Here is an 86057-nt window from a genome sequence, read left to right as displayed (position 1 = left end):
TAAAAGCTCTCCTGCGCTACTGTATTACTCTCGTTTTTCAGTGGGGCAAAGATAACAACTTATTGCAACGCAAAACAACTTTATTTAACATAAATTTTACACACCCGTAATATTTAACCCTAATACACTGGAACGCAGAGAGAAAAATTTTAAACATTTATTTGGGAGATTCAAGGGAGCGCTTTGAGGAAGAAGAAATCATGAGTAATGGGGTAATGAAAGATACATTCTATTATATATAAGATAAAGGGAAGGTTGGGGGAAAGGTGCAGGGGGAAGCTTTTATAAAACAGGCTCCCTTCGTCTACGCTCAGGATAATAGCGCGTTCTTATGGAATGAGTACTGGTTTAACCACAGATCACGCAGATTTGCACAGATGATGATGTATATTTAGTATAGGGTATTTCATTTGGAGGAATTCATAATTCATCATTAACCTCACCCCTAGCCCTGATAGAAATGGGTACCCCGCAGCATGCGTTGGAGAGCAGGCGGATTTGAGAATCGCACAGCCCGGGCGTGAGGAGTATGAATGGATAGCAGGAAATAGCTCCTGAAAAAGATTCGCATTATATACTATATATACTATATATGATAAACCCAGGAAACATGAGCAGTGGAAAGTTTATTAAGAACAACAATGTCGAAAATAGCTCCTTTTTATACTATATATAATATAATAGGTAGGATTAATCCGGATTTCGTAATTAATCAAACAATCTCAATTGCTGATCACGGGTTCCGGTAAAATTGGCCGTTGAGAGTTTTGGAAATTCTTTGCCTTCAAAAAACTTCTTTCTGCCGATCTTAAAAGTTGTATGAATCATTTCAGCGATGTTACCTTCTCCCCTTTGTCTTTCAAAATATCTTTTATCTCCAAGCTTCCCGCCCCGCATAGAGCGGATAAGATTTAAGACTTTTTGTGCTCTGTCCGGAAAATGGGTTTCTATCCAATTCACAAAAACAGGTTCAACAGTATCATTTAATCTCACCAGGGTATATCCGAATCCTGAAGCACCTGCATCGGAAATCGCTTTTAATATATTCAACGGCTCATCGCTATTGAGTCCGGGAATGATGGGAGCAACCATCACATGTACGGGAATATTGTTTCCGGAGAGAATTTCTACAGCTTTTAATTTATTTTTTGCAGAACTCGTCCTGGGCTCCATCTTTCGTCTCAGTTCTTCGTTGATAGTAGGAATACTTAAAGAAACTGAAACCAGGTTCTGCTCCGCCATGGGTCTTAAAATATCAAGATCTCTTAGTACCATTGCATTTTTTGTCAGAATATTGACAGGATGTCTGTAATCAAGACAAACTTGCAGGAGTTTTCGGGTGATTTCAAATTGTCTTTCGGCGGGCTGATAGCAGTCTGTATTTCCGGATAGCAGAATTGGGGCTGCTTTATAGCCTCTTTTTTGAAAAAATTTCTCCAGTAATTCGGGAGCGTTTTTCTTTACCATGATCTTTCTTTCAAAATCAATCCCGGCACTGTATCCCCAATACTCGTGGGTAGGTCTTGCAAAACAGTAAGAGCAGCCATGTTCGCATCCCTGATAAGGATTCATGGAATATTCCATCGGAAGGTCTTCGCTTTTCACCTGATTAACAATTGTTTTGGGAAAAACTTCAGTGAAGGAGGTTTTTACTGTTTCGAAATCTTCATCTTCAGGCTCATAGGTATATCTGTCGAAACGATTAATAACGTTTCGCTGAGCGCCCTGACCTTTTATGAAATTTTCGTTTTGCATTCCTTTGTAAAATTAGAATGGAATTTGTATAAAATAATGAGTTTTAACATTAAAGTTTTCCACAAAAAAATCCAACACTTTCAAAAGCGTTGGATTTAACATAATTAAATATATTTTTTTACTACTTCAGTGCGTAAAATTCCACTCCATGAGTTTCATCTTCCTGATTCTTTTCATCAAAGTGTCTGTGATAATCCGAATAGGAATCACTATATTTTTTATCTTTTTTAGTCAATATTTTCTTGATGCTGATTAAACTTAATACTGCCAAAAGACCAACTCCTCCTGCCAGTAGAACTCCAACTTCTTTTTTCATATTTTCATTGATTTAATATTGTTAGCATTGCAAAAAGTATACCTATTTTATTTTTTTAAATTATAAATTTTGTTAACATTAAACTTTATTTTTAGGAAAATTACAATCCACTATTTTTCTTATATTTAAAGATTGCAATGGTTTAATTATTGTACTTAACAAGAAAAATATTATTATGGAAAATTCAGGGAATTTTGATGCAATGACAACCTTAAGTGAAGTCATGAAAACGCTTTCTGAAAGAGGAATACACAGAGAATTCAGAATGAACGAAAAATGTGAAATGAAGTTTGAAAATTCTGATAAAGTTTATCAGCCTGCAGAACTGGTGATTTTAAAAACATATCGTTTTGAAGGAGACAGCAATCCTGATGACAACGCGGTGCTTTATGTCGTAAAAGATGGTGCCGGAAACCGTGGAATGATTATAGACTCTTACGGGGCGGACAGCAATTATCCCGGTGAAGAGTTTGATAAGTTTTTAAGAGATATTCCCATTCTGGAAAGTGACGAATTCAACTTTTAACTGAATCTAGACTTATATTAATTCTTTAAACCATTAAGGTTGTTTTTAAATTAAAAAGACATCTGCTTATATGATCATTAATTAATGGGTCAATCTTAATGGTTTAAAGAATTATTCTTCAGATTTTTCCTTTTTCTTGAAAATATTATTCAGAAAACCTTTCTTTTCTTTTTTTTCTGCTTCCGGTTTGGGAGTTTCTTTTTTATTTTTGATCTCCTGTTTTATTTCTTTTACAGACTGTTTCATTTCTTTCACAGAAGAAACCGCTTCTTTTACCTTTTTTTCTGTTTTTTCTACATTTTTACCAATAAGGGTTTTCTTTAATCCTTGTTCAATTCCTTTCCAGAACAGATTAAAGAAAGATTTTGTCCGATCACGCTCTACATTTTCTACGGTAACAGCCTCAGGGAAATTACCCGAATTTGATTTTAGAAAAACATTGGCAACGGCTGTAAGGAAGCCTTTTTCCTCATGATTATTCTTATTGAGTACGGCAATTTTCAGATCTTTATGTTTAAGATTAAAGGTTCCGTGTAATCCGGCAGGGTTTCCTTTAAAATTAAAGAGCATTTCCTGAATTGTTCCCGCAGTAGCTGTCACATGAAGGTAGGGCCTGATAAACGGATTAATACCACTGACTGGAAGATTGGTGGTTTTTCCGGAAATTGCAAAATTATCGTTATTATCAGCAACATCAAAGTTCCAGTTTACGGAAAGTGGTGAGAGGTTCATGAATGAACAGTTGATTTTGATGTCTACTTTTGTGGATTTTCCTTTTATTTTAGCAGAATTCAGGTTTCTGACATTCATATTAAAGTTACTGAAGATCAGTTTTCCGGGTCCCATACTTTCCGGAGTATCCTCTTCATATACTAATACTGAGTTTTTAATATCAAGATTATTGATCGTCATCGGAATTTTAATAGAACGCAGCATTTTGGAATACAAAGCTTTTACCTTTGGATCGTCTTTCGGAATTTTGCTTCTGAAAATATTGGCATCTGCCGACTGGATCATGACATGGGAAGCATTTATCATTTTATGATGAGAAAACAGGTCCCAGTTTCCTTCTGCTGTTATTTCCCCGGCTTTTATATCATATAGATCTCTCTCCACAGGAATCATTTTGATAAACTGCGCCCTCGAAACAAGAGGTTTCATTGCAAAATTATTGATCTGAACTTTATTTTTGTTAAGCTTCAGCAATCCTAAACTCATATTATAGAATTGTGTTTTGTAAGCAAAGTTCCGGGTGGTGAGATAATAATCTTTCACCTTAAAAGATAGTCCCTGCTGATTGACTTTGGGTGATAACTCAATATTATTTATTGTGGCATTCAAATCATGAAAACTCAATGGCTCTTTTCCGTTATCATAGGTAATATTTGAATTTTTCAAAGACATTTTCCTTACAATAACAGATTGTATAATACCTGGCTCAGAAGTTTTATTTTGCTTCTTCTCCCCTGCTTTGAGCGTTCCGTTTACATTATCAACAAGAACATCTTTGATATCCAGATTGAGTTTTTTATCAACAAATTCCAGCTTATTGATATTAAAAGCAATATGATTTGTTTTTAAATTAATTGTTGTTTTTCCAGCTGGGGAAGAACCTGGCGTCAATACAACGTCCAGAATTTCACCATTTGTAGGCTTCAGGGCAAGACTTCTTATTGCAATATTCTGATGATTAGAATATAGTATATCCCTTCCTGAAAGCAGAAAATCTTTATATCCGATAGGAATGACCTGTTCTGAACTTTCCTTATCAAACTTAAGCTCATTAATATTTAAGTTAAGATTTCCGACAGACAAAAGTGTATTGCCATCAGGTTTGTTGACCTGAACTATGGCATTATTTAGTTTTATATTTTTTAAATCAACCTCAAAATTTGATTTTTTTTCATTCTTTTTAGCTTTTATTCCTGTTTTATATACTGTAAAAGCTGGATTTTGAAAATCCGCGTTGGTAAGTGCTACCTTATTTTTAGTTAAAACCACATCTTTGAATTCCATTTTGGGAATGATGCATTCAAATAATTGAGTCTTTTGGGGATAAAACTTTTTAAACTGAGCAAAAGAAAGAAGCGGAGTCAGTCTGAAATTTCCAACTGACATCTGCCCATTACTTGTATTGATACTACTGATAGTAATAGCATACGTTTCATTAGGCCGGAAAAAGAATTTCTCTCCTTTAATGCTGTATCGATCAAAAATTACAGGAAGTTTATTTTCAACAGATTCTTCTGTCATCTGTAAGTTTTCTACAAAAAGATCCAGTTGCTGTACAGACAAAAACTTCTGTTTGGTATGTTTGAAAATAGCAATTTTCCCGTTGCTGATCCTGATATTTTCAAACAAAAACGGGTTTCTCTTTTTTCCTGTTTTACGATCAACAGGTTTTGCGAGAATGACATTCAAATTAGGTTTTGCAAGCAACAGATCAGAGGAGCTTATTCTTTTATTAAAAATAGCATCGTAAATCCCAAAACGGCTTATTTTCAGGGTATCAATAGTTCCCTGCAGCCCAATAACGTCTATGTTTTGAGGATCTTTACTGTTGACAGAAATTCCTGAGGCGAAGATATTTCCTGTTCCTAAATCTACATCCAGGGTTTTGTAGGAAACTTTGTAGTCAGTATTCTTTTTTATATACTCTGGAAGCTGGGTTTTAAGCCATATATTCAGTCCGAAATTCGCAGCCAGAAGAATTCCTGCCAGGATTCCGAAACTTATCAATAGTCTTTTAACCCATTCTCCCATATTTTGCGATTTGGTTTTTATTTTACATCAATCAATTTCTTATTTCAAGATCTATCACATATCCCTCATGTCCTCTTACATTGATAAAGTTTCCTCCTTCAAATCCCAGGTACTGTCCTTTGATGCCGGAAAGCCTTCCTGTAAATTCAGGGTTTTTATCTAATGTAAATGAAGTAACCTTTTCCGGTTTTTCAAAAGGATAATCAAACATCCATAATTCTTCTCCTTCTCTATAGAATTTCTGAAAATCTTCAGGAAAATATTCTCTGATCTTTTGTCTGAAGTCCGCAAGGTCTACTTCCCCTTCAAAATCATCCTGCAGCATTTTTCTCCAATTGGTTTTATCTGCCAGATGTTCTTTTAAAGCCACTTCTATCATTCCTGCTTCATACCGGTTTTCGGTTCTTGCTATAGGTAATGCAAAAGTTGCTCCCTGATCAATCCATCGTGTTGGAATCTGAGTATTTCTCGTTACTCCTACTTTTACATCTCCGGTATAAGCCAGATAGACGGTGTGCGGCTGAAGCTGAATTTGTTTTTCAACCTCCAGATCTCGTTCAGCAACTCCTAAATGTGCCGTAGAAAGCTCCGGACGGATAATGGTATCACTTGCATAAGGACTTTCAAAAAAGCAGTTTTTGCAGAATCCCATCCTGTAAATAGGCTTGTTTTCCCCACAATTTACACATTGGAATCCGGTATGCCTGATGCTTAACTCCCTTCCAATCAACTCATTCATATGAACCAGATCTCCTGAAAGATTGAGATAGTATTGGATTGGCTTTGCATCGTAGCTTGTCATCTTTAAAATTTGCCCTTGAAACTGCATATTATATTTATATTACTTTTTTAAGTAAATTTAATGATTATATTTTTCAAAAAGTAAAATTTATATTTTTGTACTCATAAAAAATACAAATGGTTTATCTTGTAACAGGCGGTAGTGGGTTCATCGGATCTCATTTAATTGAACGATTATTAAGAAATGGACATTCTGTCATAAACATTGACAATTTTGATAATTTCTATAACTATCAGGTAAAAATTAAAAATACTTTAGAGTCAATTGGTAAAATTTCGGATTTTGAATACTCAGACAAAGAGACTGATGTCCGTCATTTAGTATCACTTGCTCATTCTGACCAATATTCCCTCTATTGGCAGGATATCCGGGACCAGAAAGGTCTTGAAAACATTTTTAAAAACCACCATATCGACATGGTGATTCATTTGGCTGCACTTGCTGGTGTACGTCCTTCCATTGAGCGTCCTTTAGAATATGAGGAAGTCAATGTAAGAGGTACTATGAACCTTTGGGAATTGTGTAAGAATTTTAATATCAAAAAATTTATTTGCGCCTCCTCATCAAGTGTTTATGGAAACAATGAAAAGATTCCTTTTGCAGAAACAGATAATGTAGATAATCCTATTTCTCCTTATGCAGCTACTAAAAAAAGTGGTGAAGTCATAGGACATGTTTACCACAATCTATACCATATAGATATGATCCAGCTTAGGTTCTTCACAGTATATGGGCCAAGACAGAGACCAGATCTCGCAATACACAAGTTTGTAAAGCTTATTTCAGAGGATCAGGAAATTCCATTCTATGGTGATGGAAGTACCGCCAGAGACTATACTTATATAGATGATATTATTGACGGAATTACCAAGTCTATCCTTTACCTGGAAAATAATTCCGGGGTTTATGAGATTCTTAATCTCGGAGAAAACCAGGTGATCACTTTATCCGAGATGGTTTCTACTATAGAAAATGTATTAGGAAAAGCTGCCATCAAAAAAATTCTGCCAATGCAGCCGGGAGATGTCACAAAAACAAATGCCGATATTACAAAAGCAAAGGATTTAATAGGGTACAAACCTGCCACAGACTTCCAAAATGGCATAAAAAAATTTGTGGAATGGTTTTTGAGAAAACGACAATAAGTAAATTGCTGACATAGCTGCCATTCAGTTTGTGACAGCCGTTTATAAGAAAAAATTATAAAAAGAATTGAAAATCAAGTATAAAAAAGTTTATTATACAACCTATTTTTATACTTTTGCAAAAAATTAGAAAATTATGTACTGGACATTAGAATTAGCTTCATATTTAAGTGACGCACCTTGGCCAATGACAAAAGCAGAGCTTATTGACTACGCAATCAGAACTGGTGCACCTATGGAGGTAGTAGAAAACCTTCAGGCAATCGAAGACGAAGGAGAGATTTATGAATCTATCGAAGAAGTATGGAGCGACTATCCTACTGACGAAGATTTCCTTTGGAACGAGGACGAATATTAATAAAGCGATAAGCTTTAGGCTGCGTGCTTAGAGCTTTTTTGCCCTTTTTATATATTAATCTACACGATAAGTGTTATTTAAAACGCTTAAAGCATTTTGCATTAAGCATAAAGCAAAAAATTTATGAGTTTTTTAAACAAAGTTCTTAAAGGGTTTTTGGGAGACAAAAAAGCGCAGGACCTAAAAGAAGTAAAAAAAGTTGTAACAAAAATCAAGGCTGTAGAACCTAACATTCAACAATTGTCGGATGATGGTTTGAGACAAAAGACCGCTGAGTTTAAAGAGAATATAAAATCTGCAACCAGCAAGATCACAGCTCAAATAGAACAGATAAAAGAGCAGATAAAAAATTCAACAAATGTTGACGAAAAAGAAGCTCTTTTTTCAAAAATTGAGTCTCTAAAGAAGGAATCATACGAAATTGAAGAGAAAGTTCTTATTCAGGTTCTTCCCGAAGCTTTTGCATTGATCAAAGAAACGGCAAGAAGATGGGCACAGAATGGAGAAATTCGTGTAACGGCAAGTGACTGGGACAGAGAACTGGCTGATGCAGGAAAAGATTTCGTGAGCATTCAGGGAGACACAGCTGTTTGGAAAAACTCATGGGATGCTGCCGGAACTCCAGTAGTTTGGGATATGGTCCACTATGATGTTCAGTTTATCGGAGGGGTTATTCTTCACAGTGGTAAAATTGCCGAGATGGCAACCGGTGAAGGTAAAACTTTGGTAGGAACATTACCTATTTACTTAAATTCACTTCCGGAAAGAGGAGTACACGTTGTAACCGTGAACGACTATCTTGCAAAAAGAGACTCCGCATGGATGGGTCCTCTTTATCAGTTCCATGGAATGTCTATCGACTGTATCGATAACCACCAGCCGAACTCAGACGGAAGAAGAAAAGCATACAACTCAGATATTACTTACGGAACGAACAATGAATTTGGTTTCGATTATCTGAGAGATAACATGGTAACTTCACCTTCAGAATTGGTACAAAGAGAATTGAACTTTGCTATCGTGGATGAAGTAGACTCTGTATTGGTAGATGATGCAAGAACACCATTGATCATTTCCGGTCCGGTTCCTCAGGGAGACAGACAGGAGTTTGATGTTCTTAAACCTTCTATTGACAGAATTGTTGAAGTACAAAAGAAAACCGTTTCTGCTATTTTCAACGAAGCAAAAAAATTAATCGCTGCAGGAAATACAAAAGAAGGTGGATTCAAATTGCTTCAGGCCTACAGAGGTCTTCCAAAAAACAGACAATTAATCAAATTCTTATCGGAAAGCGGAAACAGAGCTTTGCTTCAAAAAGTTGAATCGCAATATATGCAGGACAACAACCGTGACATGCCGATTGTAGATAAAGATCTTTACTTCGTTATCGAGGAGAAAAACAATCAGGTAGACCTTACTGATAAAGGGGTTGAGTATATGTCTCAAGGAAACTCTGACAATAACTTCTTCGTTCTTCCTGATATCGGGACTGAAATTGCTGAAGTAGAAGCTAAAAACCTTTCTAAAGAAGAGGAGTTTGAAGCGAAAGAAAGACTATTTGCGGACTTTGCTGAAAAGTCTGAGCGTGTTCACACAATGAGCCAGCTATTGAAAGCATATACATTATTCGAAAAAGATGATGAGTATGTAGTGATTGATGGTGAAGTAAAAATCGTTGATGAGCAGACAGGGCGTATCATGGAAGGTCGTCGTTATTCAGACGGTCTTCACCAGGCAATTGAAGCGAAAGAGAATGTAAAAATTGAGGCAGCTACTCAAACTTTTGCAACAATCACGCTTCAGAATTATTTCCGTATGTACAATAAACTTGCGGGGATGACTGGTACAGCTGAAACTGAGGCTGGTGAACTTTGGGAAATCTACAAACTAGATGTAGTGGTTATCCCAACAAACCGTCCAATTCTAAGAAATGACAAACAGGATTTAGTTTTCAAAACTAACAGAGAAAAATATAATGCTGTAATTGAAGAAGTAGAAAAATTAACAGAAGCAAAAAGACCTGTACTTGTAGGGACAACTTCTGTTGAAATTTCACAATTGCTTTCAAAAGCACTTCAGTTAAGAAAGATCCCTCACCAGGTACTGAACGCGAAGCTTCACAAGAAAGAAGCTGAGATCGTGGCAGGAGCAGGACAGCCGGGAGTTGTAACTATTGCAACGAACATGGCAGGTCGTGGTACAGATATTAAGCTATCTAAGGAAGTAAAAGAAGCTGGAGGTTTAGCTATTATCGGTACTGAAAGACACGACTCAAGACGTGTTGACAGACAGCTTAGAGGTAGAGCGGGACGTCAGGGAGATCCTGGAAGTTCTCAGTTCTATGTATCTCTTGAAGATAACCTGATGCGTTTGTTCGGTTCTGAGAGAATCGCTAAAATGATGGACAGAATGGGTCATAAAGAAGGTGAAGTAATTCAGCATTCTATGATCAGTAAGTCTATTGAAAGAGCGCAGAAGAAAGTAGAAGAAAACAACTTCGGAACAAGAAAGAGACTTCTTGAGTATGATGACGTAATGAACAAACAACGTGACGTAATCTACAAGAGAAGAAAGAATGCTTTATTCGGAGACCACCTGAAGTATGACATTACGAATATGATTTTCGATGTTTCCAATTCTATCGTTGCGAAAGGAAAAGCTTCAGGAAGTTATAAAGATTTTGAATACGAAATCATTAAAACATTTACAATGGAATCTCCGGTTTCCCAAGATGATTTTAATAATAAAAATGTTCAGGATCTGACAAATATCTTATTCAACGCAGCTCAGGAAGATTACAGAATGAAACTGAATCTATTGAAAGAAAAATCATTCCCAATCATTGAGAATGTATACCAAAATCAAGGTTCAATGTTCAAAATGATTCAGGTCCCTTTCACAGACGGACACAAAACAATGACTATTGTAGCTGATCTTAAAGAAGCTTACGATACACAGTGTGAAAGTTTAGTGAACGATTTCGAAAAGAACATCACTTTATCAATCATTGATGAAAACTGGAAACTTCACCTTCGTGAGATGGATGATTTAAGAAGATCTTCACAAGGAGCTGTTTACGAGCAGAAAGATCCATTGGTAATCTATAAGCAGGAATCTTTCCACTTATTCAGCGAAATGATCGACAAACTAAACAAAGAAATTATTTCTTTCTTATACAAAGGAGAAATTCCAGCTTAAGAAAAATTTAATAATATCATCTAAAAACCGCTATGGCATTGGTCATAGCGGTTTTTTGTTATTCAGTATATAATATTTTTATGATAAATATCAATCTTATTATTTATTTAGAACAGTTAAAAATAATATATTTGCAAAAAATTTGACTTTCATGAAAAATGTACTGATCTGTGCTTCCGCTCTGGGAACAATGCTGGTTTCTGCCCAAAAAAAAGATTCATTAGCCACTAAAAGCATTGATGAAGTAATTATCAATACATACGTCAAGAAAGACAGTGAATACTCCAATAAGATGCCTTTGAAGGCAATAGAGGATCCACAGGTATATTCTTCTATTGACAAAGGAGTATTGGAAAATCAATTGTTATTCACCGTAGATGATGCTTTCAGAAATGTGGCAGGTGCACAGAAAATGTGGAGTGCAACAAACAGAGCCGGAGATGGAGGTATTTATCTTAATTTAAGAGGTTTTGTGGCCGGAAACTCTATCAGAAATGGTATGGTAGCTCCTATTACAACTTCTATGGACGCTATCAATGTGGAGAGAATTGAAGTGTTAAAAGGACCTTCTGCCACATTATTTGGTAGTAACGTGACATCTTATGGAGGTGTTATCAACAGAGTTACCAAAAAACCATTTGAAACTTTTGCAGGCGCCGTTTCTCTGGCAGGAGGAAGCTATAACTATTACAGAGTACAGACAGATGTAAATGCTCCCCTTACAAAAGATAAAAAATTATTATTCAGATTAAATACAGCTTATACAAACCAGGGAACCTTCCAGAGAACCAATGCAAAGAATTCTTTCTATGCATTTACCCCATCCATTACTTACCGTCCTACGGATAATTTAGAGATCAATGCGGAACTGGAAATGTTTGAAACCAATTCATATCCTGAAACAGCTTTCTTCTTTTATGTTCCGAGTGCGCAGCTTGGTGCAGACAGCATGGATAAACTGGAAAAACTTGGTTATGACTATAAGCAATCTTACACAGGAGAAGGGCTTAAAACTGTTGGTAAAGCAAGAAACTTCTTTGGACAGGTTAACTATAAAATTAATGAGCACATTAAATCCTCTACCAATGTAAGCACTTCATATTCTTACTCAGATGGATTTAACCCATACTTCTATTTTGCTCCGAAAGGAATGGTAACAGGAGTTCCTACAGATACAGAATTGGGAATTGTAAGAGCTGACCAGTCAACTAAAGACAGCAAAAGAACTTATTTCCAGGTTCAGCAGAACTTTAATTTTGATTTCAACATCGGAAGCGTGAGAAACAGAACTGTAGCAGGTTTCGATTATATGAGATTGAATGACAATCAATACTTTATGTTTACCAATTTTGACTGGGTTCCTTTCACAGGTACAGACTATTCTAATATGAATGGACAGACATTGGGGGCAATGTATGATAATCTGAGAAATCAGCCTGATTTTGAGAAAAACAACGCCTATATAAGCAGCGGTAAGAAAGATACCTATAGTGGATATATTTCCAATGTAATTACTCCCGTAACCGGTCTTAATATTCTTACTTCAGTACGATACGAAAGTGTAAATTTTAAAGGAGGACAAACCGGACAGAAACTTACTGATTCATACAGCCAGGGAGCATGGTCACCAAAATTTGGTGTCGTTTATCAAATACTCCCTGAGAAATTATCCGTATTCGGAAACTATCAGAACAGTTTTTCAGTAAATGGATATTATACTTCAGATAAGACAGGAAATGTAGCACTTTCAACTCCTGAAAGAGCCAATCAATTTGAAGGAGGTTTCAAAACAAATCTTATCAAAGGAAGAGTTACTACAACTTTAAGCTACTATAATATTCAGGTAAAAAATACGCTCCTAAATACTGGTGAAATGACGGGAACAGGACAGGCTGTACAAAACCAGGCTGGATTATTGAGAAGCCAGGGAGTAGAATTGGAAGCAAATGCTTATCTGATCAAAGGGTTCTCCGTAATCGCCGGAGTAAGCTACAACGATATGAAATATACAGAAGCTGATGAAACGGTTATCGGAAGAAGACCCGCTACAGCATCATCTCCATGGTTGGTTAATTTCAATGCAAGTTATCAGTTCTTAGACGGAAATTTAAAAGGTCTTGGATTCGGGGTAGGAGGAAACTATGCGAGTGATAACAAGATTGTGAACTCTACAACCATGGGTACATTCATCCTTCCAAAATATCTGGTACTGAATGCCAACGCGTTTTATGATACTAAAAAATTCAGAATTGGTGTAAAGGTAGACAACTTTACCAACGAACATTACTGGAGCGGGTATACAACTGCCAATGCTCAGGTACTAGCTAACATATTAGGAAGCTTCACTTATAAATTTTAAACTGTTAGAGTAAAATTACTCTCCTTATAAACAATGAAAAGAATAACAATAGGAGCTGCATTATTAACAACTATGTTAAGCTTTGCACAGGAAAAAAAAGACACCATCAAATCCAACGATATTGAAGAAGTAGTTGTAAGCGGAAGATATTATCAGAAGTACAAACTGAATGAGGTTTCAGGTTCATTAAGAATCCAGACGCCTATTCTTGAGCTTCCTCAAAATGTACAGTCTGTAAGTTCTCAGGTTCTTGCTGATCAACTTACATTGAACATGTCTGAAGGAATTGTCCGTAACGTAAGTGGGGCAAGAAAAGTGGAGCACTGGGATAATGTATACTCCAATGTTTTCATGAGAGGTGCCAGTATTTCCACTTTTATGAACGGAATGAATGTTTCTTCTACCTGGGGCCCAATCAATCCTGATGCCTCTATCATAGACAGAATAGAGTTTGTAAAAGGTCCAGCCGGATTTATGGGTTCTATGGGAGATCCTGCCGGGTTTTATAATGTTGTAACTAAAAAGCCTACCGGAAAGTTTGCCAACAGTGTACGTTTCACTACGGGAAGTTATAACCTTTTCAGAGGAGAAGCTGATCTGGATGGAGTACTTGTAAAAGACGGTGTTTTAGATTACCGTATCAATCTGATGGGAAGCTCCAACAATTCATGGGTAGAAAATGATAAAACAAGCAAAATCATTGTTGCTCCATCGATTACTTTCAGACCTACGAAGACCACTACATTTACAGCACAATACAACTATCAGTATTTAAAATTCAATCAGCCGGGAGCTTACCTGATGTCTAATGACGGATATGCTTCATTGAATGTACATACCAATTTTAATGATCCGAACTTCAAAAAAACTGAAGTAAAAGATCAGAGTTTATTCTTAAGCTTAGACCAGAAACTGTTCAAAGACTGGGTTTGGAGTACACAGTATGCTTATATGGACCTGAATTATGATGGAGGTTCATGGTGGGGAACTTTTGATCCAGCCAATAAAAATGTTTTAAACAGAACATTAAGCAACTGGCAGGCAAAAGGAAAAAATCATATTTTCCAGACGTATGTAAGAGGAAAGCTTAATACAGGAAATATTGTTCATAAAATAATTGCAGGGTTTGATTATGGAGACAGAAAATACATTGCTGACTTTTCATCTTTTACAGGAGGACCTTTTCCAATTGACATTTATAATGTGAATTATGGAGTGGATCCTTCGGAACTTCCTTCTTCTGATTTTTATAGATTAAACAAATCTGCTCCTTTTTATAATGATCAGGGAGTAAAATATACTTCTTATTACGCTCAGGATCAGATTGAAATGTTTAACAATAAGTTAAGATTAACATTAGCAGGAAGATATACAAGTGGAAAAACCTATTCTGCATATCCTAATCTAAGCCCTGGCACTCCTATAGTACCAGATAAAGCAGGTGAATTTACACCAAGAGTAGGAATAAGTTATTCTATTAATGAAAACTTCTCAGCTTACGGTATCTATGACAAAACTTTTGTTCCACAATCCGGAACTGGAATCAATCAAACATTGATTACAGATCCTTTCAGAGGACAGAATATTGAATTCGGATTAAAGAAAGACTGGTTCGGAGGAAAATGGAATTCTACTTTTGCGGTTTATGAGATCAGAAGACAGAATATTCTTGTATCAGGAAATGCAAATGAAAACAATGGCGTTGCATTTCAGGTTGCTACAGGCGAGCAAAGAGCAAGAGGTTTTGAAACAGATATCAAAGGAGAGATCATCAAAGGTTTGAATATTATTATCAATTATGCTTATACAGATGCAAAAACTATCAAAGACACAGATCCTACAAGAATAGGAATCCAGTCTCCTGGAAATGCAAAAAATGTACAAAATACTTGGGTAAACTACAGGTTTGAAAATGGTCTTATGAAAGGCTTTGGTATTTCAGCAGGGTATCAGTATCAGGGAGGAAGACAATCCTGGTATGGAGTAAGTGCTGCGAAAGATCAGAGCCTTCCGGATTATTTTGATACCAACTTTGGAGTTTCTTATGTTGCCAAGAAATTCGATGTCAATTTAATGTTAAATAATGTCCTTAATAAAAAGCTTTACAGCGGATACAGAGGAGATGCAGGTGAATATGCATGGATCTACAATGCTCCACGTAACTGGAGATTATCAATAGGATATAAATTTTAAAAAATCAAAGGTTAGCCCCTCACGGGGTTAACTTTTTGCTATGAGAAAAAAGCATCATCATAAAAAGAAAGCTCCTTCAAAAAAATGGTCTGCCAAACTGCATTTGTGGTTTGGTTTATCCGTTGGCATCATTGTATTTATTGTCTCTCTTTCAGGGACTTTATATGTTTTTAAGGATGAAATACAGAATACCCTGCGCAAAGACGAGATTTATCTGAAAAAAGACAAGATTGGATCAAAACCTTTACCAATTAACCTTCTTCGTGAAAAAGTATCGCTGGAGCTTAATGAAAAGTATCCGATAAGCGCTGTAGAAATTCCTTTGGACAAAACAAAATCCTATCAGTTTGAATACTATGACAAAAGCAAAAAAGGATGGAACTATTTTCAGCAGGTGCGCATCAATAAGCTGGCTTATGTCAATCAGTATACCGGAGAAATTCTTGCGGTGTACAATGAAAAATATGATGTATTCAATATTCTGAAATATATCCACTGGGGGCTTCTGCTCAATTCAGAATGGGGGCCATACACCGTAGGAATCCCAACTGTTCTTTTTATTATCATGCTGATTACAGGAATTATTTTATGGTGGCCTAAAAATAAAAATGCCAGAAAAGGACGTTTTTGGTTCAATTGGGAAAATGTAAAAAACTGGAAGCGTAAAAACTATGATCTTCATAATATCCTTGGTTTTTATGCATCATTTATTGCCCTGCTTTTAAGTGTTACAGGGCTTTATTTTGCTTATCCTTATGTAAAAAACACTTTTACTTTTGCATTATCCGGCTCATGGGAACTTCCAAAAGAAAAAGAAAGAAAATCACCGGACTCCCTTACGGTTAAGAATGAAGCTGTTTTTGATCTGGCTGCGGCACAGACAGAAAAACTGTATGCAAAATCATCCAGCTTCAGAATTACTCTGAACGGAAAGAATAAAAAAGGAAAAGAACTGAAAAACCTTCCGGTAACCGTTTACGGACTGGATGGAAGATATAGTGAAAGAAATATCCTGACATTTGACAAATACTCCGGAAAACTACTGGCCAACAAACCTCATCACAAGCTCATTACTGCCGAGAAATATTCCAACGCCAATTATGATATCCATACCGGATCCTATTTCGGAATCATTGGAAAAATCATGTGGTTTATTGCCGGCCTCACATGTACATCACTCCCTGTAACCGGATTCCTGGTTTGGTGGGGAAAAAGAAAGAAAAAAGGAAAGAAAATATAATGAAAAAAGCGCTTTTATCAGCTGCCTGCTTAGGAACTACTACCGTTTTTGCTCAGGTAAAAGATACTCTACAAACTAAAAATGTAGACGAGGTTGTAATGACCGCCTCCAGAAAAAAGGAAAATATAAAGGAGGTTCCAAGCTCTATTACAGTTGTAGGAGAAAAACAGATTCAGTCTCAGCTGACTGTTAATTCTGATATTACGAGCATCCTGCAGTATACAGTTCCCAGTTTAGGAACAAATTCCGGGCAGACTTCCAACACAGGGCAGACGTTAAGAGGGCGTCAGGTTTTGGTTTTGATTGATGGGATTCCACAGTCTACCCCACTTCGTAACGGAGCAAGAGATTTAAGGACTATAGACCCTTCTGCAATCGAAAGAATTGAAGTAATCAAAGGAGCTTCGTCCATCTATGGTAACGGAGCAGATGGAGGGATCATCAATTATATTACGAAAAGAAACAAAACAGATAAAAAAATTTCTGGGGTTTCACAGATCGGTCTTACAGGACAGCCTTACGGTGGCACTTTAGGAGTAAGAGCCAGCCAGCTTTTATCCGGAAAAATCAACAAATTTGACTATACCCTTTCATTAGCCTACGAAAGAACGGGATATACAAAAGATGGAGATGGCATTTTGATCAGCCCTACTTACAGCATTGCCAAGATGGACAACTACAATGGATTGCTGAAAATAGGATATGATATCAATGAGAATCAAAGAATTGAAGCTTCTTATATTGGCTATTCTTCAAAATCAGACCTGAATGTAGGATTGAAAACAGGAAAATACGGCATCACGCCTACCATTGGTGAAGGAATAGGAAAAGGGTTGGAAACCACACCTCAGGGAACTCCGAAAAACCACAACATCAGAGTGAGCTATGATAATAAGAACCTGTTTGCAGGAACTTCTTTAAATATTAATCTTTATTATCAGGATTTTAAAACCGTTTACGGATATAGTGACACATTCTTCAATGGTGGGCAATCCAATGTTATTTCCCATAAAAAAGGGGCAAGAATCAACCTGGATACCCAACTATGGAATTCTCCGAATTCACAGGGAGAAATCATCTACGGAGCTGATATTCTGAATGATGAAACCGTACAAAAACTGGAAGACGGACGTTTCTGGACCCCTAATATGAGCATGACCAATATCGCTCCTTTCGTATTGGTAAAAATTGATCTTTTCAAAAAATTTACCATCAAAGGAGGTCTTCGTTACGAAAACATCAAAGTGAATGTAGATGATTTCAACACGCTTTCTACCCTTAAAAGTGACGGAACTTTCACCAAAAGCATTCCTGTAGCCGGCGGAAAACTGAGCTATAATGCGTTGGTGGGAAATATCGGAGTACGTTATAATATTGAACCTTATATCAACCTTTTTGGAAGTTTTTCTCAAGCCTACTCCATCAATGAGTTAGGCAGAATTTTGAGAACCTCAACTTCTGAAACGATTAATAGCCTGGAAACGAAACCAATTATTGTTAACAATTATGAATTGGGGGCGACAGGACAGCTTTCCAGCTGGCTGCATTATGAACTGACGTCTTATGTGAGTACATCCAAGCTAGGAGCATCATTTGTACAGAGCCCGGACAGAGCGCTGATGATTCAGAGATCTCCCGAAATTGTATACGGAGTGGAAGGATTTTTACACTTCACCCCTACAAAATGGATTCAGTTTGGAGGAAGCTACAGCTGGATGGAAGGCATTACTTCTGTAAAAGATGATGGTGATTATTCCGCAAAAATCAATAACAGCAGAATTTCTGCTCCTAAAGTTCTGGCTTATGTACAGGCAAGACCTGTTCCGGCATTATCAGTTGGTTTAGATATGCTTCATTCTTTCCAGCAAAACAGATTCGAGCCTAATGCAAAAACAGGATTATATGCCTATGGAGAAGGATATGTTCCTGAGTATACCGTTTTCAATTTCAAATCAAGCTATGAGGTTAACAACAACTGGAGGGTATCATTAGGAATTGAAAACCTTTTCAATAAAGTATATCAGCCTGCCATTTCATGGTGGACAGCAAGAGACAGTGACTTTACGAATGCTCTTGGATTGAGAGGAACATTTATGATTGAATACAAATTTTAATTAAACTAAATAAAAAGTAAAGCATATCTTTGCTTTACTTTTTACTGCTATATGAAGAAAAATCATCATCATAAAAAGAAACCGGGATTCTTTAAGAAATGGTCTGCCAAACTTCACCTTTGGTTCGGATTGGGAATAGGTTTTCTGATCTTTATTATCTCTATCACCGGAGCCTTGTACGTTTTTAAGGATGAAGTGGAAAACATCACCCGAAAAGATGTTATCTATCATCAGGAGCAAAATATAGAACAGAAACAGGTACTTCCTATCAGAGTAATGGAAAAAGCTGTTGCAGAACAGGTCAAGGAAAAATATCCGATTCACTGGGTAAATGTTCCTATTGACAAAAAGATGTCCTATATGTTCTTCTGGTATGAACATAATACGGATGCCTGGAATTATTTTGATGAATTTCCTATCTATAAACAAGCTTATGTAAACCCATACACCGGGAAAGTACTAAGAGTTTATGATGAAAAAAACGGTTTCTTCAATATTGTAAAAATGATCCACTGGAGCTACCTTTTAAAACAGGATTGGGGAACTTATGTGGTAGGTATTCCGGTTATTATTTTTATCATTATGCTGATCTCCGGGATCATTCTATGGTGGCCTAAGAACAAAGCAGCAAGAAAGCAGCGTTTTTCCTTCAAATGGAAAAATATTAAAAGCTGGAAGCGTAAGAACTATGACCTTCATAATGTGCTGGGTTTTTATGCATCTATTTTTGCTTTGATCTTCTCCATTACAGGTCTTTTCTATGCATTTTTTGTCGTTCAGGCAATGATCTATGTCATCTTTTCAGGAGGAGAAACAAAGTACCCGGACTTTTCCCATATCAAGACAAAGGCTCCTATTGAGCTGAGAACAGAAGGTACATTGGATAAAATCATTAATACAGTACAGACAAAATATCCTGATTCCTATGGTTTTGCTATAGATTTAGGCCACCCACATATGGATGATCACGAGCATCCCAACTTTGAGGTGTATGTGAAACATCTTTCTTATTCTTATCATAAAAGCAGCAGCTTAATCTTTGATGAAAACTCTGGAGAATTGCTGCACACTCATGATCCGAAGGACAAAAATTTTGGAGAAAAAGCTGTAAATGCCAATTATGACATCCACGTAGGTGCTATTTTGGGCCTTCCTACTAAGATTATTGCCTTTATTGTAAGTCTTATCTGTGCTTCTCTTCCGGTTACCGGATTTATGATCTGGTGGGGTAGAAAAAAGAAAAAACCGTTAAAAACAGCTTAACATACTAAATAAAATCCAGTTAATAATCCATTAATACAATCTTTTTTATAATTTTAGCCCCTAGAATTTAATAATAGAAATGTCATTAATAGATTTATCAAAACAAGTTGCCCTTGGAGTTGACATCGGCGGAACCAATACTAAATTCGGAATCGTAAACCACCGTGGAGAAGTTCTGGATAAAGGAAATCTGAGAACCGATGCTTATGACAAAGTTGAGGATTTCATCGATGCGTTATATGAAAGTGTTCGTCCAATGATGGAAAAATATGGTACTGAAGCACACTTTGACGGAATCGGAGTAGGAGCTCCTAATGCAAACTACTATAAAGGAACCATAGAATTAGCTCCAAACCTTCCATGGAAAGGGGTAATTCCTTTTGCTGAGCTTATGAAAGCAAAATTCGGCCTTCCTTGTACAGTGACCAATGATGCCAATGCTGCAGCCCTGGGGGAAATGCTTTTCGGAGCAGCCAGAGGAATGAAAGATTTCATCATGATTACGTTGGGAACAGGAGTAGGAAGTGGAATTATCGCCAACGGAAGTTTAATCTATGGGCACGACGGGTTTGCCGGAGAGTTGGGTCACACCATTGTAAAGCCAGGCGGAAGAAAACATTGGAGCACAGGATCTGAAGGAAGTCTGGAAGCTTATGCTTCTGCAACCGGTATTACCATTACAGCAAAGAAAATGAGAGCTGAGTTTCCGGAATCTATGCTGAACCAGTATCCTGAAGATGAAATCAATTCTAAAACAGTATATGAATGTGCTATCAAAGAAGACCCAATTGCTATTGAAGTTTTCAGATATACAGGTCAGAAATTGGGTGAAGCAATAGCCAATTTTGTGATGTTCTCTTCCCCGCAAGCCATTCTTTTATTTGGCGGAGTGATCAAAGCAGGAGATTTTATTTTGAAACCGGCTAAACTTCATATGGAAAGAAACCTTCTTCCTATCTTCAGAAATAAAGTACAACTTGTTTTCAGTGAACTTGACGAAGCAGATGCTGCCATTCTTGGAGCAAGTGCTTTGGTTTGGGAAAAATAACTGAACCTTTTTAAATAATATAGAGCATCCTTCTTAGGGTGCTTTTTTTGTGATTATTTGTGAAAACATTGGTGTTATTGGTCTTGGAATTAAAAAACAGAAGACGAAAAAACATCTTACAGATTAACTTTAATTGAAATGCTTCTACTCCGCTCAGCATGACATTGCTAATATTAATATCTTTAAAATAACTTCGAAGATGATCTGTTTGATTTATATCCTATATTTATTCATAAAATGGTTTACAAATCATTTGTCACATCTATCACGACAATTTAAGTTTAAGAGGTTAAAATCATATTCAAATGGAAAAGTTTTTCCTATTTTTGATCAGTCTTTTCCGGATCAGGAAAGGATCATAAAACAATATAATTACCAAAAATGGATAACAATAATTTAGAGCAGATTACTTTCGGTGGTGGATGTTTCTGGTGTGTGGAAAGCTGTTTCAATATGCTGAAAGGAGTACAATCCGCTATTTCGGGATATTCAGGAGGACATAAAGATAACCCGACTTATCAGGAAGTTTGTACCGGTGAAACGGGACATGCAGAAGTTGTACAGATCACTTATGATCCTGCTGTTATTTCTTATGAACAATTGATGGATGTATTTTTCTTCCTTCATGATCCTACTCAACTCAACAGACAGGGGAATGATGTAGGAACTCAATACCGTTCTGTGATTTATTATAAAGATGCTGCTGAGAAGGCTAAAGCTGAAGCAGCCATCAAAGCATCTCAGGAATCAGGAAGATGGGCTGGTACTTATGTGACAGAACTGACTCAATTCGAAAAATTCTGGCCAGCAGAACAATATCATCAGGGATATTACAATGAAAACCCAACACAGCCTTATTGCAGCGCTGTAGTAGGTCCAAAAATCCAGAAGTTCAAAAAACATTATGGAGAATTGGGAATGCTGAACGCAGAGTAAAAAAATTGCTTTTTAAATTTTGGCTAAAGCCAGATTGATAATGTATATTGAGTTAAACGGACTTCAGTCCGTTCCTATTGATATCAATAGAATAGCTACAAACCGATACAAAATAACAGAAGCGAGGAGGAAATCTCTTCGCTTCTGTTTACGCAAAAATAATTGTTTATATGAAAAAACTAATATCCTGGGTTTTGAGCGAAATCTTTTGAAGCATCAAGGGTTGCCTGAGGAATCGGGAAAATTCTTCTGTAGGGTTGAGTAGCCACTTTTGCAGTTCCCGGCAAATCAAATTTTCCGAACCTGATCATTGCCTTTCTTCTGTACATTTCCCAATACAATTCATATCCTGATTCTTTAAAAAGAGCATCAGCATCCAAAGAAGTAAGTGCAACTCCCGGGGCATTATTCTTCAAAGCATCATTCGTTCTTATTGTTCTTAATTTATTAACATCAGCCAGCGCTCCCGATACGTTCCCGTTTCTGAAAAAGGCCTCTGCTCTCATCATATAGATGGTTCCTAATCTGTATAATGGAACATCCATTCCGCTTGTTCCGTTGTTTCCATAACCAGGATCAAATTCAAACTTGAAATTTCTTACTCCTCTGTTGATCTGAGCCTGTGTAAATACCGCCTCTGAAGGATTATCAAAATTCAGGTCCGGAGTAAAATCTGCGGCAAGTGTTGTATTTTTTTCTGTGAATAGCTTATATACTTTAATTCTTCCATCGGCCGTTAAGTCGAAGTTACCATTGGCAAGAATTTTAGGTCCATATTGCTGACCAACCTGTAATCCCCTGTTGAAGTGAAACCATGGTTTTCCTGTTCCCTCCACTTTACTTGTTGACGGCACACTTACATCGGTTCCGTCATTTCTGAACCATGTTCCGTCTTCATACTGATAGGTTCTCTGGAAACGCGGGTCATCATGATTTCCATTCCATGAATAATAAAATTCCGGAGTAACGCAATTTGCATTGGTTCCCCTGTTATCAGGCGACGGCTTCTGGATTCTTTCCATAGACATATATGCAAGATCATTGTCTGCATTTCTGTTGGAATTCTTTTTCTGAACAATAGTAAAGATCATTTCCTTACTTGTATCATTGTTGATATCAAAATTGTGGAAGTAATTTGATTCTAAACTAAAAAGACCTCCATTAATCAGCATATCAGAATACTTGATGACCATCTCCATATCATTCCCTCCTCCGCTTAAAGCCTGCTCCTTAAAGTTAAAACTACCTGCCGTCTTGTTCTTTAAAACCGCTCTGTTAAGATACATATCAGCCAATAATGCATACGCTGCCTGTTTTGTAAACCTTCCTGCATGTGTATTCTGGGTTTTAATATCTGCCAGATTTGGAATAAGACCTTCCACTTCAGTGATTAATGCATCAATGGTAGATTCAGCCTTTCTGATCTGTATGGGAGCATTTAAATTATCCGGATCTCTGTACGGAGCCTGTCCATACAAATCGATTGTTGTATACGTGTAAAATGCCAATAACCCTTTTGCTTCAGCCAGAAATAAAGTCTTATTATTGATCGTACTCTTGTTGATACTTCCTATAGCAAACAGAGATTTTGTAATTCCTGAGTTCAGCTGATTCCAGGTGGTTTTTACCACATCATTATTCGCGTCCCAGGTAAATTCGTGCATCGCTCTCCATTTTCCTCCATCTCCCCAGTCACTTCCTCTTGTTGGCAAAATGGCTTCATCGGTAGAATATTCCTGTAAGGCAAACACACTTCCATGGTCTACAAAAGTCCCGTCACCAAGCTGTCCGTAAGCCGCAGCAAGAGATGCTTCAGGGTCTGCATTTTCAGTTCCCATTACCTCATCAATTACTTTTTCATCCAGATTGGTACATCCCACTAAAGACATTACTGCGATGGACAAAACGATTTTATTTAGATTTAAAAATTTAGATTTCATGATTTCTTTTAACTTAAATTAAAATTTAATAGTAGCTCCCAAAATGAAAGTTTTCGCAGACGGGTAGGTCGTATAATCAATTCCTAAAGACTGATTTCCCTGCACCTGCTTGTTGGTGTCAACAAGTGGATCGTATCCTGAATAATTAGTAATTGTAAATAGATTCTGTGCACTTACATACAGATTGATACTTTTCAAAAATTTCAATTGATTCATGTCAAAAGTATATCCTAATCTTACATTGCTTAAGCGAATAAAGTCTGATTTTTCAAGGTATAAAGAAGATAATTGCGGCTGATTGGCAAAGCTTGCTCCTGAGTCATAATATTTCTTCAACACGTTTCTGTCTGAAGCTAAATTGTTGATATTTAAGTCCAAAGCCGTATTATTCACCAAATACCCTCCCGTTTGCCCAATGAAAGAGAATGCAAAATCAAACTTCTTGTATTTCATATAAGAATTGATCCCGAAAGTAAAATTGGGAATCGCTCCTTCAAAAATCTTTCTGTCATTCGGGTCAATCTTTCCGTCTCCGTTCAGATCTTCATAGATATATTTTCCGTTGGCATCAATCCCCAAATAATTGTACATATAGAAAGATCCTGCTTCATATCCGTTTCTGTAGATATTTGCGGTAACGCCTGAAAGCCCTGGTCCGGAAACTTCACCGGAATTAATTCCGGAAACCGGAAGATCTTTCACCACATTATTTACAGTAGCTCCATTGATATCAAGATTCCATGTAAAGTTTTCGTTTTTAATAATTTCTGAACCTAAAGAGAATTCAAAACCTTTATTAACGATTTTCCCGTCGGCATTCAGCCAGACAAAATCTGTGGGGCTTAATGGAGTGGAAGGAATAAATAATATCGGGTTTTTGGTGGTTTTGTTGTAGTATTCCAATGAACCGTACAATTTATTTCTGAATAAGCTGAAATCCAATCCAATATTGGTTTGCGCTACAATTTCCCATTTCAGATTGGGATTGGGTGTTCTTACCACCTGAACTCCATTGATCAGATTTAAGTTATCATACAAATAGTATCCTGCACTTTGTGATAACAGATAACTTGCTTTTGTAATTTTATTGAGAACTTCCTGATTTCCTGTCTCTCCCCAGCTCCCTCTTAACTTCAACTCATTGATAAATGAAACATCTTTCAGAAAATTTTCTTTTGAAATGGTCCAGCCTGCAGCCACTGACGGGAAATATCCGTATTTATTGTTATCTCCAAAACGTGTGGAACCATCGGCTCTTAACGAAGCTGTTAAGAAATATTTTTTATCAAAATTATAATTTACTCTTCCGAAGTAAGACTGCAGTTCATTTTCCTGAGAAGTTCCCGGCTGTGGAATAAATACGTCTCCGGAATATCCAGGATTAATTTCCGGCGAAATCCCCGCTCCCTGGTTAACAAAGTTTCTTACACCAAGATAAGTAGCAGTAGCTTTAAACTTCTGATAAGAAAAACCTCCTAATACGCTGAAATTATGTCTGTTTAAGCTAAGGTCATACGTTAAATAATGCTCCAAAAGAATATTATAAGAATCCAGATTGGCCTGTGAATAGATTCCTTTTGGACTTCTGTCTGTAATATTCGGGAACATTGTTGTGTTTCTTTCTGACAAGCTTCTGTCCACCCCTAAATTAAATTTATAATTCAATCCGGGTAAAATTCTCAACGTTGCTTCTGTATTCCCCAACACTCTGAAAGTATTCGTCTTATCTTCGTAAACGCTCAATAAATAAAGTGGATTGTAATGGGCGTTCATATTGAAATTGGTATAATTTCCATTTTGGTCATAGACAGAACGCGTAGGATTGGCCATTAAAGCATGAATAATGAGCTGTCCATCAGACCCTGCATTTCCACCGTTTGGAATTCCTGTTTCTCTGATATCACTGGCGGTAAGATTCAGCTTAACCTTTAATCTCTTGTTATCAAAGAAAGATTCTTCTGCATTCAAACGGGCTGTTGTCCTTTTAAAGCTGCTGTTCAGGACTATACCGTCCTGATCCATGTGAGAAAGGGATGCAAAATAATTCCCTGTTTCTGTAGCCTTTGAGAATGATACGGAATGATTGGATGAGACCGCATTTCTGTAGATTTCATCCTGCCAATCTGTATTTCCGCCATAATCATACGATTTATCAATCCCTGCCGCTCTGTATTCATCGGCAGTCATCAAGTCTAATTTTTTAATCACTGAAGAAAAACCTAAATACGTATCGTACGTAAACATTGGCTCTCCTTTCTTTCCCCTTTTTGTTGTTACCAAAACAACACCGTTTGAACCTCTTGCTCCATAGATTGCAGCGGCAGAAGCATCTTTCAAAACCGTGATGGATTCGATATCACTTGTATTCAAAAAGTTGAGCGGATTCTTTGCAGTTGTATTTCCAAGTCCTACATTCGGACTTTGTGCACTTACCGGATCATTATTCAAAGGAATACCGTCCACAACGAATAATGGTGTACTTCCGCTTCGGATGGAACCAATACCTCTGATGGAAACATTCACTCCTGCTCCGGGTTCACCACTCGACTGAACAATACGGACACCAGCTATTTTTCCCTGCATCAGATTATCCACGGAAATGTTCATTCCTTCTTTGAAATTTTCTGCTTTCAGCTGGCTTACAGCTCCTGTTAAATCAGATTTTTTCTGAGAACCATATCCAACCAGAGTTACCTCTTCAATAGAGGTTGAGCCCTTTTTGGATTCTAATTTTATGGAAACTGAAGTACTGGAGATTTTCACCATCTGTTCTCCATATCCTTCATATGAAATGGATAAAGTCTGCCCGATGTTGGCTGAAATTGAGAAGTTTCCTGATGAATCGGTAGAAACAGTATCTCCGGTTTCTACAACAGTCACTTTCGCGCCTTCTATTGCAGAACCATTCTGATCCGTTACATTTCCGGAAATGGTTTCGTTTACCTGCGAAAACACAGGATAGTCTGAAGTAAATCCTTTAGCATCAGCTTGGTGGGCCACCAAAAAAATTAATGCAATCGGGATTAGCTTTTTAAACTTAAAAAAATTAATTTTGTGGTACATATCAATAAGTAAAGTAATTGCAAGACGTTACATTGCTTATCAAAAAGCCGCTGTTGTTCCCGCAACAGTGGTTTTCTTTTCAGGCAACGGTTAGTTTTTATTTCGGCATACAAAGTAAAAGGATCTGCTACAAATCTATTTTAACATAATATTATCTTAAAGTCAACAAAATATAAATATCTCAAATTGAGAGAATATAAACTTGTTATATATCAAACATTTATGCACCCCTATTTTTTCAACATTCACAGAATTTTAAAAATTACTTAACATAATATATAAATCATCACCAACAAAGAGTCCTTAATTTCGCATATAAAATGTATAGAAATGAAAAAGGCTGTTTTTCTTGGTATTTGTTTATCTTCATTCAACCTTTATTGGTCACAATCTCAGCAATTTGATGAGCTAAAGATCAATGAAATTCAGATTATCGGCTCTCACAATTCTTATAAAAAAGCCATTCTACCTGAAGTATACCATTATTTATCCCAAAAAGATACTCAGAACTCTTTACCGAAGATTCAATATGAACATATTCCTATCCCCGAGCAGCTGGATCTTGGGCTTAGAAATCTGGAGATTGATGTTTATGCAGACAGCAAAGGAGGAAAGTATGCCCATCCGAAAATTCTGGATCTTGTAAAAACCTCCGAGCCTTTTGATCCTGAAGGAAAAATGAAAAAACCGGGTTACAAGATGATTCATATTACAGATATTGATTATCAAACGTGGTATTATACGCTGGAAGAATGTCTGAAGGATTTGAAAAAATGGTCTGACAGGCATCCTCATCACGATCCTGTTTTTATCACGCTTGAACCCAAAGATGGAAAAGCAAATCAATTCGGGACAGAGCCTGAGCATTATACCAATAAGCTTTTTAATGATCTGGATAATGAACTGAAAAAGTACCTAGGAAAAGAGAAAATTATTACCCCGGATGATATCAGAGGTTCTTATAAAACGCTGAACGAAGCTGTTTTAAATAAAAACTGGCCAAAAGTAAAAGATGCCAAGGGAAAGTTTCTTTTTGTCTTAGATAACAATGGAGAAAACAGGGATCTGTACGCAATGGATCATCCTTCATTGAAAGGAAGAATGATTTTCACCAACTCCACTCCCGGAACTCCAGAATCGGCTGTTCTGTTTATGAATGAACCGAAGAAGGACGATGTGATAATCAAAGATCTGGTTAAAAAAGGATATATCATCCGTACCAGAGCCGATGCGGATACGATGGAAGCACGAAGTGAGGATTATTCAAGATTTGAAAAAGCAAAGGAAAGCGGTGCACAAATTATCACTACAGATTATTATTATCCCAGCAAATTATTCAAATCCAACTATAAGGTGGGTTTTGACAACAATACCTATGAAAGAAAAAATCCTATAACGGGAAATTAATCCTGTTTTGCTATTAGATTTATAATTGAGGAGGCCGTCAGATTGACGGCCTTTTCTTTTGAACGGAAAATCCATGGAATCGGTAATAGACGGCAAATTAATTACCGTTTTCTTATTTCCTGTTCTGTCAAATCTATTTCAAAATGATCTGCCGGATCTCCGTTAGAAAGCAGTGTAAGAATTTTAAAAATAGATTTTAACTGTCTTACAAATACATTCTGTGACTGATTCTCCTGATAGAGTTTCTCCAATATTTGGTACTGCTTCAGCCTTTCTTTGGGAATATCTCTTTTCGCCAGCTCACCTGCTGATTGAAATTTATACAGATCCAACAACAGATCATCAAAAGACCATTTTGTAAAAGTTTCAGATCTGATTCTCTTTTCTTTGAGCTGATTATTATTTTGGATGAGTAACAACAGATCTTCACCATTCAGCTTCCCTGCTTTTTCTATAAAGTCTTTTGGCCAGTCATCAGGAATCATTCGCAAACGGACCAATTCTTTTAAATGGAAAAGCATAAAATCATGGTAGGATTTTGTTTTTAAAATGTCTTTATTCCAAAGTATTTTAGTTATATCATGCTGTAAAGCTTTATATTCTTTTTCGTACAAAGGAAACAATTCATTGAAACGCGGAACTTCATTTAGAACCTCAGTTTGTACTTCCAGTTTGTCAGGAGACTGTATCGTCAGAATTTTATACGCCGGCAGATAAGCGGCCAGTGATGGAACCTGAACATTGACCAAAATATTCTCACCGAATTTTCTGATTCCTGTATCATTAATATGCATATGCCCTGCAAAATGAATCTGTAATCCTGCTTCAGCAAATACCTTTGCCACTTCTTCCTGAGGAACACGCTCCAACTGCCACTTTTTCTCTCCAAAGAGGTTTTTAATTTCGTTGGTCGCCCCATCATTGAAATCAATCATTGGGTAATGGGTAAATGCAATCAGGGTTTTGTTGTTTTTCTTTGCTTCACCAGAAAGTCTTCTTATCCATTCTATCAAATGCTGTTTGTTGGTCAGCACATTATTATAGCCAATGCTTGCTCCTTTATAATTAGACGGACTGTGGGAATTTTCATTGATATTTTTAGGAATATAGGTATTTCCGTCAATAGCAATCACCCATACATCTTTCACTGGTTCAACAACATAACTTAAATCCGGAACAGAAAAACCATTCTCCACTTCATATAGCCTTTTGGAATACTCTGCAGCCTCTAACCCTTTTTTGTAAGTATAATTTTTAAAAGTATCATGATCAAAGGGTGTACTCCAGAACAGATCTTCTTTTTTAGGATAGAAACCAAAATCTTTTAATTCATTTAAAATTTCAAAATATCCGGATTCTGCAATATCTTTTGTGATGATCTTATCTGTTGATTTTCCGATACTTTCTTTACTGTAAACCCCCAATGGGTTTCCATTTTGTCCGAGGAAATCATCTTTTCCTCCGTCATTTCGAAACGGCCCAACAGGATCGTGGTTTCCTGTGGTCAGATAAAAATTAATCCCGTATTTCTGGTGATACTGTTCTAAAATTCTATGAAGCCCACGAAGGTTATAAGCCTGCCCATCATCAGAAAAATCTCCGGGCATCGCTACGATTTTAATTCCTTTAGCAGCAATATCATCCAACGCTTTGAGAAAGGCAAAATAGTTCTCATTGAAGATTCTTGTGGAATGCAGTTGAGAATCCATCGTTCTCAGGATTGTATATTTTCCCGTTTTAGGATTCAGAATTCCTTTAAAATCATGATCTGAAAAACTTCCATATAAATCCTGAAAATGCACGTCAGAAAGAAAAGCAATCTGTACAGGTTTCTGCGCCGAGAAAAACGTGCTTATAAACAATAAAACGAAGACTATTTGTTTATCCATCTTAAAAATAAGACGAAATTACAGGAATGAATGGGGAATTCTTTTAATTAAGTTTTAAATTATTGTGAAGGAAATTTATTCTATTGGTATCATATCAGAGTTTTTGCCGGAATATTTTTTAATAATATATTCGGTTGATCTTTTTAGCTCTTTTTTATTCTCCGGATCAATCCCGTCCATTGTAAAAAACTCAACTTTTCCGTTGACCTTGGAATACCATGTTTTCCCAAGAGCATTTTCTACTGTAAGTGTATCTTTTCTTGTAATACGTTTAAAGTATTTAATCTGAACATTATCTTTCGGAACAACAGTCAGAACAGGATTTCCTTCCTTACAATCTGTTAGCTTGTATTCATTATTATTCCAATACATGCAGTTCTTTTCAATCGAATACGTACTCAAAATACTCAATGGTTCATATGGAGTCTTATTTCCCGTTGAACAATAGTAATTACCAATCAAAAATCCTCCAAGGATAAACATACCGACAAGGCCAAAACTATTCTGTCTGACAAATTCCGGCATTCTAAAGTGCTGTTCATTGATGATATTAATATTGATCTTGGACAGCCTTTCTGATATAATCTCCTCATCCTGATCCACACTGATTTTTACTGTAGTCAGATTTTTTTTTTCATCATTCCTGATAAAAGTTCTGGAAAAATCCGTAAAATCTTCATATCCAACATACTGACTCATTTTATTAAGCCTCTCAGACTCAATATTCCTGCTGCTATTGCCTTCAACAAAGTCTTCGTAATATCGTATAAATGTTTTCTCCGAAATATCATAGAATTTCAGATTATCAATAAAACAAAGATGCAGATAAGAAGCTAAGCCACTTTTTGTGGTTTTTTCTGATTCTCTTCTTGCCTGCTCAAATACTTCATTAATCAGTAGTTTTTTCTTGGACATAAACAACGTTTTCGGGCATTACAAAGTAGATGATTTTCAATCATACCACATTACGGATTTCCGTAATAACTCCACACTTACTTACTGTCTATTGATGTCTATGTTTTGTCTACCATATCTCTCCTGTTTTACTGCAAATTTGCCTTAGAAATCAACAACAAATAAAACGTTTATAAAAATTGATTTCAAAAAAACCAGAAAAAACAGAGGCTAAACTCCGGATTGGGAAGCAGACGTTTCATCTCCGTTTTTAAAGGTTCACTTCCCTGAAAAATTAAGAAGCGCTTCGAAATTTTAACAGTGTACAGCTCATGATAAATACTTCGTGAGAGGAAGAAATACGGTTTCAACTTCGAAAATTTTAAAGGAAATGATCCAAATTATATTGATGCTATTAGGTTTAGCATTTTCAAATAATAATGCCAGTACATCAACAACAGATAACAACAATTACGAGTCTGCACCAGGCTTTTCTGCCGAAACAGTAGGAACAGCTTTGGAAGATACAAGTGGCGAGACAGGACAGATTTTACCACCAAAAAAATAATTAAATAAAAGGGCAATGAAAATTGTCCTTTTTTTAATACCTTTAGTTGCTATCAACTATTATCATGTATGCCGGGTTAAAATTTCTAGGAGTCTTTCTTTTATTCATTGGCTGTAATTTTTCCGAAAACAGAACTTCTCCGGCGAAAACCCCTTCAGCTGAAGCGGACAAAATGTATAATGAAGCAACAGCTCTGTATAATAATGATAACGAAAGAGCATTTACACTTCTGTCAAAAGCAGAGAGTATCTATAAACTAAAGAATGACTCACTTAATATAGCATCCTGTTTAACAACCAAAGCAATTATACTGAATGATATTGGAGATTATCTTAGCTGTAATGAAAGAGCTCTTGATGCATTAACCTTTCTAAAACTGCCTGAAGATTCTGCCTATCTGCCTTCCATATACAATAACCTTGCGATATCTGAAAAAAATCTCAAGCACTATGCAGAAGCTCTTACCTGGTATCATAAGGCATTGCATGCAAGTTCAGATAATTATCAGAAAATCAGAATTAAAAATAATATTGCAGACACCTATGGAAAACTGAAAAATTATTCACAGGGAATCCGTATCTATCAATCTATCCTTAAGGATAAAGAGCTGCTACAACATGATATAGATTATGCAAGAATTTTAGATAATTACAATTATATCAGTTGGCTTGAAAACAATAATTATAAAGCAGAAGAAGGTTTATTATCAGCTTTCTTCTTAAGACAAAAAATCAATGACAAATCCGGACTTATATCCAGCCATTCTCATCTTGCTGAATACTATTTAAACTCTGATAAGACCAAAGCTTTACATCATATCAATGAAAAATATCGTTTAGCAAAAGTAATCAAAAACCCTAATGATAGATTAGAGGCTCTTGAATTTATGGTTAAAAATGATAAAGGAGTTCGTTTACAAAACTATTTCACAGAATATCAATATCTAAATGACAGCATTCAATTATCCCGAGATAAGGCAAAAAACAGATTTGCACTGATAGAGTTTGATGTAGAAAAAAAGAATGCAGAAAACCAGCAGCTTAAAGTGATTACCGTCCAGAAACAAAACAGAATTTTAAAACAGAATGTTATTTTAGGAATTCTCTCCTTAAGTTTAATTGGTGGCTCAATATTATACAAGAGAAGAAAAAAAAGACTGAAACGGGAAAATGAATTAAGAATAAAAGAAAATCAGCTTCATCTTTCCAAAAAAGTGCATGATGTGGTAGCCAATGGTATCTATCAGGTGATGACAAAGATCGAAAATCAGGAAGATTTTGATAAAGAAAAAGTACTCGACGAGCTTGAGTTTGTGTACGAAAAGTCCAGAGATATTTCCTATGAGAAAACAGCCTCTGAAAATAAGCAGGAATTCAGCAAAAAGGTATCAACTCTTATTGCATCTTTTAATAATGAAAATGTAAAAACGTACCTGGCCGGAAATGATGAAAATATATGGAAAACGCTAAAAGAATTTACGCGGGAAGAAATCTATCAGGTTATGCGTGAACTTTTGGTAAATATGAAAAAACACAGCCACGCCACCCATGTTGCTTTTAAATTTGAAAGAAAAAATAACAGGATACAAATTCAGTATACAGACAATGGCATCGGCATTTCAGAAGGAATTACCTACAAAAATGGTTTGACAAATACGGATTCCCGTATTGAAGCTATCAATGGAGAAATTATTTTTGACACTGAAACCGAAAAAGGGTTGAAAATTTATATTTCATTTCCTGCTTCTTAAAAAAGAAAAAGAATGTTCAAAAAAATTTTAATAGCTGAAGATCACGAAAGCAGCAGTATTTCTGTACAGAAAACATTAGAAGACCTTACTATTTCCACCACAGATTATGTTTATTATTGTGATGATGCATTAGCTAAAATTCAAAAATCCATTCGTGAAAATGATCTTTATGATTTGTTAATTACAGATCTTTCTTTTGAAGAAGACCACAACATACAAAATCTTAAAAATGGAAAAGAGCTGATAAAAGCCGTTAAAGAACTACAGCCTTCTTTGAAAATAATTGTTTTTTCAGCAGAGCATAGGTCCGGAATTATTGATAGCCTTTTCAACGAATACGGAATCAATGGTTTTGTTCGTAAAGCCCGAAATGACTCAAAAGAACTGAAAAAAGCAATTGCCTCAACTTATGTGAATGAAAATTATCTTTCTCTCGATCTTAAACAAGAAGTAAAGAAGCTCAATAATTATGAGTTTTCCACCTATGACATAACTTTGGTATCTCTCCTGTCTCAGGGTGTTTTACAGAAAAACATCCCTGTTTATCTTCAAAATAATGATATTAAGCCCTATAGTTTAAGCAGTATAGAGAAAAAACTGAACAGCATGAAAGAAGATCTTCAGATAACAAGCAATGAACAGCTTGTAGCTTTTTGTAAAGATTTGGGAATTATTTAACCTATTACGGTTTTCCGTAAGGTTATTTTTCTTAATTATCCTACTTTTGAAGTAGTAAATGATGAAAAAACTAATAACACCCAATATAATTTTATACAGTTCGAAAAAAGGTATCTCAAATGAGATACCTTTTTATTTTCTTATCATTTCCGTATGTGGAATATCATCTTCAAGATACTTTTTCCCTGTATCTATAAATCCAAATCCACTGTAGAATCTTAAAAGATAATCTTGTGCGGATATTTTGATTTCAGAAGTATGAAAACGATTTTCTATGGTTTCTACAGCATATTGTATCAGCTGTTTCCCAAGACTTTTTCCTCTTGCCTGCTCCGTAGTCAGAACTCTGCCGAAGGAAGTTTCATCATACTTTATTCCTTTATCAAAAACACGGCAGTATGCCAGCACCTGTCCATCTTCTTCAGCCCAGATATGAACCGCTTTCTGGTCATAATTATCCAGATCAGGATAAGGACAGTTCTGTTCAATAACAAAAACATCTATACGTGCTTTCAATACCGAATACAATTCAGGAACGGTGAACTCATCAAACGTTTTGATTTTCCAGACAATATTACTCATCGAAACTTATATTATTATTCGTTAAAAAATCATTGGTCTTTTGTATAAAATCAAGAATGTTGTCTCCGCCTTCTTTCTTTTCTGCTGAAGTAATGTACAGTTCAGGAAGATCTTCCCATGTTTTATGAAGTTCGGTCTTATAATCCTCAACGTTTTTAATAACCACATTCGGTTTTAGCTTATCTGCTTTTGTAAAGACAATTGAAAATGGGATTCCACTTTCTCCGCACCATTGGATAAATTCCAGATCAATTTTCTGTGGAGAGTGTCTTGAATCTACCAAAACAAAAAGGTTCACCAGGTTTCTCCTGTTCAGAATATAGTTGGTGATCAGTTTTTCAAAATCCTTTCGCTGAACTTTTGAAACTTTTGCATATCCATATCCTGGTAAATCGGTAAGGTACCAGTTTTCATTCACCAAAAAATGATTGATCAGCTGAGTTTTTCCCGGAGTCCCCGAAGTTTTAGCCAAATCTTTATGATTCATCATGGCATTGATCAGTGATGATTTTCCTACGTTCGACCTTCCGATAAAAGCATATTCGGGAATATTTGGTTCTGGGCATTCCTGCCATTTTCCACTACTCTTTACAAATTCTGCTGTCTTGATAATCATTTTTGAATGTATTTTAGAAAAATAAACCATTAAGAAAAGCTCTTAATGGTCTTTTTATGATGTATTTATTAAACTTTATCTTTTATCCAGTTGTACAGGATTTCATTGAATTCATCCGGCTTTTCCATCATGGCTGCATGGCCGCAATGCTCTATCCAGAATAAATCTGAATTTGGAATAAACTTGTGCATGTCCTCAGCCACTTCCGGAGGAGTCACATTATCCTGTTTTCCCCAGATCAGACACGTAGGTGTCAAAATCTTAGGAAGGTCGTTCAGCATATTGTGTTTGATGGCACTTCTTGCCAGCATTACCGTTTTTATTCCTTTCATTCTGTCATTTACCACCGCAAAAACTTCATCTACAAGATCCTCTGTCGCAATCTTTGGATCATAGAAAACTTCTTCCGTTTTCTTTTTGATATAAGATCGGTCATTTTTTCTTGGAAAACTGTCCCCGAAAGTTCTTTCATATAATCCGGAACTTCCTGTAAGCACAAGATTTTTCACCAAATCAGGTCTTGCCAACGTCAAGATAAGCCCTACATGCCCACCCATTGAGTTTCCCATAATGGTAACCGGGCCTGAAATATGACTTTCTATAAACTTGATAATATATTTTGCGATAGTGGTAAGATTCGTATTGAGTACCGGCAGATCATAGATCGGCAACTGAGGAACATATACTTTGAAGCCTCTTTCCGAAAAAAAATCTACCATTTTATCGAAATTACTCAAACCACCCATTAACCCGTGCAACAGCACTAATGGATGTCCTTCTCCCGCTTCTACATAGGAATATTTCTTTTCTTTTTTTGTACTAAATATCATAAAACGCCTTAATAAAGCCCTGCAAAAATACAAATTAAACCTCAAAAAAATTTTGATTATCCTAATTTAAGATAAAAATAATATAATATTCTCCTTTTTAACTTTTTTTTTCAAACATGCTTTACTATGGCCTAAATAACACTTTTTACAACTGTCTTCATATCAGTATTTTACATTATTGAAATTCAATCTCTAATAAAACTTATTAACATTGAGTCAAAAAGTGGGAAAAAGTGGGAAATTTTGGAAATTATTATATAAATTTGTCCCAAATGAAAAATTTCATTGGAACATATGAGTGCAAAATTGACGACAAAGGCCGCCTAAAAGTTCCTTCATCTTTAATTAAACAGATGGAAAACTTCGAAGACAAGGCATTTGTAGTCAAAAGATCTGTGTTCCAACCCTGTCTGGAAGTCTATCCTATGAATGCATGGGACAAACTGATGGGCAAAATTAATAAACTGAACAGATTCATAAAAAAGAATGCTGATTTCATACGAATGTTTACGGCAGGAGTAAAGACAGTAGAATTGGATAATGCAGGAAGGTTACAGATCTCTAAAGACCTGACGAATTTTGCAAATCTTCAGAAAGATATTGTGATTACCAGCGCGGGAGAGCTCTTCGAAATTTGGGATAAAGAAGCCTACGAAAAGGTAATCTCAACCAACGAAACTGATTTTGCAAGCCTTGCCGAAGATGTGATGGGCTCTTTCGAGGAAGAATAACTGTAGGTTATTAATTGATTATATATTAAATAAAAAACACAATTAAGCATGTATCATAACCCCGTTTTGTTGAAGCAGAGTGTTGATGATTTGGTGACGAATCCTGACGGAATATATGTGGACTGCACCTTTGGAGGCGGAGGCCACTCCAGGGAGATTTTGAGCAGACTTTCTGATAAAGGGAGATTGTTCAGTTTTGACCAGGATCTGGATGCACTTAAAAATACAATTGATGATCCTAGATTCACATTAGTTAATCAGAATTTCAGATTTCTGGAAAATTCATTACTAATGTATGGAGTTCCTCAGGTAGATGGTGTTTTGGCCGACCTGGGTGTTTCTTCACACCAGTTTGATGAAGCAGACAGAGGTTTCTCTACAAGAAGCAATGCTCCTTTGGACATGAGGATGAACGTAATGCAGAATCTTGATGCTAAAAGAGTGATCAATGAATATGAAGAAAGTGAGCTTGCAGATCTTTTCTATCATTATGGAGAATTAAGAGAAGCAAGAAAACTGGCGCGAGAAATTGTTCACCACAGAAAAACAAAGAGCATAAATACAACTGAGGATTTGAAAAAGCTTTTCAGCTACATTCCGCCTCATAAGGTTAATAAATTTTATGCCCAGCTTTTCCAGGCAATAAGAATTGAAGTTAACCAGGAGCTTGAAGTATTAAAAGAAATGCTGGTTCAGGCTTATAATGTGTTGAAACCGGAAGGAAGACTGGTCGTTATTTCTTACCACTCTTTAGAAGACCGTTTGGTAAAAAGATTCCTGAAAAACGGAATGTTTGAAGGAGAACCGGCAAGAGATATTTACGGAAATTATAAAAAGGCATTCGAATTGATAAAGAGTAAAGCAATCATTCCTGATGATCAGGAAATCGAAGAAAACTCAAGGGCAAGAAGTGCCAAAATGAGAACGGGAATAAAAATATAAAATGAATAGTGAATCGTCAATGGTCAATTTTTAATATCATAATATTCACGACTGATGAACAAAGCGAATTCACTACAAAGCAAACTGACATTATAAAGTGGCAAAAAGAACAACAAATCGACCCCAGAAAAGACTCACTTTTATAGATATTATAAAAGGAAACTTTCTGAATCGTGATGAGATCAAAATACATTACAAGTATTTTCTCCTGTTGTTTATATTGATGATGGCCATGATTTATACCAACCATCTCGTCAATAAAAAAATTAAAATTGTAAACGCCTTAAAAGAGGAAACAGAAGAATACAAATCGAGAAATGCTTACGCCCAGAGTAAGCTGATCAAAGTAAAAATGGAATCAGAGCTGGGGAAAGAAGTTGCCCGGGATTCATTGATGACCCTGGAAAACCATCCTCACAAATTGCTAATAAAACTGGACAGTACAGATGCAAAAGCAAAATGAATACGACAATAAACGTAAGAAAACGTTACGATGGGGCTACCTCTTTGCAGTGGTAGCTTTGTGCGTGTTTGTAATGTTCTTGGCAAGAATTGTTATTCTTCAGAATACCAATGTTCAGGAAATTAAAGACGATTACATTAATAAAAACTATCGTGAAGCTACTTTAAAGGCTGCCCGCGGTAATCTTTTTGCTTCTGACGGCTCTATTCTCGCAACCACAGTGATGCGATATGACATCTTTCTTGACTTCAAAACGATGAAAGATACGGTGTACTCCAACCACATCGAAGCGCTGACAGATTCTCTGAGCAAAATGTTCGGAAAATCCAGAGGAGAATTCAGACAGAAATTTGACGAACAGAAGAAAAAGAAAAACCAGTACTATACTTTGGTAAAAGGACTGGATTTCGATCAATATGACAGAATCCGAAAGTTCCCTATCTTCAAAAAAGGTAAAAATAAAGGAGGATTTATCGTTGACAGAAACTACAAAAGAGAGTTGGCCACTTCAGAAATCGGTGCCGGAACTATCGGTATGGATAACGGAGAGCTTAGATCAGGATTAGAAGGTGCTTTCTCGAAATATTTAACGGGTACCGACGGTAAAAGACTGGAGCAGAGAATTAATTCTTCCCAATGGAAACCTATCGACTTCTGGAAAGTTCAGGAACCGGTAGACGGAGAAGACGTATATACAACCTTAGATCTTAGAATTCAAGACATTGCACACTCCGCTCTGGAGAAGCAGCTGGTCCATTTTGAAGCAAAACATGGAACTGTGATTGTAATGGAAGTTGAAACCGGAAAGGTACGTGCCCTTGTGAACTTAAGAAGAACAGATTCAGGAGATTACGAAGATTCTTACAACTACGCCCTAAAAGATAATATTGAGCCCGGATCCACTTTTAAAACCATTTCGCTTTTAGCAGCAATGGATGACGGCTTCATTGATGAAAATACAACTGTAAACGTAGGAAACGGTGTCTGGACTTATGCAAAACAGAGAATTTCTGACGGACACGGCGGAGGAACATATGATATCAGTGATGTTTTAGCTAAATCCAGTAATGTAGGAACAGCAAAACTGATCACAAAATATTATGCAGAAAAGCCTCAGATTTTCCTTGACCACCTGAAGCGTTGGAAGTTATTCGACAAAATGGATATAGAACTTCCGGGAATCACAAAACCAAAGATCGTAACTCCACAAAATAAAAGATGGAATGCCGCCACGCTGGCTTCTATTTCTTACGGGTATTCTTCCAACATCAACCTTCTGCAGTTGACAACTTTCTACAACGGCGTTGCCAATGGCGGAAAAATGCTTAAACCTTTATTCATTGATAAAATCATGAAAGATGGCAAAGTAATGTACAATGCCAAACCTGAAGTAATGGTAAACAAAATGGCTTCTGAAAAAGCGATTAAAATGATGACCAGTGCTTTAACCAAAGCGGTAGAAAAAGGAACAGGACGAAGCATCTTTACTCCCAACCTTAAAATGGCAGGTAAAACAGGAACTGCAAGATTTGAATACTGGCTGCCTGGCCCTATGAAATACCGCGCATCATTTGCCGGGTTTTATCCGGCAGACGCACCAAAATACACCTGCTATGTAATGATAAGTGAACCCAATACATCAATAGGATTTTATGGAGGACCCGTTTCAGCACCCGTATTTAAGGAAATTGCAGGAAAAACATTCCTGAAAACTCCTCAGAATATCGAAAAAGAAATGCTTGTAGACAAAAAGGTAAACCTGAGCAAAATGGTTGAACCTAATGTAAAAGTAGCGGTAAATGATAAACAAATGCCTAATGTGGTAGGATTAATCGGTAAAAACGTAATCCCGCAATTGGAAAACTTAGGATACCGTGTCGACTATAAAGGAGTGGGAAGAATTAAAGAACAATTCCCTCTGGAAGGCACAACGATCAGCAAGAACCAGAGAATTTATTTGTCTCTGCAACATTAAGAACAAAGTCCCGCAAGGACCATTTAAAACAAAATAGGGCAAGCCTTATTGATAAAGATGATTATAACAGAATTAGTAAACAGAATCCCAGTACTGGAAATCCACGGTGATAGCAACCGTGAGGTGGCTGAGTTGGTGATTGACAGCAGAAAAGTTACAGAAAACTCTCTTTATATTGCTATGAGAGGAACAGTGGTGGATGGTCACTCATTCATTGCATCTGCTATTGAAAAAGGTGCTGCAGCAATCGTTTGCGAAGAATTTCCAGAAACGTTGGTTGAAAATATAACCTATATTCAGGTGAAAGATTCATCTAAAGCTCTGGGTCACCTTGCTTCCAATTTCTACGGAAACCCTTCTCAGAAACTAAATCTGATAGGAGTTACCGGAACTAATGGAAAAACATCTGTTTCTACCCTTCTTTTTGATGTTTTCAAAAACCTGGGCTATGACTCTGCTTTGCTTTCCACTGTTGAGATCAGAATCGGTGAAGAAATTATTCCGGCTACCCATACCACTCCTGATGTGATTACCATCAACAGAATTTTAGCAGAAGCGGTAGAAAAAGGATGCGAATTTGCTTTTATGGAAGTAAGCTCACACGGAATTGCCCAAAACAGAATTGAAGGACTACACTTCAAAATAGCGGGCTTCACCAACCTTACTCATGATCATTTAGATTATCATAAAACCTTTGAAGAATATTTAAAAACAAAGAAAAGATTCTTTGACCAGTTAGAAGATACAGCTATTGCCATCACTAATGTAGATGACAAAAATGGGAATGTCATGCTTCAGAATACTAAGGCTTCAAAAAAGTCTTATGCTTTGAAAACCATGGCAGACTATCACGGAAAATTGTTGGAAGTAGATTTCAACGGAATGCTGTTGAACTTCAACGGAAAGGAATTCTGGACGACACTTACCGGGAAGTTCAATGTATACAACTTGCTGCTTGTATTCGGGATTGCTGCTGAACTTGGTTTTGAGCAGGATGAAATTCTTCAGGCGGTCAGCAAATTAAAAAGAGTTTCCGGAAGATTTGAAACCTTCAAATCCGATGGCGGAATTTTCTTTATTGTAGATTATGCACACACTCCGGATGCATTGGACAACATTCTGGACAGCATTAACGATATCAGAACCAAAAACGAAAGATTAATCACCGTATTCGGCTGTGGAGGAGACAGAGATCACTCCAAAAGACCTGAAATGGGAAATATTGCCTCTAAAAAATCAACATTGGCAATTATCACTTCAGATAATCCGAGAACAGAGGATCCTACCCAGATTATCAAAGAAATTGAAGCAGGCATTGAACCTCAAAACTTCAGCAAGTACACTTCAATCCCAGACAGGAGAGAAGCCATAAAGATGGCGATAAAATTTGCAGAACCTAAAGATATTGTTTTGGTTGCCGGAAAAGGGCACGAAACCTATCAGGAGATAAATGGTGTAAAACATCATTTTGATGACAAAGAAGTAATTAATGAGCTTTGGAAATTAATGAGCAAGTAAATTACAGGCGATAATTGATACATAATAACAACTTTATCATTCATCAATTATCAATGATTATTTATTAACAATTGAAACTATGCTATACTATCTATACGAATATCTAACCAACCATGGAATCCACGTTCCGGGATTAGGATTGTTGAAATACATTTCCTTCCGTGCCGGGATGGCTGTACTATTCTCTCTGATTATTGCTCTTGTCTATGGAAAAAGAGTAATCAATTACCTGAGAACAAAACAAATGGGAGAATTGGTACGTGATCTTGGATTGGATGGTCAAAAACAAAAAGAAGGAACTCCTACCATGGGAGGGCTCATCATCATTTTGGCAACCATCATTCCCGTATTGCTGTTTACAAGAATTACCAATGTATATATTGTTCTGTTGCTGGTTTCAATGTTCTGGATGGGAGCTATTGGTTTCCTGGATGATTATTTAAAGAAAATCAAAAAAAATAAAGACGGTTTAAGTGGTAAATTCAAAATTGTAGGCCAGGTTGGTTTAGGGCTAATTGTCGGAATTACAATGTATTTCCACCCGGACATTACCGTTAAAAGAAAATATGCCGATGCTAAAGTGGTCAACAGAAATAATGTCGAGCAAAACTTTATGCCTACTGAAAAAATTACTGTTTCTACCGTTCCTTTTGCCAAAAACAATGAGTTCGATTATAGCGGAATTTTGTTTTGGATGAATGATAAAGATGCTCATGAGTGGGCATGGATTGTGTTTATTCCTATTGTCATCTTCATTGTAACAGCTGTTTCAAACGGTGCCAACATTACAGATGGAATCGACGGTCTGGCGGCAGGAACAAGTGCCATTATACTACTATCGCTGGCGCTCTTTGCTTATCTTTCCGGGAACATCATTTTTGCAGACTATCTCAATATCATGTTCCTTCCCAATATGGGTGAAACCACCATTTTTGCCGTGGCAATGGTAGGTGCGGTGATCGGATTCTTCTGGTACAACACCTATCCTGCGCAAGTTTTCATGGGAGATACCGGAAGTTTGATGCTGGGAGGAGTAATTGCCGTTTTAGCCATTATTTTAAGAAAAGAATTGCTGATTCCTGTATTATGCGGAATCTTCTTAATTGAAAACCTGTCTGTAATGCTTCAGGTAGTTGTTTTCAAATACAGAAAAAGAAAATACGGGTTGGAATATGCCCAAAACAATAGACTATTCAAAATGTCACCATTACACCACCATTATCAGAAAGAAGGTTTCCACGAAAGTAAAATCGTGAACAGAATGATCATCATTGGGGTAATACTGGCTATTGTATGTCTGATCACATTAAAAATGAGATAAAAACCAATTTAAAAATTAAAAGATTGAAATATTGAAGAATTTTTTAACACTAAATCTTTTAATCATTAAATCCAAATAATATGAAAATAGTTGTTTTAGGAGGTGGAGAAAGCGGATGCGGAGCTGCTTATTTGGCTAAAAAGAAAGGTCTGGAAGTATTTCTTTCAGATAAAGGAGCCATTAAGGATAACTATAAGCAGTTTCTTACCGATAATGAAATTGAATTTGAAGAAGGAAACCACGATGAAGAAAGGGTTTTAAACGCTGACTGGATCGTAAAAAGCCCGGGAATTCCGAAAAAGGCGGAGATCATTCATAAAATTCATGAAAAAGGAATCAGACTTTCCTCTGAAATTGAATTTGCTTCTGAATTTACAGATGCAAAGATTATTGCCATTACCGGAAGCAACGGAAAAACAACCACTACTTCCCTAATCTATTATATCCTGAAAAATGACGGATTGAATGTAGGTTTGGGAGGAAATATCGGATACAGCTTTGCCAAGCAGGTGGCAGATGAAAACCATGAATATTATGTATTGGAAGTAAGCTCTTTCCAGTTGGATGATATTCAAAATTTCAGACCTTATATCTCTTTACTGTTGAATCTGTCTCAGGATCACCTGGATCAGTATAACTACAACTATGAAGAATATGCTTTGGCAAAATTCAGAATCACTGAAAATCAGGAAAATGATAATTTCTTCATCTATAACAAGGATGATGAAATGAGCAAAAATCTTCTTGAAAAGCTTGAAATAAAGGCTAAAATGATTCCATTCTCAACAAAAGAGAAGTTATCTGAAGGAGGTTTTGTAAATGAAGATGAGATTGTTGTAAAAATGAAAGACGAATTCTCAATGAAAGTTGATGAATTGTCTCTATTGGGAAATCACAATGTAGCGAACAGCTTAGCAGCATCTATTGCAGGTAAGATATTAAAAATCAACAATGAAAGCATCAGACATTCATTGATGACATTCCAGGCTGTAGAACACAGATTGGAATTGGTGACTGAAATTGATAGTGTAAAATACATCAACGACAGTAAAGCAACCAATGTGAACGCTACTTATTATGCTCTAGAAAGCATGAAAACACCAACCGTATGGATCGTTGGTGGATTAGATAAAGGAAATGACTATACCGAAATTGAAGATTTAGTCAAAAGAAAAGTAAAGGCAATTGTTTGCCTTGGAGTAGATAACAAGAAGATCATAGATTTCTTTAAAGACAAAAAAGAAGTTATTTATGATACTTCAAGCATGGAAGAAGCCGTGAGGATTTCCAAATCACTGGCTAAGAAAGGCGATACCGTCTTATTATCTCCGTGTTGCGCAAGTTTTGACTTGTTCAAAAGCTATGAAGACAGAGGACGCCAGTTTAAAGAGCAGGTACTAAAGTAAAATGTTTTTTGTACAAAGTACATTATACATCAATACAAAATTATGGACGAACAGAACACAGAAAGCAGATTTGAATTTCTAAAGGGTGATAAAGTACTTTGGATGGTCATCCTTGTGATCTCCATTTTCTCTATTTTCCCTGTATACTCTGCAAGTTCAAATCTCGAATACATTGTTAATAACGGGACTACAACGGGTCACGTTATCAAACATATGTTCTTTGTAGTCTTAGGATTAGCAATTATGCGACTGGTAGGAACAATAAAATATGAATATATCGGAAAGCTCAGCAGTATTCTGCTCGGTCTTATGATTGTTCTGCTGATTGTTACCATGTTTACCGGGCAAACCATTGACGGAGCCAGTGCTTCCAGATGGCTGAAAATCCCGGGAACACCAATTTCCTTCCAGCCTTCATCATTTGCCTTTTTAATGCTGATTATCTACCTGTGCAGATATTTAACCAAAAAGATCACAAGAGAAAGGCTTCCAATAGAGAATATCATGTATATTTTCGGGCCTATCCTGCTTGTTTTTGTATTGGTAGCAAAAGATAACGGTTCCACCGCATTAATGATTTTAATGGTTTCCGTAGTGGTTCTTGTCATAGGACAGCTTCACTGGAAATACATTGCAGGGTTTATTTCTGCCTCATTTGTAGCTATTGTTTTATTTTTATTAATAGCTCTGAATACGAACATGATTGGCGGAAACCGTGTTCATACATGGATGAGCCGTGTAGAAACATTTACTTCAAGCAAAGCAAAATCAGCCGATGTAGATGATGAAAGTATAAAAGCAAAAAACTATCAGGTAATGCAGGCTAAAGCAGCCATCGTACATGGTGGAATCACCGGAATGGGACCAGGGAAAAGTGCATTGAAACAAATGCTTCCACAATCTGCCTCCGACTTTATCTTCGCGGTTATTGTAGAAGAATACGGAGTGATTGGAGCCGCTTTTCTGATCAGTTTATACTTAATTATGATGATCAGGATCGTAATGATTGCCAGTAAGATGCCGGCGTTTTTCGGATCCTTGCTCGTTCTCAGTCTCGGGGTAATGATTTTTATACAGCTTTCAGTAAACATAGCCGTTGCAGTCAACCTGATCCCGGTAACAGGACAGCCGCTGCCTTTGATAAGTTACGGAGGAACCTCAATGCTGGTAACCTATTTACAGTTAGGTATTATTTTAAATATAAGCTCAAGGATTCAGATTTATGATGAAGAAGGAATGGGCAAAAAACAAAGTGTAGCAGAAATAAACGATATCGCTTAAGATGGACAAAAAATTAAAAATATTATTATCAGGCGGAGGAACAGGAGGTCATATCTTCCCAGCCATCGCCATTGCTGATGAAATCAAAAAAAGATTTCCTGATGCAGAATTTTTGTTCATTGGTGCCAATGGAAAGATGGAAATGGAAAAAGTTCCACAAGCAGGGTATAAAATTGAGGGAATTGATATCGCAGGAATCGACAGAGGAAATTTGTTATCCAATTTAGGCCTGCCATTCAAAATTCTGAAGAGTTTATCAAAGTCTAAAAAGATTATTAAAAATTTTGCTCCTGATTTTGCCGTAGGAACTGGAGGATTTGCCAGCGGACCCGCTCTTTATGAAGCAAGCAAAATGGGAATTCCTATTTTCATACAGGAACAGAATGCTCATGCGGGAGTAACCAATAAAATTTTAAGCAAGAAAGCGAAAGCCGTTTTTACAGCTTATCCAAAAGTGGAAGGTTTTCCGGCAGAAAAAATAAAATTTCTGGGAAATCCGATTCGTGAGAACATTGTTTCAGGAATGCAGGAAACAACCCAGGCAAAAGAAAAAATGGGATTGAATAAAGATAAGCTTACGATTCTGTCTGTGGGTGGTTCTTTAGGCTCCAGAACATTGAATAATGCATGGAAATCTCATTTAAAACAAATGACAGATAAAGATTATCAGCTGATCTGGCAGACAGGAAAGCTTGATTATAAAGATATTGTAAACGAAACAAAAGATACAGACACTCCTAATATTCAGATCCTTGAATTCATCAAAGATATGGAACTGGCTTATTCTGCAGCTGATATCATCGTTTCAAGAGCCGGAGCTATTGCCATTTCAGAGTTGGCCGTAGCACAAAAACCGGTCCTTTTGGTTCCTTTCCCTTTTGCAGCGGAAGACCACCAAACTAAAAATGCCATGAATCTGGTTGAAAAAAATGCAGCAAGAATGGTAAAAGACTCTGAAATGCAGGAAAAATTCTGGAATACATTATCAGAAATCTGCGAAAATGAAAGGGTAAGGAAAGAAATGTCTGACAATCTTAAATATTTTGCCAAGCCAAATGCCGCAAAAGAGATTGTAGATGAGATTTTTAAAGTAATAAAATAATTAGGAAAGGCTTCGACAAGCTCAGCCTGACACCGTTAAAACTTATTTCATTAACGAGTCATGAATGTTAGTTGATTAAAGCTTTATAATAAAAATATTAGTAATTAAACTCTGAATTGGTTCAAGAGTCATTAAAGATTAAAATATAAATGAACATTTTACAAACATATCAGACTTTTTACTTCGTTGGAATCGGAGGTATCGGAATGAGTGCATTAGCGCGCTATTTCAATGCATCCGGAAAAAAAGTATTGGGCTACGATAAAACCAATACAAAATTGACTCAGAATCTGATGAATGAAGGGATTGATATTGTTTTTGAAGACTTTATTGATGAAAGGATAACTTCTCTTCAGAAAGAAGATACATTGGTCATCTATACTCCGGCTATTAAAACGCTTGGAATATTGGATTACTTCAATGAAAATCAATTTGAAGTGTTGAAGCGAGCTAAAGTTTTAGGATTAATCACTGAAAATACAGATTGTATCGCTATTGCGGGAACTCATGGAAAAACAACCACGTCAACCCTTGTAGCTCATTTATGCAAAGAAGCAGATCTGCCTTTCTCATGTTTTTTAGGAGGAATTTCTGAAAACTTTAAATCGAACTTCCTGTACAACGGTTCCAAATATTCTGTGGTAGAGGCGGATGAATATGACAGAAGCTTCCTGAACCTTTCTCCTGATTGGGCAGTTGTAACTTCTACAGATGCAGACCATTTGGATATTTATGGAGATAAAAGTCATATTGAAGAAGGGTTCAGACAGTTTGCGGCTTTAGTGCCTCAGGATAAACAGCTCTTTGTAAGAAAAGGAGTAGAAATTGGCAGAGGACATCAAACGTATGCTGTAAATGAGCCTGCAGACTACTATTCTGACAACCTGAGAATGGATCATGATAAAATTTATTTTGACTTCCATACTCCTACCGAAACAATAAAGGATTTTGTATGGGAAATTCCGGGAATCCATAATGTGGAGAATGCTACTGTAGCACTAGCGATTCTGCATAATTTAGGCGCAGATTTTGATACGCTGAAAAAAGCTATTGCCAACTTTAAAGGAATTAAAAGAAGATATACCAAACATATTTATCAAAACGGTAAAATTTATATTGATGATTATGCTCACCACCCTACAGAAATCAATGCTGTAGTGAGCTCAATCAGAACATTTTACCCTGATAAAAAACTAGTGGTGGTCTTCCAGCCTCACCTTTTCAGCAGAACAAGAGATTTCGCAGATGGATTTGCAGAAAGTTTAAGCAAAGCCGATGAACTTATTCTGCTTGATATTTACCCTGCAAGAGAACTTCAGGAGAATTTTCAAGGAGTTAATTCAAGCTGGCTGCTGGACAAAGTGACATTAGATAAGAAAGAAGTATCGACATTATCCGATGCTTTTGAAAAAATAAAAGAAAAAGATTTTGATATCCTTCTTACCGTAGGTGCAGGAAATATAGATACCCTGTATGATCCTATTTGTGAGTGGATAAGTGCTGTACAAAAAATATGAAAAATAAATACAGAATATTAAAAATTGCTGTCACTGTAATCATCCTTGGATTGTTACTGAGTTTCTCGTTGAAGAGATTCAGCCACCAACAGATTACAGACAATAAGATTTCTGTAAAAATGAGTGAAAAAACTCCGGTTTATTTTGTTGATGAAAAAGACATCAGGGAGATTGTAAAAAAAGAAAACCCTTCTGGAAAAGTAGGTGACCTTAATATTCCTTCTTTAGAAAAAAGAATCAATTCACTTCCGGCGGTAGATAGTGCTAATGTCTACCTGAACCTGAATGGAAAACTGAATCTGGATATCAAGCAGAGAGTTCCTGTTTTCAGGCTTAATAAAGACGGAAAAGACTTTTACGTAGATGAAAAAGGAGTTGAATTTCCAATTTCAAGAACGTATTCGCACCCATGTATGCTGGTAACCGGAAATGTACAGCCGGATGAATATGAAAAACTGGCAGAGCTGGTAGGAAAGATTGATAAAGATGATTTCAGTAAGAAATATTTTATCGGGATTTCAAAAAGCAAAGAAAGCTACAATCTTCTGACAAGTGAAGGAAATTACCGGGTAGAGATTGGAGATCTGGATAATATTGATTTTAAAGTAAAAGGATTTAAAACCTTCGTGGAAAAATATCTTGTCTACCAGGATCCACAGAAGTACAGTATGATTTCTGTAAAATACCAGAATCAGATTGTTACTACTTTAAACCCTTATTTTAAAGAAAATGACAGTATTTTAAAAGCAGGAAAATTAGAACTGGCAAAAGCTCCTGCTCCAATGGCAGCAACAAAGAAGACAGAGGCCAGACCAAAAATAGCGGAAGCAAAAAAAACGAGCTCCACGCCGGCAAAACCGAAAGAGAGCGCGAAACCGAAAACACATACAAAAGAAGCGAAAAAAACAGAAAAAAAATCAACCGCTAAGGCCTTATCCAAGCCAAAGGCAAAAGTAAAAATAGAATAAGTCCTTTCGGGACATTCAATACACAAATAGGAGATCATCTTTAGAGAAAAAAAGGAAAAAGTAGAAAAAATCAAATCGATATAAAAATGGAAAATCAAGAGTATTCAGTGGGTCTGGACATCGGGACAACAAAGATAGTCGCGATTGTCGGAAGAAGGAATGCACACGGGAAAATAGAAGTTCTCGGTGTAGGAAAAGCTAAAAGTCTTGGTGTTCATAAAGGTATTGTGAATAATATTTCACAGACTATTAATTCAATCAAGGCTGCAGTATCCGAAGCACAGTCCAGTGCTGGTGTTCCTATCCGCAAAGTTACGGTAGGTATTGCAGGAAAACACATTCGTTCTCTGCAGCACTCCGATTATATTATGCGTGAACATCCTGATAAATTTATTACAGACGATGACATTGAAGCATTAAAAGATCAGGTGAAAAAGCTGGTTATGCTTCCTGGAGAAGAAATTATCCACGTACTTCCTCAAGAATATAAAGTGGATTCCGAGGGTGAAATTCAGGAACCCGTTGGAATGCATGGAAAGCGTTTAGAAGCTAACTTCCACGTTGTAGTAGGCCAAATGGGCAGCATCAGAAATATTGCAAGATGCGTTCGTGAAGCCGGACTAGAAATGGAAGCCCTTACTTTAGAGCCATTGGCATCTTCTGAAGCTGTTCTTACAAAAGAAGAAAAAGAAGCTGGTGTCGCTATTGTTGACATTGGTGGTGGTACAACAGATATTGCGATATTTAAAGATAACATCATCCGTCATACCTGTGTGATTCCATACGGAGGCGGAATTATTACCGAAGATATCAAAGAAGGCTGTTCCATCATAGAGAAACATGCAGAACAACTTAAAGTAAAGTTTGGTTCGGCTGTTCCCGAATTAGAAAAAGATAGTACTTTTGTAACCATACCGGGGCTTCATGGCAGACCGGACAAAGAAATTTCTTTAAAAACTTTAGCACAAATCATCAATGCAAGAGTAGAAGAAGTTTTAGAAATGGTCAATACAGAACTGAAAGCTTATGGTGCTTTTGAACAAAAGAAAAAACTTATTGCAGGAATCGTTCTTACAGGTGGTGGTTCAAACTTAAAACATCTTCGTCAGCTGGCCAATTATACCACTGGTTTTGACAGCAGAATAGGTTTTGCGAATGAATATATCGCCAACGATAAAAATCAGTACCTGAAAGGCCCTGAATTTGCTACGTCTATCGGGTTACTGATGGAGAGTTTAAAGATCAGAGACAAAAAGCAGAATGCTGATGAAATCATGGAAGTTGTTGCAGAACAGCCAAAGCCTGAAACCGCTTCAGTACAGACAGAAACTGTTCAGCCGGTTCAGCATGCAACACCCGTTCAGGAGCAGCAGTCTTTTGAAAATGAAAGACAGGAGAACAGAAAGGCGAAATTGACCTTCGGGCAGTCGCTTATGGAAAAAGTAAAAAAATTCTTTGAAGAAGTAGAATAAATTATAAATGGTGAATGATAAGCGATAAACGATCTTTTCCTTATCAATTATCATCAATCAATTATCAATTATAATTATTAAAAGTATAGTTATGGAAAATATAGGTACACAAGGATTTTCATTTGATTTGCCAAAAGGAAATTCATCCATCATAAAAGTAATCGGTGTAGGGGGCGGTGGAAACAACGCTCTGAAGCACATGTACGAGAAAGGTATTCACGGAGTTGATTTCGTGATTTGTAATACAGATGCTCAGACTCTTGATAATAACCCGGTTGCTAATAAAGTTCAGTTAGGAACCACAATCACAGAAGGTCTTGGAGCAGGTGCAGACCCTGAGGTTGGTGAAAAATCTGCAATCGAAAGTATTGAAGATATTAAAGCAGCTATGGGACAAAACACCAAAATGGTGTTTATCACTGCCGGAATGGGCGGTGGTACCGGTACCGGAGCGGCTCCTGTCATTGCTAAAGTAGCAAAAGACATGGGAATTCTTACTGTAGGTATTGTTACCGTTCCTTTCAGTTTTGAAGGTAAAAGAAGACTTGATCAGGCTGAAAATGGTCTTGATAAACTAAAAAATAATGTTGATTCATTAATTGTTATCAACAACGATAAACTAAGACAGCAGTTCGGAAACCTTGGATTCAAGCAGGGATTCTCAAAAGCCGATGAAGTTCTAGCTAATGCAGCCAAAGGTATGGCAGAAGTTATTACAGGTTACTTTGATGTAAACATTGACTTTAGAGATGCTAAATCTGTACTTCAGAATTCAGGTACCGCTTTGATGTCTACAGGAACTGCTTCAGGTGAAAATAAAGCCGAAGAAGCGGTAAGAAAAGCCCTTGATTCTCCATTATTGAATGATAATAAGATTACAGGTGCCAAAAACGTTCTGTTATTGATCAGAAGTGGTGCTGAAGAAGTAACCATGGATGAGATCGGTATCATCATGGACCATATTCAGAAAGAAGCTGGAAACACCGCAGATATTATCTTCGGAGTAGGTGCTGATGAGGAATTGGGAGATGCAGTAAGCGTTCTTGTTATCGCAACAGGATTCTCTAACGACAATAAGAAATTTGCAGGACCTACAGAGAAAATCAGAATCAGTCTTAACGACAGCTTCGATGCTCCGAAAAACTCCCCTTTCAAAACAAGAGAGGAAAGAGAGTCTGCACCTGATACCACCTATGATTCCAGCAGAGCCAATCATTTCAGATTAGATGATGAAGACCACAGCACACAGTTCAAGGTTACATCCATTGAAAAAAAAATGATTCTTGAAGAAGAGCAGGTAAGACCCGAAATAAAATTCTCTGATAAAGAGGAAGATATTATAAACACTCCTGAACAGGCGTGGAAAAACGAAGAAGAAAGTGAGCAGGAATACAGCTTATTTTCTATTGACGAAGAGAATGAAGATCCAAACGACCTGGAAATTCAGTCTTTCTCATTTGATTTTGAAAATAAAAAAGATGAACCACAGGCAGGAACTCCATTCAGCAGCTCATTTACAGAAGAAAAACCTGTTGAATTCAGTTTCTTTGTAAACGAACCTGTGAGAAACGAGCCTAATACCGATTTCGGACAGCCAAAAGCAGAATTTAACAACCCAAGCAATGCTGCTGTAGCTGAACCGGCTCAGAAGATTGAAACCTTCTATCAGAAACAGGAAGAACCAAAAGCAGAAACAAAAACTGCTTTTGAAAACAAAACAGAAATTGAAGCTCCAAAAACGGAAGAATCAGAATTCACTTTTGTGAATAAAACGATCGACCAGGACAGAGTGATTGAAAGAAGAAATAAATTGAAAGAATTCAACTCACGCTACCAGAGCTTTGACAGCACGAGTGAGTTTGAATCTATTCCTGCTTTCAAAAGAAAAAATATTTCGATCGACGGAACCAATGCTTCAGATCAGAACATCAACACGTATCTGTCTGACAACAATGGATCTATGCAGATCAGAGAAAACAGATTTTTAAATAAAGACGTAGACTAAAATAAGTGTATTAATGTATTGATGAGTCACTCTGTAAAATCATCAATACATTAATCCTTTCACATTAGTACAAATAAGAATAACATGAGTTTAGAAAATATAATAAGCGAAGCTATAAAAACAGCCATGAGAGAAAAAGACAGAGTAGCTCTGGACTCTCTTCGTGCTGTAAAATCTCAGATTCTTCTTTTACAGACAGAAGCAAGAGGCGCTGAAGTTTCCGCAGAGCAGGAAATTGCTATTCTGCAGAGAATGATCAAGCAGCGTAAAGATTCTTTTGAGCAGTTTTCAGCTCAAGGAAGACAGGATCTTGCAGAAGTAGAAGAAGCTCAAATGAAAGTAATTGAGAAGTTTTTACCTAAACAACTTTCTGCTGAAGAACTTGAAACAGAAATTAAAAATATTATTTCTGAAACCGGAGCTGAATCTATTAAAGATTTAGGGAAGGTAATGGGAGCAGCGTCAAAAGTATTAGCCGGAAAATCTGACGGAAAAAGTATTTCCGAGATGGCTAAAAAGCTCCTGTCTTAGTTGATAACTAACCGTTGACGGCGATCCATAACCCTTCAACTTATTTTCTATCAACTATTTATATTAGGATATACAACCTTTGCATATCGATTTGATTAAAGAAGCCCGGAACTGAAAAGTTCCGGGCTTCGCTTTCTTTGGATATTAAAGTTTGTTAATCAGTTTTGATTCTAAAACTGGAAAAAGAATTAAGATACTACCATATTTCATAGAGTATTTAAGTGATTGATTGCTTGAGGGAAAGCCTTAAATGTTTTTTTCATGGTCGTTTGTTTTTCAGAATCATTTCAAAATTAATAATAATTTTCCATTATTCCTAGTCTTAATTCACATTTTTTTGAATATTATTACAATATTAATATTTAATTAATTTTATATGACTAATCGATTGATAGTTTTTATATATTGAACAAACGCAAAGAAATGCTTAACTTTGTACAGATAAAAACAAAATATATGTATCCAACAGATTTAGTAATGCCTATGAAGGCAGAGCTTACAGATAAAGGTTTCCAGGACTTGACAACTCCAACTCAGGTAGAAGATGCATTGAAGCAGTCCGGAACTACATTATTGGTAATTAACTCCGTATGTGGTTGTGCAGCAGGTGCTGCAAGACCTGGAGTTGTATACTCTTTGACTGGAGATAAGAAACCTGATCATTTAACAACTGTATTTGCAGGATTTGATACTGAGGCTGTAGCTGAGGCAAGAAAACACCTTGCTCCATTCCCTCCAAGTTCTCCATGTGTAGCTCTTTTCAAAGATGGTGAATTGGTTCACATGCTGGAAAGACACCACATCGAAGGAAACCCTGCAGGAGCTATCGCAGCAAACCTACAGGCTGCATATGATGAGTATTGCTAAGAAACAATAATCTAAATATCAAACCGTTACAAATTTTGTAACGGTTTTTTTATTTAATCACGCAAAAAATTTTCAGAAAATTCAAATATCATTATATTTGTTGGAATGGCAACCAAAGCACTTTTCAATACCGTAGTCAACTGGTTCATCCGTCAGAGGATAGATCAGATACAGAATTTCATGGATCATCCCATTGAGACCCAGAAAGGTATACTCTTTTCCCAGCTGTTTCATGCAGAAGACACGGAATACGGTAAACTGTACGGATTCAATTCTATATCAAGTTATCAGGATTTTAAAAATAAGGTCCCGATCGTTACCTATGAAGAAATGGAACCTTATATTGAAAAAGCAAGGCAGGGTCAGAAAGATATAAGCTGGCCCGGGCTCATTAAACATTTTGCCAAATCGTCGGGAACCACCAATGCCAAGAGTAAATTTATCCCCATTTCTGCAGAAAGCCTGGAATACTGTCACATGAAGGCAGGAAAGGATATGGTTTCCATTTACGCCAATAACCATCCCGAAAATCAGCTTTTTAATTATAAAAATTTACGTTTAGGAGGAAGTTCTGAACTGTATGCTGATTTCAACACAAAATTTGGGGATTTATCTGCTATTTTAATTGATAACCTTCCATTTTGGGTAGAAATAACCACAACCCCAAGCAAGAAAGTCTCATTGATGGGAGAATGGGAAAGCAAACTGAAGGCGATCACCTCTGAAGTAAAAAATGAAGATGTGGGAAGTATCCTTGGGGTACCAAGCTGGATGATGGTTCTCCTTCAAAAAGTATTAAAGGAAACCAATATCGGAAGTATTTCAGAACTATGGCCGAATCTGGAGGTGTTTTTTCACGGCGGAATCAGTTTCAAGCCCTACAGGGAGCAATTCAGACAGATCATCGGAAAAAACATCAATTACTACGAAATTTACAATGCTTCTGAAGGCTTCTTCGGGATACAGGACAGATCAGACAGTGATGAGATGCTTCTAATGCTGGATTACGGTATATTTTACGAATTCATTCCCATGGATCAGTTCCATTTTTCAAATCCGAAAGTGGTAAGTCTGGAAGATGTGGAAGTAGGTAAAAACTATGCCATGGTAATTACAACCAACGGCGGTCTGTGGAGATACCTGATTGGCGATACCGTTGTCTTTACATCAACCAATCCATTCAGAATAAAAATAACAGGAAGAACAAAACATTATATCAATGCATTTGGTGAAGAACTGATGATTACCAATGTGGAATCTGCCCTTTCAAAGGCATGTGAAGCTACGGGAGCGCAGATCACCGATTTCACAGGAGCTCCTGTCTTTATGAAAGGAAACGAAGGAGGTGCCCATGAATGGATTTTTGAGTTCAGTCAGCATCCAGATAACCTGGACCTCTTTATTGATGCTTTTGACAAGCATTTAAAAACAATCAACTCTGATTATGAAGCAAAGAGATACAACAATTTGACGCTTAAAAGACCTATTGTACATATTGCTAAAACCAACCTTTTCTATCACTGGCTGGAAGCTAAAGGAAAACTTGGCGGGCAAAATAAGGTGCCAAGGTTGAGCAATGACAGAGAATATATTGAACCTTTGCTGGAAATGAATAAATAAAGATATAGAATATCCATTCTGGTCAATTAATAAAAAAAAGCCGTAACTCAATTAGAATTACGGCTTTTATTTTATTTACTTAAGTCTTCTTTCACTTTTTTCGCAGCTTCCTCTACTTTTGAAGCTCCTTTTTTCGCGGCTTCTTTAGCATCTTGTCCTACTTTATTGGCTTCAGTTTTGATATCCTGACCGGCCTTCTGAAGATCCTGTTTCGTTTTATCAGCTGTTGCATCAATTTTATCTTTAGCCTTTTGAGCTGCATCATCAATCTTATTACCAGCGGCATCTACTTTTGCTTTCACATCTTCTTTTGCATTGTTGATTTTTGCAGTATCAACAGTAGTTGGAGTTTCTGTAACAGTAGTAGTGGTTGTAGTAACTGATCCGTCAGCGTTATCTACCTGCTCTGTTTTCGTTGTTGATTTTGTACATGCTACAGTGAATACTGAGATCACCATTGCTGTAAGGATTTGTTTTTTCATATTGTCTATTTTTTAATGATATAGGCGTTATTGTGTTTTAGAGTCTGGACCCGAAGGCGTTTCTACAGACTTCTTTTTCTTTTCTGCATCTGCTTTTTTCTTTTCCTCTTCCTGTTTTGCTTTATTTTCTTTTTCAAGCTCTGCCTTTAGCTTGCTCTCCTCTTCCTGAAGCTTTTTAGCCTGTTTTACAGAGTCCAGATACTGGGGGGAAGACATTCTTATCTTTCGGGCAATATCTACTGAAACAGCGCCGGTAGAAAAGGAATCAACAGCAATAGTATCATAGTTCCTTTTAACATCCTGTTCCGCAGCGAAACCCGGAGATTCCTTCTTGGAACATGCAGTGAGAAGAATTGTGAAAATAAAAATCACAGACAGTATATTTTTCATGGAACTAATTTAGCAGAAATTCTGCAATTACAGGATAGTGATCCGATAATTTCACAGACTGATCTACTTTATAGCTTAGAGGAATAATAGATTTTGAACTGAAGATATAATCAATTCTCAAAGGTACTTTATAGTCATGAAAACTGCTTGCGCTTCCCTTTCCTGCTACTAAAAAGGCATCCTGAAGATCTTTTCCCAGATTATAATATTCATAAGAATTGGGAACAGAATTAAAATCTCCGGCTAAAATAACCGGGTAAGGTGATAAATCTACCATCTTTCTGATTCTTTTTACCTGATCTTCATGGGCCTGAAATGTAGGAGTCATGTGAGAGAGCAATGTTGAAACATTTCCAAATCCAAGTGCATCTAACTTCGTAAACATTGACTTATGAAGTCTGAAAGGTTCAAGATAGACATTAATGATTCTGACTACCTTTCCATTGATATCAATATCAGCATAGAATGAATTTCCTCTTGCTTTCTCATCAATCAACTCTGCCTGTCTTACAATTTTATGTTTTGTTTTCAGAATAACAGAAGGATATTTTATAAGATCCCGTTTTATGGCACGGTTAGTATCTTTTTCCTGTACAAGAATAATATCTGCATCCTGTTCTTTAATGTAATTTTTCACTTTATCCCAACCATATTCTCCATATTTTACATTAAATGTCAATACTTTAATATCCCGTATTGTTTTTCCATTCTCTGTTTTTGGTGAAAAGTTGACCCATCGTCTGATGGGATTATAGAAGATAAGTGTACCCAGTGCAAAAGCGATAGCTATTTTTTGTTTTTTGAAGATCCATATCAGTGTAAGAATCAAATGTGCTAAGATCAGATAGGGGAAACCAAGTGATAGCAGGTTAAGGTAGCCCAAAAGATTAGGCGGAATCCATGCATTCCCCAATGTGCTTAACAGCAAAACAGCAATAACGATATGTATAAATAGTAATATCTGATTCGACTTCATGAAAAAACGGTCTTGGTACGCTTTTCTTTCAACAAAAATCCTACCAAGCAGATAACTTTAACTCTTTTTATGATTATTTGCTTTCCGTGGAAAATTTCACGATGACAGGATAATGATCTGAAATACTTACAGAACGGTCAACTTCATAAGATATTGCCCTTAATGATTTTGAAGAAAAAACATAGTCGATCCTGATTGGAAATTTATAGTCGTGAAAACTGGTTGCACTGCCCTTTCCGGCCGATAAAAATGCATCTTCAAGCCCATCCGATAAATGATAATATTCATAAGAATTAGGAACAGAATTGAAATCTCCTGTAAGAATAACGGGGTAAGGTGAGGTCTCAATAACCTGTTTGATCAAAACTGTCTGCTCCTGATGTTTCTTAAAAGTTGGAATCAGCCTTTTTACAACATCTTTTGCTTTTTGTTCGTTGGAATCGGTATTTCCATTAAGTCTTACCATATCTTTATCAAAGTGGAACGGATTAAGATATACATCAATAAACCGATATACCTTTCCATTAATCTCGATATCAGCCTGTAAACCAGGAATTCTTATATTTTCATCCTGTGGGTCGATAATTTTATGATTAATAATTTTATGTTTGGTCAAAATCGTTAACCCTGCTCCCGGATTTACTTTCTGATATCCCTCAAATTGATAATCTTTACCAGCATCTTCCTGTAAAAGGATAACATCTGCACGCTGAGATTTTAGATAAGGTCCAATTCCGGCATTTCCTCTTCCCCCTGCCCTCGTATTGAAAGAGACTATTTTTATTTCTGAATTTCCATTTTTAGGAGAAGAATAATTCACCCATCTTTTTACCGGGTTGATAAATGCAAGCCCTGCAAACATGAATACAAAAGCTCTTTTTTTCCAGCTGAAAACCCAGAATATCGTCAGAATGATATAAGAGATCATAAGTACCGGAAAACCTAAGGAAAGCAAGTTAAACCATGGGAAAACCTTCGGTGGAACATAAGCATTCAATAATGTACCCAGCAGTAAAAACAGAATTCCCAGATGCAGGATGAATAATATGAGTCGGAAAACCTTCACAATCTTATTTTAATTGAATCTGTACAAATGCTTTTTCCAAATTACTGCCAGCAGCCATCCTACCAAAGCTCCCCCTACGTGAGCGAGGTGAGCAATGCCGCCTCCATTCCCGGAGACACCAAGGAACACAGAAACAACAACAATAATTGGCAGAAGGTATTTTACTTTTATAGGAACCGGAATAAACATGATTCCAATTTTAGAATCTGGATAAAGCGTCGCAAATGCCGCTACAACTCCGAAAATAGCTCCAGAAGCCCCAACCATGGGTGTAGCTACAATGTCTTTGAAACTTTCAAGTAATTCTTTTTGTTTAAGAATGGAATCTGCATTCCCTGCAAACCCAACACTGGCACCTGACAAATATGCATTTACATTAAACCCCAGCTGTTCCAATTCACTGGAAAGCTGCTGAACTTCTACAAAATTCCACAAATTGAAAAGGAAAAATGCACCTAAACCACTTGCAAAATATAAAATCAAATACTTTTTATCTCCTAATGTCTGCTCCAGAATGGGTCCAAAGCTAAAGAGCGTCATCATGTTAAATAAAATATGCATGATACTTCCGTGCATGAACATATGGGTAATAACCTGCCATGAATGGAAAAAAGGGGAGAACGGATAAAAGCCCGCGAGATACCCAATCATCTGGTTTCCCATGAAATAAGTAACAATAAATACTATAACATTGATTATAATAATATTCCTTGTAATGGGCGGTATATTGTTAAACATAATTTAAAATTTGTTTTTAAAATCATTAAACGGAACTTCATAATAGCATCTTTTTCCATCCGGCAAAAACTCCGGGAAACCTAGTGCTGTAAAGTCTTTGATAAGCTGTTCCGCATCTTTTTTATAAATAAAGTCAAATCTTGACTTGGACTGCATTTTGTTCCACTGATTATGGTAGTAATGCAAAAATTCTTCTTCTGTTTTGTATTCCAGAATTTCAAAAAGGTTCTCCAGGAATTTCATTGCCTGGGTTTCTTTCAGCCCTTCAGGAAGTGAATCTATTCGAAGTACGCTTTCATGAGCAATTTTCATGTCAAACCCTAATTCCGGAAGATATTTTTTGATCGAATTGTATTTTGTCTTCTCAATCTCATTCATATGATATTCCAGAGAGAAAAGAAGAGCATGGCTGTTTGTATTTGATTTTCTGGTAGATTTATTCCCTTCAGAAACCAATAATCTGTGCATTCTTCCGAGATCCAGCATCAAGGTCACATCACCTTTATTGAAAAGCCAGTAGCCATTTGGAAGCCTCATCAGATCTTCGTCAAAATCTTCATCTTCAAATAAATTAATCTTTGAAGGTTCAGCAGTAATATTCTGATGGTACATTTCTGTAAGATTCTGAATTTCTTCTGGATGCACTACATTTTTTTCTTCCAGAAACGGATTATAATCCTTATCTACAATAATCTCCGGCATTTTTACAAAACCACTTCCACCTCCGTTTCCTTTGCTTGGAATCGGTTTATTCATCATTTCATCCAACTCCGGATCTCTGTCGAAATCAAGGCTTGGAGAGACATTATAAATCCCTAACGACCTTTTGATGGTTGAGCGGAGCAAAGCAAAAATAAGATGTTCATCTTCAAATTTCACTTCGGTTTTCTGTGGATGGATATTCACATCAATTTTCTCAGGATCAAGCTCCAGGAAAAGGAAAAATGAAGGGACATATCCGGGCTGAAGCAATCCTTCAAAGGCTTCCTGTACTGCTTTATTGAAGTATGGGCTTCTGAAATACCTTCCGTTCACAAAAAGAAACTGTTCTCCTCTTGCTTTCTTGGCACCTTCAGGCTTAGCAACGAATCCATGAAGTTTACACCAGATAATATCTTCTTTGATAGGAATCAAAAGCGGCTGAAGTTTCCTTCCGAAAACATCTACAATACGCTGCATCTGACTTCCTTTTCTCAACCTGAAAACAGCTTCATCATCATGGAAAAGGGAAAACTCCAGATTTTCATGAGCCAGTGCAACACGCTGAAATTCATCAATTACATGTCTGAATTCAATATTGTTATTTTTCAAAAACTTCCTTCTTGCAGGAACGTTATAGAAAAGATTTTTTACTAAAAAATTTGATCCGTCTGCTGTCTGAACCGGGTCTTGAAACTGGAAAACTCCGCCTTCAATATAAATGTTGGTACCAATGGATGTGTCATTCTGTTTCGTTCTGAGCTCTACTTGTGAAACTGCGGCAATAGAAGCCAGTGCTTCACCCCGGAAGCCTTTTGTAGCAATCTTAAAGATATCTTCTGTTCCTTTGATTTTGGAGGTAGCATGTCTTTCAAATGCCATACGGGCATCTGTTTCGGACATTCCTTTTCCGTCGTCTACCACCTGAATAAGGTTTTTCCCGGCATCTCTGATGATCAATTCAATCTTCGTTGCATCTGCATCAATAGCATTTTCCAAAAGTTCTTTCACGATGGATGCAGGCCGCTGCACCACCTCTCCCGCTGCAATTTGGTTGGCTACATGATCCGGTAAAAGCTGAATAATATCTGACATAAAAACGTAAATCAACTTACAAAAATAGTCAATGGAAACGGGAATTAAAATACCAAAATCGTGATTTAATATTTAATTATCAACATTTTTACTTATTTATCCCCAACCATTTTTTTTAATGTTTGTAATGAAGGGCGTTAGCTCACTTATTAATCTGATCGGGAAATTTTCATTTTAACACCTTTGAAAAACAGGATAAAAAACAACAGATTTATAGATTTTTAAGACATTTTTAAAGAAAAACACCCCTATTTCATAATAAAATAAGGGCATTTACAGCTAGTTTATACAAAAAATCAATAGTGTGTTTTATATTTTAATCTTCAAAGACAAGCTTTCTTTTCTTCTCTCTTTTAGGAATTCCATGGATTTTATCATAGAGATATGCAAAGAGATTAGGCTTTTTATAAATCCTGCTATATCTATATTTCGTGTTAAAGTGTCGAACATGAATTTTATAAGCATCATACCCGATGACAATCAGAAGACACAGACTGATTACATAGAACACTCTGAATTCCAGATAGTAATAAGTCAATCCTGAGAACACTGCTCCCATGATATAAGCAAGCATAATACTCATCAGAAGTTTTGCTCTGCCAATCAGCTCTCCGTTTCTTCTGTATTTTTTCTGTGTAAACATAGACACCAGGATTCCTAAATCGGTGGTTGTTCCCGTAAGGTGGGTCGTTTTCACGGAGAAGTTGGAGATACTTGCCGTAAGACCGTTTTGCAGTCCGGTGGCAAAAAGCATCAATGCTACCAGATATTCTGTTTCCTCTAATGTTTTCTGATAGTAAAACTGCCCGTATATTCCCACAAAAAGGAGACATATAATTTCCAGCGCAATAGGCATAGAATGGGCAAAATATTTACTTTTCTTGTTAAAGTTGATAACAATAAAGTTGGACAGAAAACTTCCGAAGAAGAATAAAAAGATCCATCCTCCTACTACTCCTACCTGCGTCCAGTTTCCTTTACTTATTTCTGCTGCTAAAATAGCGTAGTGTCCCGTTACATTCGATGTAAAAGAGAGAAATATCAATAGGGAAGCAATATTTATAGTACCCGCCGTAAAGGCAGTCAGCGTCCCCAACCTGATATTATCTCCCAGTGTCCTGCTGTTACTATAATTTCTTAACATTTTTTTATTTTTTTATTTGTGTTTTATTTAGACCTCTACAAAGATCTCTGCCAATCTTCCTCTTTCCGGAAGTCTTTCTCTTACTTCAACGGTAATTTCTTGGGATTGCAGTTCTTTGCATTTTTTGATGTAAGGAATCAGATCAAACTTACCTTTTCCCTTACTTTTGATAGATGGAGAATAATAAGCCTCTTCAATATTTTCTGCCTTTACATATTGGTTGAATGTTCTCTGGAAACTTCCTGTAAAAATATCACAAGTGATTTTATTAATCAGGTGGGGATATTTATTACTGATAATTCCATAGGCATCACAGAACTCTTCCGGTCTTATTTTATTAAAAACCGATGTTTTGGTTGTGAATAAAAGATCTCTGATAGAATCTCCGCCATCATACCCGGATGTCAGAAGGATATTATATTGGTTCTGATCTTCTGATGCATCTTTCTCCTTAAGTACTTTTTTCAATATATTCAATGACTCAAGAGAGTAATCTGTCGCAATTAAAATTGTTTTAGCCATGTTCTTTATTATTTTGTATTGTGTTTATCTTTTTTGATGATACAAAACTAGAACGACCATATTAGAACATCTTTGGAACGAAATTAAAATGTGATTAAAGAGATTAAAATGAGATTAGAAAATTGTTAAGGAGAGTTCATATAGCAAAAAACAAAATCGTAAAAGGACGAAATTGCTCATAGACATTGTTTGTTTCCGGATTGTTCTTCAGGCTGAATAAGATCAGGCTACTCTCCTTTCTGCGTACTATAGAAATTTGGGAAGCGCATTTGTACTGTAGTTCCCTGGTTTTCGTGTGAACTTACGATCAGTTCCCCGTGATGCATTCTTACGATGTTTCTTGCTAAAGGAAGCCCAATTCCATAACCTTCATAGTTGTTCGTATTGGAGGCTCTGAAGAATGGATCGTAGATTTTATTCATCTCTACTTCAGGAATTCCGATACCATTGTCTTTTACAATAATGTAGACATCTGTATTGGTAGCTCCCAGAGATACTTTTACCTGCTGAAAATTAGAATATTTGCAGCCATTACTGATGATATTGGCTACCGCAAGATGGAGCAGCTGTTCATTTCCCTGTACTTTCAGCTTTTTCGGATTATCGGGAAGCATACTGATATCAAGATAAATATTATTTCTGGAATCTATTCTTCTTAGCGTTTCAATAACATCCCAAAGCAGCTGATCTATTCTTACCTTATCCATTTTCTGGATTTTCCCATCGAATCCGGTTTGGGCAATCATTAAGAGAGCTTTAATCTTTTTATCCAGCTTTTCAGCTTCATCCAGAATGATTCCAAGAGTTTCTTTGTATTCATCGGCTGTTCTGCTGATGGAAAGAGCAACATCAGCTTCTCCCATAATGGAGGTAAGAGGAGTTCTCAATTCGTGGGAAACATTTCCGATCAGGTGATTCTGAGTTTCAAATGAGGTTTCAATACGGTTGAGCATATCGTTGAAAGTATCTACCAACTCGTTCAGCTCTTTGTTATCAGGCTGAGACTCCAGCCTTAAGTGAAGATTTTCAGAACTTATCTCTTTTACTTTTCCTGTAATTTTTAAGATAGGTCTGAATAACGTTTTGGAAAGATAAAAAGAGAAGATCATACTGAAGAACAAAGAAAGAACGATACAGGTAAGCAGTGTTCTTTTTAAAAAGCCCAGATAATAAATGACATAATGATTTTTAGCTGAAGCAATAGCGATATAATCTTTATTATCATATTTAAAGCTTTGTCCTATATAATAGAATTCTTCATCATTATAATTGGACTCTCCTTCTTTGATAATATTTTTAAAGAAATAAGCAGGAATATGAACTTCCTGAGATATTTTTTTGAAATTGGAATCTCTGGGAACGGCAAAAACATAGTCCTTTTCCATTGGAAGTTCCTCATCATTCAGACTGTTGAGAATATAATTTTCCGGAAGGTCGAGATGATCTTTGCTTTTTTCAATCTGAACAATGGTCGCCGTTCTGATTTTTAGGAGCTCATAAAATCTCTGATGGGAAAAATTCACGATAGAAAAGTATACCAAACCACTGAACAGCAAAATGATGGCTGTAAAAACCAACATCAAAAGCACCATCGTTTTGGTCTGATTTGTAATCACTTTATTAAACATCCATTATGTTTTTTTCAACACATATCCCATTCCTATCACTGTATGAATCAACTTATTATCATCCTGGTTATCCAGTTTTTTTCTTAAATAGTTGACATATACATCGACCACATTGGTTCCCAGTTCGTAGTTCACTCCCCATACTGCATCCAGAATTTCAGCTCTGGAAATTACTTTTTCCGGATTATTCAGGAAATATAGCAGGAGTTTATATTCTGTAGAAGTAAGCGAAATGTCTTCTCCTGCGCGGGTTACCTTCTTGGTATAATCATTCACCATCAGGTCTGAAAACTGAAAAACATCTTCATTATCAGGTTCAGATTCAATGGCTTCCTGCGGACCGTTGTTGTTGCTTCTCCTTAGCAAAGACTTCACACGTGCTACCAGCTCTATGAATTTAAAAGGCTTTACAAGATAATCATCTCCTCCGCTTTCCAGTCCAAGAACGATATTTTCAGAAGTTCCCAAAGCAGTTAGAAACAAAATCGGAACGTTCTGATTGGTTTTTCTTATCTCTTTACAGACATCCAGACCATTCATTTCCGGAAGCATAATGTCTAAAATTACCAGATCAAAATCGTTAGCCTGCACCAGTTGTACTCCTGTACGGCCGTCAAAAGCTACAGAAATTTCATATCCATTTTCCTGAAGTCCTTTTTTAATAAAAGAAACTACACTGGTTTCGTCTTCGATAAGAATAATTTTTTTCATAAATGAAATAAGGAGTTTCACAAAAATAGGGAAATTTTATTGGGGTGGACAAAAAGAGCAAGCAGAAGGCAAATTCAGTATTCCTTTTTCAATAATAATTTTCAATGAATTGATTCCCTACCTTATTCAAACTCTATATAATAATATTACCTTTGCTTTTAATAGAATGATGAAAAAATAATTCAGGGTTAAATTACATAGAGTATGAACGACTTTTTAATAGGTATCGGCAAGAGATTAAAGGATATTAGAAAAAAGAATAATTTAACCATCAATGATCTGGCTTTCAAAGCGAATGTGAGTAACGGTCTTGTTTCCAGAATTGAAAACGGAAGGACGATTCCTTCACTTCCTGTCTTATTGGATCTGATTCAGTCTCTTGAGATTGATGCCAGCTACTTTTTTGAAGGGGTTGAGAAAAAATCCAATGCCAAATTCATCTATGTTCCGAAAGAAAGCCAGCAGGTAATAGAAAAAGAGGTAGAAGCTGAAGGATTCAAGTATATGCATATCTTCAGCAAAAGTCTTCATTCTTTGGGATTTGAAGCGGCACTCCTTACCCTTGAACCCAATTCAAAAAGGGAAAAAGTTATTACCGATGCCTGGGAATTCAAATATATCCTGAAGGGAGAAGTGAAATACGTGATTGATAATGAAGAAATCATTTTAAAAGAAGGTGATTCTCTATATTTCAATGGTAAGTTTCCTCACGTTCCGGTAAGCATCAGCGATGAAAGCTGTGTGATGCTTGTCCTTTATTTTTATACTGCTTAATCGCATTTTTTTTAACGCAAAGTTTTTTATTTGACTTTGTCATTCTGACGAAGGAAGAATCCTATTTACATTCAATAGTATAAAATTCTTCATTGCATTGCATTGCATTCAGAATGACAATTCTAGAGTAGAATCAATCTCATTGATTCTTTATGAGTGCACGCATCACAAGAACGCTTCATCAGCGACAAAGTCGCAACCTTTGCATCCTTATAAATATACTGTTAGAATCATTAAACTTTGCGTTTAAAATAATAATCATTTTACTCATTCTTCTTCAATTTTTGATTTCCAGACAAAACAAAAGTTTACAAATATGCAATTTTTGATTTTCTGCTTTCTCCCAAAATGAACGAAATATGAAGCAAAACACCCCTATTTTAGATCAATTTCCCATTGAATAACTATAAAGCAATATTTATAAAAACGTTGTGTGAACAAACTCTATCTCTTTTTTATTCTATTTTAAAAGATCAATTTCAATGGTTTTCAAAGTAAAATAGTCGTAATAAACAGTGTCTATTTGTTAAACAATACTTAACACAGAATATTTATATATATTAAAATTATTAGCTTGATTTGCATAAAAAATTTAATATATGTAAAAATGAAAGCAAATTTAGAGAAATTACTTACCCTTGTTTTTGTCTGTTTCATTGTCTTTGTTTCAGCACAGAAACAGTTAATTATAGGAACTGTTCTGGACGACAGCCAGCCTCTCCCTGGGGCCACAGTCAAAATAAAAGGCTTATCTAAAAATATAGCGACTGATATTGAAGGAAAATTTACCATCAATGATATCAAAGAAGGTCAGTACACGCTACAAATCAGCTACATCGGATATGAATCTACAGACATCAATGTAGATCTGAAGCCAGAACAAACGGTTGATTTGGGAATCATCAAACTTTCCCAACCCCGAAAAAACATTGATGAAGTAGTCGTTACCGGAACGCTGAAAAATACGGAAGCAAGAGCATTGAATCTTCAGAAAAATGCAATCAATATTACCAATGTCATTGCCTCTGACGGAATCGGAAAGCTACCGGACAGAAATGCGGCAGAGACCGTACAGCGTGTACAGGGAGTTTCTATTGAAAGAGACCAGGGCGAAGGAAGATTTGTTTCTCTGAGAGGACTTCCGCCATTCTGGGCTTCTACAACCATCAATGGAAACAGACTTCCTACCGCTGAGGAGGAAACAACATCAAGAGCAACAGCATTCGACTTTTTTCCTACGGAACTGATCTCGTATGTACATGTAAACAAGTCTTTTACCCCGGACATGGAAGCAGACGGAATTGGTGGTGGTGTCAATTTTATCACCAAGACTCCGCCAATGAAAACAGAATTCAAAGCAACTATTGGAAGTGGATATAATGCTAAAGCTGATAAAGGAGTGTATAACCTCGGATTTTTATATGGAGGAAGAACAAAAGATAAAAAATTCGGGTACCTTTTCAATTTTGCCCATTTCATCAGGAACTGGTCTACAGATAACTTTGAAGCGAGAAGAAGTGGTGATGAAGGTGTTTTCAGGCTGGAACTTCGTGATTATAACGGAGTAAGAAAAACAACAGGGATCAATACGGCTTTTGAATATGTATTGTCTCCAAAAACTACTTTCTATTTAAAAGGAATGTATGGTACATTATCGGATGATGAAACCCACTACAAACATAGAATCCGATTTGATAAATTCAGCAGCGCCAACAATACAGCGAGAATAGAGCTTCAGAATATCCACAATTTATTAATTACAGAGCTTACTTCTGTCTCTTTGGGAGCCGTTCATAATTTAAATAAAGGAAAAATCGACTGGGACTTATCTTACTACGACAACAAATTCAAGTATGGAAATATTCCTGATAAGCAGAATAATTCTTACTATGTCATCAAGTACACTCAATCTGGTGTAGGCATTAATCCTGATTATATTTCAGATCATGGAAATGGACCAAGAGCTTATTGGAAAGCCGATGGTGGGAAATTAGATTATAAAAACCCAGATGCTTTATTCGGTTTTTACAGTGATCCGAACTTTAAAATGGATGCTTCCCAAATGAGATTTACAGATCTTGAATTTTATAAAGTTTTTGTAGAGGAAAAAGACAAAATCGTAGCAGCATTCAACCACGAAATTAATGCATCTGATAAATTGACCTTAAAATATGGTTTTAAATACAGAGATAAAGAACGTAATGCAAAGTTCTCTGATATTTTCTACAACTGGAACAATGGTACTGCCCCACTTCTGTCTGAGTATTCACAATATATCACAACACAGCCCAATGGACCGAAATATTTAAGTGAAATGAATGCTCATATCGGCAATACTTTTGGACCCGTACTTTCTACAACAGGAATGAACCAGTTCTGGTATCAGAATCAAGGGAATCTAAAGATTAATACGGCTGATTCCGAAGCACTGCAGTACAATAAAGCATTAGGAAGAAATTTTGATGTCTTTGAAAAACATGCAGACGCTTACGGGATGGCAACCTATAAACTGAATGATAAGATCATCATTTTAGGAGGAATCAGATTATCAAATACCAATACCAAAGTAAGAGGATACAGCGTAAATGATGATGTACTGACTCCAGTAGAAAACACCAAAAACTATCTGGCTGTTCTTCCGATGATTCACTTGAAATATACATTAAATGATAAAACCAACCTTCGTTTTGCTGCGACTAGAACTTTCTCAAGACCGAACTTTGGAGATCTCACCCCTGGAGGAACTTATATTGAAGCAGACAATGAGTTTAAAGGAGGAAACCCAAATCTTAATCCTACCTATTCTTTGAATTTTGATTTGATGGGAGAATATTATTTCTCCAACGTAGGGATTCTGAGTGGCGGCGTTTTCTATAAATCGATTACAGATCCTATTTTTCAGGATTCTTTTATCGGAAATTATAACGGAATTACGGGTGTACAATTTACAGCACCTAATAATGGAAAAGCAGCATGGCTTGGAGGTATTGAACTTGGAATTAACAAAAGATTCGACTTCCTTCCAGGGTTTTTACAATACTTCGGAGTACAGCTGAATGCCACATTCATGACCTCTGAAATGGAGAAGCCAAGCGGAAGAACGGTAGCACTGCCCTATCAGGCAAAAGAACTATACAACGCACAACTTTTCTTTGAGAAAAAAGGATTCAATGCAAGGCTGGCTTACAACTATAAAGGAAAGTATGCTGTAGAATATGCTGAGGAAGATATCAACGATTCTTATTATGGTAAATACAGCAATCTTGATTTCGGAGGGTCTTATCAGTTTACAAAATATCTGACTTTATATGCAGATGTAAACAATATTCTGAACAAACCTCTGATCTATCACTTCGGTAAAAATGAAGACCGCCCTGAACAGGTAGAATATTACGGAGTACGATTCAATCTTGGAGTAAAACTGAACTTCTAAACCATTATCATGGCCAGAACCATCAATAAAAAAACATTAGTAACACTGAAAGCCGCTTTTGCTGCTTTTGGTGTTTACTTCTGCATGTACGGCTTCAGAAAACCTTTTACTGTAGCTTCTTTCGAGGGATTTTCCTATTTCGGAGTAGATTATAAGATTCTGATTATTATTGCGCAGGCAGTAGGCTATTTTATTTCAAAATTCATCGGGATCAAATTTATTTCTGAGCTGAAACCACAAAAAAGACTTACTTATCTGTTTGTTTTTATTGCCATTGCAGAGCTTGCCCTGTTAGGATTTGCAGCGGTTCCTGCTCCTTACAATATTATATTTATGTTTATCAACGGGATTCCGTTGGGAATGATCTGGGGAATTGTTTTCTCTTACATCGAAGGGCGAAAAACCACGGAAATCATCGGTCTGTTTTTATGTTCAAGCTTTGTCGTTTCTTCAGGATTTACAAAATCCGCAGGAAAATTTTTAATGGATACGTTCTCCATTTCCGAGTTCTGGATGCCGTTTTCAGCCGGACTTATTTTTATTATTCCATTGATTCTTTTCGGGCTGCTTCTTGAAAGAATTCCCCAACCTTCAGAAGAAGACATTTTGCTTAAAAACAAAAGACAACCGTTGAACGGCAGGGAAAGAAAAGCACTGATCCAACAGTTTTTTGTTCCCATCATGTGTATTATCTTTTTATATATCAGTTTAACGGTTTTAAGAGATTTCAGAGATAATTTCAACCGTGAGATCTGGGACGGACTGCATTTTACTTTTGACAGTTCCATTTTCACTTTAACGGAAATTCCTATTGCGGTGATGGTCCTTTTGATCTTCAGTTTCATGGTCAAAGTAAAGAACAACAAAAAAGCATTTGCCTACTATCACTATATACTTTTCATAGGAATTCTAACAGTAGGGCTTTCTACTTATCTTTTTCAGCAGGGCTCTTTATCTCCTTTTTTATGGATGACGATTTCCGGCTTCGGAATGTATATCTGTTATATTCCTTTTAACGGAATTTACTTTGACCGGATGATTGCCGCTTTTGAAATCAAAGGAAATGTAGGTTTTCTCATTTATATTGTAGATTCATTCGGGTATCTGGGAAGTGTTCTGATTCTTTTGTATAAAAATTTTGGTTCGGCTCAGACTTCATGGTTAAATTTCTATATCAACTTAAATTACATCATCACCGTTACCGTTTTCATTCTTTCGGTGATTGCTTTTCTGGCTTTCAGAAATAAATCAAAGCCAAAATCAAACTCTAATCAATTCATCAATTTCGATACATCGAAAATTTTATAAATTATAATACAATGACAACAAAATTTGATTTAATCGTTGTAGGAGGTGGAATTTTAGGAACATTCCATGCTTATCATGCGCTGAAGAAAAATCTTAAAGTAGCTTTACTGGAAAGAAATTCTGTTCCTCAGGGAGCCACTGTAAGGAACTTCGGACAGGTAGTACCGTCCGGAATGGATCTGAAATGGCAGAATTTCGGAAGAGAAAGTCTCACCATATACAATGAACTTCATACCCAGGCGGATCTTACCATCAGACAAAACGGATCTGTATATATCGCATCCAATGATGAAGAGCTTCAGCTGATTGAAGAGCTTTATGAAATCAACAGAAACAATGATTATGAATCTATTTTATTATCAAAAAATGACTGCGTTAAAAAATATGACGGGCTCCGTTCGGATTATTGTAAAGGAGGTCTGTTTTTCCCTCAGGAACTTTCAGTAGATTCTGCAGATATGATTGTAAAACTTCACAAGCTGCTTCAGGAAAAAATGGGACTGCAGATTTTCTACAATACAACGGTTCTTGAAACCCATGAAGATGATCAGAAATGTACAGCTGTAACTGCAGACAGAATGGAATTCAATGCATCTAAAATCATCATCTGTGGCGGACATGAGTTTAAGACTTTATACCCTAAAGTATTCAATGACAGTGATCTGGAAGTCAGTAAACTTCAGATGCTTCAGACCAAACCGCAGGGGATTTATTCGCTTCAGGGAAATATTCTTACCGGTCTTTCTGTCAGGAGATATGAATCATTCAGCGAATGTCCTTCTTTCCAGAAAATTAAGGCTTTAGAAGACCCGATTTCTTTTGAAAAGAAATACGGAGTTCATATTTTATTCAAACAGGCTCTTGACGGTTCTGTCATCATTGGAGATTCTCATGAGTATGCCGATGCTAAAAATGCGGATGATCTTGGATATGATCTTAATATGGAGATTGATGAATTCATGATTCTTGAGGCTAAAAAAATCATTGATCTTCCCACGTATGATATTCAGAGAAGATGGTTCGGAATTTATTCTCAGTGCAAAACCAAAGATATTTTTGAACACAGCCCATCTGCCAATATTCATATTGTAACGGGTATTGGAGGAAAAGGAATGACAGGAAGCGGTGGCTTCTCAAAATTTAATATTGAAAAAATTTACGCTTAAAATTTAAATGAAAAATATAGAATTATTGGTTCTGGATATGGCCGGAACAACAATTGATGAGGATAATGTAGTGTACAAAACACTTACCAATGCCGTGAATGATTACGGCTATGTGGTAAGTCTGGAAAAGGTATTATCCAGCTGTGCCGGAATGGAAAAACTGGAAGCCATCACAAGTCTTTTAAAAGAAATTAATGGCAATGAAGAGGAGGCTCCCGCAATCTTTGAGAATTTCTCTGATCAGCTTAAAGAGTCTTACAAAAATCTTGAAGTAAAACCCATCACCGGAACGGAAGATTTCCTTCTCAGCATGAAGTCTCAAAACAAAAAAATCGTTCTGAATACGGGATATACATCTGAAATCGCTCATCAGCTTTTGGATAAACTCAACTGGAAAGAAAGTATTCATTTTGATGCTTTAATTACTGCGGATGATGTTTCGGAAAGCCGTCCAAGCCCTGAAATGATTCATCTTGCGATGAAGAAATTCAATATCACTGAAGCACATAAGGTTTTAAAAGCGGGAGATTCTGTTATTGATATTAAAGAGGGCAAAAATGCAGGCTGCGGACTTACGGTAGCCGTTCTTTCCGGAGCTCAGACCCGATCAGAACTTAAAAAAGCATCCCCTGATTATATTCTAAATACAATTTCTGAGGCTGAAGATCTTCTTTAAACACATCTTTTTCAAACTAATTTTTAGTACTTCTTTACACAAATGTTTTCAAGGCAAATCATTGGAAACGTTTGTGTTTTTACCACCCCGTCAAATTTCCAATTTGACAGAGGTTTTCACAAAAGCCAGATAATTTCGCTTTTGTCATTCTGACGAAGGAAGAATTTTATTGATTTACGAAACATTAGATTCTTCACTACATTTCATTTCGTTCAGAATGACATTTTTGAAACAGCCTCCATTTAGTACAATCAATTGAAGATTTTAGAAAACTTTTTTCTGGAGCTTTTTAATTATCAATTAATTAATTTTCAGTTCATAAATATTTACAAATAGTAAACTAATTTTACAATAGTTAAAAATAAATTACTATTTGTAAACTTTTATATTTCAAAAACTCTTTTCCCTATGAAAACAAAACTATTCTCAATGGCTGTTGTAATGAGCTGTTTCCTTGGAGCTCAGACCAAAAAAGTACTTTTTATCGGTATTGACGGTTGCCGTGCAGACGTAATGATGTCTACTCCTACTCCCAACATTCAAAATCTTATCAGTCAGTCGATATATTCTGTCGACGGGCTTTGCGCTGCCACTACCTGGAGCGGAAACGGATGGAGTACGATGCTTACCGGTGTATGGCACACCAAGCATAATGTTCAGGACAATAATTTTACAAGCCCGAACTACGTCAATTATCCTGACTTTTTAACAAGAGCTGAAACTTACAATCCTGGTCTGAGAACTATTTCTCTCGCTCATTGGGCACCCATCAACGATAAAATTATCCAAAACGCTGATGTAAAAACCAATCTGGCAACAGATCTTGCAGTGAAAAATGCTGCTGTAACTGCTTTGCAGAATGATAATCCTGATATTCTCTTTGTAGATTTTGACGATGTAGACCACGCAGGACATTCTTACGGGTTCTCTTCCACCGTTCCTCAATATGTATCTTCTATTAAAACAACAGATACTTACATTGGAGAGATTGTTGCAGCGATGAAAAACAGGCCTTCTTATAACAATGAAGACTGGCTCGTAGTTCTTACTACAGATCATGGTGCGGTAGACAGCTCTCATGGTGGTGGAAATCTTTCTGAAAGAAATATTTTTACAGTATATTCTAATCCGGGATTTACTCCTCAGCAGATCAGCAAAACCGTTCTGGAATCCAATAAAACATTTAATCAGTTGAATTTTCCAGCGGGAACTTATGCAAAACCATCTAACCAAACGCCTTTTAATTTTGGTGCCAATCAGGATTTTACCATTGAATTTTGGGTAAAACCTAATGCAGCCTATTCCAGTGATCCGGTAATGATCAGTAATAAAAACTGGGCTAATGGGAAAAATAAAGGATTTGTTTTCTCAGGATATTCCGGGCAGACATTCAAGATGAATATTGGTGATGGTACCAGCAGAATAGATCTTGTTGGCGGAAAAGTGGAAACCAATAAATGGAAGCATATTGCTGCCAGCTTTGACAGAGACGGCCTTGTAACGCTGTATGAAGATGGTGTTCCGGTAACTTTTGCTAAAATGAATACGATCGGAAATATTGATTCCGGGCTTCCTTTAACTTTAAATCAGGATGGAACAAATACTTATGGAATCAATCTGGCGGCTTCTTATAAAGATGTAAGAATCTGGAAATCGGCTCTTCCTAATGATGTGATTGTGAATTGGGCTAATCAGGATATTACGGCTTCACACCCTTATTATTCTCAATTATTAGCCAACTGGAAATGTAATGGAACTTCAGGAAATACATTGACGGATTCAAGTCCAAATGCTAATAATATGTCAGTAACAGGTTCTCCTACTTATAATACCGGTACGGTTAATAACTTTAAGGTGTATGATTATACTTCAACGACAAGAGAAACAGATCATTTCCCTACTGTATTGAACTGGCTTTGTATTCCGGTTCAGTCTCCATGGGGAATTGACGGCGTGAACAGAATTCCGGTATGTTCCAAAGAAGTATTGGCATCAAAAGAGACGAAGGTCATCGCTGATGATTTTAAAGTATATCCCAATCCTGTTTCAACATTCATCGGAATCCAGTACAAGTCTGAGGATAAGGAAATTAAAGTAGAAATCATCGACAGTAAAGGAGCGATTGTTTCAACATCACATTTACAGTCTTCAAGAGAATATTACGATGAAAAAATAAATATCGGAAATCTTCCGGCAGGAGTGTATTTTATTAAAATCAACGGAAGTAAAAAACCACTGACCCAGACTTTCATCAAGAAATAAAACAGTAAAGCAATTAGATTTAAATTTTGATATTAGAACTCGGATAAAAATATCCTTGTTCTAATATTTTTTCTGTTATATCTTCAAATCCAGCTCCATCTGCACATCTACACGGTCATATCCTGCAGCTACAATAGGTACATGTTTAAACCCAAGCTTTTCATAAAGTTTTATTGCAGGAACCAGCACAGAGTTTGTTTCCAGAACTACTTTTTCAGCATTCAGGCCTCTTGCCAGATCTACTAATGTGGCTCCCAGTAAATATCCTATTTTTTTACCCTGAGCTTTAGGACTTACCGCCATTTTTGACAGCTCAAAAGTAAGAGGTTCCTCTTTCGCTTTCACCAATGCACAAGTTCCTACAGCTTCATTATTTAACAGGGCAAAAACAATATGCCCTCCTTTATTTAAAATATGTTCTTCCGGATTATCCAACAGCTTATAATCACTGGCTTCCATCACAAAGAATGTTTTGATCCACTCTTCATTTAAAGCTTTGAAAGCTCCTTTATACTGAGGTTCATAGGCTACAATTTTTACTTCATTATTATTATCATTCATCGCTATAAGGTTTATTAAATTCTGTTTTTTATCATTTTTCCGAGCTTTTCAAGATCACTTTCCACTCTGTCTGTCCATTCTAATGCATAATTCAGACGCATACAGTTTTGGTACTGATTATATTGTGAAAACATTCTTCCCGGGGCGAAATTTACTTTCTGGCTGACAGCCGCATCATAAAGGTCTTCTGTACAGATTCTCTTATCAAGTTCCAGCCACAGCATAAAACCTCCTTTTGGTTCGGAGATTTTGGTATTGTCCGGAAAATATTCAATCACTGATTTCTGAATTTGAAGATAATTGGCGTAGAGTTTCTTCCTGAACATTCTCAGATGATGGTCGTACCGTCCGTGGGCAAGAAAATCTGAGATTACATCTGAAAATAATGACGGACTGGAAACCGTCTGAACGAGTTTCTGACGGATAATTTTATCTTTAAACTTCCCGGGAGCCACCCATCCCGTCCTAAAACCAGGAGCTAATGTTTTGGAAACAGATCCCACCCACATCACAATTCCTGCTTCATCATAAAATTTACAGGGTTTGGGTCTTCCTGCACCAAAATAGATGTTTCCGTAGACATCATCTTCAATCAGCGGAACATTCTGCTCGGTAAGCATTTTTACCAGTTCTTTTTTATTCTCATCAGGCATCTGGAATCCTAGCGGATTGTTATAGTTTACCACAAAACAACACGCAGACAGCTTTGGAAGCACTTTTTTTAAAGCATCCAGATCTACCCCTGTAATAGGATGAGTAGGAATTTCTACGGCCTTCAACCCTAATAAATGAATGGCCTGAAGAATTCCAAAATAAACCGGGCTTTCCACCGCTACGCAATCTCCCGGCTTAGTAACTGCCATCAGACAATTATATACTCCATTCATTGCTCCGGATGTAATTACCAGGTCATCTTCTGTGATTTTCCCTTCCATTACCATCGCCCATTTTGCTATTTCACGCCGAAGCTGTTCACTTCCCTGTACCGATTCATAATTGACTCCGCTGTCACTTTTCCTCTTCACCACATCAATCATGCATTTTTTCATCTTGGCTACCGGAAGAAGGCTTTTCCCGGGAATTCCCAGAGCAAACTGCGTTACATCAGTACCGGCAATCGTCCCGAATACTTTATCAAAGAGATCCTCAGGCGTATTTTTTCCTTCCGAATGCTTCATTTGAGCTACAGACGGCAGGGCAAGTTTCCGCTGGGAAGTCTGGCTTACATAATATCCGTATTTAGGACGTGATTCTACCAGAGACCTGCTTTCAAGCTCCATATAAGCCTGTTTTATGGTATTCAGACTTACGTTATATAACTTCTGGGCACTTCTCAGCGAAGGCAGCCTGTCTCCAAACTGCAGGGTTTCACTTTTGATCTGCTCTGTGACAGAGTTTGCTATTTTAAGGTACAGAACATCTTTGGGCATTGCATTACGGTTTTAAGTAAATGTACAATTTTATCATGGCTTTATTCAAGATTCAGCCAGCTGACCATTCTTCTTATACTGCTATTCAATTGTTCTGAATCCCTGAAATTAGGGGTACTATTATTTTTAAAATATCTTTCAGCACGGGAAAAGAAATTTCTCTTTTCGGATTCTGTTATTCTGTTTTTATCATAGATTATGAAAGATATTTCATCCTTTTCATTCACAATAAGACTGGCAAATGCAACGGTCTCATTTTTCTTTTTCGCCAACATAAAAGGAAGTCCGAAATTCGGGTCTACTTTCTTTACTTCTTTCATTTGCAGGAAAATCTTTTTCAGTTCAGGCATGTCCGAAATATATGCTTCGGCATACTGAATCTGCTCCTGAGGTTGAACCATCATTTCCATAAGTACTCTTCTTGTTTAACAAAATTATGGAGTCTTTAAGTTTGGATACAGATACAGAACTATACAATATTCTGGGTACAGATTTATACTCGCAGGAATTTGTGATAACGAAAGAAAAACAGTTCCACAAACAGCATAGAAAATTGATATTATAAGGAACTTCATTTGTAGCAGTTTGTATTCTTAAAACAAATTATGCAATCTCTATTCATTCTCTGAAATATTGTGATACCAAATGGTTGCTTATCGTTGAGTTGCACAGAATTGCAAATATTTTTATCAATCATTTATTCGCATTATCTATATTTGCAAAAAATTTTAGACAACATGAGCTTCTTTGGAAGTAATATTAAGAAAATACGACAGGTTAAAGGATTAAGCCAAAAGGCCTTTGCAGACTTGTTTGATTTAAACAGAGGGGTAATAAGTTCTTATGAGGAAGGACGTGCAGAACCAAAAATAGAAACAATACTGAAAGTTGCCAATCATTTTAATCTTAATCTTGATAAATTTCTGACAGAAACCCTGCAGTCAAACCAATTGGGAAGTATTTCAAGCACTGATCAGCTCATGCTTTTCCCGGAATTGACTCATCAGAATGATAAGGAAACGCAAGTAACAACGGAAAATAAGAGTCTCAACACATCAATACTGCAAAAAATATTAGCATCCGTTGATTTGATCTATGAATTTACTATAGAAAAGCATCTATTACCAAAATATCAATACGGAGATGTTATATTTCTGAATAAAGCTGATCTGACAACAGACTCTATTGATAATCTATTAGTTCACATCAATGGAAATCTTCAACATTCAACTGATAATCAATTAACAAACAAAAAAAATAAGGAATACTATAAGGTTGTAGGATATGTTTCTACTACTGAAAAGAATATTTTTGACAGCATCTTTGAAAGACTGGAAAGGCTGGAAAATAAAGGATAGCCCGTCAATCATACAGGAAATAAAAAATCCCTATGCATTTGATTGTATAGGGATTTTTATGAGCTATCATATTTTATTTAAAATCGTTTTCTTCAATACCCTTATTATAATACAATTCCACGAGGTTGGCTTCCTGATTTCCACTTTCAGAAACAAAAGTAGATTGAGTGGCATACCAAAGATCACCGAACTTCTTGTAATCACTTTGTAAAACCGTTGAAAACGTATTCTTTTCTCCATTTTCAACAGTTTCTTCTTTGCTTAGAAAGAATGATTTCACATCATAATACAGATAAGTCACCTTTCCTGTTACATAGGTCGCTTTTATTTTATAATATATCTTATCAGGATTCTCATCAATAAGTTCAATTTTGTACAGTTTAGGATCTATGTAGGCTAATTCATTGATGATATATTTCCTGTCAGCTTTATCTTTGAATTCATCAGGATCAGCCAGTTTTCTCTCACCATTAACCAACTCATATCCTGTTTTCCCATCAAACCAGGATCTGTATACGATCCTTCCCTGATATTCAATCTCAAAACTTCCTTTGTTAGGCACCATTTCTTTTGTGATCCAGTTTACCTTACGGCCGTCCATTACCGTTTCTGATTTGGAATAAAGTGTTTTTATGCTGCTTAAAAGCTTTTTTCCTCCTTCTGCCTGAATGGCTTTTTCAATAATTTCCCGGGCTTTTTTCTCGTTGGTTGTCTGTGAGAATAATTGATGAGAAGCAGTTATCATCGTAACTGCTAAAACGGTATTCAATAATTTCATGGTTGTTTTATTTCTGAAACAAATGTACCAAAAGCAGCCTCAATTTTTTAATTATTTAAAATTATTTGTAATCAAACCCATCTTCGTCTTGGCATTAACAAGTATTTAAAGCTGGAAACAACCGTTAAAGGCATCTTATTAATATATAAAATATGACAAGTTGTGCTTACCAGACATAAAAAATCCCTCCGTAATCAGATTACAGAGGGACTTGTACCCCAGACGGGACTTGAACCCGTACGTCCTTGCGGACACAGGATTTTAAGTCCTGCGTGTCTACCAGTTCCACCACCAGGGCATGGTGTGGAGCGAAAAACGGGATTCGAACCCGCGACCCCAACCTTGGCAAGGTTGTGCTCTACCAGCTGAGCTATTTTCGCATAGTGCGGATGAAGGGACTCGAACCCCCACGCCTCACGGCACCAGATCCTAAGTCTGGCGTGGCTACCAATTACACCACATCCGCTGATTTGCCAATCTGTTTTTACAGATTTCAGCTATATTTCTTACAAATATAAGATTTTTATTTAAAGAGCGCTCTCTATTAAAACAAAAAACCCTCCGTAAGATATTACAGAGGGTCTTGTACCCCAGACGGGACTTGAACCCGTACGTCCTTGCGGACACAGGATTTTAAGTCCTGCGTGTCTACCAGTTCCACCACCAGGGCATGGTGTGGAGCGAAAAACGGGATTCGAACCCGCGACCCCAACCTTGGCAAGGTTGTGCTCTACCAGCTGAGCTATTTTCGCATAGTGCGGATGAAGGGACTCGAACCCCCACGCCTCACGGCACCAGATCCTAAGTCTGGCGTGGCTACCAATTACACCACATCCGCTGGTTTTTTTTATATTGTAAGTTTTAAAGAGCTTGCTTCGTTTTTGTGAGTGCAAATATAGGGCAATTTCCTTTACCACCAAACTTTTCAAGAAAAAAAATTAAAATTTCTACATTTTTTTTTCACGGCACCTTTTATTACATTTCATTTTCTTACTTTTACATCGTTAATATTTACGATATGGAATTACAAGGAACGGTAAAGAAACTTTTTGATGCTCAAACATTTGCGAGCGGGTTTCAAAAAAGAGAAATGGTTATTTTAACTCAAGAACAGTATCCACAGCCTATAAACATAGAATTTTTATCTGATAAAATCAGTTTATTAGATAACCTTAAAGAAGGAGAAAACGTAAAGGTAGGAATCAACATCAGAGGTAGAGAATGGGTTTCTCCTCAAGGTGAAACTAAATACTTCAACTCTATTACAGGGTGGAGAGTAGAGAAAGTTTCTGAAAATGCTTCAGAACCTACTCAGGCAATGTCTCAGCAATCTGCAACTCCAGTTTCAAACGAAAATCCGTTTGCGGGAGACGATGATGATGATTTACCTTTTTAATTAAAGAAAATAAGATCAAATATAAATCCTGCTTTTTGAAGTGGGATTTTTTTTCTAAGCATGGTTCGATTAGACGAAAACGAGATTTCATTTCCTGACCCTGAGCTGTATGACGGTCATGAAGGAGTTGTTGCTTTTGGAGGCGACTTGTCTGTAGAGCGTATCTGGTTTGCTTATCAACTTGGTATCTTCCCCTGGTACAATCCCGGAGAAGAAATTCTATGGTGGTGTCCGGATCCAAGGTTTGTACTTGACCCGGCAGAATTGAAAGTTTCAAAATCAATGAGAAAGATATTAAACAGAAACGTTTTTACTTTTTCAGAGAACAAAAATTTCAGGGAAGTAATCAGGAATTGTCAAAAGACAACCCGAAAAGGGCAGTCCGGGACATGGCTTTCTGATGAATTGATGCATTCTTTTATCCAGCTTCATGAATATGGTCTTGCTAAAAGTATTGAAGTGTGGCAGGATGAAGAGCTTGTGGGTGGCTTTTACGGATTGCAGATTGGCAGTGTTTTTTGTGGAGAAAGCATGTTTGCTAAAGTAAGCAATGCTTCCAAAGCAGGATTTATTCATTTTGTAGAGAGTAACAGAAACAATATTGAATTAATTGATTGTCAATCCCATACAGAGCATCTTGAAAGCCTGGGTGCTAAAATGATTCCTAAAAAAGAATTTCTAAAAATCTTACACGAAAATAATGAACGCGGATAAAGAAAAATGGGTTCTTCTGGTTATCCTGAGTATTATCTGGGGATCTTCCTTTATTTTGATCAAAAAATCTCTCGAGCATTTTAATCCTTATCAGGTAGGATCTTTAAGGGTTCTTATTGCGGGGATTATTTTACTTCCGATTGCGATTTCCAATTACAAGCTCTTCCCAAAAAAGCATTTAAAATGGTTAATTCTGGCTGCTTTTACAGGGAATTTTATTCCTATGTTTTTATTTCCAATAGCAGAAACCGAAGTGAGCAGCAGTATTGCGGGAATCATCAACTCTATGATGCCTATTTTCGTCATTATTGTAGGGGCTTTGGTCTGGAAATTCGAAACAACAAAAAAGCAGATTATAGGGACTTTAATAAGTTTTACCGGGGTTTGCATCCTTGCATTTGGAGGGGGTGACAGCGGAGAATTGAAAATGATTCCAATCCTATTGTTATTATTGGCTACTTTATGTTACGCCATAAGTACAACAACTGTCAAATCAAAGCTTATGGAGGTTTCTTCCACTGTTTTATCAGCTTTTGTATTCTCATTTGTCTTACTATTTCCATCCATTATAGCACTGACCTCCACCGGATTCTTTTCCGAATTCAGTTTTTCGAAAGATAATCTCCTGGGACTTATGTTTGTCGGTCTCTTATCTATCTTCGGAACGGGTCTTGCGATGACAATGAATTATCGTTTGCTGAAAGTTTCTTCTCCCCTTTTTGCTTCCACGGTTACTTTAATAATGCCAATTGTGGCTATTATCTGGGGAATTTTAGATGGTGAAAAACTGACTTATTTACAATTTATAGGGGCCGGAATCATCATTGGAGGGCTTATATTTTTAAGAACAAATCAAAAAAGATAAATCATATTATAAATTAAATTATATTTGACCGATTTAACTTATAACTATGAAAAAACTTCTACTTTGTGGCTCAATAGCCTTATTAACACTTTCGTGTTCTTCTGACGATGACACTCCTTTTGACAACAGTGATCCCTCCAATCAAAGTGTAATTCTTCCTACAAAAATGATCAAGGATGGTATTGTAATGAAAATCAATTACAACGGTACTAAAATCATCAGTATGATTAACAACATTAATCATGGGCAAAGAATTGAATTCACTTATACCGATGAGTATGTTACCGGAATCAAAAATTACGAAAACAATGTTCTTGAAAGCACGGTTGAATATGGATATAATAACGGTCGTATGTCTTCAGCAGTTACTAAAGAATATTCTACTACAGGCACAGTACAGAACACGGTTGCATTTACTTATGTTTATACAAGCAATACAGAAATCAATGTAAAAAGACAAACAAATTCCGGGGCTGCAGGCTCTTCTACAATCAACAGTGTATTTACCTACAACGATGGAAATATGGTAAGCAATGTAGGTTCGGGCACCGGAACAGTAAATGGAAACACTGTTAATTACACAGAAACAGAGACCTACACTTACACGGATAAAAACTATCCTTTTAAAAACGTAAAGGGTTTTGATAAAATCATATTCAATGGAAATGAAAGCAGCGATGGCGTAAGCATGTTGTTTTCAAATATAAAGAACAGCCTAAGCACCTATAAGGGGCAGTTTACCAATACTACAGCCGGCGGAGGAACCGGAACCGGAACAACTTCTCATAAATATACCGCTACATTTAATACCGCAGGTTATCCGTCTGTAGAAGACAGACAGTCTCTTGACAGTAATGGAAACCCTCTCACAAGTGCTCCTGATAAATTCATCTACGAATATAACTATCAATAAAAAAAACCTGCATTTATGCAGGTTTTTCTATTATTTTTTAGATTAATCTAGTTCTTTTTCCTCACTTTAGTAGCTTTAACCTTTTTCACTTCATCTTTAATGAAAGGATATTTTTTCTGCATATCCTTAGCTAAAGACGGATCAAGCTCTAATGCTTTCTGAAGTGATTCTGTTCCTTTATCCTGATCTTTCAAGTTGAAAAAACAATTACTCAACTGATAAAACAGCTCAGCTCTGTGATGTTTTTTTATGGCACTATTCAACACCGTTACCGCATCTTCGTACTCTCCTACCAACATTAAAACTTCTGAATAGGCATACCAGTTGTAGAACCTTGTAGGCTCTGCATCCACCAGCTTTTTAAGACATGAAAGGCTTTCTTCAAACTTCCCTGAGTCAATGAAAAGAAACGCTAATCTTTTTTGGTAATCAAGATTGTTTTCATTCAGCTGGGTAGCTTCTTTAGCATAGTGCAATGCTTCAGACATTCCGCCCATTTCTTCGTAAAGATAAGACTGTTCCATCATTGCAAGATAAAACTGAGGGTCTTCTCTCAATGATTTCTGGAATGCATTTAAAGCTAAAATAGGTTGTTTTAATGCCTTATTGCACAATCCGATTTTATAAAAAGTAAATGCTTTTGTGTATTCCAGCTCCAGCATTTCTTCATAAGTATCGATAGCTTTCTGGTATTGTCCCATAGCTTCATAACAGGCTGATTTGTTAGCATATACTCCTACAGAGCTTGAATTGATTGCCAACAAATAATCGTAGCCTCTTATGGCTTCATCATAATTTTTTCTGTTGAAATAGAATTGTCCGTATTCAAACCAGGCGGTTTCAGAATAAGGGAATTCATCTAAATATTCATTAAGAAAGGCTATAGCCTCCTCGCTCTTATTCAGGTCACTGAAGCACACCATACAGTTTTCCAGCGAATATTCGTCCGTTGGATCTTCTTTCAGTGCTTTTCTGTAATGTTTAAGGGCGTTAAAAGGATCTCCGAGATTCACATATTCATCCGCAATAAAGTTGTGGAGAAAGTTTTCTTCTTCCTCTAATGTCAAAGCTTTTTTACAAATTTCAATGGATTTTCTGGGATTTCCTAAGCTCGAATAATATTTGGCGTAACAAACCAAAAAGTCTGTGTTCTCCATAGAAGCACCTTTCAGCTCGTTGATAAGTTCTTTCGCCATATTATACTCTTCCCACTCCAAAAGGATCTCAAGCCTTTTGATCTTGATATCCAATGAATTGGGATGAAGCTTCAGTCCATAATTAACCGCCATATCAGCGTAATTAAAATCACCAAGCTCCAAATAATAAACAATAATGTCTTCCAACTCTTCTGTATCAAAGTAGAATTCGTCATTGTTTTCCATCATTTCCTCGAACTTTTTTACAAGTTCATTTCCAAAATACTCTTCCAATAGTGTCCTCTTTGTCGGCCTGATGTCTGAATTTGCTTACAAACCTCGGCAAACGGTTAGTTAATAATACATCTGAAACTGATATTCAAATATTTATGCAAAGTTGCAACTTTTTTTTGAATTTTCCATTTCATAAATTTCTATTATAAAAATAGTAAAAAAAGAAAACCGATAAAAGGATTGTGGATAAAAAAATGGAAATTGGGGTTAAATTCTTATGACCAGGCGTTTTCCGCTTTGTATCTCAGCATTCCACACGGCTTCGATATTTTTAATATCAACCTCTTCTGTTTCCATTTTAATTTTTCCTTCAACAGCTGCCTGGTACATTTCCGGAATAATTTCTGAAAACAGAAGTGCAGATTCTTCTTTTGTCCAGCTGCCCAATCCCGATCCTGAAATCTGAATATCAGTTCCTCTGAGAATCTGTGAAGAAAGCTGAACGGTATCTCCGCTCATTCCTCCTATTGTTACCAGTTTTGTTTTATGGGAAAAAGTTCCGTATCCCTTAAAGGCGGACAATATCATTTCTACGGAATGGCCCCAGATATAATCCAAAATAATATCTATAGGTGTTTCCTGATGAACTTCTTTTATTTTTTGTTTAAAATCATGATCGTCCAGTTTGAGTGAAATTACCTCATCAGCGCCCAACTCAAGTAAAGACTCCAGAGATTTTTCATTTCTACCGGTAACGATAACTCTACCAGCTCCATATATTTTGGCGATCTGAACAGCAATTCTGCCTGTAATTCCTGTTGCTCCATTAATCAGGACCGTATTTCCCGGTTGCAACCCTGCCTTGAATTTCAAAGCCATCGCTGATCCCATAACAGCATTGGGTAGTGCTGCTGCTAACGAAAAATCCAGTTCTTCAGGAATCGGAATGATCATTTTTTCATCTGCTGCGGCTTTTTCGGATACGGTTCCTTTCTTGCTGAAAAAATAGACTTTATTTCCGTTTTCAAGATATCCTGCCCCATCTGTTCCAATAATTGTTGGCTGATGCTCCTGATTTTCTGTTGAATAGTGATTCCCTCCCGCTCTGGCTTTGTCAAGGTTTTTAATGGAGGCTGCTTTTACTGAAACCAAAATTTCATTTTCCTGTACTTCAGGCTCCGGGAAATCTGCATATTGAGGGATACTTCCTTTTTCAAATACTACTGCTGCTTTCATTCTTTAATTTTTATACAAAATTATGAGGGATGAATGCTGTGGAACGATAACATTTGTTATGAGATTTGGATTTTGGGAAAGGAAGTTTATAACCCTGATAATAGAATTAAAAACGCAGAGGACGCTAAGAAAAACATAATATTGTTATTATTATTTGTCCGCAAGGGCACTTCGTTCAGCAAATAACAATCAACCTCGCTGAGAGGAACGCCTTTGCGAACATTTCCAACAATGCATATTATTCTTGCGAACGTTGCGTTAAAAAAGAATATATGACATTTAGAGATTGAAACACAGAGGACGCTAGGATAACATAATATTGTTATTATTATTTCGCAAGGGTACTTCGTTCAGCAAACAACAATCAACCTCGCTGAGAGGAACGCCTTTGCGAACATTTCCAACAATGCATAT

At 36.5% G+C, this 86057-nt stretch carries 69 protein-coding genes and 6 tRNA genes; 42 read left to right on the top strand and 33 right to left on the bottom strand.

Annotation, left to right across the window (positions count from 1 at the left end):
* Positions 1–708: 708 nt before the first annotated feature.
* Together ACTJIP_RS17740 and ACTJIP_RS17735 are read right to left on the bottom strand one after the other, a co-directional pair.
* The gene (locus tag ACTJIP_RS17740) at positions 709–1755 is read right to left on the bottom strand and encodes a PA0069 family radical SAM protein (RefSeq protein ID WP_077413135.1); all 1047 of its coding nucleotides are present in this window, start codon (positions 1753–1755) and stop codon (positions 709–711) included.
* 121 nt (positions 1756–1876) lie between these two features.
* Complete coding sequence (locus ACTJIP_RS17735) at positions 1877–2071, bottom strand: hypothetical protein (RefSeq protein WP_047379954.1); 195 nt, start codon at positions 2069–2071, stop codon at positions 1877–1879.
* A gap of 175 nt (positions 2072–2246) precedes the next feature.
* Here ACTJIP_RS17735 and ACTJIP_RS17730 point away from each other — a divergent pair, with 175 nt between their 5' ends.
* Entirely contained in the window at positions 2247–2597 is a 351-nt protein-coding gene (locus ACTJIP_RS17730) for a hypothetical protein (protein WP_047379955.1), read from the top strand.
* Positions 2598–2708: 111 nt separating this feature from the next.
* Here ACTJIP_RS17730 and ACTJIP_RS17725 read toward each other — a convergent pair whose 3' ends face one another.
* Both ACTJIP_RS17725 and ACTJIP_RS17720 read right to left on the bottom strand, forming a co-directional pair.
* Positions 2709–5360, bottom strand: a complete 2652-nt coding sequence (locus ACTJIP_RS17725; RefSeq protein WP_440704894.1) for a hypothetical protein — start codon at positions 5358–5360, stop codon at positions 2709–2711.
* A 31-nt stretch (positions 5361–5391) separates the two neighbouring features.
* Complete coding sequence (locus ACTJIP_RS17720) at positions 5392–6189, bottom strand: DUF2797 domain-containing protein (RefSeq protein WP_440704893.1); 798 nt, start codon at positions 6187–6189, stop codon at positions 5392–5394.
* A gap of 89 nt (positions 6190–6278) precedes the next feature.
* Between ACTJIP_RS17720 and ACTJIP_RS17715 the strand changes: the two genes are divergently transcribed.
* The 10 genes from ACTJIP_RS17715 to msrA all read left to right on the top strand — a co-directional run bounded on the left by ACTJIP_RS17715 (position 6279) and on the right by msrA (position 22016).
* A complete protein-coding gene (locus ACTJIP_RS17715) occupies positions 6279–7307 on the top strand; it encodes a GDP-mannose 4,6-dehydratase (RefSeq protein ID WP_440704892.1) in 1029 nt (342 codons plus the stop codon).
* Between the two features lie 136 nt (positions 7308–7443).
* Complete coding sequence (locus tag ACTJIP_RS17710; protein ID WP_002662059.1) at positions 7444–7665, top strand: DUF2795 domain-containing protein; 222 nt, start codon at positions 7444–7446, stop codon at positions 7663–7665.
* A gap of 123 nt (positions 7666–7788) precedes the next feature.
* Positions 7789–10863, top strand: a complete 3075-nt coding sequence (gene secA, locus ACTJIP_RS17705) for a preprotein translocase subunit SecA (RefSeq protein ID WP_077413139.1) — start codon at positions 7789–7791, stop codon at positions 10861–10863.
* Positions 10864–11014: 151 nt separating this feature from the next.
* A complete protein-coding gene (locus ACTJIP_RS17700; protein WP_440704891.1) occupies positions 11015–13222 on the top strand; it encodes a TonB-dependent siderophore receptor in 2208 nt (735 codons plus the stop codon).
* A gap of 33 nt (positions 13223–13255) precedes the next feature.
* A complete protein-coding gene (locus ACTJIP_RS17695; RefSeq protein WP_180564825.1) occupies positions 13256–15415 on the top strand; it encodes a TonB-dependent siderophore receptor in 2160 nt (719 codons plus the stop codon).
* Positions 15416–15455: 40 nt separating this feature from the next.
* Positions 15456–16655 (top strand): PepSY-associated TM helix domain-containing protein, encoded by a 1200-nt coding sequence (locus ACTJIP_RS17690; RefSeq protein ID WP_180564826.1) that lies wholly within the window; start codon positions 15456–15458, stop codon positions 16653–16655.
* A complete protein-coding gene (locus ACTJIP_RS17685; protein WP_440704890.1) occupies positions 16655–18769 on the top strand; it encodes a TonB-dependent receptor in 2115 nt (704 codons plus the stop codon). The genes ACTJIP_RS17690 and ACTJIP_RS17685 overlap by 1 nt, the downstream gene beginning before the upstream one ends.
* Before the next feature lie 51 nt (positions 18770–18820).
* Positions 18821–20032, top strand: a complete 1212-nt coding sequence (locus ACTJIP_RS17680; RefSeq protein WP_077413143.1) for a PepSY-associated TM helix domain-containing protein — start codon at positions 18821–18823, stop codon at positions 20030–20032.
* Between the two features lie 79 nt (positions 20033–20111).
* Positions 20112–21080, top strand: coding sequence for an ROK family protein (locus tag ACTJIP_RS17675; RefSeq protein WP_180564828.1), 969 nt, complete (start codon positions 20112–20114; stop codon positions 21078–21080).
* 381 nt (positions 21081–21461) lie between these two features.
* Complete coding sequence (gene msrA / locus ACTJIP_RS17670) at positions 21462–22016, top strand: peptide-methionine (S)-S-oxide reductase MsrA (protein WP_440704889.1); 555 nt, start codon at positions 21462–21464, stop codon at positions 22014–22016.
* A gap of 179 nt (positions 22017–22195) precedes the next feature.
* Here msrA and ACTJIP_RS17665 read toward each other — a convergent pair whose 3' ends face one another.
* Together ACTJIP_RS17665 and ACTJIP_RS17660 are read right to left on the bottom strand one after the other, a co-directional pair.
* Positions 22196–23956, bottom strand: a complete 1761-nt coding sequence (locus ACTJIP_RS17665; protein WP_440704888.1) for a RagB/SusD family nutrient uptake outer membrane protein — start codon at positions 23954–23956, stop codon at positions 22196–22198.
* A gap of 18 nt (positions 23957–23974) precedes the next feature.
* Positions 23975–27019, bottom strand: coding sequence for a SusC/RagA family TonB-linked outer membrane protein (locus ACTJIP_RS17660; RefSeq protein WP_440704887.1), 3045 nt, complete (start codon positions 27017–27019; stop codon positions 23975–23977).
* 330 nt (positions 27020–27349) lie between these two features.
* Here ACTJIP_RS17660 and ACTJIP_RS17655 point away from each other — a divergent pair, with 330 nt between their 5' ends.
* Entirely contained in the window at positions 27350–28426 is a 1077-nt protein-coding gene (locus tag ACTJIP_RS17655; RefSeq protein ID WP_440704886.1) for a phosphatidylinositol-specific phospholipase C1-like protein, read from the top strand.
* A 101-nt stretch (positions 28427–28527) separates the two neighbouring features.
* On the opposite strand, the gene ACTJIP_RS17650 is transcribed toward ACTJIP_RS17655, so the two are convergent.
* Both ACTJIP_RS17650 and ACTJIP_RS17645 read right to left on the bottom strand, forming a co-directional pair.
* Positions 28528–30315 (bottom strand): metallophosphoesterase family protein, encoded by a 1788-nt coding sequence (locus ACTJIP_RS17650; protein WP_077413149.1) that lies wholly within the window; start codon positions 30313–30315, stop codon positions 28528–28530.
* Positions 30316–30390: 75 nt separating this feature from the next.
* The gene (locus ACTJIP_RS17645) at positions 30391–31230 is read right to left on the bottom strand and encodes a hypothetical protein (RefSeq protein ID WP_077413150.1); all 840 of its coding nucleotides are present in this window, start codon (positions 31228–31230) and stop codon (positions 30391–30393) included.
* A 370-nt stretch (positions 31231–31600) separates the two neighbouring features.
* Between ACTJIP_RS17645 and ACTJIP_RS17640 the strand changes: the two genes are divergently transcribed.
* Genes ACTJIP_RS17640 through ACTJIP_RS17630 form a run of 3 tightly spaced genes read left to right on the top strand, consistent with a single transcriptional unit; the run spans position 31601 to position 34205 of the window.
* Positions 31601–31777, top strand: a complete 177-nt coding sequence (locus tag ACTJIP_RS17640) for a hypothetical protein (protein ID WP_175627161.1) — start codon at positions 31601–31603, stop codon at positions 31775–31777.
* Between the two features lie 46 nt (positions 31778–31823).
* Positions 31824–33527, top strand: a complete 1704-nt coding sequence (locus tag ACTJIP_RS17635; protein WP_175627162.1) for a tetratricopeptide repeat-containing sensor histidine kinase — start codon at positions 31824–31826, stop codon at positions 33525–33527.
* Positions 33528–33539: 12 nt separating this feature from the next.
* Positions 33540–34205, top strand: coding sequence for a response regulator (locus tag ACTJIP_RS17630; protein WP_077413153.1), 666 nt, complete (start codon positions 33540–33542; stop codon positions 34203–34205).
* Positions 34206–34337: 132 nt separating this feature from the next.
* Here ACTJIP_RS17630 and ACTJIP_RS17625 read toward each other — a convergent pair whose 3' ends face one another.
* The 3 genes from ACTJIP_RS17625 to ACTJIP_RS17615 form a co-directional block, all read right to left on the bottom strand.
* A complete protein-coding gene (locus ACTJIP_RS17625) occupies positions 34338–34787 on the bottom strand; it encodes a GNAT family N-acetyltransferase (protein ID WP_180564832.1) in 450 nt (149 codons plus the stop codon).
* Positions 34780–35403 carry a ribosome biogenesis GTP-binding protein YihA/YsxC gene (gene yihA / locus ACTJIP_RS17620; protein WP_077413656.1) on the bottom strand — a complete coding sequence of 208 codons (624 nt, stop codon included), beginning with the start codon at positions 35401–35403 and terminating at the stop codon, positions 34780–34782. The genes ACTJIP_RS17625 and yihA overlap by 8 nt, the downstream gene beginning before the upstream one ends.
* 68 nt (positions 35404–35471) lie before the next feature.
* A complete protein-coding gene (locus ACTJIP_RS17615) occupies positions 35472–36233 on the bottom strand; it encodes an alpha/beta fold hydrolase (protein ID WP_077413155.1) in 762 nt (253 codons plus the stop codon).
* A 272-nt stretch (positions 36234–36505) separates the two neighbouring features.
* Here ACTJIP_RS17615 and mraZ point away from each other — a divergent pair, with 272 nt between their 5' ends.
* The 16 genes from mraZ (at position 36506) to ACTJIP_RS17535 (ending at position 55952) form a co-directional block, all read left to right on the top strand.
* Positions 36506–36964: a division/cell wall cluster transcriptional repressor MraZ gene (gene mraZ, locus ACTJIP_RS17610; RefSeq protein ID WP_047379979.1), complete on the top strand. Its 459-nt coding sequence runs from the start codon at positions 36506–36508 to the stop codon at positions 36962–36964.
* A 48-nt stretch (positions 36965–37012) separates the two neighbouring features.
* Positions 37013–37906 carry a 16S rRNA (cytosine(1402)-N(4))-methyltransferase RsmH gene (rsmH, locus tag ACTJIP_RS17605; RefSeq protein ID WP_077413156.1) on the top strand — a complete coding sequence of 298 codons (894 nt, stop codon included), beginning with the start codon at positions 37013–37015 and terminating at the stop codon, positions 37904–37906.
* A gap of 97 nt (positions 37907–38003) precedes the next feature.
* Entirely contained in the window at positions 38004–38369 is a 366-nt protein-coding gene (locus ACTJIP_RS17600) for an FtsL-like putative cell division protein (RefSeq protein ID WP_047377999.1), read from the top strand.
* Complete coding sequence (locus ACTJIP_RS17595) at positions 38353–40344, top strand: penicillin-binding transpeptidase domain-containing protein (RefSeq protein ID WP_077413157.1); 1992 nt, start codon at positions 38353–38355, stop codon at positions 40342–40344. The genes ACTJIP_RS17600 and ACTJIP_RS17595 overlap by 17 nt, the downstream gene beginning before the upstream one ends.
* Before the next feature lie 57 nt (positions 40345–40401).
* On the top strand, positions 40402–41862 hold the full coding sequence (locus ACTJIP_RS17590) for a UDP-N-acetylmuramoyl-L-alanyl-D-glutamate--2,6-diaminopimelate ligase (protein ID WP_440704885.1): 1461 nt from the start codon (positions 40402–40404) through the stop codon (positions 41860–41862).
* A gap of 79 nt (positions 41863–41941) precedes the next feature.
* The gene (gene mraY / locus ACTJIP_RS17585; protein ID WP_047377995.1) at positions 41942–43183 is read left to right on the top strand and encodes a phospho-N-acetylmuramoyl-pentapeptide-transferase; all 1242 of its coding nucleotides are present in this window, start codon (positions 41942–41944) and stop codon (positions 43181–43183) included.
* Positions 43184–43263: 80 nt separating this feature from the next.
* Positions 43264–44589: a UDP-N-acetylmuramoyl-L-alanine--D-glutamate ligase gene (gene murD / locus ACTJIP_RS17580; protein ID WP_180564833.1), complete on the top strand. Its 1326-nt coding sequence runs from the start codon at positions 43264–43266 to the stop codon at positions 44587–44589.
* Positions 44590–44631: 42 nt separating this feature from the next.
* The gene (locus tag ACTJIP_RS17575; RefSeq protein ID WP_440704884.1) at positions 44632–45870 is read left to right on the top strand and encodes an FtsW/RodA/SpoVE family cell cycle protein; all 1239 of its coding nucleotides are present in this window, start codon (positions 44632–44634) and stop codon (positions 45868–45870) included.
* Position 45871: 1 nt separating this feature from the next.
* Positions 45872–46972 carry an undecaprenyldiphospho-muramoylpentapeptide beta-N-acetylglucosaminyltransferase gene (gene murG, locus ACTJIP_RS17570; RefSeq protein ID WP_077413161.1) on the top strand — a complete coding sequence of 367 codons (1101 nt, stop codon included), beginning with the start codon at positions 45872–45874 and terminating at the stop codon, positions 46970–46972.
* Between the two features lie 149 nt (positions 46973–47121).
* On the top strand, positions 47122–48489 hold the full coding sequence (murC, locus tag ACTJIP_RS17565) for a UDP-N-acetylmuramate--L-alanine ligase (RefSeq protein WP_077413162.1): 1368 nt from the start codon (positions 47122–47124) through the stop codon (positions 48487–48489).
* Positions 48486–49457: a cell division protein FtsQ/DivIB gene (locus ACTJIP_RS17560; protein WP_180564834.1), complete on the top strand. Its 972-nt coding sequence runs from the start codon at positions 48486–48488 to the stop codon at positions 49455–49457. The genes murC and ACTJIP_RS17560 overlap by 4 nt, the downstream gene beginning before the upstream one ends.
* Before the next feature lie 86 nt (positions 49458–49543).
* Complete coding sequence (gene ftsA, locus ACTJIP_RS17555; RefSeq protein ID WP_077413163.1) at positions 49544–50929, top strand: cell division protein FtsA; 1386 nt, start codon at positions 49544–49546, stop codon at positions 50927–50929.
* A 91-nt stretch (positions 50930–51020) separates the two neighbouring features.
* Positions 51021–52934, top strand: coding sequence for a cell division protein FtsZ (gene ftsZ / locus ACTJIP_RS17550; RefSeq protein ID WP_077413164.1), 1914 nt, complete (start codon positions 51021–51023; stop codon positions 52932–52934).
* 84 nt (positions 52935–53018) lie between these two features.
* Entirely contained in the window at positions 53019–53465 is a 447-nt protein-coding gene (locus ACTJIP_RS17545) for a GatB/YqeY domain-containing protein (RefSeq protein ID WP_047377988.1), read from the top strand.
* A 456-nt stretch (positions 53466–53921) separates the two neighbouring features.
* A complete protein-coding gene (locus ACTJIP_RS17540; protein ID WP_047379990.1) occupies positions 53922–54332 on the top strand; it encodes a BrxA/BrxB family bacilliredoxin in 411 nt (136 codons plus the stop codon).
* A gap of 105 nt (positions 54333–54437) precedes the next feature.
* A complete protein-coding gene (locus ACTJIP_RS17535) occupies positions 54438–55952 on the top strand; it encodes a GH3 auxin-responsive promoter family protein (protein ID WP_077413165.1) in 1515 nt (504 codons plus the stop codon).
* A gap of 71 nt (positions 55953–56023) precedes the next feature.
* On the opposite strand, the gene ACTJIP_RS17530 is transcribed toward ACTJIP_RS17535, so the two are convergent.
* The 10 genes from ACTJIP_RS17530 to ACTJIP_RS17485 form a co-directional block, all read right to left on the bottom strand.
* The gene (locus ACTJIP_RS17530; protein WP_077413166.1) at positions 56024–56434 is read right to left on the bottom strand and encodes a hypothetical protein; all 411 of its coding nucleotides are present in this window, start codon (positions 56432–56434) and stop codon (positions 56024–56026) included.
* A 27-nt stretch (positions 56435–56461) separates the two neighbouring features.
* Positions 56462–56824: a hypothetical protein gene (locus tag ACTJIP_RS17525; RefSeq protein ID WP_180564836.1), complete on the bottom strand. Its 363-nt coding sequence runs from the start codon at positions 56822–56824 to the stop codon at positions 56462–56464.
* A gap of 4 nt (positions 56825–56828) precedes the next feature.
* Positions 56829–57800, bottom strand: coding sequence for an endonuclease/exonuclease/phosphatase family protein (locus tag ACTJIP_RS17520; protein ID WP_175627164.1), 972 nt, complete (start codon positions 57798–57800; stop codon positions 56829–56831).
* Between the two features lie 73 nt (positions 57801–57873).
* Complete coding sequence (locus ACTJIP_RS17515) at positions 57874–58866, bottom strand: endonuclease/exonuclease/phosphatase family protein (RefSeq protein WP_228408572.1); 993 nt, start codon at positions 58864–58866, stop codon at positions 57874–57876.
* Positions 58867–58875: 9 nt separating this feature from the next.
* Entirely contained in the window at positions 58876–59604 is a 729-nt protein-coding gene (locus ACTJIP_RS17510) for a rhomboid family intramembrane serine protease (RefSeq protein ID WP_077413169.1), read from the bottom strand.
* Positions 59605–59607: 3 nt separating this feature from the next.
* The gene (gene mutL, locus ACTJIP_RS17505) at positions 59608–61398 is read right to left on the bottom strand and encodes a DNA mismatch repair endonuclease MutL (RefSeq protein WP_180564837.1); all 1791 of its coding nucleotides are present in this window, start codon (positions 61396–61398) and stop codon (positions 59608–59610) included.
* Between the two features lie 316 nt (positions 61399–61714).
* The gene (locus ACTJIP_RS17500) at positions 61715–62542 is read right to left on the bottom strand and encodes a YoaK family protein (RefSeq protein ID WP_219071956.1); all 828 of its coding nucleotides are present in this window, start codon (positions 62540–62542) and stop codon (positions 61715–61717) included.
* 27 nt (positions 62543–62569) lie between these two features.
* The gene (locus ACTJIP_RS17495; RefSeq protein ID WP_077413172.1) at positions 62570–63064 is read right to left on the bottom strand and encodes a hypothetical protein; all 495 of its coding nucleotides are present in this window, start codon (positions 63062–63064) and stop codon (positions 62570–62572) included.
* Positions 63065–63291: 227 nt separating this feature from the next.
* Positions 63292–64692: a sensor histidine kinase gene (locus tag ACTJIP_RS17490; RefSeq protein ID WP_077413173.1), complete on the bottom strand. Its 1401-nt coding sequence runs from the start codon at positions 64690–64692 to the stop codon at positions 63292–63294.
* A 3-nt stretch (positions 64693–64695) separates the two neighbouring features.
* Positions 64696–65403 carry a response regulator transcription factor gene (locus tag ACTJIP_RS17485; RefSeq protein WP_440704883.1) on the bottom strand — a complete coding sequence of 236 codons (708 nt, stop codon included), beginning with the start codon at positions 65401–65403 and terminating at the stop codon, positions 64696–64698.
* Between the two features lie 204 nt (positions 65404–65607).
* Between ACTJIP_RS17485 and ACTJIP_RS17480 the strand changes: the two genes are divergently transcribed.
* From ACTJIP_RS17480 to ACTJIP_RS17455, 6 genes are all read left to right on the top strand, one after another.
* Positions 65608–66177 carry a helix-turn-helix domain-containing protein gene (locus ACTJIP_RS17480; RefSeq protein WP_077413174.1) on the top strand — a complete coding sequence of 190 codons (570 nt, stop codon included), beginning with the start codon at positions 65608–65610 and terminating at the stop codon, positions 66175–66177.
* A 607-nt stretch (positions 66178–66784) separates the two neighbouring features.
* Positions 66785–69610, top strand: a complete 2826-nt coding sequence (locus ACTJIP_RS17475; protein ID WP_440704882.1) for a TonB-dependent receptor — start codon at positions 66785–66787, stop codon at positions 69608–69610.
* A 9-nt stretch (positions 69611–69619) separates the two neighbouring features.
* Positions 69620–70918, top strand: a complete 1299-nt coding sequence (locus tag ACTJIP_RS17470; RefSeq protein ID WP_180564840.1) for a DUF5690 family protein — start codon at positions 69620–69622, stop codon at positions 70916–70918.
* An 11-nt stretch (positions 70919–70929) separates the two neighbouring features.
* Entirely contained in the window at positions 70930–72084 is a 1155-nt protein-coding gene (locus tag ACTJIP_RS17465) for a TIGR03364 family FAD-dependent oxidoreductase (RefSeq protein WP_077413177.1), read from the top strand.
* Positions 72085–72091: 7 nt separating this feature from the next.
* The gene (locus tag ACTJIP_RS17460; protein WP_428168375.1) at positions 72092–72760 is read left to right on the top strand and encodes an HAD-IA family hydrolase; all 669 of its coding nucleotides are present in this window, start codon (positions 72092–72094) and stop codon (positions 72758–72760) included.
* Positions 72761–73168: 408 nt separating this feature from the next.
* Positions 73169–75022: an alkaline phosphatase family protein gene (locus tag ACTJIP_RS17455; RefSeq protein ID WP_440704881.1), complete on the top strand. Its 1854-nt coding sequence runs from the start codon at positions 73169–73171 to the stop codon at positions 75020–75022.
* A 75-nt stretch (positions 75023–75097) separates the two neighbouring features.
* Here ACTJIP_RS17455 and ACTJIP_RS17450 read toward each other — a convergent pair whose 3' ends face one another.
* The 3 genes from ACTJIP_RS17450 to ACTJIP_RS17440 are packed head-to-tail and all read right to left on the bottom strand — an operon-like array spanning position 75098 to position 77423.
* Positions 75098–75583, bottom strand: a complete 486-nt coding sequence (locus ACTJIP_RS17450) for a GNAT family N-acetyltransferase (RefSeq protein WP_077413180.1) — start codon at positions 75581–75583, stop codon at positions 75098–75100.
* 14 nt (positions 75584–75597) lie between these two features.
* Positions 75598–77013: an aminotransferase-like domain-containing protein gene (locus tag ACTJIP_RS17445; protein ID WP_077413181.1), complete on the bottom strand. Its 1416-nt coding sequence runs from the start codon at positions 77011–77013 to the stop codon at positions 75598–75600.
* Between the two features lie 41 nt (positions 77014–77054).
* On the bottom strand, positions 77055–77423 hold the full coding sequence (locus tag ACTJIP_RS17440) for a hypothetical protein (protein ID WP_180564842.1): 369 nt from the start codon (positions 77421–77423) through the stop codon (positions 77055–77057).
* Between the two features lie 327 nt (positions 77424–77750).
* On the opposite strand from ACTJIP_RS17440, the gene ACTJIP_RS17435 reads away from it, so the two are divergent.
* Positions 77751–78371 (top strand): helix-turn-helix domain-containing protein, encoded by a 621-nt coding sequence (locus tag ACTJIP_RS17435; protein WP_440704880.1) that lies wholly within the window; start codon positions 77751–77753, stop codon positions 78369–78371.
* A gap of 73 nt (positions 78372–78444) precedes the next feature.
* Here the strand turns inward: ACTJIP_RS17435 and ACTJIP_RS17430 are convergent, their stop codons facing one another.
* The 7 genes from ACTJIP_RS17430 to ACTJIP_RS17400 all read right to left on the bottom strand — a co-directional run bounded on the left by ACTJIP_RS17430 (position 78445) and on the right by ACTJIP_RS17400 (position 79987).
* Positions 78445–79149 carry a hypothetical protein gene (locus ACTJIP_RS17430; RefSeq protein ID WP_440704879.1) on the bottom strand — a complete coding sequence of 235 codons (705 nt, stop codon included), beginning with the start codon at positions 79147–79149 and terminating at the stop codon, positions 78445–78447.
* A gap of 214 nt (positions 79150–79363) precedes the next feature.
* A tRNA-Leu gene (locus ACTJIP_RS17425) sits at positions 79364–79447 on the bottom strand.
* A gap of 6 nt (positions 79448–79453) precedes the next feature.
* Positions 79454–79529 (bottom strand) — tRNA-Gly (locus ACTJIP_RS17420).
* A gap of 4 nt (positions 79530–79533) precedes the next feature.
* A tRNA-Leu gene (locus ACTJIP_RS17415) sits at positions 79534–79615 on the bottom strand.
* A gap of 120 nt (positions 79616–79735) precedes the next feature.
* Positions 79736–79819 (bottom strand) — tRNA-Leu (locus ACTJIP_RS17410).
* Between the two features lie 6 nt (positions 79820–79825).
* Positions 79826–79901, bottom strand: a tRNA-Gly gene (locus ACTJIP_RS17405).
* 4 nt (positions 79902–79905) lie between these two features.
* Positions 79906–79987: transfer RNA gene (locus ACTJIP_RS17400), tRNA-Leu, on the bottom strand.
* 180 nt (positions 79988–80167) lie between these two features.
* Here ACTJIP_RS17400 and ACTJIP_RS17395 point away from each other — a divergent pair.
* Genes ACTJIP_RS17395 through ACTJIP_RS17380 form a run of 4 tightly spaced genes read left to right on the top strand, consistent with a single transcriptional unit; the run spans position 80168 to position 83037 of the window.
* Positions 80168–80545: a DUF3127 domain-containing protein gene (locus tag ACTJIP_RS17395; protein ID WP_047380715.1), complete on the top strand. Its 378-nt coding sequence runs from the start codon at positions 80168–80170 to the stop codon at positions 80543–80545.
* A gap of 60 nt (positions 80546–80605) precedes the next feature.
* Positions 80606–81259, top strand: a complete 654-nt coding sequence (gene aat / locus ACTJIP_RS17390) for a leucyl/phenylalanyl-tRNA--protein transferase (protein ID WP_219071966.1) — start codon at positions 80606–80608, stop codon at positions 81257–81259.
* Positions 81246–82124 carry a DMT family transporter gene (locus ACTJIP_RS17385; protein WP_077413186.1) on the top strand — a complete coding sequence of 293 codons (879 nt, stop codon included), beginning with the start codon at positions 81246–81248 and terminating at the stop codon, positions 82122–82124. Before aat ends, ACTJIP_RS17385 begins: the two co-directional genes overlap by 14 nt.
* 46 nt (positions 82125–82170) lie before the next feature.
* Entirely contained in the window at positions 82171–83037 is an 867-nt protein-coding gene (locus ACTJIP_RS17380; RefSeq protein WP_219071967.1) for a hypothetical protein, read from the top strand.
* Positions 83038–83084: 47 nt separating this feature from the next.
* On the opposite strand, the gene ACTJIP_RS17375 is transcribed toward ACTJIP_RS17380, so the two are convergent.
* Together ACTJIP_RS17375 and ACTJIP_RS17370 are read right to left on the bottom strand one after the other, a co-directional pair.
* On the bottom strand, positions 83085–84467 hold the full coding sequence (locus tag ACTJIP_RS17375) for a tetratricopeptide repeat protein (protein ID WP_077413188.1): 1383 nt from the start codon (positions 84465–84467) through the stop codon (positions 83085–83087).
* Positions 84468–84674: 207 nt separating this feature from the next.
* The gene (locus ACTJIP_RS17370) at positions 84675–85643 is read right to left on the bottom strand and encodes a quinone oxidoreductase family protein (protein WP_440704878.1); all 969 of its coding nucleotides are present in this window, start codon (positions 85641–85643) and stop codon (positions 84675–84677) included.
* Positions 85644–86057 lie beyond the last annotated feature (414 nt).

Origin of the sequence: Chryseobacterium sp. 22543, assembly GCF_052044565.1 — a bacterium.
In the GTDB taxonomy this organism is placed as follows: domain Bacteria; phylum Bacteroidota; class Bacteroidia; order Flavobacteriales; family Weeksellaceae; genus Chryseobacterium.
This window is presented reverse-complemented; position numbering and strand designations above follow the sequence as displayed.

What these genes read in the sequence shown, in the direction of transcription:
- ACTJIP_RS17495 (WP_077413172.1), bottom strand. Translation starts at nt 63,064, where the DNA reads ATGGCTAAAACAATTTTAATTGCGACAGATTACTCTCTTGAGTCATTG.
- msrA (WP_440704889.1), top strand. Translation starts at nt 21,462, where the DNA reads ATGGATAACAATAATTTAGAGCAGATTACTTTCGGTGGTGGATGTTTC.
- ACTJIP_RS17460 (WP_428168375.1), top strand. Translation starts at nt 72,092, where the DNA reads ATGAAAAATATAGAATTATTGGTTCTGGATATGGCCGGAACAACAATT.
- ACTJIP_RS17735 (WP_047379954.1), bottom strand. Translation starts at nt 2,071, where the DNA reads ATGAAAAAAGAAGTTGGAGTTCTACTGGCAGGAGGAGTTGGTCTTTTG.
- ACTJIP_RS17470 (WP_180564840.1), top strand. Translation starts at nt 69,620, where the DNA reads ATGGCCAGAACCATCAATAAAAAAACATTAGTAACACTGAAAGCCGCT.
- ACTJIP_RS17450 (WP_077413180.1), bottom strand. Translation starts at nt 75,583, where the DNA reads ATGAATGATAATAATAATGAAGTAAAAATTGTAGCCTATGAACCTCAG.
- mutL (WP_180564837.1), bottom strand. Translation starts at nt 61,398, where the DNA reads ATGTCAGATATTATTCAGCTTTTACCGGATCATGTAGCCAACCAAATT.
- ACTJIP_RS17675 (WP_180564828.1), top strand. Translation starts at nt 20,112, where the DNA reads ATGTCATTAATAGATTTATCAAAACAAGTTGCCCTTGGAGTTGACATC.
- ftsZ (WP_077413164.1), top strand. Translation starts at nt 51,021, where the DNA reads ATGGAAAATATAGGTACACAAGGATTTTCATTTGATTTGCCAAAAGGA.
- ACTJIP_RS17710 (WP_002662059.1), top strand. Translation starts at nt 7,444, where the DNA reads ATGTACTGGACATTAGAATTAGCTTCATATTTAAGTGACGCACCTTGG.
- mraZ (WP_047379979.1), top strand. Translation starts at nt 36,506, where the DNA reads ATGAAAAATTTCATTGGAACATATGAGTGCAAAATTGACGACAAAGGC.
- ACTJIP_RS17660 (WP_440704887.1), bottom strand. Translation starts at nt 27,019, where the DNA reads ATGTACCACAAAATTAATTTTTTTAAGTTTAAAAAGCTAATCCCGATT.
- yihA (WP_077413656.1), bottom strand. Translation starts at nt 35,403, where the DNA reads ATGATTATCAAGACAGCAGAATTTGTAAAGAGTAGTGGAAAATGGCAG.
- ACTJIP_RS17435 (WP_440704880.1), top strand. Translation starts at nt 77,751, where the DNA reads ATGAGCTTCTTTGGAAGTAATATTAAGAAAATACGACAGGTTAAAGGA.
- ACTJIP_RS17545 (WP_047377988.1), top strand. Translation starts at nt 53,019, where the DNA reads ATGAGTTTAGAAAATATAATAAGCGAAGCTATAAAAACAGCCATGAGA.
- ACTJIP_RS17740 (WP_077413135.1), bottom strand. Translation starts at nt 1,755, where the DNA reads ATGCAAAACGAAAATTTCATAAAAGGTCAGGGCGCTCAGCGAAACGTT.
- ACTJIP_RS17385 (WP_077413186.1), top strand. Translation starts at nt 81,246, where the DNA reads ATGAACGCGGATAAAGAAAAATGGGTTCTTCTGGTTATCCTGAGTATT.
- ACTJIP_RS17575 (WP_440704884.1), top strand. Translation starts at nt 44,632, where the DNA reads ATGGACGAACAGAACACAGAAAGCAGATTTGAATTTCTAAAGGGTGAT.
- ACTJIP_RS17395 (WP_047380715.1), top strand. Translation starts at nt 80,168, where the DNA reads ATGGAATTACAAGGAACGGTAAAGAAACTTTTTGATGCTCAAACATTT.
- murG (WP_077413161.1), top strand. Translation starts at nt 45,872, where the DNA reads ATGGACAAAAAATTAAAAATATTATTATCAGGCGGAGGAACAGGAGGT.
- ACTJIP_RS17700 (WP_440704891.1), top strand. Translation starts at nt 11,015, where the DNA reads ATGAAAAATGTACTGATCTGTGCTTCCGCTCTGGGAACAATGCTGGTT.
- ACTJIP_RS17445 (WP_077413181.1), bottom strand. Translation starts at nt 77,013, where the DNA reads ATGCCCAAAGATGTTCTGTACCTTAAAATAGCAAACTCTGTCACAGAG.
- ACTJIP_RS17730 (WP_047379955.1), top strand. Translation starts at nt 2,247, where the DNA reads ATGGAAAATTCAGGGAATTTTGATGCAATGACAACCTTAAGTGAAGTC.
- ACTJIP_RS17595 (WP_077413157.1), top strand. Translation starts at nt 38,353, where the DNA reads ATGCAAAAGCAAAATGAATACGACAATAAACGTAAGAAAACGTTACGA.
- ACTJIP_RS17650 (WP_077413149.1), bottom strand. Translation starts at nt 30,315, where the DNA reads ATGGATAAACAAATAGTCTTCGTTTTATTGTTTATAAGCACGTTTTTC.
- ACTJIP_RS17625 (WP_180564832.1), bottom strand. Translation starts at nt 34,787, where the DNA reads ATGAGTAATATTGTCTGGAAAATCAAAACGTTTGATGAGTTCACCGTT.
- ACTJIP_RS17490 (WP_077413173.1), bottom strand. Translation starts at nt 64,692, where the DNA reads ATGTTTAATAAAGTGATTACAAATCAGACCAAAACGATGGTGCTTTTG.
- ACTJIP_RS17500 (WP_219071956.1), bottom strand. Translation starts at nt 62,542, where the DNA reads ATGTTAAGAAATTATAGTAACAGCAGGACACTGGGAGATAATATCAGG.
- ACTJIP_RS17640 (WP_175627161.1), top strand. Translation starts at nt 31,601, where the DNA reads ATGATCCAAATTATATTGATGCTATTAGGTTTAGCATTTTCAAATAAT.
- ACTJIP_RS17680 (WP_077413143.1), top strand. Translation starts at nt 18,821, where the DNA reads ATGAAGAAAAATCATCATCATAAAAAGAAACCGGGATTCTTTAAGAAA.
- ACTJIP_RS17440 (WP_180564842.1), bottom strand. Translation starts at nt 77,423, where the DNA reads ATGGAAATGATGGTTCAACCTCAGGAGCAGATTCAGTATGCCGAAGCA.
- ACTJIP_RS17560 (WP_180564834.1), top strand. Translation starts at nt 48,486, where the DNA reads ATGAAAAATAAATACAGAATATTAAAAATTGCTGTCACTGTAATCATC.
- murD (WP_180564833.1), top strand. Translation starts at nt 43,264, where the DNA reads ATGAAAATAGTTGTTTTAGGAGGTGGAGAAAGCGGATGCGGAGCTGCT.
- ACTJIP_RS17480 (WP_077413174.1), top strand. Translation starts at nt 65,608, where the DNA reads ATGAACGACTTTTTAATAGGTATCGGCAAGAGATTAAAGGATATTAGA.
- ACTJIP_RS17430 (WP_440704879.1), bottom strand. Translation starts at nt 79,149, where the DNA reads ATGAAATTATTGAATACCGTTTTAGCAGTTACGATGATAACTGCTTCT.
- ACTJIP_RS17540 (WP_047379990.1), top strand. Translation starts at nt 53,922, where the DNA reads ATGTATCCAACAGATTTAGTAATGCCTATGAAGGCAGAGCTTACAGAT.
- ACTJIP_RS17655 (WP_440704886.1), top strand. Translation starts at nt 27,350, where the DNA reads ATGAAAAAGGCTGTTTTTCTTGGTATTTGTTTATCTTCATTCAACCTT.
- ACTJIP_RS17475 (WP_440704882.1), top strand. Translation starts at nt 66,785, where the DNA reads ATGAAAGCAAATTTAGAGAAATTACTTACCCTTGTTTTTGTCTGTTTC.
- ACTJIP_RS17665 (WP_440704888.1), bottom strand. Translation starts at nt 23,956, where the DNA reads ATGAAATCTAAATTTTTAAATCTAAATAAAATCGTTTTGTCCATCGCA.
- ACTJIP_RS17525 (WP_180564836.1), bottom strand. Translation starts at nt 56,824, where the DNA reads ATGAAAAATATACTGTCTGTGATTTTTATTTTCACAATTCTTCTCACT.
- ACTJIP_RS17685 (WP_440704890.1), top strand. Translation starts at nt 16,655, where the DNA reads ATGAAAAAAGCGCTTTTATCAGCTGCCTGCTTAGGAACTACTACCGTT.
- mraY (WP_047377995.1), top strand. Translation starts at nt 41,942, where the DNA reads ATGCTATACTATCTATACGAATATCTAACCAACCATGGAATCCACGTT.
- ACTJIP_RS17615 (WP_077413155.1), bottom strand. Translation starts at nt 36,233, where the DNA reads ATGATATTTAGTACAAAAAAAGAAAAGAAATATTCCTATGTAGAAGCG.
- ftsA (WP_077413163.1), top strand. Translation starts at nt 49,544, where the DNA reads ATGGAAAATCAAGAGTATTCAGTGGGTCTGGACATCGGGACAACAAAG.
- ACTJIP_RS17630 (WP_077413153.1), top strand. Translation starts at nt 33,540, where the DNA reads ATGTTCAAAAAAATTTTAATAGCTGAAGATCACGAAAGCAGCAGTATT.
- ACTJIP_RS17465 (WP_077413177.1), top strand. Translation starts at nt 70,930, where the DNA reads ATGACAACAAAATTTGATTTAATCGTTGTAGGAGGTGGAATTTTAGGA.
- rsmH (WP_077413156.1), top strand. Translation starts at nt 37,013, where the DNA reads ATGTATCATAACCCCGTTTTGTTGAAGCAGAGTGTTGATGATTTGGTG.
- ACTJIP_RS17695 (WP_180564825.1), top strand. Translation starts at nt 13,256, where the DNA reads ATGAAAAGAATAACAATAGGAGCTGCATTATTAACAACTATGTTAAGC.
- ACTJIP_RS17380 (WP_219071967.1), top strand. Translation starts at nt 82,171, where the DNA reads ATGAAAAAACTTCTACTTTGTGGCTCAATAGCCTTATTAACACTTTCG.
- ACTJIP_RS17590 (WP_440704885.1), top strand. Translation starts at nt 40,402, where the DNA reads ATGATTATAACAGAATTAGTAAACAGAATCCCAGTACTGGAAATCCAC.
- ACTJIP_RS17530 (WP_077413166.1), bottom strand. Translation starts at nt 56,434, where the DNA reads ATGAAAAAACAAATCCTTACAGCAATGGTGATCTCAGTATTCACTGTA.
- murC (WP_077413162.1), top strand. Translation starts at nt 47,122, where the DNA reads ATGAACATTTTACAAACATATCAGACTTTTTACTTCGTTGGAATCGGA.
- ACTJIP_RS17510 (WP_077413169.1), bottom strand. Translation starts at nt 59,604, where the DNA reads ATGTTTAACAATATACCGCCCATTACAAGGAATATTATTATAATCAAT.
- ACTJIP_RS17690 (WP_180564826.1), top strand. Translation starts at nt 15,456, where the DNA reads ATGAGAAAAAAGCATCATCATAAAAAGAAAGCTCCTTCAAAAAAATGG.
- ACTJIP_RS17535 (WP_077413165.1), top strand. Translation starts at nt 54,438, where the DNA reads ATGGCAACCAAAGCACTTTTCAATACCGTAGTCAACTGGTTCATCCGT.
- ACTJIP_RS17715 (WP_440704892.1), top strand. Translation starts at nt 6,279, where the DNA reads ATGGTTTATCTTGTAACAGGCGGTAGTGGGTTCATCGGATCTCATTTA.
- ACTJIP_RS17725 (WP_440704894.1), bottom strand. Translation starts at nt 5,360, where the DNA reads ATGGGAGAATGGGTTAAAAGACTATTGATAAGTTTCGGAATCCTGGCA.
- ACTJIP_RS17370 (WP_440704878.1), bottom strand. Translation starts at nt 85,643, where the DNA reads ATGAAAGCAGCAGTAGTATTTGAAAAAGGAAGTATCCCTCAATATGCA.
- ACTJIP_RS17720 (WP_440704893.1), bottom strand. Translation starts at nt 6,189, where the DNA reads ATGCAGTTTCAAGGGCAAATTTTAAAGATGACAAGCTACGATGCAAAG.
- ACTJIP_RS17520 (WP_175627164.1), bottom strand. Translation starts at nt 57,800, where the DNA reads ATGAAGTCGAATCAGATATTACTATTTATACATATCGTTATTGCTGTT.
- aat (WP_219071966.1), top strand. Translation starts at nt 80,606, where the DNA reads ATGGTTCGATTAGACGAAAACGAGATTTCATTTCCTGACCCTGAGCTG.
- ACTJIP_RS17485 (WP_440704883.1), bottom strand. Translation starts at nt 65,403, where the DNA reads ATGAAAAAAATTATTCTTATCGAAGACGAAACCAGTGTAGTTTCTTTT.
- secA (WP_077413139.1), top strand. Translation starts at nt 7,789, where the DNA reads ATGAGTTTTTTAAACAAAGTTCTTAAAGGGTTTTTGGGAGACAAAAAA.
- ACTJIP_RS17645 (WP_077413150.1), bottom strand. Translation starts at nt 31,230, where the DNA reads ATGTCCAAGAAAAAACTACTGATTAATGAAGTATTTGAGCAGGCAAGA.
- ACTJIP_RS17455 (WP_440704881.1), top strand. Translation starts at nt 73,169, where the DNA reads ATGAAAACAAAACTATTCTCAATGGCTGTTGTAATGAGCTGTTTCCTT.